Source organism: Streptomyces avidinii, from assembly GCF_014650695.1.
GTDB lineage: Bacteria > Actinomycetota > Actinomycetes > Streptomycetales > Streptomycetaceae > Streptomyces > Streptomyces avidinii.
Genome location: NZ_BMVL01000006.1, coordinates 338,048 through 451,975, shown reverse-complemented (window position 1 = coordinate 451,975; position 113,928 = coordinate 338,048). Strand labels below are relative to the sequence as shown.

Sequence of the window (113,928 nt, the reverse complement as noted above, 5' to 3'; positions counted from 1 at the left end):
GGGCACGGAATGGCCGCGCGTCACGCACGGGTTCACCACAGGAGGGGCATGATTCCGGCCCTGATGCGGGTCGGCGCGGCCGGGTCGGTCGGGTTGCGCCGTCGATCGCGACCACATCCGTGTTCTCGGTCATGGTGTTGCCCCTTCGTCCTCGTGGATTCGTGCGCAAGGCGCGGCGGGGCTTGGAGTTGCGGCGAAGTGTGGGGTGGATCACCCCGGAGGCGTGGGTCGGTCGTCGATGACGCTCAGGTCGATGCGTGCCAGGCGCTCGGGGTCGGTGAGGATGTCCAGCGCGGTGATCCTGCTGTCTCCGAAGGTGAACGCCATCACCGACAGCGCCCGGCCGTCCGCCACCGCGCCCCCCGGGTCCCGTTGACCGGCACCGCGTACGCGGCTTCGGCGAAGCGGGCGAAGGTGACGGCCCGGGAGGCGACGTCGACCGCACCGCGGCGGAGCAGCGAGGGGCGCAGGGTGCCCCCGTCCGAGCGTGCCACCACATCGGGGTCGAGGACGGCGACGAGGGCGTCGAGGTCCCCGCCGCGCGGGGCGGCGAGGAAGGCGTCGACGATCGTGCGCAGGCGGGCCCGGTCGGGGTCCGGAGCGGGTGTCGCGCCCCGAACGCGCCGCCGGGCGCGGCTCGCGAGCTGCCGGGTCGTGGCGGCGGAGCGCCCGAGCACGGGGGCGATCTCGTCGAAGGGCACGGCGAACAGGTCGTGCAGGACGAAGGCCAGGCGCTCGACCCGGACGATATCGACCCGGTCAACGGGCGTCGCGGACATAGGAGTTGAGGAGCCGCAGGGTCCGTTTCGAAGCAGGCTCCCTGAGGCGCCCCCCCGCTCCTAATCCGTGGCCCGAGCCACCTTCTTCAAGTGCCGGTACAGGCTGCTGCGATCGGTGTAGTACGCGCGGCTGCCCGGCGGCACCAGGGTTCCGTTGACCGCCATCGTGGGGGTTCCCTTGACGGGTGACCTGCCCATGGCATCGTCCGCGGCCTCGACGAAGTCCCGGTACTTCGTGTCCAGCACGGCCGCGTCGAACTCCGGGCCGCGCAGACCCTCGATCATGATCGCCAGTCCCAGCAGCCGGTCCCTCGTGAAGCCCCCGGACTTCCGGACCCGGGCCTGGTGGCGGTACAGAAGTTCGTGGTACTCGGCGAACCTGTTCTGATCCACCGCAGCGCGCAGCGCGTTCGCGGCGAACTTCGATCCAGGACCGAGGAAGGACCCCAGTGTGAACTGCAACTGCAGCGCGCCGTTGCGGGCAGCCCGCTTCAGGTACGGGGCGGTGCCCTCCGTCTCGAACTCGGCGCAGGCAGGGCAGCTCAGGTCCTCGTACAACCGGACGGCGAGCGGCGCGGCCGGGTCGCCGAGCACGATCGTGGTGCCGTCGGCGGCCACGGATTCCGGAGCCACGGGCAGATCCGCGCTCGCCGACACATCGAGCGGATCACCGCTCGCGCCCTCCCGGCGACGGCAGGCGCCGAGGGATGCCGAAGCGGTGACGGCGGCGGCCGCGACAAGGAAGCCGCGCCTGGATCCGACCTGCATGAACGTCCTCTCCCCGGGATCAACGGGGCGACATTACGCGGTCCGCGGGCTCGGTGCGCACCGATATGCGCGTGCCCGCCCCTCGCCGGCCCGAGTCACTCGTCAGGCTTCGAGGAACCGGCGCAGGTCGATGACCTCGTAGCCGTCGGCCAGGGCAGCGTCGATGATCAGTGGAAGGGCCTCGGCGTCGAGGACGACTCCGTCCCCGTGGCTCCCGACGTGCATCTGGATGATCGCCCCCGGGGCGAAGGCCTCGACGGCACGCCGGACGGCACGGTCCACGCTCATGCCGCCCTCCGGGCCGAGATAGCCGTTGGTGTCGGCGCTGAACTCGATCGCCGCGTAGCCCAGCGCGTTGACATCGGCGATTGACTCCGGGGTGGTGGAGCTGTACGGGAACCGGAAGAGCGGCAGCGGCTCGGTCCCGGACGCCTTCCGGACGGCCGCATCGGCGGCACGCACCTCGTCGGCCCGCTCCGCCGTGCTCAGGTCGTCGAAGTAAGGGTGGCTGTACGAGTGGTTGCCGAGGCCGTGCCCCGCGTCCGCCACGGCGCGCACCGCCGCCGGTTCGGCTTCGGCGAACTCGCCGGTCGGGAAGAAGGTGGCGGGCAGCTTTCGCCGCCGCAGTTCGGCCAGCACCGTGTCGACCCCGGCATCGTCCCAGGCGGCGTTGAAGGTGAGGGCCAGCGCCTTGCGGGACGTGGGGAGTCGGCGGATCTCATCGCCGAGGAGCGAGGCCGGCGGGTGCGGACCGGCGGTGGCGGCGGCGCGGGCAGCCGCGGCCCCTGGCGTTGCCGATGCCCTTGCCGATGCCTCTGCCGAGGCACCGGCGCCGGGCACGAACCCGGCGGCCCCCGCACACACCAGGGCCGCCAGGGCGGCGCGTCGTCCCACAAGCACCACGGTCACTCCCCACGGTCACGGCCTTCGGCTCGGGCCTGCCACCGACTATGCGATGACACGGTCCGCACCTCCCGCAGCCGTGCCGGGGCACCCGGGTGATCTCCGAGTGGCCCGCCGGGAAAGGGGCGTATCAGGCGGACCGCTTGCGCAGGTGCGTCGTCAGGTGGTGCTGCAGGGGCTGTCCCACCGCGGCCATGTCGTGAACGACCGTCAGCTCGCCGTCCCCCACCGTGTAGTGCCGCCGCGTGCCGGTGACCTCCTTGGCCAGCGGGGTCAGCGCCACGTCCTTGGTCTCGATCTCGATCTCCGTGCCGGACACCCGTCCGACATACGTCTCGACGATGCCGGTGGGATGGGCGAGCACGACCTCCAGGCCGGCATCGGGCGTCACCCGCCACCACCCGGCCTCGCGCCCCGCCGGCCGTACGGGTGCCCCGGAGGCGTCGATCAGCCAGGCGCGGGCCTCGTAGCGGAGGAAGGGACGGCCGTCGTGGCTGAAGCTGACCTCCTGCTCGTAGGCGAAGTCCTTCTCGAGCGTCGGGTACTGGCCCTGCCCCCGGCCGTGCCACCGTCCCAGCAGCGGCAGGACGGGCCGCAGCAGTGGGTGCGGCTCGGGGCCCTCGCCGAGGACGTGGCTGTCAGGGTAGGGATTTTCCTGCACCGACTCGAACATGTTCACCTTGCCTGTCTGCTGGGACCCCCGAAGGACGCAGCCTAATGGCAGGGCGTGGCCCGACCCGCCCCCACGAGTGGGGGCGGGTCGGGCGGCAACCGCGTCGTCACCGAGCCGGCAGGGCTCCCGCCACCGAGGCCGGTACCGGTGCGAGACCGGCCGGCCGGGTGGTGAAGGTGCCCCGGCCCTGCGTCCGGCCGCGCAGCCGGGACGCGTAGCCGAAGAGCTCGGCCAGCGGCACGGCCGCCGTGATCACCGCGGTCCCGGCCTCCGCCGTGGAAGCGGACACCCGGCCGCGGCGGGCCGCGAGATCACCCAGGACGCCGCCCACACCGTCTTCCGGAACCGTCACCGTCACCTCGGCCAGCGGCTCCAGGAGCTCCATCGTGCTCAGACGCAGGGCTTCGCGCAGCCCGAACCGGCCCGCCGCCCGGAACGCCATCTCCGAGGAGTCCTTGGAGTGCGTCGCCCCGTCGGTGAGCGTGACCCGCAGCCCCGTCACCGGGAACCCGCCGAGCGGGCCCTCGGCGAGCGCGTCCCGGCATCCGGCCTCCACTGCGCGCGCGTACTCCTGCGGTACCCGCCCGCCGACGACCGTCGACCGGAACTCGAAGCACGGCTCGTCCAGCGGCTCGACGTCGAGGACGACGTGCGCGAACTGGCCCGCGCCACCGTCCTGTTTGACGTGCCGGTGGATCAGACCGGTCACTCCGCGCACGACGGTCTCCCGGTAGGAGACCTGCGGCCGGCCGACGACGACCTCCACGCCGTGGCCGCTGCGGATCTTCTCCACCGCGACCTCCAGGTGCAGCTCGCCCATCCCCGACAGCACGGTCTGGCCGCTCTCCGCATCGGACCGCACCACCAGCGACGGGTCCTCCTCGGCGAGCCGCGCCAGCGCCGCCGACAGCCGACCCGTGTCCGTGCTGCGACGGGCCTCGACCGCGACCGACACCACCGGCTCGGCCACCGACGGAGGTTCGAGGACCAGCGGTGCGCCCGGCGCGCACAGTGTCGTGCCCGCCCGGGCGGCCTTCAGCCCGACCACCGCGACGATGTCACCGGCCACCGCCTCCTCCCGTTCCTCGTGCCGGTCGGCCTGGACCCGCAGGATCCGGCCGACCCGTTCCGTACGGCCCGTGGCCGCGTCCAGTACCGTCGCGCCCTTGCGCAGGGTGCCCGCGTAGACCCGTAGGTAGGTGAGCCGGCCGGTCGCCGTCGCCGTCACCTTGAAGGCGAGGGCCGCGAACGGCGCGGCCGGGTCGGGCGCGCGCTCCTGCTCCGCACCGTCCGGCGCCTGGCCCCGTACCGGAGGCATGTCGGACGGCGACGGCAGGTACGCGAGGACCGCGTCCAGCAACGGTTCGATGCCGCGGTTGCGGTACGCCGAGCCGCACAGCACCACCACACCGTCCCCGCGCAGCGTCAGCTCCCGCAGGGCGCGCACCAGGGTGCGCTCCGTCAGGGCCGAGGCCGAGCAGAACTCCTCCAGGGCGTCGGCGTGCAGTTCGGCCACCGTCTCCTCCAGCAGCCGGCGCCGCCCGGCGGCCTCCTCGCGCAGCGCCTCGGGCACCGGCCCCTCCTGGTACGTGTCGGAGCCGGCCTGCCAGCTCAGCGCGCGCATTCCCAGCAGGTCGACGACACCGGTAAAGGAGTCCTCCGCTCCGATGGGCAGCTGAACCACCAGGGGTACGACGCCCAGCCGCCCGCGGATCGACGCGACGGCCGTGTCGAGGTCGGCGCCCGCCCGGTCCAGCTTGTTGACGAACGCGATCCGCGGCACACCGTGCCGGTCCGCCTGCCGCCACACCGTCTCGCTCTGCGGCTCGACCCCGGCGACGGCGTCGAAGACCGCGACGGCCCCGTCCAGCACCCGCAGGGAACGCTCGACCTCGTCCGAGAAGTCGACGTGACCCGGGGTGTCGATCAGGTTGACGCGGTGACCGGCCCAGGCGCAGCTCACGGCCGCGGCGAAGATGGTGATGCCGCGATCGCGTTCCTGGGCGTCGTAATCGGTGACGGTCGTGCCGTGATGGACCTCGCCCCGCTTGTGGATGGCACCGGTCGCGAACAGGATCCGTTCGGTGATGGTGGTCTTGCCTGCGTCGACGTGGGCGAGGATGCCCAGGTTGCGGACGGCGGCGGGGGAAGTGGTGTCGTGGGGCTGCCTGTTGGCGCGCATGGCCCGAGGCCTTTCGAGTGTGCTGAGGGAAGGGGACAGCGCGATTTCCCGACCCGGGACGCCGCCGCGGCCGGGCGCAGCCGCCGTCCTCCTGTCCGGACGGGGTCCGGGCAGGAGGACGTACGGGATTGCGGCTCACGGGCCTGCGGAGGGCGAGAAGGGAACGGAACCCGGGAAGGGAACGGAACCCTAGGAACGGGTCACGGGCATACGGTGCCGGCCGCGCAGCGGGCACCGCGCGCTGCGAGACACCGGGATCACGTCGTACCGGGACGGGGGAGCGAAGGCGGCAGTGCGGTACGTGCACATGGCGCGGCTCCCCTTCTCTTCACTCGGCATGGGCGCGGTGCCCTGTCGGCAGCGCGCACGGAGAGTCTAGTGACCCGGGCCTCCCGGGGCACCGGGTTTTCCGCACCCGTCACGGAAGGGGAGTCGATGCCGTGTCGACGGCAACCGGGCGCGGGCCGCCGACCGGGCGACGGCGCGCACCGAGGTCGCCCACGACCCGCGGCGCCGGGTCTCCCCGGCCCGGGAGGGCGAGTGCGCACCGCGGCGGTCCGCCCTGTGCGCACTGGTCCTGCTCGCCGCCGGTACGGAGGTCGCCCCGCGGCGCGTGCTGGGCGCAGACGTCACGTCAGACGCGTGACCGGCAGGCGCAGCACCAGGCGGGCGCCGCCCTCCGGACCGTCCTCGGCCGTCAGGGTGCCCCCGTGGTGGGTGCTCAGGTCGCGGGCGATGGCCAGGCCCAGTCCGGCTCCGCCGTGATCGCGGCTGCGCGAGTCGTCGAGGCGCGTGAACCGTTCGAAGATCCGCTCGCGGTCCGCCGCCGGGATGCCGGGGCCGTCGTCGACGACCTCCACCACGGCCGTGCCCGGCCGTGCCCCCTTCGTGGTGCGCAGCGTGACGTCCACGCGCCCTGCGGCGTAGCGCTGCGCGTTGTCCACGAGGTTGGTGACGATCCGGCCGAGCCACAGCGCGCCCGCCGTGACCTCGACATCGGGCTCCAGCAGCAGCCGTACGGGGACCCGGTCGCCGAGGCGGCCCTCCACCACCTCGCGCACCAGGGCGGTCAGATCCAGCGGAGCGGTGACCACGGGCTGGGCCGCGTCGATGCGCGCGAGCAGCAGCAGGTCGGCAGTGAGGTGCTGGAGCCGTTCGATGTCCTCCAGGGCCCCGCCGATCAGCTCGGGCCACAGCTCCGGGTCCCGGACGGCCAGGGCCACTTCCAGCTGGGTGCGCAGGACGGTGATGGGACTGCGCAGCTCGTGCGAGGCGTCGGCGATGAACTGCCGCTGCCGGATTCCGGAGGCCTCCAGCCGGTCCAGGGTGGCGTTCATCGTCTCGGCCAGCCGGGCGACCTCGTCGTGGGTGGCCGGAACCGGCACCCTGCGGTGCAGGTCCCGGTCGGAGATCCCGGCGACCTCGGCCCGGATCTCCTCCACCGGCCGGAGCGCATGGCCGGTGACCCGCCAGGTCACCAGGGCGACGGTGGCCAGCAGCAGGGGCATGCCGATGACGAGGGCGGCGGTCGTGGTGTCGTCGGCCGCGTCCGCGTCCCGCAGGGAGGCGCCGGCGTAGACGATGGCCACACCGTCCGGGGTCTGCGTGACGACCTGGACGACCCGCTGCCGGTACTCGCCGTCGATCGGGCGGACCCGCCACGTGTGGAACCGGGTCCCCGGGACGCCGGGGGCGGGCGGCGGGAAGGCGGGCACACCGGCCAGGTTCGGGCTGGCGAACAGGATGCGGCCGTCGGCGCCCACCACCTGGACGAAGTCGATGCCGCGGGCCGGCGGACGTACGCGGCCCAGCTTGCCGGTGGCGGCGAGCTGCGCCACGTTCTCGGCCTGCCGGCGGGCGTCGTTCTCGGCGTTGCGCAGCAGGTTCGCCTCCAGCAGCCCGAGGAGGGCGAACGAGGCGACCGCCAGGGCCACGGCCACCACCGCACTGGCGCCCACGGTCGCCCGCGCCCGTACCGTGGTGGGCCACAACCGCCGCAGCCGCCGCAGCGCCGGCCAACGGCGCAGCGCCGGGCGCAGCACTGCGCGCAGGCCGGTGTACAGGGCGGCGCGTACGCGCTCGCGCAGGCGGGGACGCTCAGCCACCGTCGGCCGCCAGTCGGTACCCGGCTCCGCGTACGGTCTCCAGCGCGGCCCGCCCGAACGGCGCGTCGATCTTGCGGCGGACGGCGCTGACGTGGACCTCGACCACATTGGGATCGCCGTCGAAGGCGCTGTCCCACACCTGTTCCAGGATGTCCCGCTTGGGCACCACCTCGCCGGAGCGCCGGGCCAGGCACTCCAGCACCGCGAACTCCCGCGCGGTCAGCCGTATCTGCGTCACGCCCCGGGAACACGAGTGCCGGGCGGGGTCGAGCACCAGGTCGCCGAACCGCATCACCTGGGGACGCCGACGGCCGGTGCGCCGGCCGAGCGCGCGCAGCCGGGCGACCAGCACGAGGTAGGAGAACGGCTTGGACAGGAAGTCGTCGGCGCCGGTGTCCAGGGCCTCGGCCTCGTCGTACTCCCCGTCCTTCGCCGTGAGCATCAGGATCCCCGACTCGTTCCCTGCCGCGCGCAGCTTCGCGCACACCCGGTAGCCGTTCAGGCCGGGCAGCATGATGTCGAGCACGATCAGGTCGTAGTCGTGCTCGGTGGCCATCCACAGCCCCTGGGACCCGTCGTGGGCCACATCGACCGAGAACCCCTCCGACTGCAGCCCACGCTGCAGGGCCACGGCGAGCCGCCGTTCGTCCTCCACCACCAGTACGCGCATGCCGGACAGGATCTCAGTACCGCCGCGCCGCCGGCTGAAGAGGTCTTCAGGTGGCTTCAGCGGGGCTTCAGGTTCCGCTCAGCATGCTCGGGAACGAGCCGTGCACCACGCCCGGTTGTTCTGAGGAGTTCCCGTATGTCTGATTCTGTCCCGCCGTCCGAGCAGGCCGAGACCGCCGCCCATGCCGCCCCTCCGGCCGCGCATCCGGTCGTCCCCGAGACTGCGCCCGAGGCCGGAGCCCGCAAGCCGGCCGCCCTGGGCCGCCTCGTCCCCCGCGGCCGGAGCGCCCGCTGGGTGGCGGCGGGCGCGGCGGCCGTGGTGGTCGTCGGCGTGGTGACGGCGGTGGCCGCGGCCGAGCACCACGACCACCACATGCGCGTCGAGCGAGGCCCGCACTTCGCCTGGGCCGGACCCGGACCCGAGGGCGGCCTCCGGGGCGGCCCGAAGAACGCCGAACCGCGCCACGAACGCGGCCCCGGTGAGCCCGGCCGTCCGGCGGGCCCCGACGCGCCCGGCGGGCCGGGCCGCCACGGGGGCGGCAAGGAAGCCCCGGCGCCCGCCCCCATCCCCTCCCTGGCCATCGGCGAGGCGGCCGAGAAGGCGGCCGCGGCGGTGCCGGGCGGCAAGGTGGCGGGGCTGCGCGCGGTCGCCCAGGACGGCGGCGGCAGCGCCTGGCTGGCCGTGGTCATCGGCTCCGACGGAGTCCGCCACGCGGTCACCGTCTCCGGCACCGACGGCACGATCACCAGCAACACCACGATGGACCGCTGAGCCGAGGGGGCCGCGCGCTACGGGTTCATCGCCCGGCCCCCGATCCCGGGGGACCCGCCGAGCTGCCCCCGCCACCAGGCGGCCATCTCGGCGCCGTTCATGCTCGCCCAGGCCGGGGTCCGCTCGACCTGGGCGCGTCCCAGCCGGCGGGCCAGCGCGACCAGGTCGCGTCCGGCGGCGCCGCGGGTCTCCTGGTACCCGCGCAGCAGCTCCTCGAAGGTTCCGCAGCCGCGCCAGCCGTCGGCGAGGGCGGTCGCGTCCTGGAGGGCCTTCGCGGCGCCGCTCGTGTTGTGGGGGCGTACGACGCTCGCGGCATCCCCCGCGAGCAGCAGCCGGCCGGCAGCGGCGCGCGGGGTCTCCATGTCGTAGATGGGCTGGACGAAGGTGTCCGCCGGGCCGGTGAGGGCGAGCGCCCGACCCCAGTACGGCGGGAACTCGCGATCGACCAGCGCGGCCAGCTGCAGCGCCAGCGCGGGGGTGAGGCCGCCGGGCGGGAAGCTCGTCGGATCGTCGAGGCGCAGGCTGCCGTCCTGCGGCGGAGCGGCATAGAGCACCCAGTTCACCCGCGGGCCGTCGGGCCCGGGAATGCGGTAGATGACGCAGGAACCGCCGGCGAAGCAGACCGTGGTCACCGCCTCCGGGAACGCGTCCGCGACCGGGCCGAGCCCGGTGAGCAGCGCCGCGTCGAAGTTGCCGCGCCAGCACACGTAACCGGCGTACTCCGGCCGGGAGTCCGGGCAGAGCGCCGCGCGCACCACCGAACGGTACCCGTCGGCGCCCACGACCAGGTCGTACCGCTCGACGGAACCACCCGCGAGCCGGACGTCGGCGCCCGAGCCACCCGCCCCCTCGGCGCCCGTCACCGTCTCCCCCTGCCGGTAGACCACCGAATCCGGCACGGACTCGCGCAGCCCGTGCCAGAGCAGGCCCCAGTGGTAGGAGCGGAAGGGAAACGGCTGCTCCCAGACCACCCGGCCGCCCGGCCCGTGGGCATCGTCCCGGACCACCCAGCGGCGCCGCTCCAGCGGGTGCGCCGCGATCCCGGCGGGCAGCGCCCCGCTCGCACCGAGCTCCGCGCCCCGCTCGTTGTGAATGCACAGCCCGACGCCCCGGTCCTGGAGCCGCCCGCGCGTGCGTTCCAGCACCACGACCTCACCGGCGCCCGCCCGTGCCACCGCCGTGGCGATGGCGCACCCGGCGATGCTCCCGCCGACCACCGCAACCCTTCCGCCCCGCATGACCGTCTCCTCGTCGACGCGCATGACGGACGCGACCCTCACCGGGCCGGCCCCTCTACCGATGATGCCGGGACGCCGCCGGCGGCGGCACGGGTCGCGCGGAACCCTGGAGGGCGAGCGCGGTGAGTACCACCAGCGCGTCGGTCCACCCCAAGGGAGCCACGGCGGACGGCAGCCCGGCCCCGTTCACGGTCTCCGGCAGCTCACCCAGCCCGTTCCGCCGGGACAGTACCCAGTCGAGCACCCTGCCCGCCTTCGCCTGCTCACCCGTACCGGCCCAGGCCAGGGCGAAGAAGGAGGTGCTGGCCGTCCACGCGTACGAACCCCAACTGAAGGAGGGGTCGTTGCCGGGCGAGACCCCGCCGTTCGGCAGCAGCAGCGCCCGGTAGGTGGAGTCCAGCGCCTCGCCGAGACCGGCGGGGGCGGAGTTGAACGGGGGCGCCATGAACGCCACCGCGCTGTCCCGGCCGTGCTTGCCGTCGACGGTCCGCTGGTAGCCCAGCGGGGCGAAGGCGGCGGCGATCCCGGCCGACAGCCGCCCGGCCGCGTCCCCCCAGCGCTCCGCGTCCGCGCCCCTGCCCAGCCGGGCGGCCAGGTCGGCCGCCGAATTGAGCCCGGCCAGCAGCGGAGCGGCGGTACCGATGTTGGTGGTCGTCGTGTCCAGCTCCCAGTAGTCCGGGGAGGCCGGAGGCAGCCCGTCCGGCCCCAGCGACCCCGCGGCGTGGTCGGCCGCCCGGCTCACCATCGGATAGAGCTCGCGCAGCCGGTCGTCCCGCCCCTCTGCCGGTGCCGCCCGGTACCACTGCCAAGTGGCCCAGGGAACCCAGCCGTTGGCGTCCAGCTGCCACTTCCGCGCGTCCGGCGGGCCGCTGCCGTCCAGCAGCGTGCGGGCCTCCCAGGTCCCGTCGGCCCGCTGGGTGCGCGCGTCGTAGCTCAGGATCCGGTACGCCTCCTCGTCGTGCCCGGTCGCGGCGAACGCGACCGCGGCGAACGCCCCGTCGCGGGGCCACGAGTACTCCCACGGCGGCGCCCACGCCGCGGCGAACGCCCCGTTCGGTTTCAGCAGCGCCCTCATCGACAGCAGGGCGCGCTGCGAAGCCGTCCGCTGCGCGTCGGTGGCGCCCGGCACCGTGCCCGCCGCCAGCCACGCGCGGCTCTCCTCGATCTGGGCCAGGGCGCCCGGGTCGTCCGCCGCGACCACCGTCGACGCCGAGGCCCCGTCGGGCAGGTACCGCCACCGGCCGGAAGGCAGGCGCAGCACGTTGCTCCCGTCGACGTAGGAGGCGCCCACGGCGAACGAGGGCAGGACGGCCTCGGTGCCGACCCGGTTGGTCAGCAGGCCCGAGGTACGGGCGGCGAGGGCGGAAGCGGGCACGTAGCAGGGCTCGGTCTCCCCGCAACGCTCGCTGCCGGTGGGGTTGACGTGGAAGGCCGGCCGGGAGGTGGCGGCGTGCCAGCCGCCCCAGTACGCCCTGTCGTAGTTCCAGGCGGTCAGCGAGCCGGGCACGGACCGTACGGTGCCGTACCAGGCGATCGGTCCGCTCTCCACGGTGCTCGCCTGGAGGAACAGGTAGTACACGGTGCCCGCGGTGACGGCGGCGTCGAGCGGGAACTCGACCCAGCCGGCTCCGGCGCCGCCGAGCGAGGCGAGGTCCAGGGTCGTCGAGGCGATCGCCGACCCGGCGTCCGTACGGACCCGGCGGACCTGGGCGGTCACGGTGCCCGTCGCCGCCCCGCTGCCCAGCCAGACGCTCACCCGGGACAGCCGGGTGCCGTCCACGGTGAACTCCTGCGCCGCCGCGTTGTTCGTGGCCTTCACGCCGAACAGTGCGGTCTCGTGGCCGACCTGGCCGTCGTAGGGGACGGCGGCCAGGTCGGCCGCCCGGCCGGGGCCGGGGAGCGAGGCGGGGACCCCGGCCAGGGCCAGGGAGAGCACGACGGGCAGCAGGGTCCTCGCGAACGCCATACGGGGCACGCCCTTCCTGGTCGACGGGCGCGCGGGGCGGAGGAGCCGGGGCGCCGGAAGCTGGACCCACCATGCAGGCATCCGGCACCGCGGCGGCGTGAGTCGGGCCGTGTCCCACCGGATGGGGTGGCCGTGGCATCCGTTCGTGTGACGGGAGCGGCTGCGGGCGACGGTTACGGGCGCGCATCGGCGGACGGCGGCGCACGTCGGTGGAGACGGCGCACGGCGGGCACCCCGGGGGCGCGCACGGGGGAACCGGGGCGCACGGAGAGGCGTATGCGCTTCCTGCGGAAGATTTCCGGAGACCGGCTTGCACGATCGGGCTCGTTTTCCGATGGGGTGGTGAATGGGAGCGCACAGAGCTCCGCGGCTGCCGGTCCGGGGGCAGGCAAGCCGGTTGTGCATGATCCATCTGGAAGGTTCCGCGCCGACGTGAATGTTGCCGAAACGGCCGCCCTCGCGCTGTTAGTCACCCCTGCCCGTTGTCTCGTCATCCATGTGTTCAGGGCGCCCGTGCGCCTGCCGGGCGCGGGCGTACGGACGAGAACCGGCGGACCGATCGCCGGTTCTCGGCGTGCCGGTCCCCGCGCCCGCCACCAAGAGGTCCCCGTCGCACCGGTGTGCGACGAAGAACAGCCGTGGGGGAGCGTATGAGCGAAGGCGATTTCGATCCATCGGGGGACCAGGCGGTCTCCAGCGAACTGGCCGGCGTACTGCCGGTGGACTTCACCGCTTTCCACTCCCAGCAGCACCGCGCCTATCTGCGCTACGCCCACCTGCAGCTGGGCAACCCCAAGGACGCCGAGGAAGTCGTCGACGACGTGTTCACCTTCCTGCTGAAGGTGTGGCACCAGGCCCTGAAGGAGGCGAGCCTGCACGGCTTCGCGTGGGCGGTGCTGCGCGAGCACGTGGAGAGGCGGCTGACGGCGCTGGGCCGCCAGGTCGCGATGGTGGAGACGGCGTGGTTCGCCGCGCTGCGCCGCTCGTCCAGAGAGCGGCTGGAACTGCTGGAGTCGAAGCTCGGCCTGTACGCGGCCATCGCGGGGCTGTCCGAGCGGCAGTACGACGTGGTGCTGCTGGGGTTCCTCCTCGGCAACGACTCCGACACCGTCGCCCGGATGATGGGGATCACCCCCGCGACGGTCCGCTCGCACATCCGCGGCGCACGCCGAACCCTGTCCCGCAAGCTCGGGGTGGACTGGATCCCCGGAGAGGAGAAGGACCAGTGAGCGACATGCCCCGCCACCGCGACATGCCGCTGTGCGAACTCGACGCGGCCCTGGAGGACGCGACGGTACTCGCGGAGGAGTACGCCGGATACGACGAGGGAGCGGCCCGTCGCCGGATCGCCCGCCGCATCGTCGCCGACCGTGCCCACTCCACGACCGGCACGAGCGGCACGACCGGTTCGCCCGGGGTCGCCGTCCCGTCGGCACGGAGGCAGGCATCCGCAGCCTGTGCCACCGCCGACGACCTCGTCCTGGACGCCGCCTGCCATGTGCGCGCCGCCCGGGGTCTGGACGACCTCACCTGGTGCCTCGTGGAGAGCCGGGCCTTCGCCGAGCTCGCCCTCGACGCCGAGTCCTGGCCCCACGGCGTGGACTCGGCGCTGCTGTTCGGCTGCCTGCTCCACCTGGCCGACCGGATGGAGGGCGCGCAGTTCTGGTTCCAGTACGCGGCCGGTGCGGGCTCGCGGACCGCAGCCCGTTGCCTCTACCTCCTCCACCTCGCCCGCGCCGAGGTCGCCACCGCCCGCTACTGGATGCGCCAGGCGCGGACCCTGCCCGCGGAGGAGCACCTGCCGCCCCTGCCGCAGTTCCCCGAGAACCTCGAAGAGGCCCTCGGCGCCTCGGTCATCTGGACCTCCCCGCCCATCACCACCCAGGACCTCACCACCCTCACCACCGGTCCGGGGCGGGCCGGCCGATCGCCGTGCCGACTCCCCGTACGGCTGCGCCAGGCCCTCATGGCCCGCTCCAGCAAGGACCACCCCGACCTGGGGGAGGTCTACACCCCCGGCCCGCAGGTGGCGGTCGCCGTCGCGCAGAACGCGCGGCTCAACCCGCTGCACCTGACGTACCAGGCGAACGGATGGGCACTGGAAGCCCTGAAACAGCCGCAGTTGACCCACGCCGCCCGCAAGACCCCCGAAGGACGCCCGGCGCCCGCCCCGCTGGAATCCGTCCATCAGGCGCTGCGGGTCCTGGAGGTCATCAACCGCTACTCGGGCGGGGTGAACCTGACACAGATCGCCCGAGAGGCGGCACTGCCCCAACTGGTCCTCGCCCGCGCTATGGAGCAGCTGATCCGCGCGAACCTGGCCACCCCGATCGCACCGGACGCGTATGTCGCCGGCAACGCCCTCGTGCTGGCGGACTCGCCGACCGGAGAAGGCCGCGGGCACCTGCGCGAGACCCTCGCCTGGGTGCGGGACGCCGTCGGCGCCGCCGTGTACGTCGCCCGCTACACCGACGGCGAGGTCTCCATCACCCAGTACGCCGACGGCCCGGCCGCACCCGTGGTCGAGGAGTGGGTCGACTTCCGCGTCGCCGCCCACGCCTCCGCCGTGGGCAAGGCGCTGCTGACCCAACTCGACTACGACGAACGGAAGGACCATCTGGCGCGCCACCGGTTGACCCGCTTCACCCCGCACACCCTCACCGGCCAGCAGGACCTCTTCCACCAGCTCGACCACCGCCCGCCGAACGCACCGCTCCTCGACCTCCAGGAGTACGCGATCGGCACGGTGTGCGCGGCGGTACCGATCACCGCGGGCCCGAACGCGGAGTGCGTGGCCCTGTCCATCCCCGTTCCCGACCCCGGGCGGCTGAAGCAGGCCGCCCGGATCCTGCAGAGCGAGGCGGCCGCGGTCCTGCTCGCCCTGATCGTCGCCGGCAGCACCCCGTCCACGGCCCGCCGCCCGGAGGGCACCGTCCTGTCGCCCACCGCGTAGACCGGTCACCGCACACGACGGGCCCGCCGCCCCCGGGGTGCGGCGGGCCCGTCGGCCGGGCGTCGTCAGAGCCCGTCGCTCCCGGCGATGAGGCCGGGCAGTTCGCGCATGTCGTGGAAGACGACGGTGCCGGCCCCTCGGAGCCGTTCGGCCGGAGTCAGGCCCCCCGCATAGCCGAAGGCGCGCATGCCGGCGGCGCGGGCGGCCTCCACCCCGGGCCGGCTGTCCTCGACGACCGCGCAGGCCGCCGGGTCGACACCCATCCGCTGCGCGGCGTACAGGAACAAGTCCGGGGCCGGCTTGCCGTGCCGGACCTCGGTGGCGCTGTAGATGCGGCCCGCGAAGTGGTCGTAGAGGCCGGTGCGGCCGAGGGTGTGGCGCATCTTCTCGTGCGAGCCGCTGGAGGCGACGCAGGTCGGCAGGGTGATCGCGCCGAGCGCCTCGGGCAGCCCCTCGACGGCCGACAACCCGGTGTCCACCGCCTCACGGTGGCGTTCCTCGAAGAGCGTGTGCCAGATGTCGGCCACCTCGTCGCCGACCCGTGCCACGATGTCCTCGAGGATGGAGGCGGTGGAGCGCCCGACGAACCGCTCCATGACCTCGCCCTCGGTGAGCGGCCAGCCCAGCTCCGCACCCAGCGCGACCTGGATGGGCACCGCGATGCGTTCGCTGTCGACCAGCACTCCGTCGCAGTCGAATATGACGAGTTCAATCGGCTTGATCATTCCCGCAGCATAGGGGGCCGGTCACAGCCCGTGGGCATGCGGTGGCCGGTGCGTCAGGGGGTGACGATGGCGAAGTCCGGGTCGGGGGAGTCGAGGTACGCGAAGAGTTCGGTGACGGCCCCGGCGTCGCCGTCGACGGCCACGCCCTCGCGCCGCACGAGTTCGTCGGGGGCCACGGCGCCGTGGCAGTGGACGCCGCAGCACGTCGAGGAATGGTCGGCCGATCTGCGGGCCGTGCACGGCTGTGTCAGCTCGACGCTGCGCAACTACCAGGGCTCGGTGTGGCAGTTCTGCGACTTCCTGACCGATCCAGCCTACGGCTGGAGCGACGAGACGGACGGCGGGCCACCGGCGCCGGGCCGCCAGCGGCAGGGTCTGGGCCAGGGTCAGCGTGATGCCCAGCACGCTCGCCGGCCGCTCGGGCAGATCGCCGATCTGCGCGCCGATGTTCGACAGGGTCGGCGCGAAGGCGAGCAGCGCGAGCACCAGGGCCCCAGGACGCCGTCCTCGAAGGAGGCGCCCTCTTCCCTCCACCAGTTGAGCGGCGCCCGGAGCTGTGAGGGGCCCCAAGATGCCTGACGGGACGTCACTTCAGTATCCTCCGGTCGGTCTGTGTCAGTGCCGGACCCGCCGCCGGGGCAGCAGCAGGGTTACCGCGCCGGCGGGCGAGGACGAACATCGGGACGGTGATCAGCACGCCGAGATCAGCAGCAGGGACACGAGGATGAAGCCCAGACCGATCCCACCGCCGAGCAGCGCCTCGCGCAGCGCGCCGGGCCGGGCGATCTCCGGCGTGGCGCGCCCCGCGAGCCGGCGCATCACCACACCCGGGCCATCAGGCGTCGGATGGGGGGCCGCTGCCGCCGGTCGCCGTGTCACCCGGACCGAGGGGCCTGACCGCTTGTGAGCGCTACCTCCGTCCCACCCATCACCGCGTGGGCGAGACCCAGGCCGCTGCTGGCCCTCATGGCCTGACCTCGGGCAGCGGACGCACGCTTGAGAACGAGCCCCGGCAGCCGGACGGTACAGCCCGAGGACAGCCCAGCAGGGCGCCAGTCAGTGGCAGAGCCACGACCACAGGAACCCGCCTACGCGTATCAATGTCAGAGGCTGTCTGTAGCATCCGTGGCCAGGTTGGTGACCCGCCCACCCACAAAGGGGAGGGACGGGGTCGTGAACGGGCTGCGAGGAGCGTGTGGCGATGGCGAACGGCAACAGGGCCGTCGGGCCGACGCCGGATTCCGACGACGAAGCCGCGCTGTTGCGGCCGTTGGAGTTCGCCGAAGGCGCGGGTCTGCCCCTTGCCCTGTGGGTGGTCCTGGCACGTGCCCTGTCGGGTCACCCGTGGACGGCTCAGGACGTGAGCGTGTTCCGGGACCGGGCGGGCGAACTCCTGGTCGAGACACAGACACCGGAGGGTGTGGCCTACCGGTTGCGTGCCCGGGGAGCTCGGCCGGGCGAGCGGCAGACGCAACGGGCGGTCACGAGCGCGTTGCTGGCCGAGGTGCCCCTTGACGGGGACAGCGGGCACCGCGACTGGCCGGCCGCCGCACCGTACATCGTCGACCATCTCGCCGCCCACGCCGCCGCGGCCGGTGCCCTGGACGAGATACTCGAGGACTCCGAGTACATGGTGCACGCGGCCCCGCAGGGGCTGCTCCGCGCGCTCAACATCCCGGGCTCGTCCCAGGGGACGGTGCGGCGGAGTATTTACCGGGCATCCGTCCACGTCCACGCCACCGCGAGCCTGCCCGAAAGGCGGGACATCCTCGCCGTCGACGCCGCGCGCCACGGTGAGACCGGCCTCGCCCGGGAGCTGTCTCGCGGCCGCCCGTGGCGGCCGCGCTGGGCGACCGGCACGATGGTTCATCCAGCGCTGCGCTTCACCAAGACGGGACTGGGCGTGGACGCCGCCGCGTGCACCGTCATCGACGGGCGTCCCCACGCGGTGACCGGCTGCTACGACGCGAACGTCCGCGTGTGGGACATGGTCGACGGAACCGAACGCCTTGTCATCACCGAGGACGACGGGGTCTACGCACTGGACTGCGTCGAGATCGACGGGCGTCCCCATGTCGTCACGGGAACCTGCTCCGGCAGCCTACGGGTGTGGGATCTGGATACCGGGGCCGAGCGGTTCGCCCTCGGAGGTCACAAGGGCTGGATATACGCGGTGGGCTGCACGGTGATCGACGGCCGGCCGCACGCCGTCACTGCCGGAGAGGACTGCCTGGTCCGGCTGTGGGACCTGGTCGACGGGTCGGAACGTGCGCGGATGCCCGGCCACACCGAGGAAGTACGAGCGGTGGCGTTCGCCGAGGTCGCCGGCCGGCCCGTGGCCGTGACCGGGGGCTATGACAACACGGTGAGGCTGTGGGACCTGGAGGACGGCGTCGAGCGGGCCGTGCTCACCGGTCACACGTCGGCCGTCTACTCGGTGGCCTGCACGGTGATCGACGGCATCCCCCACGCCATCACCGGGAGCGGCGGGGAGCACGCGGCACGGGTCTGGTGCCTGACCGACGGCTCGCAGCGCGCGGTGCTGGACGGGCACACCTCGTGGATAGCTGCCGTGAGCTGCTTCGACCTCGGCGGACGCCCCCACGCGTTGACCGCCGGCGGCGACTGCACGGTGCATGTGTGGGATCTGACCGAGAACACGGAGCGCGCCGTCCTGACCGGACACCACGGCTATGTGGACGCGCTGGCCGGCACGGAGATCGACGGGCGCCCGTACGCTGTGAGCGGCGGCCATTCCGCGCCCCCGCGCGTATGGGACCTGGGTGACGCCGCCCTGCCCGCGGGACACAAGGGCCACACCGGGACCGTGCAGGCCGTGGACGCCGTGGAGATCGACGGCCGTCCGCACGTCGTCACCGGAGGCGACACCACAATACGGGTCTGGGACCTGGCCGATGGGACGGAACGAGGCACCCTGCCCCACGGGCACCGTGTGGAGGCGCTGGCGTGCACAACGGTCCACGACAGCCCCTACGCTGCCGTCGGAGGCTGCTGCGGCGTCGCCCGGGTCTGGGACCTCGCCGCAGGGACCGGGCTTCGGGACCTTCCCGGACCCGACCGCCGGTTGGAGACCGTGGCGTGGGCGGATGTCAACGGCCGTCCCTACGTGGTCACCTCCGACCAGGACCGCACCATACGCGTGTGGGATCTGGACGAAGACGTGGAGCATCCGCTCCACAGCGACCGCACCCGCTCGGCGGTGCGGGCCATGGAGCCCGTCACCGTCGACGGCCACCCCCACCTCCTCACGGGCAGCGATGACGCTGCACTGCGGCTGTGGAGGCTCACGGAGAAGGGCCGACGTGTCACCGCCACCGTCCACACGGGGCACCACTGGATACGGGCACTCGCCGGCACCGTCCTGGAGGGCCGTCCCCACGCGCTGACCGTGGGCGGGAACGACACCGCAGTACAAGTGTGGGACCTGACGGACGGCACCCTGCGGTCCACCCTTGCGGGACACCCGTCAGGAGTTCTCGCGGTGGCCTGCACCCCGCGGGACGACCGTACGGACGCCATCACCTTGGACGGCAGCGGTACGGTCCACGTCTGGGATCTCGCGCCGGCCCGGCTCCGGGAGAAGGTCGCGCTGCCGACGCGGGCCCAGTGCATGACCGCCGTCGGCCAAGGCCTCGTCATCGGCATGGGCGACGACGTGGTCGTGCTTGACCGCAATCGCTGAGGCAGGAACGGGGTGGACGGTGACGCATCCCGAGGCGGCGAGGAGCGCGGCAAGGAGCAGGGGAAGGTACCGGCGACGCATGCCGCCACCGTGCCGCACAAGACCCGCAGCGCGCCCCTGACGGCCCCGCTGCACCCCTGAGACAGTAGGCCTTCACCGCATCGGGGGAGATCTGCCGTGTGGTTGGTGATCCGTACCCTGCGTACGTCCATACGGGCGGGGTCGGCGTGTACCTGCCGGTCGGGCTCCGCCCGTCGCCGTAGGTTCCGTAGCGAAATGTGCCCGGGAGCGAGCGGGTGCGGGACGCAGTGTGCGGGAGCGGGTGGCGGAGATGGCCGAGAAGCAGACCGTGACGGTGTTCGGCGCGACCGGGCAGCAGGGCGGGTCGGTCGCACGGGCGCTCCTCGAGGACCCGGACAGCGGCTTCTCGGTGCGCGCGGTCACACGCGATCCGGACTCGGACCGGGCCCGGGAGCTGGAGCGGCTCGGGGCCGAGATGGTCCGGGCCGACATGGACGACGAGGCGAGCCTGGCTCCGGCCTTCGAAGGGGCCTATGCGGCCTACCTGGTGACCAACTTCTGGGAGGACATGGACGCCGCGCACGAGCAGGCCCAGGCGGCGGCACTGGCCCAGGCGGCCGGGCACGCGGGGGTCCAGCACGCCATCTGGTCCACCCTTGAGGACACCCGCGACTGCATCCCGCTCGACGACGACCGGATGCCCACGCTGCAGGGCTCGTACAAGGTCCCGCACTTCGACGGCAAGGCGGAGGCCGACCACTACTTCATGGACGCCGGCGTACCGACCACCTTCCTGCGCACCACCTTCTACTGGGAGAACCTGTTCGGCGTGTTCGCCCCGCAGCGCGCCGAGGACGGCGCGTACGAGCTGATCTTCCCCATGGGCGAGCACCGGCTGTCAGGCATCGGGGTGGAGGACATCGGCAGGACCGCGGCCGCCATCTTCAAGCGCGGCACCGATCTCATCGCAGCGACCGTCAGCATCGCGGGCGAACACCTGCCCGTCGCCGACATGGCCGCCGCGCTCGCCGAGTCGCTCGGCCGGCCCGTGCGCTACCGACCGCTGACCCCGGACGCCTACCGCGACCTCGGATTCCCCGGCGCCGACGAGGTCAGCAACATGTTCCAGTTCTACGCCGACTGCGAGACCCGCTTCACCGGCGCCCGCGACCTGGATGCCGTCCGCGCCCTCAACCCGGCCCTCCAGGATTTCGCGACCTGGCTGGCCGGACACCGGGACAGGTTCGACTGGAGCTGACCCGTGATCAGTCGCCGTGGCCCGGCACGTCGCCCTGGCCGTGGGCGAGGATCGGCAGCAAAGCCTCGGCCGCGTCGCACACGGTGCACGCTGTCGTGCCGGGCCGCGCGAGCGCGTCGAGCGCGGTCGCCCGGCTGCCCCCGGTCCCGCCGGCCACGAGAAGTCGGCCGTCGGCCAGTTGGGCGTGACCGCAGCAGAACAGGTCGGCCGGGGGCTGTCCCGCGGCGACCTCAGGGGAGGGTATGCGCTCGATCGCCCCGGTCGTGCAGTCGTAGACACGGGTGCTGTCGATCTGGGCGAGGTCGGTCCTGCCGAGGAAATGCCGGCCCGGGTCGTGCTCGTCTCCCCTGAAGAACACGATCCGGCCGGGTCGGACGAGTCCGGCGTGAACGGCGAGCTTGGCGGTTTCGGGCGTGGTGGGGTGCCAGCGCAAGAGCGCCTGGTCCAGGGGGAGGCGGCGGCGCGTCTCGATGCTCTCCAGTGTCAGAGCACCGCCGGTCGGGAAGACGAGGATGATGTAGCTGATGTTGGAGAAGTCCTGGCCGCCGGGGCCGGCGAAGTCGTCGAAGCGGAAGTCGATCCGGCCGGCCCGCAGTTGGTGCCTGCTGAGGTCCACCCGTTGGGCGTGATGACGACGGCGTTGAAGTTCACCGCCGCCGTGTCCAGCGTGGAGATCACGGTGGTGAGCCGGTCGGCCCCACCTTCGCGCAGATCGAGGCCGAGGTGGTGGGCGGTGCCGTCGGGACGGATGCCGTAGCAGACCTCCAGGCGTAGGTACTGCTCGGGGCCGAGGCTGAGGGCCAGCCCATCGGGGCCGCGCACGTGCACCTCGGCGACCGTGCCGTGCGGCGACCACGCATTGACCGTCCGTGTTGGCGCGGGCCGCGTCTTCGGCGCGTACGGAGTCTGTGGCCTGCCTCAAGGGCAGGGTTCCGGCAGCACCGGGGTGGGCGCAGTACCGGGTCCTGGTCCTGGGGCCGGGCGAGTCCGGCGGAGTGTCACCGGACGCGGCGTTATCAGCGGAACCGGCAGCACCGCCACGGTGACCTCCGACCTCGGCAACGACAAGGCCACCGGAACCGGCGGAACAGCCGGCCCCGGCAGCGCCCAGATCGACGTCAACGCTCGCAAGCCCGGCATCAATGGCAACCCCGGAGCCGCCCACTGAGCCCGGCCAACGCGGGCAGGGCCCGGCCCGCAGCCGAGTGGCCCCCAAGCACCAGTGGGGACTGGCGGGGACCAGACGGAGCGCCGCTCAACGGTGATCGCTCCAAGGAGTCCGAGACAGGCGACTCGGTTCGCTCTCCGGCCCTCGGCGACCATCCGCTCTGCGAGCGGCCCGGCCCGGCCCCCGACCGGGAAACCGGCCCGCTCGCGTCCCGCGTCAGCCGGTTCGCACCGCCGTGACCGTGAAGCGCTCTACATCGGAGATGTGCCCGCCGGTGGACGCGACGATGGTCAGGACCGGGTCACGGGCGCCGGTGAACGATACGGTCGCATTCCAGGGTTGCGCGCTTCCGCCGGCCGGAATGCAGCAGGAGGTGCCGATCGGGGCCGTGGACGAGGGCTGGCGCACGTCCATGCGGATGCTCTCGTCCACACCGCTGATCCGGCCGCCGGTCCGCACCGGGGAGCGCACGACCGATCCGTAAGCGGGCGTGGTCAGCGAAAACGTCGTGTCGTCGGTGCCCACGACCTCCCACGGGGCGTCCGGGTCGGCGCCGTACCGTACGAGGTGGATGACCGCGACCGTGCTCCTGTAACCCTCGGTGCCCGGGGGCAGGCTCAGGCCCACGCCGATCCGGGCCTCGCGGCCAGTGACGGTGCGCGAGGAGACTCGGCCGACATCCTTGAAGCCGAGGTAGCCCTGGGTGAAGGAGAGAGCGGTCTGCTCCGGGTCGAGATGCCAGGGCTGGTGGCCCCCGGAGCGGAATTCCCTTTGCCATGCCTGGGCTTGGGCGAGCGTGGGGAACGGCCACACGGGCTGCAGGAGCGCCGAGCCGAGGGGCGGCATGCCGCCGTCGGGCCCGAAGGTAGTCGGTGCGGGCGTACCGGGGGTGGTACCGGGCGTGCTGGGTGCGGTCGGAGCCGGGGAGAGCGCCGAGGACGTGCCCGGCACGACGGACGGGGATTCCTGCGGGGGCGATTGCCCGCTGGAGCCACCGCAGGCGGTCAGCGCACCCAACGCGGCTGTCACGAAGAAGTGGGTGAGTCGGGCGAGTGGGAGCCGAATGTTCATGTTGACCCCAGGAAATCGGTACCGAGCGTCGGCACCGTCTGGGCTCATGGTGCCACCGCTGGAGGTTGGCGGCGAGAGGGCCAGGAACCGGAAAAGTTCCGGCGCCGCCGAGGCGTGGGACAGCTCCCATCCACGCGCAGCATCGCGGACATGCGCCTGCTGTTCGGCTGGCTACCGGTCGACGACCGGGCCTGGGAGGTGCAGCCGCCTGGGCGGAGGAGCTGGCCAGCCAGGGCTACCTGGTCGCCGCCCTCGACCACCCGTACGACTCCGCCGTCGTCGTCCTCGCAGACGGCCGCACGATCCGCGCCACGACCGCCTCCAGCGGGGACCGGGACCGGGGACGAGGATCCCCGGCACTGCGGCACGCGTTGAAGAACACCAGCGGATGGTGCGGGCGCAGGCTGCGCAGCTGGATGGCGGCGGCCCGGTCGATCGGGTCGTCGAGCTGGAGGACGTCCTCGTGGAGGCGGCCCCCGGGTGCCCCGCCCGCCGCCACTGCGCCAGCCAGCGCTCGACCGCCTCGGCCAACAGCCGTGCGCTGTGCCGGTGGGAGAGCCGCCAGTCGTAGGTGAAGTACCGGACCCCGTTGCCGAACTGCTTCCCCAGACGCCTGTGGAGCTGGTCGTACGGGCTTGGAAGTAGCCCGAAGGCAGGCCATGGGGCCACCATGAGTCGGCCGGGCCGGATACCGTCCCCGGGCGCGCCGTCACCCAGCCCGGACGGCAGTGCGGGCAGTCCTCGCTTCCGTAAGAATGCCAGGGCCGCCCAGTTCCGTAACCCCCACACCGCCCGCCCCGATGCGTCGACCAGCTCGCTGCCGAATATTCCGGGGACGAACACCACGAGATCGTCCGTCATGGCCCGCACTATTCCACGCTCCTGGCTGCCCGGGGCACGGAACGGCGGCGATGGTCCGGCGGAACCGCAGAAGTCCGGTCCGGTCGCGATCCGGGGCTTTGTAGGACCGCGTTGGGGACGTGCTGACGGTGCTGGTGTGTTGATCACAGAGGAGAAGACGACCGCAGCGCCGCTGCTCCTCGTGGCAGCCCCGGCGGGCAAGGGTCGTCGGATCCGAGGGCCCGGCTGCTGGACGGCGCTCGGTGGGAGGCGGTGCGCGAGGACGTGCTGGCCGGCCTGAGCCTGACCGAGCCCATCGAGCAGCACCTGGACGGCCTGACCTGCGGCCTGGACGCGGCATGGCGCCAGATGGAGGCCCGGCGGGAGGAGGCGGGGTCGGCGGCGAAGGTGGAGATCGTGGTGCCGCCGGGACGGCTCGCCGGACCCCTGCCCGGAATGCACGACCCGAGCGGACCGGGCCGGCTGCGGTTCGCGTTCGTCGCCGCGATGGCAGAGACCGAGCGGGAGAACATCCGCGAGTCCACCCTCGAAGAACTCGACACCGCCGCCCGCAAGGGGCAAGCACGGCGACCGCCCGCCCGTCATCACCGACGACATGCTCCACACTGTGATCCGCCGCCGCACCGCTGGCGAGGTCTCCCCCGGCCGAGGGAGGGCGTCCCGGTCAACTCGATCCTCCATGGCGGATGCGCACCCCAGGCGCGGTGACGTACGCCCGGTGCGTGTAGTGCGGAGCCCTCGGTGAACTCGTCCTCGAGGGCGGGCGGCAGGACCTGGCGATGGCTCGGGCCTGGGGGATCACGTCGGTGAGATGCACCCGGGCGTGAATGTCCCTGAGGTACCGGACACGGTTCCCCGAGGGGCGTGGTCTCTCGGAACCACTCATTTATGAGAAGGACCGAGGTTCTCGGTGTCGGCAATGGTGGCCCATCGGCGTGTGAGACGGCGGCATGCGTGGACGAGTTCGGGTGGGTGGAGGTCGGTGAGTTCGGTGTCGAAGGTGGCGAGGATGCCGGCGATGCCGGCCCAGGACCAGGCGCCGAGAGTGAGCCGACAGTAGTCGGCGTCGAGGTGTTCCACGACGGACCCGCCCGGTGCCCAGCGGGCCACGATGTGAGCGGGCAGGTTGAGCCGGGCGGTGCCGTTGCATTGCCAGACGGCGGGGGTGTCGCCGCGGTCATGGGTGCTCATCACGAAGTGGGCGAGGTCGGGGTGGGGAAGCGCGCGGGCGGCGAAGCACTGCGTGGTGGGGCGGGGGTGCAGTCGATCGACGCGGCGCACTCGCCATTCATTGTCGGTGAGGTCGTAGGCGACCAGATACCACCGGGCGGCCCAGAAGACCAGGTGGTGTGGCTCAATGCGGTGGGCGGGCAGGTAGTCGGGGTCACTGGGTTCGGGGCGTGTGCCGTCGGGACGCAGTGTCTCGGTGACGAGTAGGTGGCGGTGGCGTACCGCGGTTCCGACGGCGGTGAGGGCGGCCGGGTCGATGGGGGGCGCGGGGAACTCCCAATAGTTCTGCAGCCGAGTCAGGCGCAGGGATTCCATGGATGCCCGCAGCGCAGGGGGCATGACCTGGTGCAGAGCCGCCAGTGCCCGCGCCGCGTCGTCCCTCAGGCCGAACATCGTGCTTGGCGCGGTCTGCAGGGCCACCGCGACCGCGAGGGCCTGGTCGTGGTCGAACAGCAACGGCGGCAGGGTTCGCCCGGCTCCGAGCCGGTAGCCGCCGTCGGGGCCGTGGACGGTAGCGATCGGGTAGTCGAGCGCGCGCAAGGTTTCGATGTCGCGGCGGGCAGTGCGTTCGCTGGTCCCGAGCCGGGTGGCGAGCTCGCGCAGCGACCACAGCCGTCCTGATCCGAGCAGAGACAACAGCCGCAACGCCCGGTGTGAGGTGTTCGCCATCGTCCCATCATGACCGGTAGTGGCCACTCGGTGTCCACTACCGGTGTCAGGGTGGGCTCTGTTCAGTGAGCGGCGGCGGAAAGGGCGGTGTCGGGTATGCGGGTAGTCGTGGTGGGTGGCGGGATCGGCGGGCTTGCACTGGGGGCGGGGCTGCGTCGCCGGGGGTTTGAGGTGGCGGTATTCGACCGGGACACCGATGTGGCGGCGACGGGCGGCTACCACATCACCCTGGATGAGCGGGCGCAGTTGGCGTTAAAAGATCTGGTGGAACCGAAGATCATGCAGCGGCTGCTGGCATCGGGTTCGGCGCTGCGACTGCGCGAGCGCGACGCGTTCTGGGATCGCCGCGGCCGGCTGCTGGGCCACGGGCCGGACCTCAGCGACAGTGCAAGTATCGACGTCGACCGGATCACCCTGCGGATGCTGCTGGCCGAAGCCGCCGGAGATGACCTGCACTTGGGATGCAACGTGTCCGGCGTCGGCCACGATGACCACGGCGCGCCCCGAGTGCTGTTCACCGACGGGGCGCCGGTCTCAGCGGATCTGGTGGTGGGCGCGGACGGCACCCACTCGGTAGTCGCCCACCACCTTGCAGGAGGCCCGACCAACAACCCGGCGGGCATCATCGGATTCTCCGGCCGCACCCTCCGGCGAGACCTCGGCCCGGGCGAGCATCAGCGACTTGGACCACGATCGGGGCTGGCGATCGGCCCGCGCGGAGGAGCGCTCTACATCGGCTTCCTTGACCCGGTCGGCAACACCGCGCTCGACGCTCCCGAGTTGCGGATGTCGGTCACCACCGGACCCACCTACATCTGGGGCGCCATGTTCCCCGAATCCACCAGCACCGATTCCCTGCGCGACCTGCATGGCGGCGAACTGAAGGCCGCGCTGCTCGGCCGATTCCTCGAGCGGGGCTGGGCCGAGCACACACTCGAGGTCATCGCCCGAGCCGACCCGCACAGCGTGGCCGGATTCCGCTTCAACGCCGCTTCCACCCGCGCGGAGGATCTCGCGCCGTGGCGTGCGGGTCGTATCACCGCGCTGGGCGACGCTGTCCACGCCACACCGCCCACCGCCGGAATGGGAGCGGGCGCGGCCATCCGCGACGCCGCCAGCCTGCTCACGCACGTCAGCGCCGCCGCCGACGGCACCGCCACCCTCACCGACGCCGTGGACCATTTCGAGGCCGGCATGCGCCGGCGCGGCAGCGAAGTCCTCACCCTGGCCATGAAGACCGTCCGATGGATCCTGGCCACCGACACCACACTCGGCGCCGCAGCCACCGTCGTGAGCACCCCGATTCTGGCCGCAGCCGCCCGGCTACGTCACTGACGAGGGCGCGACGCCCACGCCCTGCAACCGCGACGCCCATGCCCTGCAACAAGGGGTCGCGCACGCGCACGAGCACGGGCCCTTGTACGAGGCGGACGTGGACCTCGCGGGGCCGCTCGCGGAATGGGCCGCGCACCTGTCCAGCGTCCGCGATGCCATCGTGTCGCTGCCTGAACGGCTGGCCGCGTGCGCGCCGCCGGAGTGCTGGAGCGGATCGCCGCCCGGGTGAGCCGGGAGACCGCCGGCGCCATCCCTGACGACGGTATGCCGGCCGAGGCGGTGGCCGCCGCACTCGGGACGATTCGCTCCAAGGCTCTGGTCCTGCTCCTCACCGCGCAGGACGGGTAACGCCACGCACAACAGCGGTCTTGTTGGCTTTTCGGTTTCGGCGGATCGGATCCCGGTCCGCGGGCTGGGCGATACCGTGGTGACACCACGCCAGATGACAGTGCAGGAGTCCCGGATGAGTCAGCAGCCGGCCACCGCGCACGTGCCCGAACGCCTGCCCCTCGACGAGCATGCCGCCGCGTCCGTCCTCGCGTACGCGGCCGAACAGCGGGCGAAGGTCGACGTCCTCGCCTCTGTTCTGGAGGACATCGCCGCCCGCGGCTACCCCGCCCCGGAGACCGGCGTCCTGTGGGAGACCGCCCGCGACGCCCACCTCGCCCGCCTCGTGGACGAGCAGCCCCGTGTCGCCTGAACCCGCCGGACGCCGCTCGCGCGTCGTCTGGTCGAGCCCGCACTCACCCAGCTCACCAAACTGACCGCGAACGAGACACACCGCCTTGACCGCGTGATCGTCGCCATCAGCGTCAACCCCCGACTGGGCACCGAAGTCCCCGGAACCCTGCTGCGCGACTACGCGGACGAGATCGACGAGGTACGCGTCATCTACTACGTGACCGCTCTGCGGACCATCACGATCGTGGCGTACATCGAAGCCTGAACACCGAACAGCAGCGCCCCGGATCCGCTCGGGTCCGGGACGCTGCTGTGTCGGCTGCACGTTGCGGCCGTCGGGTTGCTCTCCGCTCCGAAGCCACTGAACGAGAACAGCCACCTGGGCCGACAAAACCGCAGCTCACCGCGCCTACTCATCACGCGCCATCCGGGCGCTGGAAGGGCCCTCGGGCCTCGGTTGCAGGCAAGGCCGTAACGGCCCGCCCAGCTCTTCAAGGGCTTCATGCATGCCTGATCAGAGGCACTCGTGAACAGCCCTGTCAGAACCGCCTGGCAAGATCACACGTATGACCAGCCACACCGGAACTCCCGTCCCGATCCCAGCCAATCACCGCATCTCCGAGACGTACGCTGACTGGGCACGTACTCAGGGGCCGGGCGTCGCAACCGACGCCCGCGACACGCTGGAACGGGCGGGCAGCAGCCGGCACCGTGCCTGGGAGAAGCCCGGACGGTTCGTGGACGACGCGGAGCGCCTGGCCCGGGGCCTGCCGACCGCCCACCTGCCCTGGTTCTGGGACACCATCGGTCATTGGATGCTGGAGACGCATCGCCGCTCCGCCGCCCGCGCCTACGCGCAGGCGCGCGCGGCCGAGCGCACCCACGCTATGCCGGTCGATCCCGACTGGCGGCGGGCGAATCAGCTGCTGTTCGCCCGGTTCGGCGCCCTGCCCGCCAGTGAACTCAGCGGTGCGGCGACCTGGTTGGCCGGTGTCCTCGACCCGGTCGACGCGCACCACGAGTTCGTCCGCCTGCTGAGCGCCTGGGCGGCGTCACCCGGCGAGCTTCCCGCCGATCTGGCCCGCCGGGTCCGGGACTCGGCCCGTGCGGCCGGGCTCGGCAGCGAGGAGGAGGCACGGGTGCTGGGCGGGGTACTGGCCGCAGCCTGCGGCAAGGCCATACCCGACCGGCTGCTCGACGCGGCAGCCGGCCCGCTCCGCGACCACCCGCCCGCCGACGAGCAGGCCACCGCCCTCCTCGACCTGTTTCCCGAGTCGAAGAACGACGCGGCTGCCTGGCTGCGACTGCTCATCGCGTGCGGTGCCGCCGACGCGGCCGCGGCCGGGCGGATCGCCCCGGAGGGCGGCCTGGGCGACTGGCTGCGCCGGTACGCCGCCGCATACTCGCACCGCACGGTCGGCGGCGGTGGGGTGACCCGCCAGCCCATGCCCGCAGAACTCTTCGACCTGGTGGGCCGGTTCGCTCCGCTGCTGCGCGCGCACGGCACCCCGGTCCGGCTGCACGAGGACCGCTACCGCTGGCCGCATCTGGATGCCGACCTCCTCGACCTCTGCCTCGCCGAGGGCATCCCCGTCCACGACCCCGGTGCTGCGATCAGCCTGGAGTTCTGGGGTGAGCACTCCCAGCGCGACCTCAAGGCACTCGCCACCGACGCGGTGTTCGGCCCCCGGCTGGAAGGCACCGTGCACGCCGGGCTCCGCACCCGTGGCGGCACTGCGATCAGCGGCACTGCCATCAGCCGGCTCCCGCACAATCCGGGCATCACGGCCGAGGTCCACGCCCGCGTCGAGAAGCTGCTCGACGCCCTGCGCGGCGGGGGACTCGCCGCCGCCGACGAGGCCGTCGACGAGCTGCAAGGTCTCCTCGACCGGCCCACCGCCATCGCCCTGGACGGCATCGAGAAGGCCCTCGACGCACTCGACCTCACCGGCCCGCTGGCCCGCGCCCTGCGGGCCGGGCTCCCCGAGGAGCTGGGCTGGCCCGCACTGGACCAGGCCCTCGCCGCGTTCCGGCCCGGCGAAACCGTGCACGTCACCTGCACCTGGCCGGTGCTCACCGTGTACGGCGAGACCCGCGCCCTCGCCGTCGACCACGCCGGGCTGCGCGCAGAGCACACCCTGGAACTGCCCGACGGCGCACTCGGCCACACCGTGCACTGGGTCGGTGGCCAGTTCCTCGTCGCCTGGAACGAGCAGCACCAGGAGAACCCCGGTGCCACCGCCTACTGGTCCGACCACCCCGGCGAGAGGTTCGCACCGGAGCAGACGTACGGGCTGCGCCCCTACGGCGGCAGCATCCAGGGTGGCCTCGGCTACCAGTTCGAAACCCCGGACGGGGGCGGCCGGTTCGACGGCGAGCGCGTCCTGCGAGCCGGCGGACGTGAGGGCATCGGCCACCGCGACTACCAGATGACCGACGGCCACACCTTCTGGACCACCTCGGTGTTCAGCGAGGACCAAGGCGGCTGGGCCCGCATCGACCCGGCCACCGGCGTTCCCACCGCCGACCGCACTCTGCCCGCCTTCCACGACCCCGACCGGTCCCCGCCCGGCACGAAGCCCTTCCCCGACCACCGGATCCTCGCCGCACTGCCTCCCGGCGCCCCGCCCTCCCCGCTCGGCCAGGACGGCGCACTCACCGGCTGCCGGGTCGACTACCACACGCCGTACGCGGGTCCCTCGCCCCGCGAGTTCGTGCTGGAGTCCATCGACGGCCGTACCGCCTCCTACCGCAGCAACACCTGGGGCCGTCGCCCGTGGGGAATCCTTGCCCTGCCGCTCGGCGGTGAGGACGCCGTCCTGACCGGAGGGACCACCGTCCGCTGCCATGCCGCTGGCGACAACTCGTTGCTCTGGCAGGTCCAGGGCTTCCCCGGCAGCCGCCACAGGACCCGGAGCCGGGCCACCTTGGGCGAACTGGCCGGGCCGGTGCCGCCCCCTGCCTTCTGGCACTTCCTCACCCCGCGCGACGAGCCCTCGTCCCGTGTCCTGCGGACGGTCACGGACAGTGCGGTGCGCGAGCTGCTGCACCAGGGCATCGGGCGCGCTCTGCCGGGAGTGACCGACCCGCGGGTGCAGGAGGGCGTCGACCGCGCCGTCCGGCTCGCCGCCGACGTGCTGCGCCGCCGCCAGGAGCTGTCCCACCGGGTCGCCGTCATGCGGGCCGGTCCGGTCGTCGACCTGCCCGACCCGGCGCCGGACAACCGGCTCGTCCCGGCCCTCCACGGCCTGCTGCCCCAGTTCCGCGGCTACGAGGAACGGCAGCCGCAGCCGCAGCCCGCCCTGCTCACCTCGGTCGCCGCTGACGGCCGGTACCTGCGCGGTGAGATCGACGACGAGGTGCGGGTGCTCGCCCTGCCCGCGCCGCCCTCCGAGTGGGCGGTGCTGACCGGCCGGATCGATGCAGTGGCATGGCGGACCGTCGTCGCGGCCACCCCCGACGAGCAGCGACAGGCGCTCGCGGCACTGCTCGGCGTGTGGAGCCGGCAGCCGTTCGCGGAGGCCGACAGCTCCTGGCGGACCGGCCGGGCCCCGGAGCATGGGATCGCCGCACTGCGCGCGGACGGTTTCGCCGTGGCCTCCGGCCCGGACCGCAGCGGCCTCGCCCCCTTCCTCCAGCGATCAGCCGATCCGGTCCCCACCGATGCCGAGGAGTGCGCCACGCACACCATCGCCGCCGACGACGCCGCCCGGCTCCCCCGCCTGCTGGCCCTGCTCGCCGAACGGGGCCCGCTGCCAGTGCCCGAGGAGGCCGTGGACCTGTTCCGCTGGCGCACCGGGGTGCCGCGCCCGATCGCCGCCCTGGTCCTCGACGGATTTGCCGGCAGCGACGACTACGGTGCGCACCGCAAGCTGGTCCGCTCCAAGCCGTACAAGGCCGACCAGAACACCCTCTACGCGTACGACGAGTTCCAGCGGCGGCTCGGTCCGGACGGCCGACGCGCCGCGCTCGCCGCCGCTCTGCCCGGCGACCCGGCGGAGCTCTGGGCCCCCGGCGGGATGACCGCGGCCGCGGAACGCATGGCGGTGGCCTGGGTCCAGCTGCTCGGTGGCGCCCCGTACACCGACGACGGCAGCCATGCCGCTGCCCTCGCCGCGGACCACGGACTCCCGGAGATCTGGGCCACGGCCCTGCTCACCGGCCGCCTCGAGAACCCTCTGGAGGCCGACGGCATACAGGCCGCCGCCACCGCTGTCGCCTGGGCTCTCGCCGAGCGCCCGGTAGAAGACCCTGCGGCGCAGGGTGCCCGCCTCCTGCTCGGCGGGCTCACGCACCTGCCCGCCGATCTGCTCACCGCTCTGCGCAAGCTGGCGGACCGGTCCGCCACCACCCCCGTTCCGCCAGGCCAGTACGAGAGCAACCCGCTGTTCAGCGTCCCGGATCTGGTGGACGAGGTGGCGGCGGCTCTCGGTGTCAGCCGTGACGCGGCCGCCCTCCAGCTCCAGCTGCACGCTTTCGACCGCCCGGCCGACCGCACCGTCCGCCGCTGGAACTCCTGGTCCATTGATCACCACCGCGCCGTCCGCAAGGAGTTGACCGCCGCGAAGGCCCCGCGCCCCAAACCCGCCGCCCCGGCGGAAGCCCCCGCTGCGGTCCCGGCACCCGCGCACGAGCGGTTCACCCGCGCCTGGGAGGACAGGCGATGGTGCAACGCGCGCTGATTCGTCAGGGCCCATCGGAGGGTGGCCGCCAGGACGGGTACGGAACAAGTGGTGCCACGGTCAACTGGCCATGACGAAGATGCCAATGAACAAGGCCATGTAGAGCAGCAGGAGCGCACCGGCTACGGCCGCCACGATGAGGACCGCCTTCATCACTTTTTCTAGGGCCCGATGGTCGCGGGCGGGTCGCACGGGAACCTGGGGCCAACCCTCGTGATCAGTCACGGAACCATCCTGCTGATCTCGGCGGCGGCAGGCTATCCGTAGAAGTACTCACGTGCGACGGTCGTCTCCGACGCTCCGCCTGGCACCTCACGCTGGCGTGGCCGGCCGGCCTGCGCGGCACCGCCGCGTCAGGTGCACGAGGCGGGCTGGTACGCCACGGTGTCGCCCGTGTCGGGGCGGGTGAGGGGTGCGTGTGCAGGCGGCACGACTGCGGCGGGTGGTGCCCGTTCGTGCGCCCAGCACGGCGACGAGGTGGGGCCGGTGTTGGAGTTGCACCCCGGCGGCGGGATCCGTGCACCGACCTGTCGGCCGCAGGGGCGCCCGCGGCCGGGCATACGGCCAGGGCAACGGTCGACTGTCCTCAACGCCATCGTGCTCTGGACCACGCGGTACATCGGCGCCGCGGTCACCCAGCTCCAGGCCGAGGGCCACGAGATCCGCGAACAGCGACAGCACGAGCCGCCCTCATCGGCACCGGCGATCCTGCAGTGACACTCGCCGAGGTACGGAGCCGGGTGGGGACCTTCTTCGCCCGTCATCTGTCGTAACGGGACTACGAGGCGGCGGCCGCCCGTCACATAGCGATCTGCAGGGATGACGCCCTGGGAGAGCATGTGCACGGGGGCTCGCCCTGACCGCACCGCCACGGGGGCCTTGCCCGGTCAGGACGCGGTCCCGAAGCCCTCGGCGCGCAGGTCCTGTTGCGGAGCCGGGTGAAGTCGACGTCGAGTTTCGGGTCGTACGCCTCAGGCTGGACGGACTCCGCTACACCCGCTTCTTCCACCCCGACCCCACGGACGGCGACGACGTATCCGGCTGCAACATGGAGACATCGTGACCGACCACCACCTCACCTGCTCGCCGCCATCGTCGAGCTCGGCGGTGAGCTGGGGCTCCCAGCTACCCGTAACGGGCGCTTCAGGGGCGCGGTCATCCCAGAAGGTTGCGCGGTCAGCGCCGGCCGCCGCCGATGCGGCGGTCGTCGGCCAGTGCGGTCAGCGGGCCGAACTCGCGGGCAAGCTGGTTCCAGGTCAGAACCTCGCCACAGCGGGCCGGGAACTCCTTCGGGTTGAACTCGGGCATGGTCCAGGTGCCGGTGACCCGGTCCCGCAGCCACAGGTCCCCGTCACCGTCGACCACAGTCGGCGGGACCGGTACGGGCTCGGCCTGATCGGTGGGCTCCCAGGTGACCCGGCCCGGGTGGGAAACGCGTCGCAGCTCGGTGGTGGCCAGCCGCGCGGCCAAGTCACGGGTGGACTCTTCGGCGTCCTTGACCGACGCGAGTCGGAATGCGTCGTCAAGTACGGGCAGGGCTGGATTCTTGCTGCGCTTTGAACTCATATGCTGACTACCTCCGGTGGGGGGCGTCACATCCGTTATGGCACCCCGTAGAGGAACACGGTATCCGAGGCGGGAGCTGGGCCGGCTACGACCACTTTCCAGGTGGAGGTGCTGTTCCGGGAAGGCATTGACCTGTGGGTTCTCGGCTCCGACGCCCCCGAGTGCTGGATCGCGGCCATGGTCCCCACGCGTACGCCGCTCGGCCGCCGTCCCGCGCGGGCGTTCCACGAGATTCTCTCTGGTCCCTCCGGACAGGGTGTCCACCCGCTGAGCGAGATCGCCGCCCGCTACAACAGTCCCCCCGGCATGTCATCCTCCCCATTCCCGACGCCTCCACCATCCACTGGGCCCTCACGTGGCGATCCACCGCCGACAGCCCCACCCCTCCCCGCACTGGCCCAGACCGCCGCCGACCACGGCCCCATCTCCACGTGACAGCGAAGACGGGCAGTTGATGGTCGCCGCTGCTGGACGCCAGGCCGGGCCCCGGCGATGGAGTGGCGTCCTCCCCGTCAGCGCCTATCTGACGGTGTTCACCCGAAGCACCCCCGGACCGCGCAACGGGAGCGTCCGGCTGAGGACGAGGCGCTGGCGTGGGCGGCCGCCGGCGTCTGCGTACTCCAGCAGTCCCTGCCTCAGCCGTTCCACGACGTCCTCCTCTACGGCGATACCGACAACCGCCCCGCCCACCGGATCCTCTTCGCCTACGCCTCGCTGCTGAAGCTGAAGGATCCTGGCGCGGCCGGCCCGTGGTTCACCGCGCTGGTCCACCTCAACCCGCCTGACAACGTCGGCGCACGCTTCTTTGCCCCCGAAGGCCCGCAGGTCCTCTCCTTCCAGCGATGAGTTCCAGGTACTGCGCCACGACGTGTGCACCCCTTAAGCCCAGTGGGGGTCGCACCGTTTTCCTGCGCCATTCAACTACCGTTCAGAATTATTTGTGCCGGGCCCGGGGGCCATGCTCCCGAGATGCACAGTAATTGCTGCAGTGAGACTCTGACAGTACGGCGACTCCACGGAATTTCGTTAGGTGTGCGCGGTGCCCGTTGGCGCGCTGCAAGATCGACGAGGTTTTGAGATGAAACTTGGCCACGTTATAGCGGCTGCAGTTCTGATGGCTCCGGTCCCGTTCATTGTGACGGAGCCCGCTGCAGCAGCTAACACTCACACTGTCGGGGTCGAAGGGTCGATATCTGTAACCGATGGCGGCGGTTGGCTCGCGGGCCCACCGTTTGGCAGGCAGGAGACTTTCAGCCAAGAATTCAACCTTACACACGACGACCCGACGGTGTGGCCAGTCGTCGCCGAGCTCTGCGTGCGTGGTCAGACCAATGGAACTCTGTCCGTCCAGCTGCGGCTCAATCGCGATGAAACGGTCTACATATATCCCGCGCTATACCTGAACGAAGAGTCAGAATGCAACAATGATGACCTTGACGCGGCCGACCTTGCCAGGTCCCGAACCATCGCCGCGAACAGGGAGACGACTTGGGTGTTGCGCGCAGAGAACAAGAATCCCTTCTCGCCCGATACTGCCAGTGCGCGTGTGGCTGTGACCCATCGCATCGGAGCTGACGTGGGACGACCGCGTGAGCCTTCGAACGTGGTCGCCTCGGTGGTCCCCAATCGCCTCCTCTGCGCAGCGTTCGAGGTCGAATGCAAGAAGTCCGTGGCCTTGGAGTGGGTTGATAACGCCACCAACGAAACCAGGTATGAAGTCCGCAATGCAAATCTCGAAAAGATCGTGAGCTTGCCGCCGAATACAACCCGTCACGTGTGGTCTGGCCTCGACCGGACGGTCAAGCAGTGCTTCCAAGTTCGGGCGGTTGGCGACCGGGGGCCGTCAGAGTGGACGCCGGTAGGAACCGCAGTGGAATGCGCCTGACGGGTCGCCCCTCCACGTCACCGGAGGCCCGCCCAGCGCTTCTTCGACGACGCCCGGGCGCCGGTCAAGAACTTTGCCTGATCGAGCACTACAGTCACTTGACGGCGTTCCGACGCCCGGAGCGCCGACGATGGTGAGGCCGGCGGGGGCCGGCAATTCCGTCATGCGGTGGATCTCCTTACTGACTTCGGCGTTTCAAGGTGAGGTTGGGGTGTCGAGGGAGAGACCGGTGCCGGTTATGAAGCCGTCGAGGGTGTGGGGCCGGTACTGAAGGCGTTTGAGTCGGTTGCGGACGAGGGTTTCGAGTCGGTCGAGTGCCATGACGGCGAGGTTGGCGAGGCTGCGTTTGACGTGTGTGCCCACACGCCTTCGACATAGCGGCGGATAAGACAGAGGCCCCGAGGAGCTCGCGGGCGTCCTCGAGGTCGCCTTCGCCCTCGCGGCGGACCTCGGCGTGGATCCGGCTGAGCTGGAGAAGATTCGGGCGTGCCGCGTAAATCACATCAAGATGGTCAAATGCCAGATGTTCGGACGAGCCAAGCTTCCCCTGCTCCGCAAACGCGTCCTTCTCACAGCCGCAGCAAACTGGTGACCCAGAGCCAGGACTGTCAGACCACTGCGGCAAGCTCGCCAGCATGAACGAAGACGCCTTCTGGCAGCTCATCGAGGACTGCGGCCCACGACCTGACCCGGACGCCGAAGCCCTTGCAGCCACGCTCACCAAGCGGCTTGCCCAGTCCCCGTTGTCTCTGGTCATCGGCTTTGCCGAACAACTGTCATGGGCGCTCTACCGGCTGGACCGCAAGGAGTACGGACACGACCTGTCCGATGACGCCTTCCTCTACACCCGTGCCGCGGTCGTCGCCGCCGGCCGCACCGAATTCGACAGAGTCCTCCAGGACCCTTCGGCCTTCACTCCTTACGCCATCGACCTCATCTGGGCCGAGCCCCTGCTCTACACCCCGGACCGGGCATACAAACACTGATGAGACCGGGAACCCTCTGCCGTACGCGGGGGTGCCGCCGGTGTTCGAGGACCGGACCCGGGACGCCTGCATCGTGGTGCTGGGCATCATGGGCAGTGTCCTTCAGGACGCTGCGACGGGCCGCCCGCTGTGGGGAACCGACCTGTGGATGCTCACCAACCCCCTGGTCGGAGGAGTTCCTCGGTGCGCTGCACGCCGACGGGCAGGAGCGGGCCGCCGACGCCGGTACCTTCCGGCGATCTCCGCTCACCCGGGTCCGGGCCACCGGGCTGCTGGCGAAGCCGTGGTGGCTGCCGGTGTTCGAGGGGCTCGATCCCTACACCGGCCTGACCGCCACCTTGCGGAAGGTCACCCTCGTACCGGAGGCCGTGTTCCCGTTTCCGTACGAGGGCGCCTGGCCGTCGCTTACAACGGGGCGGTGCTACCTGGACCCCCTTGTTGAGGAGCTGAACCGCTGTGGGAGAGATCGAGGACACCATCGTCCGCGCCGACCAGGAGGCCTTCACCAAAGAGCCGCCCTAGACCCTGCAGGGCCGGATCAACTTCCTGGTGAAGCGGCTCAAGACGACCAAGGCCGTCGCCGCGGAGCTCGGGGTCAGTCAGCGGTCGGTGGAGCGCTATCGCAAGGGCGACCGGAAGACCCCGCCCAGGCCGGTCGCGGACCGCATTGACACAGCCGTACGGGCCCGCTGGCAGCCCGTGGTGCGTGGCCGCCGCCGCAAGGAGGCCGCCACCAGCACCGGCATCACGGTCGAGACACGGGCCCGGTTCGGATACACCGCCCCCGTCGGCACCACCGACGACGGCCGTGTCCGACGCCTCACCGTCCACCTGCCCGCCGCGTACGCGAAGCGCCTGTTCGACGCCCGCGCCCAGGGTGCCGCCGACCGCGAACTGCGCGCGATCGTCGCCGAGGGACTGCAGGAGATCTACTTCAAGGACGGCGGAACAACCCGGGCCGACCAGCTCCGGGTCGAGTTCACCGACATCGACTACTTCGACGTCTCCTTCTGAACCCCGCCGCCGGGCACACCGGCAGCGCCGCACCCGGACGCGAGCACTCTGTCCGGGTGCGACTCACACCCGTATCAGTGCGCCCCGGGCGCGGGGTGAACAGGCCGTCAATGGAACGGCAACCGCCCGATGGGCTGTCCCCCCGGATCGAGGGGAACCACAGGTCGAACCGCGGACTCGAAGGCAGCCGCTTGCCGCCCCAGAAGTCGTCCTCCCTGACGCCGGTGCCCACGACGATGTCCACGCGCCCGGGATCGCCCGGCGTGGGCCAGTGGGCCAGGACAGTCGTGTCCTCCAGGTCCCAGAAGCGGGCCGGCCCGTCGTTCGAGTGATCCACAGGCTCGATTGAGAGCATTCCGTCCGCCAGCAGCCGCACCGGTTCGGCGCTGTCCGCCACAGCCTGGACCAGCAGACTCTCACGCGGGCAGCCGCGCAGCGTCAGGACCTCTCGCGGCAACGGAGGCGCGTCGATGAACAGGCCCTCGACCTCTGCGCACCGCCCCCACAGCACGCCCTTCTCTTCACCACCGATGTCCTCCCGCACCAGGAGATACCGGATCGGGAAGTACCGCTCCCACCCCACAAGTTCCTCAGACCGCACGCTTCTCCCCTGCTACCAAACTGTCTTGCCGCGCCAACCCTGCGGCTCGCTGACGCCGAAGCCTTCCGAATATCGCTTGCTTGGAATGACGCTCCCCGCCAGTCGAGTTGAAGAGCCCGGAAGGTACCCGATGGCGTGCGGCACGGCGTGAGGCGTACGCGAACGACCAGAACAGCCCGGACACGCTGACCGCGGTCTCCGCAGCCTCGAACAGGAGCAAGGCGGACCGGGATCCGGCAGAGCGGCTGCCCCCGGCCGCCGGCTACCACTGCGAGTACGTGGCCAAGTGGGTGGGCACCAAGCTGCGCTGGGACCTGGCCGCCGACGAGACCGAGCGCCAGGCCCTTCTCGGCGTCGCGGAGGACTGCCCGAACACCACCGTCGTCTACGAGCCAGCCCCGTGATGGCCGCTGCGGGCGAACCGGGCCCGCACCTGGCCCCTGCCCCGCTCTCGGCGGTCGGCCGGCCGCTCAGGTTCTGGTGCTGTACTTCGTCGATGTGGGAGTAGTCATGAGCCTTTCAGCAGCCCCCAGGAGTTCCCCTTCACCCTTTCCCACGGGTACACCGACCCGGCCGGTGTCACTCACCGGGAGGGGATGATGCGCTTGGCCAACGCGAACGATGAGCTGGCCCCGCAGGTAGGCCGGGTCACTCAACAACTTGCCCGCATCCCAGCGGAGTATCTCGCCTCCTGCCGCCAGTCAGCTGGCGAGTCACTGGATGGAAATCCTCACTGGGATCCGTCTTCGGCGGACATCCTGGACCTGGACTGGGCGCCGACTATGCTCGAACGGATCTGCGAAGTGGGAGGTCTCGATGACGTCCACCTGAACGCTCTGCGGCAGTCCACCGCGGGCGATACTGCAATCGACCTCGGCTTCCTCAACACGCACCCTCATTCCATCGGTCCCTCCGGATCCGCTCCCACGGCCCTCTCCGCGGCTCAAGTGGCTCGCGTCTCGGAACTGCTCTGGCAGATCGACTTTCCCGCCCTCCTGGCCGCCCTGCCGACCGGCGAAACAGAGGCGGCTTCCTTGATCGGCGATGGGGCGGACAGGATCGTCGGCGGCCTGAGGAAGTACCTGCTCGGACACTTCATGCCCTGCGAGAGTTCTACCGTGACGCCTCCCAACGGCACCTTCTTCTCGTGCTGTGGTGGGACTGACACAGGGCGTCCCCTCCAGTCGGCTCACGTCAGCACCTGGGGAATTGCGGGCTCTGTCGGGGATCTTGTGATGTCGCAGGGCTGAGCTGGGCAGTCTCCGGGTGTGCGGTTCAGGGGTGTTGGGGCGGTTATTGCCGCATCTGTCCGGTGTTGTCGTCGAGTCGATCAAGCGAACGGCCGGGGTCATCGCGCTTCGTGCGGGGTGTCAGACGCTGCCGGTGAGATGCCCGGGATGCGGTATGCCGTCGTGGCGGGTGCACGGCCGGTACGTCCGCCGGCTCGGCGACGCACCCGTGGCCGCGCCAACGCGTACTCCTGGGCCCATGACCCTGCGACAGCGACCTCCCACTGTGAGATCGTCTGAGCCTGCCGTCTATTCTGAACGCGTTCATACGGGCGGATGTGGGGGTGGGATGGGGATGAGCACTTCAGTGAGATGGTGGTCGGCTCTGGTCGCTACGTTGGCGTGGGCCTGCGTTGCTTGCACCGATGCGGGTGGAGACGCGGCTCGCGTTGATCAGTCGGCGCTTGCGGGCGAGTGGAGTAGTCCAGGCGGCGCTCTTCTGCATTTGCGGGCGGACCGCGGTATGACGGGGGAAAGCCTGACCAGTGCAATGTTGGGAGGCACATCGTGCCCGGACGCTGCAACCGGACGCTGGAGCTTCTTCAGCTCGCCGAACGACGCGGGTTTCTCCTTCGCTGACGGTGCGCTCACCAGCGGCGACACCGTCTCCCTGCGCATCGACGATCCGAAGGACTCCTGTCTTTTGTCGGCTCTGGTCCGGCGGGACGAGCGAGGACTCAATCTCTGCCTGGTAGAAGACCCTGATTCCGACTGTTCCGCCGAAGAACTTCTCCGTCTTGAGTAAGCGCCGGCAGAACGGGCTGCGAAGTGACTCGCCGCCCCTGCCCTTGAAGGAGCACCACAAGATATCCCCGACAGAGTCCCGAAGCCCCACATTTTCGGCAGCGAGAAACTCTCAGCCTGCGCCAAGTGCTGGCGGAAGGCCTTGAAACCTGAATGGGACCAGCTGATGTCTGGGTTGGTGAGGTCACCATTCCCAGGTAACAGGAACAATCCCACGCAGCCTCCTCGATCGAGACTTCATGATCGAGCTGGCCGGGCGGGCACGGCAAGTGACTATCTGTCCTCAGCGAGCGGTCCCGGCGACAGGGCTACGATCTGCCGCCGGGCGGAGTCCCAGACCTCCTCGAATTCGTCGGAAGTCAGCTGCTCCGGATGGTGACCTTCCCACTCGGAGACGGGCAGTTCTGCTGTGATGCCGAATCTGTTGTCGTACTCGTCGAGCCGGTTTGTGTCGGAGGCCTGCTGCCATTCGGCGAGGGAGGCGGCTGCGATCGGAGTCAGAGCAGGGCCCTGGAGCTCGATCTGCCGGGTCACCCAGCCGTCGGCGTCGACCTCGAAGTAGAACCAGACGTCTTCCTCGTCCCACCAGCACCGCATCCATGTCGTCACCAGCCCATGATGACGGGTGCAGGAACTCGCGGTTCATGTCCCAGGTCACCACTGTGGTCGCTGTCGTAGGCCACCTTCTCCTTGGCGGCCTGGGTAGGACCCGGCGGGGCGTAGTCGGATGCCGTTCTTGAGGAGCACGAGTCGGACGGTGGCGAAGCTGGTCCTTTCCTGGTCGGCGATGGTTTGCAGGGATGGGTGGTCCTGCTCGTACCAGATGCGCCACTGTGCCAGGCGGGTGGCGGTGTGCTGGGTACGGCGAAATCGAGGCGGGCTCCAGTCGACGGGGTGCTGGGACAGCAGGCAGATCAGCTGTTCGGTGGCGGTGTTCAGAGTCATACTGCTGGTGGGTGATTCGAGAGCGGGGAAGTCCCGATCGGCGTGGGAGGCGATGCGGGCGGGGCGGCGGGCTGCGGCGCGAGGACATCGGGCGACGACTGAACAACGACGGTCATCACCGGGTCGTCCTGGCCACCCTGCGGACGGCTGAGGAAGCCCTGCTGACCGGCGAGGACGACGCGCGCGGCGCCCCGAAACAGGCAGCGGACCTGCTCCACCAAGCTCACCGTATCTACCTTCCCCGGCTGTTCAGCGCCGCCGAGACCGACCGGGCCAGGCTGCGCGTGTGGGACCCGCGAATAGAGAGAGCGCTCACGCTGGGAAGCGAATACGGTCTCCCCGAGTACCTTGCGGCAGGCCCTGAACTGCTCAGGCTCTGGCAGAACGCCTGGAGCCCCAACCCCAGCGCGCACGCTCCCGGACATCCTCGGGCCGCTGCTCTGGTGACGGCCGCTGTGGAGATCAGGCGGGCGGGGCACGCAGCGTCGCTACTCCGCACGCCCGTTGAGGCCGTTCATGAGCACTACTTGGAGAAACACGGTGGCGAGCGTCTGCGGCCCGAATCGCTGGATGAGGCATGGGCGTGGGCGACGAGGCCACGCCGGGCGACCACCGCGCTGCTTCAGCAGGCCGGGGAGCGGGTGCGGGTGTTCGACTATCTGCTGGATGTCACCCAGCGTGGCAGCGGCGGAACGCGCGGCCGGCCGGGCACCGCGTTCTTCACGCCAGCCTCACCCCGCCGCAGCCCGGCCGCCCGGCGCACTCCGCCGTCCGGGCGGAACGGGGACACCGGCGAACCGGCGGCAACCCCTTGACCACGCGGCGCCGCAGGGACTACCTATCGGTAACAAGATGTCGCCCGAGAGGGCCGCCGGAAGGAGCCGGGCGCGTGGCAGACCACGACCTGAGCGGGTTCGAGACGAGCACGTTCACCCATGACGGCGCCACCCGCCGGATCCTGCGCCGGGGCACGGGTCCGGCCGTGATCGTCATGGCCGAGATCCCGGGCATCACCCCCAAGGTCATCGAGTTCGCCGAGCACGTGGCGGCGACCGGCTGCACGGCCGTGCTCCCCGTACTCTTCGGCGAACCCGGCCGCGACGCGAACCCCGGCGCCGTCGGGTGGCCGAGCGCCGGCCGCTACATGGCGGCGTCGATGTGGCAGGTGTGCGTGAGCCGCGAGTTCACGGTGCTGGCCACCGGTCGGAGTTCGCGCGTCGTACGGTGGCTGCGCGCCCTGGCCGCCGCCGAGCACGAGCGCTGCGGCGGCCCCGGGGTCGGCGCCGTCGGCATGTGCCTGACCGGCGGATTCGCGCTGGCCATGGCCACGGACGAGCGCCTCGTCGCGCCGGTGCTGTCCCAACCGTCGCTGCCGCTGCCCTGCACCGCGAGCCGCGCCGGGGCCATCGACATCAGCCCCGAGGACCTCGCGGTCGTCCGGGGCCGCTGCGAGCGCGACGGGCTCCAGGTGCTGGGGCTGCGTTTCCGGGGCGACCGGCTCTCGCCCGGCGACCGCTTCGCGCACCTGCGGCGCGAACTCGGCGATGCCTTCGTCGCCGTGGAACTGGACGCCGGCGCGGCGAACCCGCAGAGTGCCCTCGCGCCGCACTCCGTCCTGACGGAACATCTCATCGACGAACCCGGGCAGCCCACGCGGCAGGCGCTGGACACGGTCCTCGACCTGTTCCGCAACCGGCTGCTGGGTTGCGGCTGACGACAGGTCACACCTCGGGCGCGTTGCGTGGACCAGTGGGGCACACAGTGGCAATCTGGTCGATATCACCACAACTTCCATAGCGCGAACTCTCCGTACGCCGCGTGGCGCCTTCTGCTTCCCTGAACACTCCAGTGGTTTGTATATGTCGGTCACCGACGTATGGTGTGATCTGAAGATCCTTCCCGGCGGCAGTCGCTCCTGCCTGCCGTCGGGACGTCACGTTGCGATCGAGACGGAGTGCTCATGGCCACCAGGAAGAACCTCACCGCGAACCGGGAATCCCTCGTCCACAAGGTCCGCTACGCCGCGAGCCGCCCCCACCGCATCGCCCCGTACCTCAAGCGGGCCGCCCGCGACCGGTGGCTGGCCTTCAAGCACCCCGACCACGTCAGCTACTACCGGGCCGTGATGGCCTCGGACACCCGCCGCAACCCCGAGGCCGCGGTCGGCAGCCAGACCCACGAACGCTGGCTCGCCCTCGGGCAGATGCAGTTCGACTACCTGCTCGGGCACGGCCTGAAGCCCGGGGCGCGCATGCTGGACATCGGATGCGGCAACCTCCGTGCCGGCTGGCGCTTCATCGACTACCTCGACGCCGGCCACTACTACGGCATCGACATCTCGCCCGACATCCTCATCGCGGCCAAGCGGACCCTGACCGAGCGCGGCCTCCAGGCGAAGGTGCCGCACCTGACCATCACCAGGAACCTGACGCTGGACTTCCTCCCGGACGGCTACTTCGACGTCGTCCACGCCCACAGCGTCTTCTCGCACTCGCCGATCGACGTCATCGAGGAGTGCTTCGCCCACGTGGGCCGCGTGCTCGCGCCCGGCGGCCACTTCGACTTCACCTTCGACCGCACCACCGGCACCGAACACCAGGTGCTGCGCGAGGACTTCTACTACCGCACCCAGACCCTCGTCGACCTCGCCGCCGCGCACGGGCTTTCGGCGCGCTTGATGGACGACTGGGAGGAGCTCGGCCACGGCCAGTCCAAGATCCGTATCACCGCTGCCGGGGCCGAGGTCTGACCCCGTCGGCCGACCGCCGACCGCCGACCGCCGACCGCCGACCGCCGACCGCCGACCGCCGACCGACAGCCGACCCGGCCGTCGGCTCAGGCGTGGCCGGCCGTGTTCGAGCGCCTACGACGCCACAGGCGCAGGGCCAGCGCCGTGGCCGCGAGCAGGGCCAGGCACGGCAGCGCCGTGTCCTCGCCCACCACCCCCGCGAAGTGGCCCAGGACCAGGAACGGGGCCGAGGCCAGGGCGAACCGGCCGGTGGTGCGGATGCCGGACAGGGCCGGGCGGCCCGCCAGAGCCAGGGCGGCCAGCACGGTCACGGCGAAGCGCCACAGCACGATCATGCCGAACCCGCCCGCATCGAGCAGGGCGAGGAGCACCACGGACAGCGGGGTCCAGAGCAGCAGCGCCAGCAGCCCCGTGGTGGTCCGGATCCGGCAGGGCGGATGCAGGTCCGGAGGGCAGAGCAGCGGCAGGGCGGCGATCGCGAGTGGTGGCACCAGATGGGCCAGATGCTCCAGCGGCATGTCCAGGGCGCCCGGCAACACCGCGATGACGAGGCAGGTCGCGGTCCCGGCGGCCCCGGCGAAAGTGGTCCGCGCGCCGACGGCGAAACGCCCGCTCAGCGCCACCACCGCACCGATGAGGGTCAGGACGTGGAAGCCGTTGATCGCGTACCCGAGCGGGGTCTCGAAGTCGGGGCGACCGGTGACGTAGGCAAGGTTGAGGGTCGAGGCGAGCAGGAAGGCGGCGTGCGCGCCGGTCGCGGCCAGCGCGAAGGGGGCGGCCGCCGCGAACAGGCGGCCGCCGCGGTGCGCTGACCCGATCCCCAGGCGAAGGCGCAGTGCGTGCGCCACGATGTCCCCGGCCTCCCGCACCCGGGTGACCGGGCCGGCGCCCTCGGTCGCCTCCCGGTAGGCCTCGGCCATCTCGTCGCCGAAGGCGCGGCGGAAACCGGCCGGGTAGAGGCGCAGCAGGCGAGGGTTCACGCCGAGGCCGTCTCGCCGGAGACGCCGAGGCGGCGCGCGGCTTCCCGTGCGGTGGCGGCGATCCGCTGCGCCTCGGCGGCCAGGCTCTGCCGGCCCTCGGCGGTGAGGCTGTAGGTGCGGCGCAGCCGGCTGTCGACGATCTGCTCCTCGTGGACCTCGATCAGCCCCTGGCCCAGCAGCCGCTCCAGGGCCCCGTACAGGGTGCCGGTGCGCATCTTGACGCGTCCGCCCGAGATCAGCTCCACCTCGCGGGCGATCGCGTACCCGTGGCGTGGCTCGTCCGCCAGCGCGGTGAGGAGGAGGAGGGTCGGTTCCTGCATCGCACGATCACTCATGCCTGCATGGTAGGTCACCCACCGGCATATGACGCCGGGCCGAAGGAGCGCGCCCCGGTGCTCCGGGGCCTCCGTGCACCGGGGCGCGGCTCGGGCCGTTCGTCCGTCACGTCCGCCGGTTCCCGCGGTCGGCGGCGTCCGTCGCGGAAGGCAAGGACGGTCAGCCGCGGAAGGCCTCCGGCCGGACCGGAGATGCCTCCGCGAGGGCCTTCGTGACCGCGTCGGCGCCTTCCCGCAGCCCGTAGACGGGGGTGTCGGGCTGCTGGCGCCAGGAATCGTCGAGGCCGCCCGCGTCGACCGAGTCGAAGCCGAGTTCCTCGACGAGGGCGCGGACCGTCTTCTTCGCGGCCGTGTCGTCGCCCGCGACGGGCAGCGCCATCCGGTCGGCTGCTCCCGCGGGGCGGTGCCGGTCGAGGATGTCCTGCGCGTAGGTGCCGTTGAAGGCCTTGATGACGGGGTGACCGAGCTGCCGCTCGGTCCAGCGGCTCTCGGTGAGGCCCTCGTCCTCGACCGCGGCGATCCGCCCGTCGCGCTGGCGCGGGTAGTAGTTGTTGGTGTCGATGACGACGAAGCCCTCGGCGGCCTCGTCGAAGAGGCCCGCGGGCAGGTCCGGCACGCTCTTGAAGGGGATCGTGACCACGACGAGCTCGGCGCGGCGCGCGGCTTCCGCCACCGTGACGGCGGTGGCACCGGTCTCCTCGGCCAGAGCGGTCAGGGTCTCGGGGCCGCGCGAGTTGGCCACGGAGACCGCGTGCCCGAGCGCCGTGAGCCGACGGGTGAGGTTGCCGCCGATGTTGCCCGCGCCGATGATGCCGATCTTCATGAGCTCTCTAGTGCATCGGGGTTCAGTGTCGCTCCGGCACCAACCCCCGCCCGGGCCGAGGCATTCCGCCCCGCAGCGCCCTCCGCCCGGACGGGTGATGCGATCGGGCCGCCGTACGGGGGGCCGAGCGGCGGGCGGCCCCGCCCCTGGCAGGGCCGATACAGCCGGAGGTGTGACTTTTCGGCCATTTCTCGCATTCCCGCGAACCGGCCGGGGCCGGGGCCGCGTCGGTCAAGGCAGCCACTCAGCACGGGGAAAGGTCCAGCCGATGTCCAAGCACTCAGCGAAGCGAACCACCTCCCTCACCCTCACGGCGGCCGCCGTACTCACCCTCACCCTCGCCCTCGTCCCCAGCGCCTCCGCCGACGGATCGACGGGGCAGCAGGCACCGGCCGCCGCCGCCCCGGCTGCCGCACCGGCTCCCTCCGTCTCCGGCAGCCCCGAGGCCGCCTTCACCCGGATCGCCGACTTCTACGGGTCCTACATCGACGCCGTGTACGACGGGGACGGGCCGACCGCGGACCGGCTCCGCGCCTTCTACCTCTCCGAGCCGCTCCGGGCGGAACTGCGCGAGTGGGAGGAGAAGAACCACGCAGACGGCGTGCTCCGCGCACAGAACGTGCCGCTCCGGTGGAAGGTCACCTCCACCGGCAGCGGGACGGGCCGGACCGGCGCCACGGTCACGCTGACGTGGGGCAGCGATACGACGGAGGTCCACGTCCAGGCCGATCCGGCCACCCGAAAGATCGTCTCCATCCGGGACTGACCCCCGGCGGCGGGCTGCGCAGGGGGCCGCATACAGTTCCCGCGTGAGGAGACACGGATGATCCGGCGCAGGGGATCGCGCGGCCCGCAGCCCGCGCCCGTCCGGTGCGGCGACGGCCGTCACGCCATGCGGACCGCGCGGATGGTCCTGTACATCCCACGCGACCGCCTGGACGTGGAGATCGGCGCAGCGGCGGGTGCCGACCCCGACGCGCAGCGCTGGTTCGGGTGGATCGCAGACACGTTCGTCACCCCCGAGACCGCCACCCACCTCCTCGGCATCTACGACCGCAACCGCGCCGAGCGGCTGCGCGCCTTCCCCAGGGCCATGCGCCGGGAGTTGATGCGCCCGGTGGAGCTCCCCGGCCCGACCGAGGAGCAGCGGCTGCTCGCCGTCATCCCGGCCACGGGCCTCGTGGCCGGGATGAGTTCGCTCACCCCGTTCGACGGCGGAGCCATCGGCGTCTGGCTCGCCCCGGCATTCCGCGGCCAGGGTCTGGGCGCCGAACTCGTCGCGGCGACAGCCCGGTTCGGACACGAGCACCTCGGCCTGAAGTCGGTGCGGGCCGGCACCGAGACGGCCAACCGCCGCTGCCGGGGAGCCCTGAGCGCCGCGGGCTTCGTCCCGTACGACGGCCCCGCCCGGCACACGCTGCCCGACGGCAGGGTCGTCGACTCCGCGTGGTACCGCCACGACGCGGCGGATACCGCCCACTGCGCCGCAGTGGTGCAGGGTGCGGTCACCCGGGCGTGAGCGGGGGAACCGCCCCGATCAGGAAATCGCGTACCACTGGCTGGCCCAGCCGGTGTTGATGGTGCTCGTGGACTGCTCGGCGAGGTTCACGGTGGCCGGCAGTGAGGTCTGACCGGTCAGCAGGGTGCTGTACCGAAGATTCGGCGGCGTCAGACCGGCGTTGACCGAGATGCCGGCGCCCGTGGACTTCAGGGTGAGACCGTTGGTGGCCCAAGCCCCGTTGAGCAGCAGCGCGATGAAGTACGTCCCGGGAGCGGCGGTGAACGGCTTCCCGAGGGCGAACGGCTTGGCGATCGCGTCGGTCATCAGCTGCGGCGAGATGTCCGCGGTGGTCGCGACGAGGGCGCCCTTGGCGTCGTACACCCCGAGGTAGCAGTTGGCGAGCTGGGCGTTCGGGTCGATGCCGGCCAGGCCCAGCCAGACGTTCGACCAGGTGATCTGCTCCCGCAGGACGATCCGTACCAGGGTGACCCGGCCGCCGACCCCCGCCGCGGACTGGGCGGTGACGTGCCCCGCGTCATTGGGGTCCCCGGTCCACGCCAGCAGGTTCTGATCCTGAGGCCGGGGTCCTTCGAAGCCGGCCGCGCCGCTGTTCGGTGCGGGCGCGGAAGCGGAAGGCGCGGAACTCACCGCCGCGGGCCGGCCCCCTCCCGGCGTGCTGCAGCCGGCGAGGACGAGCAGTGCCGTGAACGCGGTCACGAGACCGGTCGTGGCGGTGGTGGTGCGGGTGCGCATGGTCCCCCCCATGAGGTGCTGATCTGTCGAGGCACATGATCACACGACCGCCGGTGCGCAACCGGCCGCCCGCCCTGACGGACGTGCGGAAGCGCGTTGGTGCGGTATGGCCCGTATCGTCCCTGCGCCGACCCTGCGGGCTTCCTTAAGGGAACCTGAAGTACCCCTTCGACGGGCTGTTTTTACTGATCATCGCCCTAGGCTCGGTCACACCCCACCCCCCTTCCCTCTGTGAGGTGCTACCAGGCATGAGCAGCCGAACTCCCGGAACGCCGTCCCGCGTCGAGGCGCGGCGGAAGAAGACGGTGCGCACGCGCATCGTGCTGTCCCTCACCGCGGCCGCCGCGGCCGTGGCGGTCGGCGTCGCCGTGGCCGACTCCGACGGTGCCGCCCAGGTGGACCAGCGGGCCGACGGCGCCACCGGGTCGAAGTCCGGGACGCCGGCTCCCGGGGGCACGGCCGGGACGGCCGACCCCACCGCTCCGAGTGCCGAGATCACCGCCGACGCCGCGGCCGCGACGGGCTCCCTGCCGCCCGAGACGCCCGCCGCCGACGCCACGCAGTCCGCCGCTCCCGAGAAGAGCGCGGCAGAGGGGGGCGCCCCGGCCAAGTCGACCCCGGCGAGCAAGCCCCCGCGTACGTCCGGAGGCTCCACCGGCGGCGGTTCGGGCTCGTCCGGCGGGTCCACCGGCGGCTCGTCCGGTGGCTCCGGCAGCTCCTCCGGCGACTCGGAGTCCGCGGTCCTCGCCCTGGTCAACAAGGAGCGGTCCGCGGCCGGCTGCGGCCCCGTGACCATGAACGCCAAGCTGAACGCCGCGGCGCGCGGGTACAGCGACACCATGGCCCGCAGCGGCGTCATGTCCCACACCGGACCCGACGGGTCCACCATGACCACCCGCGTGGAGGCGGCCGGATACGCGTGGTCCCGCCTCGGCGAGAACATAGCCCGCGGGCAGTCGGACGCCGACGCGGTGATGAAGGCGTGGATGAACAGCTCCGGTCACCGCGCCAACATCCTCAACTGCGACTTCCGGGAGATCGGCATAGGCGTCCACAAGGGCGACGGCGGCCCGTGGTGGACGCAGAACTTCGGGGCGCCGAGGTAGGCGGCCTGCCGAACGCCCGGCACCCGGCACCCGGCACCGGCCCCGAACACCGGCGCCTCCCGCCCGGCGCCGACCGCTCGGGTGAGCCCGCGCGGGTGCGCCCGCGCCCTGCCGCGCACGTCCTCCGACCCGTACCCGGGTCAGGAGGACGTCCGTGTTTGTGCCCGTGTGGGTGCCCGTGGCACCCCCGAGGCGCGACCCTGCGGGGGAGGAGGTGACGCCCGGCCCGGCCCGTCGGACACTATGGGGCCGTGCCTCGATTTCCGCGCTACCTGTTCATATGGCTGTCGTGCACGGCCACCAGCGTGACCGCCGTGCTCGCCACGGTCCAGTTCGTGGTCGGCTCCACCAGCCATACGCCCCCGGTGGCCCGGTCCGCCCCCCTGGTCTTCGACTCCCCGCCGGCGTGGCCGGCGGTGCAGGACCCCTCGCCGGGGACGCCGTCCCCGTCCGCCTCCGCGTCCCCGAGCGCCTCGCCGAGCGCGACCGACCGGCCGACCCCCTCGGCTTCCCCCTCCCCGTCCGCGAAGCCCTCGGGAGCCGCCCGGACCACCGCACCCAAACCCGATGTCGACTGCGAGGACGGCGGACCCGGCCTGCACACCGTCCCCTCGCAGGGCGGCAAGGCCACGGTGCGGTACGGCAGCCGCGGCGTGTGCCTGATCTCCGCCGTCCCCAGCCGCGGCTTCAAGGCCACCACGTCACAGACCGACGACGACACCCTGACGGTCACGTTCAGCGGCGCGAACCACCGATCGGTGATCACCGCGACGATCGACCCGGTGGCCAAGGCGAGCGTGCGGGAGTCCTCGTTCTGACAGGCCGGGCGAAGCGGCGTGCCCGCTTCGCCCGGTCCGCACCACTCGGTACCTCCCCGGCCCCTTCAGGGGATTTGCCTCCCTGTATGCGCTCATCGGACGGGTCCCGGCGAAGCGGAAGGTGAGCTCTTCCTTAGGGGAACCTCAAGATCGCGCCGAGCCGGTTCGGACGGCCCGGCACGGTCCTATGCTCACCTCAGCCGAGCGGCCTTCGGCGCCCGGGCAGTGCGCCCCGGCGAACCGCTGGACCGCCGGCTTCACCGAATCGGGGGGCCTGCCGCCCTTCCCGTAGCTCTCACCGTGCCTTGGGGTGCCTTCGCCATGACTTCTCGCATGCTCCGACCCGTCCGTACCGGCCGCCACGCTCAGCCCCGCTCCGCCGCGTTCCTGAAGGCGCGGCTGCCGCTCGTCACCGCGGCCGTGGTCGCGGCGGGTCTGTGCGCCGCCTGCGGGGCGTCGTCCACCCAGACCGTCGGTTCCGCCTCGCCGGCCTCGGCCGGACAGTCCGCGCAGGCCTCCGAGTCGGCCACGCCGTCCACCGCCGCATCCACCGAAGGCTCCCCGAGCGCCCCGGCCTCGCCGTCGGCGTCCGCCAGTACGGCGCCCAGCTCCTCGCCGACCCCCTCCCGGGCCCGCAGCAGTTCGGCCGCTCCCAAGCCCGCCCGTACGTCCGCCGCACCCGCGCCGGCCCGGATCCCCGGCCCCGGCTACGACAGTTCGGCCGACGCGCAGAAGCTGATCGACGCGGCGCTGAGCGCGGCCAAGGCCGACGGCCGGATGGTGCTGCTCGACTTCGGGGCCAACTGGTGCGGCAACTGCAAGGCCGCAGACAAGGTGTTCGCCCAGTCGCAGACGGCAGCGATCCTCGGAGCCTCGTACCACCTCGTCAAGATCGACATCGGCGGCAACAGTTCCGCCAACTCCGCGCTCCTGCGCAAGTACAGCCCCTCGGGCGGCAGCTACAAGATGCCCGTCCTGATCGTCGTCGACTCGTCCGGCAAGGTGCGCACCGACACCCACGCCACCGGCAACCCCGCCCTGACCGCGGAGGGGATCAACGCCTTCCTGCGCAAGTGGGCCTCGTGAGAGTCCGGGGCCCGCGCCGGGTCGGGGTGCGTACGGCGGCCCTGGCCGGAGCCGGCCTCGCCGTGGCGGCGGCCGGCTGCGTCTTCGCCGCCCTGGGCACGGTCGCCGCCGACGGCAGCCGGGCCGAGGCGGCGGCCGGGCCGGTGACCGCGGTCCGGTCCGCGGCCGAGGCCACGGTCATCGACCCCGCCGCCCGGCCGGCCGCGCCCGAACTGTCCGGCGACGACCTGAACGGGAAGCCGCTCGGAACGGCCGGCCTGCGGGGGCATGTCGTCGTCCTCAACATCTGGGGGTCCTGGTGCGCTCCCTGCCGGGCGGAGGCCGACGACCTGGACCGCCTCGACCGGCAGACCCGGGACGCCGGGGTCCGGTTCCTCGGGATCAACACCCGCGACCCGGACCGCGCGGCGGCGCGCGCCTTCGTCCGCGCGCACGGCCTCGGTTTCCCCAGCCTCCACGACCCCACCGGTGCGCTCCTGCTCCGCTTCCCTCCCGCGCTGCTCAACCCGCAGGCCGTCCCCTCGACCCTCGTGATCGACCGACAGGGACGCATCGCCGTCAGCATCGGCGGCGCGGTCACCGAGGACGAACTGGGGCCCCTGCTCACCCACGTGATGGAGGAGGCGCCGTGACGGCGGGCGCGGCGCTCGCCGCCGACACCCCGGCTCTCCTTCACGGGGCCCTGGCCATCGCCGCCCCGGTGGCGTTCCTGGCGGGGCTCGTCTCCTTCCTCTCACCGTGCGTACTGCCCCTCGTTCCGGGCTACCTCAGCTACGTGACCAGCCTGTCGGTCTCCGACCTGGCGGAGGCGAGCGGTGGGCGCCGCAGCCGGATGGCGGCCGGCGCGCTGCTGTTCGTCCTCGGCTTCACGGCGGTCCTCGTCTCCGGCGGGGCCCTGTTCGGCTACTTCGGCCGCACCCTGCTGGCCCACCAGGAGGTGGTCACCCGGGTGCTCGGTGTCTTCACCGTGCTGATGGGGCTGTCCTTCATGGGCTTCCTGCCGGGCTTCACCCAACGGGAGTTCCGCAGCCACCGGCGTCCCGTGCTCGGACTGGCCGGAGCCCCCCTGCTGGGCGCGGTGTTCGCGGTCGGCTGGACCCCGTGCATCGGTCCGACGCTTGCCGCCGTACAGGCCCTGGCCTGGAGCGAGGCCAGCGCGGCCCGTGGAGCCCTGCTGATGGCCGCGTACTGTCTGGGCCTGGGACTGCCCTTCGTCCTGGCCGCACTGGCGTTCCGGCGGGCCCTGGGCGCCTTCGGCCTGGTCAAACGGCACTACGCGTGGGTCCTGCGGATCGGCGGCGGCATGCTCGTGCTCGTCGGCGTTCTGCTGGCCACCGGCGTGTGGAACGACCTGGTGTACCGGCTGCAGTTGTGGAGCGCGGACTTCACCACCGCCGTGTGAACGGGCCGGGCCCCGAAGCCCGGGAAATCGCCTGACCTCCTCTCCCCTCTCCCTTCTCCTCTCCCCTTCTCCCCGACACAAGAGACACAGAGACGCAGATGAACCTCTCCCCGCGTACGAAGCATTCCCGGAAGGCCCGGACGGCGGTCGCCCTCCTCTGCCTGGCCGCGCTCACGGCATGCGGCGAGCAGTCCGCCGAGGGCTCCGCCGCCGCGCCGCCGCCCACGAGCAACTTCAGCGAGAACGGGGTCACCGTCACGCTCTCCGTGACCGACTGGCACGCCCCGAACGGCACCCTGACCGCGGTCTTCACCCCCGAGGAGAAGGGCTTCCACCTCTACAGCACCGAACTGCCCCTCACCGGGATAGAAGGCGTGGGCCGACCGACCGCGGTGGCCGTCACCGGCGCCCTCAAGGCCGACGGGAAGCTGACGGCCGCCGCCGACGTACGCACCATCAGCGTGCCCGGCGTCGACGCCCCGGTCCCCGTCTACCCCGACGGCCCCGTCACCACCACCCTGCCCATCCGCGCCGACGGCAACGGGGACGCGACGGTCCTGCTCGGTTACGCGAGCTGCAGCACGGAGCAGGGCTGCACCATTCCGGTCGCCGACCGCCCCGTACACCTGCGGATCACCGACGACGGCCCGACCTTCGCCGCCCACTAGACCCGTACTTCGCGGGTGACCGTTTCAGGTCTGTGGCCAGCGGGTTTGTGTGATGTCGGTGTCCAGTAGGTCGAGGAGGTGGAGTTGGACGCCGCGGTTGATCTGGACGGTTGGCGGGTCGGTGACGTTGCCGATCCGCAGGGTGAGTTCGCCGAGGTGGTGGAGGATCATCCGGCCGGTGGGGCGGACCCGGCGGTTGTCGGGATAGAGGCCGGCCATGGTCTCGTCGGGGCCCAGAGCGCGTCTGACCTGCCGCTCGATCAGGCAGAAGACCAGCAGGGCCAGGCAGATGACCTGGATCAGCGCGGCGACGCGCCGGTTGTGCTGCACGAAGACCGGTGCGACCGCGAGGGGGCCCTTGAAGTCGTGGTAACGCCGTTCGACCGCACCCTGGCCCTTGTAATGGATCAGCACCTGGGCCGGTCCGGCCTTCTGGGCCGGGACGCTGGTGATGAGCGCGTACCAGCCGTCGGCGGCCGCTTCGGCCTTCAGCACGCCCTGGTCGAAGTGCCAGGCCAGGCCGGGGATGCCGTGCTCGTCCTCGGTGATCTGCCAGCGCAGGCACGAGGCGACGCGGCGTTTGGCCGTGACGACGCCGATCCGGGCGACGATCTTCTCCCGGGTCTTGTAGTGGCGTCCGCCCGCTGCGGCGGTGAGCTTGTCGAGGTCTTCGGCGGCCTTGGCCAGTCGTTTGGCCCGGGCCGCCTGCTGGCCGGCCGCAACGGCGGTGGAGTGGACCAGGATCCGGCGCACGGTCAGCGACGGGTCGCTCCTGCGGCGGCCGGTCAACGTGTGAAGGTCCTCCAGAACCCGGTATGTCTCCCGTTCCGCCTCCGGTTTCCTCTCGTCCCGCTCGGGCACCCAGTCGACGGGCTCGGCCCGCTCAGGGTCCAGGGCCGCGTAGACGTCGTCCTTGATCTGTGCGGCCGGGACGGGCGCGATGAACTCCACCCCGGCCTGAAGGAGGGCGGTGATGTTGGAGTAGGACACCAGCTTGGAGTCGGCGACCATCAAGAACTCGTGGGTGCCGGCCATCGCTTTGAGGTCGTTCATCGCCCCGACGACCTGGCCGACCTCGGCCGCGGCGCCGCTGAAGACCCGGGAGTGCACGGGGATACCGCCGTCGGCGGACACCGCGATCCCGGCCTGGACCTGTTTCAGATCCAGGCGCCGGTCCTTGGGATGCCCGTTGCAGCCGATGAGCGGATACCGCTCGTCCTGGCCCCCGGCGGGGAAGGCGCCGTGGACGGACATGCTGGTCATGTCCCAGTGCAGCCGGGAGACGTCGATCCCGAACTCGGTGATCGCCCGGGCACCGACCGTGCCCGCGATGACCTCCAGCCTCGGGGCGATCGCGTCCAGCGCGCGGGCCAGACGATCGTCGTTGAGCAGGTCCGGCGTGATGCCGAAGACTTCCTCCACCGCCCAGGTGCGGGCCCAGTCCCCGACCCTCACCAGTGGTGCGGGCGAGGTCAGCCGGTTGGCCACCAGCGCCTCGATGACCTGCCCGTGCGTCAGATGCGCGCTCGCGCCGCCCGGACACACCTCATCGACGATCCCGGCCACGTCCAGCCGGCGCAGAAACTCGGCAGCGACAGGCAGAGCGCCCAGACGCTTCTCCACCACGGACGTCACCACGCACTCAAGGCGCTGGCGCTGGGACCGTGGCCGCGGGGACCGGGAAGTCATCGACACACCCGGACCAACGTCACACCACCGGTCCGGGACACTCCCGGACCGGTCACACCATACGAATCAACGACCCGCGAAGTACGGGACTAGAAGGGTGCCGGGACCGAACCCCTAAGGTGTGCCCATGCCCAGCGTCCTCGTCGTGGAAGACGACCCCAGCATCCGCCAGTCACTCATCGAGGTCCTGGCGGAGCACGGGTATGCCGTACGCAGCGTGGGCGACGGCTTCGGCGCCCTGCGCGAGGTCACCCAGACACCCGTCGACGCCGTGGTCCTCGACCTGGGGCTGCCCGATCTGGACGGGGGAGACGCACTGCGCATGATCCGGGGCATATCCTCCGTTCCCGTACTCGTGGCCACCGCCCGCGACGACGAGACCGAAATCATCAAGCTCCTCAACGCGGGCGCCGACGACTACCTGGTCAAACCCTTCTCCGGGGGACAGCTCATCGCACGCCTCTCCGCCGTCCTGCGCCGCACCAGCCATGTGCCGCCCCCCGGCGCCGCCCATGCCGGGCCCGGGGCGCGGCCGGCGCCCACCGCCGAACCGCTGCGCGCCACCACGGTCGGCGAGCTCGCGGTGGACCCCGGCGCGCGCACCGCGTACCTGGCAGGCCGGGAGCTCCACCTCACCCGGCGGGAGTTCGACCTCCTGGCCTTCCTCGCCCACCACACGGGCCAGGTCGTCTCCAAACGCCGCCTGCTGACCGAGGTCTGGCGCGAGCCGTACGTGGACGACCAGACCGTCGACGTGCACCTGTCCTCATTGCGCCGCAAGCTCGGCGAACGCGCGGCCGCCCCGCGCTACCTGCTGACCGTGCGCGGCGTCGGCATCAAGCTGGTGGCCCCCCGGTGAGACGCTCACTGGCCGGAGTGGCGCTCGCCGTGACCTCCATGGTCGCCCTCTCCTTCCTCATACCCCTCGGGGCCCTGGTGATGTCGCTGGTCAAGGAGCAGAGCGTCACCGCGGCCGAACAGCGCGCCGCAGCCCTGGCCCCCGTCCTCACGCTCACCACGGATCCGTCCGCGCTGCGGGAATCCGCCGCCGGCCTGGACGAGTCCGATCACCTGGTCGTCCATCTGCCGGACGCCCAGACCCTCGGCGACACCCAGGCCCCCGCGAAGCTGCTCGAACGGGCCCAGCAGGGACGCGAGTCCATCTCCCAGAAGACCCCCGGCGGATGGATCTGCCTGCAACCCGTGGTGCTCCCCGGCGACCGGGTCGCCGTCATCGAGAACTTCGTCCCCGACGAGGAACTGACCCGCGGGGTTCGCGCCTCCTGGGCTGTCATGCTGCTGCTCGCGGTCGGTCTCGTCGGAGGCTCCGTACTGGTCGCCGACCGGCTCGGCGCGAAGGTCGTCCGGTCCTCCAAGAAGCTCGCCCAGGCCTCGCACACCCTGGGGCAGGGCAATCTGGACACCCGGGTGGAACCCATGGGCCCCAAGGAACTGCGCGACGCCGGCGTCGCCTTCAACGCCATGGCCCACCGGATGACGGAACTCCTCGCCATCGAGCGCGAACTGGTGGCCGACCTGTCCCATCGGCTGCGCACCCCGCTGACCGCCCTGCACCTGGCGTCGGAGCGGATGGCCGGGACACCGGAGTCGGCCAGGGTGGAGGCGGCGGTGCACGCGCTGGAGACGGAACTCCAGGCCATCATCGCGGCGGCCCGGACACCGCTCGCCGTGGGGCCCATGGGCCACGGCCTGCGCAGCGTGGAACCGAGTGCGCCGCAGCAGGCGGCCGGGCCGGAGCCGTCCGACGGCTGCCGCTCCGAGATCGCCGACATCGTCCGGCGCCGGACGGCCTTCTGGGCGGTCCTCGCCGAACAGCAGGACCGGCCCTGCGCCCTGGAGATCACCCAGGAACCCACCGGCGTCGGCCTCAGCGACGACGACATCGCCGCGGTGGTGGACGCGCTGATCGGCAACGTCTTCAGCCACACCCCGCCCGGTACCGCGTTCGGCGTCCGTGTGGTCCGTACCGCGCAGGCCGTGGAGCTGATCGTGGAGGACTCCGGGCCGGGCATTCCGGAACCGGACCGGGCGCTGTCGCGGGGGAGCAGCACCGGTTCCTCGGGGCTGGGCCTCGACATCGCCCGCAGGGCCGCGGCCGTCACCGGCGGCTCGATGCGCATCGGGCACGGACCGCGGGGCGGCGCGCACATCACCGTGGTGTTCGCGCTCGCGCCGTCCCTGCTGCCCGGGCGCGGGCGCGGGCCGCGCGGCTCGCGGCGGCGGACCGGATGGTGGCCGCCGCGTAAGCGCTGACCCCCGCGGGCGCCCGCCGCCCGCTGCTGCGCCCGGGACGCCCGGGTCAGCCCGAGGTCGGCCGCAGCACGAGGGTGAGGAAGCCGAAGCTGTCCCGGTAGGAGTGCAGCCATTCCGTGCGCCGGGCGGTGGCCGTCGCGAGCGCCTCGGCCGCGTCCGGATCGCCGGGCCGGTCGAGCGCCCACGAGGCGAGCGAGCCCCAGCAGGCCCACTCGTAGTCGTCCAGCTCACGGCGGGAGCTGACGTGGCCGTGGACCGGAGTCCAGCCGTCGGCGACGACGCGGTCCACGGTGGTCGCGAGGTCGTCGAGCTCGCCGAAGAGTTCGAACGCCTCCGGGGAGGGCGTGCGGTCCCAGAAGCCGTCACCGATCAGCACGCGGCCGCCGGGAGCCAGGTGCTTGCGGGCCGCCGCAAGGGTCGGCAGCAGACCGCCGAAGGCGTGGGTGGCACCGACGCTGAGCACCAGGTCGAAGGACTGCGCGGGGACGAAGTCGGCGGCCTCCTGCTGGTGCAGGACGAGGCGCGCGCGGACGCCGAGCCGGTCCGCCGACCGGCCGGCCAGCTCCAGGGCCTGCTCGGAGACGTCCACGCCCTCGGCATGCAGGCTCGGGTGCGCGGCCAGGGCGCGCAGCAGCCATTCCGCGCTGCCGCAGCCGAGGTCGAGCACCCGCTCGTCGCCGCGCGGGGCGCCGTGGTCGAGCAGTCGGCGTACCGAGTCGTCGTCGAGCGGGGCCTTGATGGGGTGGCCGGCGTGGGCGATCCCGGAGATCTGTTCGCGGTTCATTCGGGCAGCTTCGCAACCCCGGGGGCCGCGCGCACCTGATTTCCGTCCGGCTACCGAACACGCCGCACCGGCCGGCAATAGGTGGCCCGGCTCCTGCCCGGCCGGTCACGGTCGGTTCATGGGCGTTGCACGGGTGCTGCGTTGCCGCACGTACCGGATGATCATTCGCTCGACGGCTCGAAGAGCGACCGGACGGTTTCGGTAGCCAGGTCGCGCAGGACTCCGCGCCGCGAGGGCCTGCCAGTCCAACGAGCCGCCGGGGCAAGAGGAACGGTCGGTGCGCGGCGCCGGGCGCTGTCCTGCGGGTCGGGATCCGCCTATCCTCACTCGTGATCCGGCACGGTGACACGAAGGGCGGAGATGAGTGCAGAGGGCAGCGGCGGCCGAACGCCGTGGAATGCGTACGGAGATGGGCAGCCGCCCGTCTTTTCGGGGCGGCCCCCGGCCGGTGCGGCTCCGGCTCCGGGGCGACGGTTGACCTTCGGGCGGCTGTTCAATCCGATCGCCGTGGGACGCGCGGTGTTCACGCCGTCCCGGCCGGACCGTGTGCACGACCCGCTGGTGAGGAGGGTCCAGGTCCTGCGCACGGTCATCGGACTGGCCGCCCTCACTTGGATGCTGCTCTCCTACAAGGTGGCGCCGGACGCCGACGCCGTCGTGGACGACCGCTTCGCCCAGATCCGCACCACGCTCATCGTGCTGGCGGTGACTTTCCCGGTCGCCGTCGCCGTGTTCGTCGCGGCGGCCCGCCCGCCGCAGCGGCGCGTGTTCCTGCGGCGGGCGGCCAAGCCCGCCGGGGCGCTGCTCGCGCTGGTCGTCACGCTCGCTGTCCCGCGGCTGGTCACCGGGCTCGGCTACGTGAACGAAGAGACGGACTGGACGTCCTCCGGGGCGCGGGTGGCTCTGCTGTTCGCCCTGGGCGCCTTCCTGTTGTGGCTCGCGCCCTTCGCCCTGTACGGCATCGGTCAGTCACTGGTCCACGTCTTCCGAACGGCCGACCTGCATGAGACGGTCCCGCCCCTGCTCGCGTCGCTCCTCGTATGGGAAGTGGCCCTCTTCGACGTGATCCGGGGTGCCTACGACGGAGTGCCGTTCGCCGTCCGGCTGGCTTTCATCCTCGGTGCACCCCTGTCCGTCACCGCCGTGGCGATGTGGGAGCTGCGGCGGCTGCGCACGCGGCACGGCATCACCCTGCGGGGCGCGCTGCTGCGCTGACCCGTCCCGGCACACACGCCGAACCGGAGGATCGCCACCTCCGGAGACCGGGCCGTCCCACCTTCCACCGGATGGAGCAGTGTGGGCTCCGCCGTGCCTGGGCATCCGCGGGCAGCCGCCCGCGATCCAGGAGGTCCTCGCCATGCCAACCGTGTCCGCCCTCACCTACGTTCACCTTCTGACGGACGACGGCGGCCGCATGCCGCTGCGTGCGCACTTCTTCTACAGCCCCGTGGATCCGTATGCGGTGAGAGCGGAGTTCTTCGACCGGAGGACCGCTGTGGAAGGTTGGCACTTCGACCGCCAGATGATGGCCGACGGCATGCAACGCCGAGTAGGCGAGGGAGACGTCGGCTTCCGTCCGCAGTGGAACGGAACCACCGGCGAGGTGCGCATGGATCTGCGCGACCGAGCGGCAGCCGGTCGCCGGAGCGCGGTGCTCTGCGTGAGTGCCGAGGCCCTTGCCTGCTTTCTGGAACGGACGTACGCGGTCACCCCGGCGGGGGCCGAAGTCGTCGATCTCGACGCGGTCCTGGAGAACCTGCTGGCGCGGTGAACGGCCCGGGCGGCCGCCGATCCGGGCGGCCGGTGACCCGCCCGGACGGCACGAAGCGGCAGATGCCGAGGCGTGCCTCTGGCGGTTGTCCCGGTCGAGGCGGAGGACGGCGACGTGGTCGGTGTGGCGGCCGGCGTTCAGGGTCTGTGTCTCCCTGATGAGGCGATCGGCGAGTGCGAGCAGTGCTTCGATTTCCAGGCGGCCGGCGGTGGTGCCGTTGTGTCCTTCGGTGTGGAGGGTCGGGGCACAGGACGGAGGGAGCGGGAGGGTCGTCGCCTGTCAGTTCTCCAGTCCTGGGGTGATGCCCAGGGCGATGACGTGTGCGGCGCGCAGTTCGTGGGTGCCTTCGTCCGTGTCCGCTGACGTCGCCGATGACGGCGTGCAGCAGACCGTCGTCGCTTTCGACGAGGTCGAGGAAGTCACCGCGGAGGATGGCGCGTTCGGTGCCGGGCGGGGGAAGGGGAGACTAGGGTCAATTGCCGTATCAGTATGATCAACTGCTGTATTGGCTCGGCCTATCAAGGGGGAACTCAATGTCCACACTCAAGCGTTTCATTGGCCTCGGCGGCACTCTCGTCACTGCGCTCACACTTGCTGTCGTACCCACACCGGCCTCCGCCGGCACCGTCTTCGACGACTTCCGCAACGCCAACAGCGGCAAGTGCCTCGAGGTCGCCGATTGGAGCACCGCCAACGGTGCCCCCGTACGCCAGTGGGACTGCTCCGGCGGCAACAACCAGAAGTGGACCTGGAACTCCGAGACCCTCACCATGGTGAACCGTCACAGCGGCAAGTGCCTGGAGATCGCCGACTGGAGCATGGCTGACGGTGCGCCCGCTCGGCAGTGGGACTGCTCCGGCGGCAACAACCAGAAGTGGAACTGGATGCTGCAGCCGGGCGGCTACGTTCAAATGGTCGTCTCGCACAGTGGCAAGTCCCTCGAAGTCATCGACTGGAGCACCGCGAATGGTGCTGCCGTACGCCAGTGGAGCGGCACCTCCGGCGCAAACCAGCGGTGGTACTGACCTGTTACGCGACCCCGGCATGAGATGGCGGCGTTCGGCTCGTTGACACAGCGGCGCCACGCCCTCAGGGCACCACAGCCGCCGGGGGCCATCCCCGGGCTCGGCAACACCCCGGGGAACGCTCGACATTTCCGTGCAGCGGCGCCCGCCGAGCGAGCCTCCCGCGTGGCATCCCGGCCGCTCCCCGGCGCGCGAACTGCGCCACACACCCTGCGTTCGGCGTAAGCGCGGCGCGTTCGGACGGAATCCGTGCAGCCAGCCTGCCAGCCCAACTCGGCTCACCCCAGTGCGGACCAGTGCGGACCAGTGCGGACCGGTCCTGACGGCTCGGTCCGCACTGGGGTTCGCTCACCGTCTACCACCCCACGCCCGGGTCGGACGCTGTGCCCGGACGTGCAAAGGGAAAGGGCCCCGCCTCCGTTCGGTGAGGCTGCTTCGTGTGGAGCTGGCTCAGTCTCTACGCCTCTGTGCGCACGGACGTATTCAACGTCGACACCCTCCAGGGCGGGGCACTCCCCGCGCCTCACTGGCATAAGTGGCCCCGGAGTTCGGCCCCGCTCCGCCGGCCGATCCACTTCAGCGACACCCTGGACGTCGCCGACGCCGCCCCCTTCGCCGGCGTCTGCGAGCTCGTTCCGAAGACTGGCCACGTAGGGCACGAGGTCCATGTCCCCAGGATGACGAACACACGGCGCCACCGGCCGTCAATCCGGCGCCACGGTTGCCAAGGATCTCAAAGTCTCAGTTCAGGGCGTGTGTCACGGTTGCGTCATCCTGCGTTGACCGGCGCGCCACGCTCCTGTCCGCCATCGCCCCCGAGACGCGGTCCCCGTGCGCGGCTACCTCGCCCGGCGACCGCCTGCAGCCCGTTCGTCTCGTCGGCGACCGCTTCCCCGCCCACCGGGAACCGGACCGCAGGCCCGTCCGGCGCGTGACCGACGGCGGGGCAGCGGCCCAGGAATAAGGGCGGGGTAGGGGTATCTGCCCCCTAGGGCGGCCCTCTTAGCCTGCGGAAAGCCCTCGGCCGCCCCGCACTTGGAGGCAACCGACGCCAAGGACCCACCTGGAGCAGCACACGCCGCGAAAGAACACGCTCCCCACCCGCAACGTACCGTCCGGCGCCCCGGACGACCGCACTCCGACGCGCGCCACCGCCACGTCCGGCCGCGCCCGTTCTCCCGGAAGGACCGCCCATGACTCCGACCGCACCGCACGCTGCCCGCATGCCCTTGTCGGCAGCCCAACACGAGGTGTGGTTGGCCCAACAGGTGGACCCGGAGAGCCGCCGCTACCGGATCGCCGAGTACCTCGAGATCAGCGGTGACATCGACCCCGCCCTGTTCGAGACGGCCCTGCGCCGCGCCGTCGGCGAGGCCGAGGCCCTGCACGCACGGTTCTACGAGGACGCGGGGGTGCCGTGGCAGGTCACCAGCCCACGGACCGACTGGGACTTCCCGGTCCTCGACCTCAGCCGGGAAACGGACCCGCGGGCCGCTGCCGAGGCGTGGATGCGGACCGAGACGGACCGCCCGATGGATCCGGCGTCCGACCCCCTGTTCTCCTTCGCCCTCCTGCAACTGGGACCGCAGCGGTTCCTCTGGTACCAGGGCTACCACCACATCGTGGTCGACGCCTTCACCTGGGCCCTCTTCGCGCGCAGAGTGGCCGCCCTGTACACCTCCCTCGCCGACGCGGAACCCGCCGCCGAGAGCCCCTTCGGGGCGCTGAGCCTGATTCTGGACCGGGACGCCGCCTACCGGTCCTCCCCGCAGTACGCGCAGGACCGGACCTACTGGACGGACCGGCTGGCGGACCTGCCCGAACCGGTGCGCCTCGCCGACCGACCGAGCCTGCCCCCGACGGCACGGCTGGTCCATTCCGCCGTCCTGCCCGCCGACACGGAGGTCCGGCTGCGGGACGCGGCCCGCGAAAGCGGCGTACGCATGTCCGCCGTCCTGATCGCCGCCACCGCCGCCTACCTGCACCGCATGACCGGGGCCCACGAGGTCGTGCTGGGCCTGCCGCTGTCCACCCGTACCGATGCCGCCCTGCGCTCGGTCCCCGGAATGGCGGTCAACTCGCTGCCGCTGCGCTTGGGGGTACATCCGCGGACGACCGTCCTCGAACTGGCGCGGCAGGCGGCCGAAGAGGTCGGCCACGTGCTGCGACACCAGCGCTACCGGGTCGAGGACCTGGTCCGCGACCTCGGTCTGTCCGGCGGCGTCAACGACCTGATGGGCCCGCAGGTCAACATCATGTCCTTCGACTACGACCTGCGCTTCGCCGGCCGGCCCGCCGCCGCCCGGACCCTGTCGTCCGGCCCCGTCGAAGACCTCTCCGTCATGGTGTACGACCGCTCCGACGGCGCCGGCATCCGCATCGAGCTCGAGGCCAACGCGGACCTGTACGGGGCGGACGAGCTGAGTGCCCACCACGCGCGGCTGCTGCGCGTGGTCGAGGCCTTCGTCACCGATGCCGACCGGTCCATCGGCACCATCGCCCTGCTGACGGACGAGGACCTGCAGGACGTCCTGACCTCCTCGCGCGGAACGGCGCTCGACGTCCCCGAGGCGACGCTGCCCGAGCTGTTCGAGGCCCAGGTCGCCCAGGACCCGCAGGCCCTCGCGGTGATGTACGAGGACGAGTCCCTGACCTACGGCGAGCTGGACGCCGAGGCGAACCGCCTCGCCCGGCTGCTGGTGGCCGACGGGGTGGGACCCGAGCGGGTGGTGGCGCTGGCGCTGCCGCGCTCACCGCGACTGGTCGTCGCCATGCTCGCCGTACTGAAGGCCGGTGCGGCCTATTTGCCACTGGACCCGGACTACCCCGCCGACCGGCTCGCGTTCATGGTCGGCGACGCCGCCCCCACCGTGCTGCTCACCGCACATGGGCTGGAGAGCGCCGTCCCGGACGTGACCGTGCCGCGGATCGTCCTGGACGACCCGCTCACCCGCAAGTCCCTCATCGACCTCTCCGATCTGCCCCTCACGGACGCGGAGCGCTCCGCTCCGCTGTTGCCGTCCCACCCCGCCTACGTCATCTACACGTCGGGGTCGACCGGCCGGCCCAAGGGCGTCGTCGCCACCCACCGCGGCCTGCCCAACCTGGCGGTGGCGCAGATCGAGCGCTTCGCGGTGGAGGCGGGCAGCCGGGTGCTGCAGTTCGCCTCCACCAGCTTCGACGCCACCGTGTCCGAGGTGTGCACTACGCTGCTCGCCGGCGCGACCCTGGTCCTGGCCCACAGCGACCGGCTGCTGCCGGGCGAGCCGCTGACCGCCACCTGCGCCGAGTACGGCATCACCCACCTCACGCTGCCGCCGACCGCCCTGACCGTGATGCCCCGGGACGGTCTGCCGACTGGCATCACCCTGGTCGTCGCCGGCGAGGCGTGCCCGGCCGCCGTGGTCGAGACCTGGGCACCGGGCCGCAGGATGATCAACGCCTACGGGCCCACCGAGGTCAGCGTCTGCGCGACCATGTCCGACCCGCTCGCCGCAGACGCCGGCGCGCCTCCGATCGGCCGCCCGATCGCCCACACGGACACCCTCGTCCTGGACTCCAGTCTGCAACCGGTCGCCGACGGCGTGGCGGGCGAGCTGTACGTGGCCGGCCCCGGCCTGGCGCGCGGCTACCTCGGCCGCCCCGGACTCACTGCGCAGCGGTTCGTCGCCAACCCCTTCGGCCTGCCCGGCGAACGCATGTACCGCACCGGCGACGTGGTACGCCGCCGGGCGGACGGCCGGCTGGACTTCCTCGGCCGGGCCGACGACCAGGTCAAGATCCGCGGCTTCCGCATCGAACCCGGCGAGGTCGAGGCGACCCTGCTCGCCCACCCCGACGTGGCACAGGCCGTCGTGGTCGTCCGCGAGGACCAGCCCGGCAACAAACGCCTCATCGGCTACATCGTGCCCCGACCGGCGGCGGGCGACGGCTCCGACGCCGTCGCCTCCGCCGCCCTGGCCCGCGCGGTGCGTGAGTTCAACGCCGAGCGGATGCCGCGGCACGCGGTCGTGGACTCCGTCGTGGTGCTCGCGGCGCTGCCGGTGACCGCCAACGGCAAGCTCGACCACCGCGCCCTGCCCCTCCCGCACACCGCCACCCGCACCTCGCGGGCACCGCGCACCCCGGTCGAGCAGGTGCTGTGCGACCTGTACGCGCAGGTCCTGGGCGTCGAGGAGGTCGGAGCGGAAGACGACTTCTTCGAGCTGGGCGGCCACTCCCTGCTCGCCACCGGGCTGATCTCCCGGATCCGCACGACCCTGGGATACGAACTCCAGATGCGCACCCTCTTCAGGACGCGCACCCCCGCCCTGCTCGCCCGGGCCCTGGACCACGCCGAAGCGGTCCGTCCGCCGCTGCTCCCGCAGGCGCGGCCGGAGCGACTGCCGCTGTCGTTCGCGCAGCAGCGCCTGTGGTTCCTGAACCGCCTCCAGGGGCCCTCCGCGACGTACAACATCCCGCTGGCCGTACGCCTGACCGGTGACCTGGACGCCGACGCCCTCCGCGCGGCGCTGAGCGACGTGGTCACCCGCCACGAAGCGCTGCGCACCGTCTTCACCGAGCTGGACGGCGTACCCTGCCAGCGCGTCCTGGACGGTGCGGACGCCGTCCCCGAGCTCATCGTGGCGGAGCCCGCGGCCGAGGAACTGGACGCCGCCGTGACCGCGGCTGCCGGCCACGTCTTCGACCTCACCCGGGAAGTGCCGGTGCGCGCCTGGCTGTTCACGGCGGGACCGGCACAGCACGTCCTGGTCCTCGTGGTCCACCACATCGCCGCGGACGGCTGGTCGATGCGGCCGCTGTGGCGCGACCTTTCCACCGCCTACACGGCCCGCCGTGCCGACCGGGCACCGCGGTGGGAACCGCTGCCGGTGCAGTACGCCGACTACACCCTGTGGCAGCGTGAGGTCCTGGGTGACGCCCGGGACCCCGAGAGCCTCTGGTCCCGGCAGGTGACCCACTGGAAGCAGGCCCTGGCCGAGCTGCCCGAGCGCATAGAACTGCCCGCCGACCGCCCGCACCCCGAGCAGAGCTCCCACCGAGGCCGTGCCCTGCCGTTCCGCTGGGACGCCGCACTGCACGCGGCCGTGGTGGAACTGGCTCGCACCTGCCGGGCCAGCCCGTTCATGGTCGTCCACGCGGCACTGACCGCCCTGCTGTCCCGGCTGGGCGCGGGCGCCGACGTTCCCGTCGGCATCGGCATCGCGGGACGTACGGACCAGACCACCGAGGACCTCGTCGGGTTCTTCGTCAACACCCTGGTGCTGCGCGTCGACACCTCCGGACGGCCCACCTTCCGGGAACTGGTCGGCCGCGTACGGGACGAGAGCCTGCAGGCCTACGCGCACCAGGACCTCCCGTTCGAGAGCCTGGTCGACATCCTCAACCCCACCCGGACCCTCTCGCACCAGCCCCTGTTCCAGGTCGCCCTCGCCTGGCAGAACACGCCACAGGGACACCTGACCATCCCCGGCCTGCTGGCCGCGGTGGAGACCGTGGACACCGGCACCTCGAAGGTCGACCTGTCCTTCCACCTGACCGAGCGGCACGCGGGCGACCACACCCCGGCGGGCATCGAAGGCCTTCTGGAGTACAGCACCGACATCTTCGACCACGCCACCGCCGAGGCGCTCGCGCTGCGGCTGCGGCTCCTGCTCGAAGCGGCCGTCTCCGATGCCGACCGGACCACGGACGGAATCGAGCTGCTGACCGCCGAGGAGCACCGGGCGGTGCTGTCTGCCGGCACCGGAGCCGTCCGGGACGTGCCGCAGGCCGTATTCCCCCGGATGTTCGAGGACCGGGTCGCGAGCGACCCCGGGGCCGTGGCGCTGATGTACGCGGACGAGTCCATGACGTACGGCGAGCTGGACGCCGAGGCGAACCGTCTCGCCCGGCTGCTGGTGGCCGACGGGGTGGGACCGGAGCACCTGGTGGCGCTGGCCTTCCCCCGGTCACCGCGGCTTGTCATCGCCATCCTCGCCGTCCTGAAGGCCGGTGCGGCCTACCTGCCGCTCGACCCGGACTACCCCGCCGACCGGCTCGCTTTCATGCTCACGGACGCCGCCCCCACGCTGCTGCTCAGCGTCAGCGGGACCGCGGACGTTCTGCCGGACACCGGAGTCCGGCGGATCCTGCTGGACGACGCCCTCACCGTCGAAGCCGTCGCCGGTTCGTCCGACGCCGCCGTCACGGACGCGGAGCGCTCCGCGCCCCTGCTGCCGCGGCATCCCGCGTACGTCATCTACACCTCGGGGTCGACCGGCACGCCGAAGGGCGTCGTCGCCACCCACTTCGGGCTGCCCCACGTGACCGCGCTGCAGGTCGAGAGGTTCGGAGCACGCCCGGGGAGCCGGGTGCTGCAGTTCGCCTCCACCAGCTTCGACTCCGCCGTGTGGGAGCTGTGCTTCGCCCTGCTGTCGGGCGCGACGCTGGTCATGGCGCCCAGCGAACGGCTGCTGCCCGGCGAACCGCTGGCCGCCACGTGCGCCGCCTACGGAGTCACCCACCTCACCCTGCCGCCGACCTCGCTGGCGGCGATGCCCGCCGACGGCCTGCCGCTCGACGTCACCCTCATCGTGGCCGGCGAGGCGAGCACGGCCGGCCTCGTCGAGGCATGGGCGCCCGGCCGCAAGATGATCAACGGCTACGGGCCCACCGAAGCCACGGTGAGCGCCACCATGACCGACCCGCTCACCCCCGACGGGCAGAACCCGCCGATCGGGTACCCGATCGCCAACGCCCGCGTGTACGTGCTCGACGAGGGCCTGCAGCCGGTTCCGCAGGGCGTGCGGGGCGAGCTGTACGTCACCGGCCCCGGCCTGGCGCGCGGCTACCTCGGCCGCCCCGGACTGACCGCGCAGCGGTTCGTCGCCAACCCCTTCGGCCTGCCCGGCGAACGCATGTACCGCACCGGCGACGTGGTCCGCTGGCGCGCCGACGGACAGCTGGACTTCCTCGGCCGGGCCGACGACCAGATCAAGATCCGCGGCTACCGCGTCGAACTCGGCGAGGTGGAGTCGGCGCTGCTCGCCCACCCCGGCGTGTCGCAGGCCGCGGTGGTCGTCCGCGAGGACCAGCCCGGCAACAAGCGCCTCATCGGCTACGTCGTGCCCGCCGCACCGACGGACGACACCGAAGGACGGGAGAGCGGCGAGCACGTCGAGGAGTGGCGCGACATCTACGACGCGATCTACGAGCAGGACCCCGAGGTCGCGACCATCGGGGAGGACTTCGCCGGCTGGAACAGCAGCTATGACGGCGAGCCCATCGCGCTGGAGGAGATGCGCGAGTGGCGGCGGGTCACCGTCGAGCGCATCCACGAGCTCGGGGCGCGCCGGGCCCTGGAGATCGGCGTGGGCAGCGGACTGCTGCTCGCGCACGCCGCACCCCGGTGCGAGGCCTACTGGGGCACCGACATCTCCGCGCCGGTGATCGACCGCCTCGGCCGCCAGATCGGTGGCCACCCCGACCTGGCCGACCGGGTACGACTGAGCTGCCGGGCCGCTGACGACCTGTCCGGCCTGCCCTCCGGATACTTCGACACGATCGTCCTGAACTCGGTGATCCAGTACTTCCCGCACGCCGACTACCTGACCGGTGTGCTCCGCTCGGCGATGGAACTCCTCGCCCCCGGCGGCAGGATCCTCATCGGCGACGTGCGCAACCTGCGCCTGATCCGCACCCTGCGCACCGCAGTCCAGCTCCACCGCGCGTCCGCGACCGCCCAGCCGGCGGACGTGCGCCGGGCGGTCGAGCACGACCTGCTGCTGGAGAAGGAGCTGCTGGTCGCGCCCGAGTTCTTCGACTCCCTGGCCGACCGGCTGCCCGGCCTCGCCAGGGTGGACGTACGGCTCAAGCAGGGGCGCCACCACAACGAGCTGACCCGCCACCGCTACGACGCCGTGCTCCACAAGCACCCCCTCGAAGCCGGCGCACCGGTCGGGGGAGGAGCGTCCGTCCCCGCCCCCGCGCCCGAACCGCGCCTGTCCTGGGGCGAGGACGACGGCGGGCCGGGCACACTGGCAGGCCTGGAGGCCCTGCTGCGCGCCTCGTACCCGGACGGCGTGCGCGTGGGCGGCATCCCCAACCTGCGGCTCGCCGGTGAGGTGGCGGCGCTCCAGCTGATCGGCAACGGCGGCTCCGTGGCCGACGCCCGCCGGGCCCTCGACGAACCCGGTACGTCCGCGATCGACCCGGAGGCGGTGCGCCGGCTCGGCGAGGAGCTCGGTTACCGCACCGTCGTCACCTGGTCGCCGGCCGGCGACGGCAGCTTCGACGCGCGGTTCCACGCTCCCGGCCTGCCGGCGGACGGGGTCCCGGCGGACGGGGTCCCGGACCGTGCCGCGCGGCCCGCCCCGTTCGACGCGGCCCCGCTCGGGCCCCTCACCAACCACCCCGCGGCCTCTCAGCAGATCACCGCCCTGGGCGGGGCGGCGCGCGAGTTCGCCGGCGAGCGGCTGCCGCAGCACATGGTCCCCTCCGCCGTCGTGGTCCTTCCCGAACTGCCCGTCACGGCCAACGGGAAGCTCGACCGGCGCGCCCTGCCGGCGCCCGAGCCCGCCGCCGGTACTTCGCGGCCGCCGGTGACCCCGGTCGAGCAGGTGCTGTGCGACCTGTACGCGCAGGTACTGGGCGTACAGCTGGTCGGCGCCGAGGACGACTTCTTCGACCTCGGCGGGCACTCCCTGCTGGCGACCCGGCTGATCTCCCGGATCCGCGCCACGCTGGGCGCCGAACTCCAGATCCGCACCCTCTTCAAGGCCCCCACCCCGGCCGAACTCGCCCGGGCGCTCAACCAGTCCGACGCCGCGCGTCCCGCGCTCGACCTCGTGCTGCCCCTGCGGTCCCGGGGAGAGCGCCCGCCGCTGTTCTGCGCGCATCCCGCCGGCGGAATCGGCTGGCCCTACGCCGGGCTGCTGGGGCACCTCGGCCTGGACCGTCCCCTGTACGCCGTACAGGCGCGCAGGCTGACCGACCCGGAAGCGGTGCCGGGGTCGATGGAGGAGATGGCCGCCGACTACGTGCGGGAGATCCGCGCGATCCAGCCGTCCGGCCCCTACCACCTGCTCGGCTGGTCCTTCGGCGGCATGGTGGCCCACGCGATGGCCACCCGGCTGCGGGAGGAGGGCGAGGAGGTCGGCCTGCTGGTGCTGCTGGACACCTATGTCCGGGCCGAGGGAGTTCCCGCGGAAGAGCCCCAGGGAGGCGAACAGCAGATCTTCGGACTCCTGCTGGACGCCGCCGGCTACCGCCCCGAGGACGTGGAGGGCCAGGAGCTGACCCGCGACCTGGTGGTGGACCTGCTGCGCCGCAGTGACCTGCTGCCGCCGGAAATCCTCCGGGACGACGCCCTCAGCGCGATGGTGGAGACGTACACCCACAACATCGGCCTCCAGGCGAAGTTCACCCCGGGACGCTTCGACGGCGACCTCCTGCTGTTCACGGCCTCCCCCTCCGACACGGGGATGGACGTCACCCCGGAGCTCTGGCGCCCCTACGTCAGCGGCTCGATCTCCACCCACCCGATCATCGGCGAACACCACCACCTGATGCGGCCTCAGGCCCTGTCCCAACTCGGCCCGATCCTGCGCGACGCGCTCGACCAGACCTCCAGGAGCTGAACCAGTGAACAACCCCTTCGAAGACGACGACGCGACCTTCCACGTACTGGTCAACGACGAGGGCCAGCACTCGCTGTGGCCCGCCTTCGCCGACGTCCCGTCGGGCTGGACCGTTGCCCACCGAGCGGCCCCCCGCCCCGTCTGCCTCGCCTATGTCGAAACCCACTGGACCGACCTGCGCCCCACCTCGCTCACCGCAGCCTGACCGGAACGGCAGCGAAGCCGCCCGCCATCGGAACCCCCGCATGGCAGGCGGCTTCGCCGCAGGTGCGGCGGGGACCCCGGGCCGCCAGGAGACGGTGCCGCGCCCCCTCCGGCCGAGCGGGACCGAGGTGTGGCCGTCTCGCGGGGCCCGGGGTCGCACGTTCGGGTGAACCCGGGCGGACTGGCCGAAACTGGCATGGAGGAGATAGGTGCCTTAGGCATGTAATGGAGTCCGGCGTGAACGGAACCATCACTTGCGAGGTGTTGCTTTCCATGACCGAAGCCATGTCCCCGGCCCTGCCGGATGCCGTCGCCTTCCCCCAGGACCGCACCTGCCCCTACCACCCGCCGGCCGGGTACGAGCCGCTGCGGGAGAACCGGCCCCTCTCGCGGGTCACCCTCTTCGACGGCCGCTCCGTATGGGTGGTCACCGGCCACGCCGAGGCGCGCGCCCTGCTCTCCGACGCGCGGTTGTCCAGCGACCGCACCAGGGAGGCCTTCCCCGCCGCCACCCGTCGCTTCAAGGGCATCCAGGGCCGGGGCGCCGCGCTGGTCGGGGTGGACGACCCCGAGCACAACAGGCAGCGCCGGATGCTGATCCCGAGCTTCTCGGTCAAGCGGATGGCGGCCATGCGACCGCAGATCCAGGAGACCGTGGACCGGCTGATCGACGCGATGGTGGCGCTCGGCACGCGGGCCGAACTCGTCAGCTCCTTCGCCCTGCCGGTCCCGTCCATGGTGATCTGCTCCCTGCTGGGGGTCCCGTACGCGGACCACGAGTTCTTCGAGGGGCAGTCGCGGCGGCTGCTGCGCGGCCCCGAGCCCGCCGACGTCGAGGACGCCCGCCGCCGGCTGGACACGTACCTGGAGGCCCTGATCCGGCAGAAGCGCACCGATCCGGGCGACGGGCTGCTGGACGAGCTGATCGCCACCCGGCTGGAGACCGGCGAGACCACCGTGGAGGAACTGGTCGCCCTGGCCGTGATCCTGCTGATCGCGGGCCACGAGACCACGGCGAACATGATCTCCCTCGGCACCTTCACGCTGCTGCAGCACCCCGAGCAGCTCTCCGAGCTGCGCGACGACCCCTCGCTGATGTCGGAGGCGGTGGAGGAACTGATGCGGTTCCTCTCGATCGCCGACGGCATGCTGCGCGTGGCCACGCAGGAGATCGAGGTCGCCGGCGTGACGATCCGCCCGGACGAGGGGGTGGTCTTCTCGACCTCCGTCATCAACCGCGACGAGGCGGTCTTCGAGGAGCCGGACTCGCTCGCCTGGAACCGGCCCACCCGCCACCACCTGGCCTTCGGGTTCGGCATCCACCAGTGCCTGGGCCAGAACCTGGCCCGCGCCGAGATGGAGATCGCCCTCGGCACTCTCTTCCGGCGGCTGCCCGGCCTGCGCCTGGCGGCCGACCCGGACGAGATCCCCTTCAAGCCGGGGGACACCATCCAGGGCATGTTCGAACTCCCCGTGGCCTGGTGAGCGGCATGCGGATCTCGGTCGACCAGGGCGCCTGCATCGGCGCCGGCCAGTGTGCGCTGACGGCGCCCCAGGTGTTCACCCAGGACGACGACGGGCTCGGCGAGGTGCTCCCGGGCCGCGAGGACGGCCACGGCAGCCCACTCGTACGGGAGGCCGCCCGGGCCTGCCCGGTCTCGGCGATCACCGTCGCGGAGGGCTGAAGGTCCCTCCGTGCCGCCGGGCCCCTCGTCCGCCTCGCCCGCCTCCCGTCAGTAGGTGGGGCAGATGTTGGCTTGGACGGTGGCCAGGATGAGCGCGCTCTTGGTCGGGCCGAAGCCGTTGGGGTGACCGGGGCCGGTGAAGCGCTGCTCGACCTGGGCGACGCGCTTGGTGGGGTCCTTCTCGTCCTTCATGGCGGTGCACTGGTCCCGTCCGCGGCTGATGGCCTCGTCGTCCTTGCCGTTCACGATCTCGGGGTCGATGCCGTTGAGGGTGGCGAGGTAGATGACGCGCTTGTCGCCCGTGGGGCCGGGCGGGGCGCCGGCGGTGTCCGCGGCGCCGGGACCGGCGGGCGACGTGGGCGCGGTGGCGGATGCGGTGGGCTTCGCGTCGGTCTTCGGGCTGCTGCTGCAGCCGGCGACGGCGAGGACCGCGAGGGCGGCCAGCAGCGTTGCGGTGTGATGTGTGCGCATCAGGACATGGTGGGCCGTGCCCCGCGCGCACGTGTGGTCCGTGACGCAGCTGTGACGAGGATGGTTCGGACGGCCCCTCCCGTCATGGGTGCCTGGGGCCCACAGCAGCGAGATGTATCCGCCCGCTGCCACCGGGATTCTCGGCAGCCGCAGCCGCAGCCGCAGCCGCAGCCGCAGCCGCAGCCGCAGCCGCAGCCGCAGCCGCAGCCGCAGCCGCAGCCGCAGCCGCAGCCGCTGCCGGCAGCGCCGGCTCGTTGGGTACGCCCTTGCGCCGGCCGCGCGAGCCGAAGGGCCCCACGTTCCCACCCCCACCGTTGTCCACCCGGTTGATGGTGATTGTGCCGCCCCGGTCACGACCGCATGAGGAACCGGCCGCACCCCGTGCCTCGCCCGCCTGACCGACGTCGAAGCCCGGGCCCCGTGCGCCGCCCATCTCCCGGCCCCGTCGGTCCCGTTGTCACAGGCGGCGGCTACGTTGCCGGTCAGCACACAGCCAAGGCAGGACGCACGAGCAGGGAGCGGTCATGGTCGTCGAGGTGGAGTACGCGCGGGCGTGGGACCTGGAGGCCCGTGCGCCCTGGCGGCCGATGTCCGTCGGGGAGGCTCGTGAGCGGGACGCCGCCGGGCTTCCGTACGTCGTCGTGTACCGGGAGCCGGGCCGGGAGGTTCCGCTGGAGGTCCGGCTCGTCTCCTGGCGGGACCACTACGTCGGGCTGTGGGTCTACGACGCCCAGGGCCGCCGCACCTACGACCTGGACATGCGGCCGGCTTCCGGCGGCGAACTCATGGCCTTCGCCACGACCGGCGACGGTACCTACCCCGTGTGGGTCGGGCGTTCCGGCACCGGGGAGGTGGTCGCCGTCGTGGTGCTGGTGGAGGGGGATGCCCGAACTGCTTCCGGAGCGGGACGGAGCCACCGTCGATGCCTGAGACGACGTACGTGACCTACGAGGAGTCCTGGAACGCGGCGTCCCGCACCGGTGGTCGCGAGCTCTCCGCCGAGGAGGCGCGCGCCCGGGACGCCTCCGGCCTTCCGTACGCGGTCATCCACCGCGCCCCGGGGCCGCGAAGTACCGCTCGGGGCGCGGATGGTGGCGTGGCAGGCCGGGGTCCTCGACACCTGGGCGTACGACGAACACGGCCGCCGGACCGCCGAGGCCGAGCTGCGGCTGCGCACCGACGAGCGTCGGCTCCTGATCCGGCGCCTGCTCGTGCGGCGGTACCCGGACGGGCGGACGGCGGAGTTCGACATGCACTGCCCCCGAACGGCAGTGGACCTCTCCTGCGACGGCACCGCGCGCATCTCGCACCAGCCCGAGGGCATGCGGGGCGCCTCACTGGAGGCCGAGGTGGCGGTGGCCGAGGAGGACCTCTGGACGGCCCGCCCGTCCTTCGACGACCGGCCGGCGCTCGCGGTCGTGGACGCGCTCCCGGACTGGGTCGCCGAAAGGCTGCTCCCCGGGGCGTCCGGCTGGCGCCGGGAGCCCTCGCGGCTGCTCGGGTCCATCGACTTCGACCGGTTCTTCCGGCCCGGTACCCGCGTTCCGGGGCTGACGGTCCTCGATCCGGTGGGGTGCGGCAGCGTGCGCGTGCCGAGCGGGGTGCTGGCGGTGGCCTGCCCGCAGAGCTGGGACGAGGAGCCGACGATCACGGTGGCCGTGCCCCCGGGCACGTACGCGGTGAAGGCGGCCATGGTCGAGGTCGAGAACGGGGAGTACGGGACCTACGACGAGGTCGCAGTCGTCCGGTTGGAGATCCGCGACGCTCCCGTGGCCGCCTGGGAGATGGCGCTCGGGCCGGGGCACGACACGCTCCGGCTCCGCGCCGGGGAGGCCTTCGGCTTCGGCACGGACGGGGCGACGGGCGCCTTCGGCGACGCCGGGGTCTGGCAGGACCTGCGGGACCTGCTGGAGCGGGCGAATTGGCAGGGTTCCCCGGAGGCCGGAAGGCTCGCCGGTTCCGCGGCCGGTATGCACCTCGACGGCGGCGACCTGGGCGCGGACCTGGCGGTCTTCTGCACGAGCGGCGACGGCGTCTACCCCGTGTGGGTGGGCCGGTCCGCCGCCGGAGAGGTCGTCTGCGTCGATGTCCAGACGGCTTTCGAGCTGAACCTCGACGCCTGAGGCCGTCCCTCGGGTCCCGCTGGGTGGTCACGCCGACGGGACCGGCCCGCGGCGGGTCACTGCTGTCGAAGCGTGGCCCGCCGAGCACCGGCCCCGGGGGCGTGCGCCCCGGGAGCCGTCCGGCACGCCGGGCGGGGGAGCAGGCGCCGGCACCGGCACCCGGACGGGCCGCTCATGCCCTCGCCGGTGGCCGGAGCCGGTGCCGCAGTGGCGGGCTCAGCTCTGCACGGTCCGAGGTACCCCGGTCCAGGCCTCGGCGAGCAGCGACACCCGCCGGTGCAGGGCCCGCCGCCGCTCCTCCACCCGGGCGGTGCGCCCGGCCACGGCCACGACCGCCTCGACCAGCACCGCGTCGGTGACCTCGGGCAACTCCCGGGCCACGGCGGCGCGCAGTGCCTCCTCGCCGGTGAGGGCGGCCGCCAGCAGCGCCTGCGCCGTCTGCGGTGCCACCGTCCGCAGTGCCCGCGACCCTGCCGCGTCCCGCGTGCGCAGCAGGTACCAGAAGGCGGGCGGCAGGGCCACGCCGCCCGACGCGGTGACCTGTCGCGACGGCCGCACCCGTGGGTGCCGCGGCGAGTGGTGCCCGTCCTGCTCCCACAACAGGACACCGTCGGCGGTGTACGCGCGCACGCCCGTACGGGTCTGCGCCTCGGCGAGTACGACGTCCTCCACCGCGCCCTCCGGCGCGGCCCACAGCCCCCACGGTTCCTGGCCCGCGCGGTCGATGTCGAACCGGGCCGTTCGCCCGTCCACGCTCTCCACCAGGTAGTGGTCGGGTGCATGGTCGCGGCCGGCCTCGGACCGTCTCCTATGCTCTGGCCGTGGACGGATACCGGGCGCTGACGGCATGGATCGAATCGGCCTGGAAGGAGCTCAAGGAGCTGAAGGACCTGGACGGCTCCGATGCGGGCCGCCGGGACTTCTGCCTCGATGCAGTGAGCGACATCCTGGAGACCGGCCGCCTCACGCAGGACGACGCCGAGCGGGCCGTCGAGCGCCTGGTGACCGTCGCGCTCTCCGATGAGGGCCACCAGGTACGGGAGTCCGCACTGCACGCGGTCTGCACGGCCTCCGCGCGCTACTTGCTCCCGTACCGGGTGGTGGAGCCGCTCGCCGCCGGCGCGGACGGCTTCGAACCGTTGCTTCTGGAGTACGTCCTGGGTGTCCTGGGCGCGACGCACGACCAAGCGGCGCTCCCGGTCGTCGAGCGGTTCCTCCAGCACCCCCGGCCCGATGTGCGCAAGGAGGCGGCGGACGCGGTGCGCGAGCTGGACGGGTGCCGGGAGCGCTCCCGCCTCCGGGCCGCCGCCGCGACCGGGGGCCGGGCCGGGGTCTCTCCGGTTTCCCTTAGAGTGCTTCCGTCCCGTACACGTGACTGTGACCCCGGCCGGGCGGCGCGTGCCGACCCGCGCACGGGCCCGAGCGAGGAGCAATCGTGACCGACCTGGCGTCCATATCCCTGCAGCAGGAGATCGCCCGGGATCTCCAGGTGAGCGCGTCCTTCGACGCACGGCAGGAGATCGAGCGCCGCGTGGCCTTCCTCGCCGACCGGCTGACCTCCCCGGGCCTGCACGCCCTGGTCCTCGGCATCAGTGGCGGTGTGGACTCCACCACTGCGGGCCGCCTGTGCCAGCTCGCCGTCGAGCGGGTCCGGGCCGCCGGGCACGACGCGACCTTCTTCGCGATGCGGCTGCCGTACGGGACCCAGGCCGACGAGAAGGACGCGCAGCTGGCGCTCGAGTTCATCCGGGCCGACCGCGTCCTGACCGTGGACGTGAAGGCCGCGAGCGACGCCGCCCTGGAGGCCGGGCTGGCCGGCGGCACCCTCTTCCGCGACGCCCACCACCAGGACTTCGTGCACGGCAACATCAAGGCCCGGCAGCGCATGATCGCCCAGTACGCGGTGGCGGGCGCGCACGCGGGTCTGGTCGTCGGCACCGACCACGCCGCCGAGGCGGTCTCCGGCTTCTTCACCAAGTTCGGCGACGGCGCGGCCGACGTCGTACCGCTCACCGGTCTGACCAAGCGGCGGGTGCGCGCCATCGCGGACGAGCTGGGCGCTCCGGCGCAGCTGGTGCACAAGACCCCCACCGCGGACCTGGAGACCCTGGACCCGGGCAAGCCCGACGAGGACGCGCTCGGCGTCACGTACGACGACATCGACGACTTCCTGGAGGGCAAGCCCGTCGGCGGGGGGGCCTTCCAGGCCATCGTCCGCCGCTACCGGCTCACCGAGCACAAGCGGCAGCTGCCGATCGCCCCCTGAGCGCCTCCGCGCTGCCGTCCCGTCGCGTGCCGTGCCACTCCGGGATTGAGCCGAACGGCTCAATCCCGGGGCCTGTGGCGGGCCCGCCCCGCGCCGTCGCCCCTATCGTGGGAATGACCCCATGACAGGGGCGGTGGCGCGCGAACAGGTGGATGTGGACGGAACCGGGATCGACTATCAGGCGGTGTTCCAGGCCCTGCCGGGCGCGGTCGCGCTGCTCACCCCCGATCTGGTGTACCTGGACGCCAACGAGTCCTTCCTGTCGGCGTCCGGCCGTACCCGGGAGCAGCTCGTCGGCCGCTACCTCTTCGACGTCTTCCCCGACAACCCCACCGATCCGGCAGCGAACGGCATGCGCAACCTGCGTGCCTCCCTGGAACGGGTCAAGGCCACCCGGGAGCGCGACAGCATGGCCGTGCAGCGCTACGACGTGGAGGAGCCCGACGGGTCCGGGGTGTGGCACGAGCGCTACTGGAGCCCCGTCAACGTCCCGGTCCTCGCCCCCGACGGCAGCCTGGTGCTGCTGCTGCACCGGGTGGAAGAGGTCACCGAGATCATCCGGGCCCGAGGCGGTAGCAGCGACCGGGACCAGGCCCAGGTGCTGGAGGCCGAGATCTACACCCGCGGCCGGGAGCTCCAGGAGGTCAACGAACGCCTGCGCCGGTCCCACGCCTACGAGCGCGACGTCGCCCTCCACCTCCAGGAGGCGCTGCTGCCGGCGCCGGTTCCGCTCGGCCACCACCAGGCCGCCGTGCGCTACCGGCCCGCCACCGAGTCCCTGAACGTGTGCGGCGACTGGTACGACCTCGTCGACCGGCCCGGCCGCACCGCCGTCGCCGTCGGCGACGTCGTCGGCCACGGGCTGAGGGCGGCCGGCGTCATGGGCCAGTTGCGCAGCGCCCTGTCGGCCGCTTCCCATGTCGCCGAGGGACCGGCCCAGGCCCTGGAGGTCCTCGGCCTCTACGCCCGCTCCGTCGAGGGAGCCGAGTCCACCACCGCCGTCTCCGTCTTCATCGACTGGAAGAGCCGTACCCTCACCTACAGCAGTGCAGGCCACCCCCCGCCCGTCCTCTGCCACCCCGACGGCACGGTCACCTTCCTCGACGAGGCCACCGACCCCCCGCTCGGCGCCCGGCCCGAGCACGCCCCGCGCCCCGAGGCCCAGGTCGCCTTCACCGTGGGCTCCGTCCTCGTCCTCTACACGGACGGGCTCATCGAACGCCGCCGCGAGGACATCGACGTCGGACTGGGCCGGCTCGCCGACTCCCTCGTGCGCCACCGCACCGCCACCGCCGACGCCATCGCGGACGCGCTGCTGGCCGAGCTCATCCCGGCGGGCGGCGTCACCGACGACACCGCGCTGGTCGTCCTGCGCATGTGAGGCCCCCGGACCACCCTGCGGGGCATCCCCGGCCACTGCCGGGCCACCCACGTCGGGAAACCCGAAGGCGTGCCCGGGCCGCGGCTGCGTAGGCTCGGCCCATGCAGAGCCCAGAACTCCAGCGCGTCCATTCCTTCCTGTCGGACTTCGCCCGCCGCCAGGCCGCGCGCACCGCGCCCCTGCCCGGAGGGTTCGCCGTATACGACGACGCGTACGGCGAGTCCCGGGCGAACAACCAGGTCGTCATCGACGCGGACGTGGACCCCGATGCGCTGCCGGCCCTGGCGGACGAGGCCCTCGGACATCTGCCGCACCGGCTGGTCTCCGTACTCGACGACGAAACCGGCAGGGCGTGCGCGGAACCGCTGCTCCGGGCCGGCTACACCCACTCCACGTATCTGGTCATGCTGCACACCGGTCCGGTGCCGGAGGTCGGACCCGCGCAGGAGGTCGACCTCGACGCACTGCGCGTTCCGCTGACGAGGCGCTGGCGGGGCTTCCTCCCTGACGTCGACGACGAGGTGCTGCGCCAGCTCGTCGAGCGGCGCGAGGCCCGCCGGCGCGGGGCGGACGTCGTGCAGTTCATCGGCGCCCGCACCGAGGCGGGCGAGGTCGCCTCGTGGGCCGACCTCTACGTGGACCGGACGACCGGCACGGCCCAGATCGAGGACCTGATCACCGCGGAGGAGCACCTCGGCCGCGGCTACGCGGACGCCGTCCTGGCCGGCACCCTGCACCGGGCCGCCGCCCACGACTGCGATCTCCGCTTCCTGACCGCGGACGCGATGGACTGGCCGCGCCACTGGTACGAGCGCCGTGGCTTCGCCGTCGTCGGCCACACGCACGCCTTCGAACGCGGCTGACGCCGACGCCGCCGGACCGTGCCCGCGGTGGGCTGTTCCGGTGGTCCGCGCGCGGGATCGCGGCCGGTGTGCGAGGGGTGCGGCGGCCCGGCCGGGTGCGGGGACCATCCTGGGGGTGCCGTGCGGCCCGGCCGCTCCCACCGTCCTTCCGTCCTTCGATCCCGGCCCGCCGCCGGGAAGCTACGGAGACCGATGTCCCCGACCGACGCCCCCGAAGCCACCGCCGCGGCCCTGGTGCGCCGCCCCCAGCTGTGGTTGGTCCCCACGATCCTCACGGGGCTGCTCGCCCTGCTGCTGTCGCTGCTCTATATGGGCGGCATCGTCAATCCCAACGCGGAACTGCGCCACCTGCCCATCGCCCTGGTCAACGAGGACACGGGAAAGCCACCGCCGGGGCAGCAGCAGAACCTGGGCACGCAGATCACGGCCGCCATCTCCGCCGACCCCGCCGGAGGCAAGGCGGACTGGCGCGAACTGACCCTCGCCCAGGCCCGGGACCAGCTCGACTCCGGAAAGGTCTACGGCGCGCTGGTCGTCCCGGCCGGCTTCACCGAGTCCGTCGCGGTGCTCCCCACGTCCGGGGCGACGAAGCTGCCGACCATCACCGTGCTCACCAACCCCGGCAAGGGGAGCCTCGGATCCTCGCTGGCCGGCCAGATCACGACACAGGCCGCCCACCGCGCGTCCCGGAGCATCGGCGAACAGCTCACCGCGGCCGCCGGCGCGCAGGCGAGCCCCACGGCGAAGCTGCTGCTCGCCGACCCGGTCGACGTCGTCACTCAGGTCGGCCACCCGATCGGCGCGCACAGCGGCCTCGGCCTGACGGCCTTCTACTACACCCTGCTGCTGGTGCTGGCCGGATTCATGGGCGGCAACGTCATCAGCAACGGCGTCGACACCGCCCTCGGCTACGCCGACAACGAGATCGGCCCCTGGCACACCCGTCGCCCGACGGTGCCGATCAACCGTACGCAGACGCTGCTCCTGAAGATGGTGATGACCGCGGGCATCACGCTCGCCAGCGTTTCCCTGGTGATGCTGGCCTGCGTCGCCATCCTGGGGATGGACGCGTCCCACCTGCCGCTCCTGTGGGTCTACTCCTACTGCGCGGCCCTCGCCGTCGGCCTGGGCGTGCAGGCCATCAACGCCGCGTTCGGCGGAATCGGCCAGCTCGTGTCGATGTTCGTGTTCATCGTGCTGGGTCTGCCGTCGTCCGGTGCGACCGTCCCCCTGGAGGCGGTTCCCGGCTTCTACCGCTTCCTCTCCCACTTCGAACCGATGCGTCAGCTCAGCGACGGCGTGCGCGCGATCCTCTACTTCGACGCCCGCGGGGACGCAGGGCTCACCCGCTCCTGGATCATGATCGCGGTCGGCACCGTACTGGCCCTCGTCTTCGGCTTCGCCATGACCCTCTACTACGACCGCAAGGGCCACAAGCGACTGACGCCCCAACCCGCCTGACGGGTGCGGCGCCGTGTGGTGCGGGGCGGCGCGGTGCGGTGCGGTCCGGTGCGGCGGGCAGAGCGGTCGGCCGCGTGCACATAACTGCTGCGCCTCGGGGTACACGAGCCGACGAGGACCCCAAGGAGGCGACATGTCAGCGTTGTTGACCCGCATCAAGCAGTTCGCCCGCAGCCCGCAGGGGCAGCGGGCCGTCGCATCGGTTCGGCGCGCCGCCGCCGACCCGCGCAAGCGCACCCAGGCCGGCCGGCTGCTGAACCGCCTGCGCGGTCGGCGCTGACCGCGCGGCGGTAGTGGCCGCGCAGGCCCGCGGCGGGGAGGGCGTGTGCCCCTGCCCCGCCGTGGCCCGGTCGGGGGCTCAGCCCACGCGTTCGACGCGTGCGCGTCGGATGAGGTTCTTGCCGGGTTCTCGTACCTTGTCGAAGGCTGCGTTGTTGAGCAGGACGCAGCTGCCTGACGGTCCGTTGACGGTGACGGTGGTGGCTTGGCCGTTGTCGAGGTTGGTCACCTTCAGCTTGGTCCCCACGGGGAAGGTCCCACTACTGGCCGCCGGTGCACCCGCCTCCCCGGACAGGGTCACCGTCGACCCCGGACACACCACTTCCCCGGTGGCCGGCGGCACCTGCACACCTGCGGCCTGACTCGGGGCGCCCGCGCCGCCGGCACCTCCACCGCCCCCGGCGCTGCCGCCGCCCCCGGCCACGCGTTCGATGCGTGCGCGTCGGATGAGGTTCTTGCCGGGTTCTCGTACCTTGTCGAAGGCTGCGTTGTTGAGCAGGACGCAGCTGCCTGACGGTCCGTTGACGGTGACGGTGGTGGCTTGGCCGTTGTCGAGGTTGGTCACCTTCAGCTTGGTCCCCACGGGGAAGGTCCCACTACTGGCCGCCGGCGGACCCGCCTCCCCGGACAGGGTCACCGTCGACCCCTTGCACACCACATCAGGGGCTGCCGCATTGCCGGTCGCCACCGTGGCGACGACCCCACCGACCACAAGGCTTCCCGTGACGGCAGAGAGCACGAGCTTCTTCTTGAGACCCATGGTCCGTTTTCTGGACACTTGACACTCCTCGATCCGATGGACGCTGTCTCCCCCTGAGTCCTGCATACGGCCGAGGCCATATGCGCAAGCAGTCCTGTTGCCTTTTTACGAATCAGGCTGCGAAAAGGTTTGAGGCGCTGCGCGAAGGCGCAGTGCGGGGCTCCTGACAGCCGGCCGAGGCCCGACACCGCAGGTCAACAGCCCTCGCACCCACGGACGGACGCACGTGCGCGCCACGCCCCGACACTCCCGCCCGACGCCGGACCGAGCAGCCCCAAGGCAGCCTTAAGGTTCGTTTGATCTCCCCTTAACCACCCCAGGTCGAAGGCGCGGCGTGCTCTGCGGGTGCATGACGGCCGGGGGCGCGAGGCCGGTCAGTAGGCTCCGCTTCATGACCAGTGATCCCGGATTCACCTGCTCGTGCTGCGGCGCACGGCACCCTGAACTCCCGATGAACTACGCGGCCGAGGCCCCGGCCGTGTGGGATCCGGCCTTCGCCGACGCCGACGACTGCCTGCTCTCGTCGGACCAGTGCGTGATCCGTGCCCGGTACTACTTCGTCAAGGGCCTGGTCGAGATACCGGTCATAGGCAGCGACGAGATGTTCTCCTGGGCCGTGTGGGTCTCACTCAGCCGCGAGAACTTCTCCCGGGCGGTGGACCTGTGGGACACGCCGGGGCGGGAGTTCGAGGAACCGTACTTCGGCCGGCTCACCACCGATCTCCTCGCCTACACGCCCACCACCCTCAACCTGAAGACGAACCTCCACACCCGGCCGCTCGGCGAGCGCCCCTTCGTCGAGCTCGAACCCACCGACCATCCCCTCGCCGTGGAGCAGCGCACGGGGATCACGCGTGACCGCGTACGCGAGATCGCCGCCGCCGTGCTCCATCCCGCCGGTGACGGGCGGCGGTGACGGGCGGCGGTGACGGAAGACCCCGCCGGGCCCGGTGCTGCGGGTCAGTCCCGGTCCGAGCGGGACAGTGCCTCGGTGACCATGCGGGTGGCGAAGTCGCGGTCGCCGGTGAGTCGGTTGATGTGTTCCGCGAGCAGCAGGGCCGTGGCTTCCAGGGAGTTCATCTCGTCCCCGGTCCAGTCCCCGTACTGCTTGCGCCACAGGTTGGGACTCAGGCCGGTGGCAGCCGCGACGACCATGCCGACCATGGTGGGGATGACCTCGGGGCGGATGCTCTTGGGCATCATGCGCATCGAGGCCACGAAGCTCGGCACCACGTACTCGATGACGTCCGTGTTCTGGTCCTCGTGAGCCATCCGCAGCCACTGCATGAACATGTAGATGAGCGTGCACGCGCCGTCCACCAGGTCATTGGCCTCCTCGGGGCCCAGTGACGCGGTGAACTGGTCGATCAACTCCTGCTGTTCGGGGTCGGTCGCGCTCCTGCCCGAGTAGACGGCTTTGAGCCGGGAGTCGATCATCATGAGCGCTGCACCCACATCGCCGGCGGGAGCGTACTTGGCGTCGCAGGGCGATGGCACAGGATTCCTCCTCGGGTGACCGTGGGCAACGGGTCGTCTCCGTACAGTAGCCACCGGCCGGCCGGGCAGTCAGCCGAATCCTGAGGGGGGCTTGGAAAGGCCCTTGCCCGGTGGGCCGTTCAGAGCCCCCCGGGGGGTGGTGCAGCGCGTCCTGGTACCGGTCGCGGACCCCCGGGCCCGGACCGGGCATCCGGCTGGATCCGAGAGAGGGGCCGGCCTAGGGGAGCGCGCTGCTCACGCCGTCGGCGATCATCATCCACATGGGCTGGGCGCCCGTGCCGAAAGCCGCGGCCAGCGCGTAGCCGATCGCGGCGTCCGCCGGGCGGAGTTCGCGGTCCTCCCGCCATTCGGCGATGACCGTCTCGTCGCCGTCGGACGAGAAATCGCCCAGGTGCGTGCCGTCGCGGGTCAGCCGGCTGCTCGGGACGGAGTCCGGGACCAGGCGGTAGGACGCCCCGTCGTACTCCACGTCCACCCGGTACGACTTCCTGGTGAGTCGGCCCTTCGCCGGCAGCAGCCCGGCCTGCGCGCCGTCGACCCGCAGCGTGAGGTGTGCCGGGTCGCGGGTGCCGATGGCGATCTGCGGGTCCGCCTCCGCCGCAGGGTCGCGCTCCAGGGTCACGCGGGGGATCGACTCTCCGTCGACCTCGAGGCGGTCCTGGCCGCTCAGGCGGACGGTGATCGCACCGAAGTGCGTGTCCTCGATGGGGGCTCGGTCTATCTGGTTCACAGGTGAGAGTCGCTTCGGTGTGTGGAGTAAGTGGAGTGCGTGGCGTTCGTGGAGTGGGGGACGGGGGCGGTGGGTCCGTGCTGTGCCGAATGCGCAACAGCCCGTCCGCACCACCCTACCGGCGATGATCACGGCTCCCGGTCGTGCTGCCGCGGCCGCCACTCGTGGGTCACTCGCGCTTCCACACCTTGGCGACGGCCTCCAGGTAGTCGTCCTGGCCGTCCTCGATGTTGGTGATCTCCAGTACGAGCAGCAGATCGGAGGAGACGCGGACGCAGATCATGTCGTCGATGCCCCACTCGGCGTCCTCGACCAGCGTTCCGTAGCCGGAGGACCATGCGTCGGCGAGGCAGTCGCTGTTCACGTCGGAATCCCCGGACGTCAGCAGCAGGATGTCGTCCCCGCCGAGGTCCCAATTCGTGTGCAGGTCGACGTCGAAACCGTCCCCCGCCTTCGGGTCCGTGAAGTCGGCGGCGTCGATGCCGAACCCGGTGGGCAGTTGGATGTCCGCCTCGTCCGACAAGGACCACCCCTCGAACGGGTCGGTGCTCTCGGGCGTCGCGTCCGACGGGGTGCCGCCGCTGTCGTCCCGGGAGACGTACTGCTGGTCCTTGTCCTTCCCGTTCTGCGCGGCCGTGTAGGCGAAGGCCCCGATCGCCGCGGCCACCACCACAGCCGCGGCCGCGATGAAGGGTGCTGTACGGATCCGGGCGCGGGCCCCTCCCGGGCGCGTTCCGTGGCCGGGCAGGGCGGCGAGCGGCACGGCCGCCGCGGCGGGATCCACCCGGGTGGGCGCGTACCGCGGAAGTGCGGCGGCCGTCAGCGAGGGGTCGGAGTCGGCCTCCAGAGCCGAGGAGGCACGCGCGAGGAGGCTGTGCGCGACGGGGGCCGGGAGCCAAGCGGAACCGTCCGGGCGGGAGTCGTCCGCCTCGGCCGCGAGTTCGGTGAACAAGGTGTCCAGGGAAGGCCGCGCGGCCGGGTCCTTGGCCAGGCAGCGGCGCACGAGGTTCAGCGCGGTCCCCGAGAGGGCGTCCAGCCGGGGCTCGCAGTGCACGACCCGGTAGAGCAGCGCCGGAGTGGCGCCGGTGCCGAAGGGGCTCTCGCCGCTGAGGGTGAAGGCCAGCACCGCCCCGAAGGAGAACACGTCGGAGGCGGGGCCGACCACGCCCCCGGAGGCCTGCTCCGGGGACATGAAGCCGGGGGAGCCGACGGTCATACCGGTGCGGGTCAGGGCGCTCGCCTCGGTGGCCCGTGAGATGCCGAAGTCGATCACCCGGGGCCCGTCGGGGCCCAGCAGGACGTTGGACGGTTTCAGGTCACGGTGTACCAGTCCCGCCGCGCGCACGGCGGCGAGGGCCGCCGCCAGCCCGCGGGCCAGGGCGAGCGCCGAGGCCTCGGGGAACGGGCCGTGCTCGGCCACCGCCTCGGCGAGCGACATCCCGGGTACGAACACCGTGCTCAACCACGGTGTCGGGTCGTCCACTCCGGCGGCGAGGACCTGCGCGGTGAACCGTCCGTCCACCGCCCGCGCGGCGGCGACCTCGCGGGCGAACCGGCGCCTGAACTCCGGGTCCCGGGCCAGTTCCGGATGCACCACCTTGACGGCGACGCTCCGTCCGCCGGGCGTGCGGGCCAGGTAGACGCGGCCCATGCCTCCGCTGCCGAGCCGTGCGACGACGTGGTAGGGCCCGACCCGCACGGGGTCACCCGGTATCAATGCGTCCACTTGACCCCCCGCATCGCGCCAGTCCGGCCGGATTCTAGTGGCGCGAACCATGGTCATGCAGGCGTTCGCAGGTCGCCGCCAGGGCGCCGGATCCTCTTCCGGCGCCCGGGTCGACGCCGTGACCGAGCGGCGCCGCGGCTCAGCAGTGCCGCGGCTCGGCGGGTTCAGCGGCACTGCGGCTCACCGGATCACCGGATCACCGGCTCGGCGGCCGACTGGTCAGGTACCCGCCCATGGTGGTGAAGTAGTCCGTCGCGGGCATCTCCTCGCCGTCCTCGGTGCGCACCCGGGTGATGGCCAGGCCGTGGTTGCGCCCCGTGCGCGCATCGGCTCCGGCCACGATCACGACGCCTTCGCCCTCGCGGTAGAACACCCGGCCGGGCGTGCCGCCGTAGCGGCCCTCGGAGACGACGGCGGCCAGTACCTCCAGTCGCTTGCCGCGGTGGAAGGTGAAGGCGGCCGGGTACGGGGCGGACTGGGCGCGGACCAGCCTCTGGAGGTCCTCGGCCGGCCAGTTCCAGTCGATGCGGATGTCCTCCGCCGACCGCTTGTGGAAGAAGCTGGCCTGCGAGCGGTCCTGGCGGGTGAAGTCGGTCTCGCCGGCCGCGATCCGGCCCAGCGCGCCGACGGTGACCGGTGCGATCAGGTCGACCGTCTTGTGGAACAGATCGGTGGCGGTGTCGGTCGGCCCGACGGGTACGGCGCGCTGGACGACGATGTCGCCCGCGTCGAGCTCGTCGTTCATCAGGTGGGCGGTGACGCCCACTTCGGGCTCGCCGTTGATCAGTGCCCAGATCAGCGGTGAGAAGCCGGCGTACTTGGGCAGCAGGGAGTCGTGCACGTTGAGGGTGCCGTGGCGGGGGAGGTTGAAGATGCGCGGGGGGATCCAGGTGCGCCAGTTGTTCGCCACGATGATGTCCGGTTCCGCCTCCTTGAGGCGCGTGAACAGCTCCTCGTCGTCAGGGCGGTTGCGGATGAGCACCGGGACGCCGTGGTCGTCCGCGAGGTCGGCGACCGAGTCGCTCCAGATCTTCTCGTAAGCGTGCTCGCTCCTGGGGTGCGTGACGACCAGAACGACATCGTGTTCGGAATCCAGTAGGGCCTGCAGGGTGCGGTGCCCCCACGTCTGGTAGCCGAACATGACGACCCGCATGGGGTTCCTCCTTGGAGCGGCGACAGATTTCAGAATGAGTAAAGCAAGCCTTACCTAACTCCGCAACGCCTCTGATTTTGCAGTGAGTTCCGCCGGAAATCGATGGTGATTCGATCTGATTTGCCCATCGACAGCTCCATTGCCTCAGGTTAGCCTTCCCTAAGTTCCTCTCGGGCTCGGCTCCTTCGGCGTGCCCTGCCCTGCCCCCGGTTCCCCCCATGCATGGCAATCGGCTGCCTGCCCCCCCGCACGACTGGGAGTGACATGTCACAGGATCTTCCCGATGATGCGCCGTTGATCCACGACCTCATCGGCATCGGCTTCGGCCCCTCGAACGTGGCCATGGCCATCGCACTCAGCGAGCACAACGCCGGTGTCGGACCTCAGGAGGCGGTCACCGCCCACTTCTTCGAGCAGCAGCCGCGCTTCGGCTGGCACCGCGGCATGCTCATCGACGACGCCACGATGCAGGTGTCCTTCCTCAAGGACCTGGTGACACTGCGCAACCCGACGAGCGAATACAGCTTCCTCTGCTACCTCCAGAGCCGCGGCCGTCTGATCGACTTCGTCAACCACAAGAACCTCTTCCCGTTGCGCGTGGAGTTCCACGACTACTTCGAGTGGGCCGCCGCCAAGGTCGACGACATGGTCTCCTACGGCTGCGAGGTCGTCGCCGTACGCCCCGTCGTGCGCGACGGAGTGATCGAGTACCTGGACGTCACCGCCCGCTCCGGCACCGAGCTGGTGGTCCACCGGGCGCGCAACCTGGTCATCGGCACCGGCCTGCGCCCGCAGATGCCGGAGGGCGTGGACCGCACCGACAAGGTCTGGCACACCTCGGAACTCCTCACGCGCGTGGCGGCCCTGGACGGCGCGGACCCCTCCCGCTTCGTCGTCGTCGGAGCCGGCCAGAGCGCCGCCGAGAACGTGGCCTTCCTCCACCGCACCTTCCCCCGGGCCGAGGTGTGCGCCGTCTTCTCCCGCTACGGCTACAGCCCCGCCGACGACAGCGGCTTCGCCAACCGGATCTTCGACCCCGCCGCCGTGGACGACTACTTCACCGCGCCCGAGGAGATCAAGCGCAAACTGATCGACTACCACGCCAACACCAACTACTCCGTGGTGGACATCGACCTGATCGACGACCTCTACCGGCAGGAGTACCAGGAGAAGGTCCTCGGCACCGAACGGCTGCGCTTCCTGAGGGTGTCGCGGCTCGCGGACGTCACCGAGACCACCGACAAGGTGCTCGTGACGGTCGAGTCGCTGGTCACGGGGGAGAAGGAGGCCCTGGCGGCCGACGCGCTGGTCTACGCGACCGGATACCGCTCGGCAGACGGCCTCGGACTGCTCGGAGACGTCGAGAAGTACTGCCGGCGCGACGACCTCGGCCGCGTCGGCGTCGCCCGCGACTACCGTGTGCAGAGCGAACCCGAACTGCGCTGCGGCATCTACCTCCAGGGAGGAACGGAGCACACGCACGGCATCACGTCCTCCCTGCTGTCGAACACCGCCATCAGGGTCGGGGAGATCCTCCGGTCCATCGTCACCCACGGCCGGGTACCGGTACCGGCCTCGCACACGGCGCCCACGCCCACGCCCTGAGGACCTGCCCCCATGCTCTGCACCAGGCTGACGAACGCCACCTTCCTCACCATGGACCCCGACCGTCCCGTCGCCCATGACCTGGGCATCTGGCGCGGCCGGATCGTCGGCCTGGACGAGGCCGTCACCGCACTGCCGGCCCGTGAGGTGGTCGACCTCCGGGGCGCCACCGTCCTGCCCGGGTTCATCGACTCCCACGTGCACCTGGCCTGGGCCGGACTCAAGGCGGTCACCCCCAGCGTCGCGCCCTGCGAGCGCGTCGAGGACGTCCTCTCCGTCGTCGCGGAGGCGGTCGCCCGCAAGCCGCGCGGGGCGTGGGTGGACATCGCGGGCTACGACCAACGGGCCCTGGGCCGACACCTCACCGCCGTCGAACTGGACAAGGTCAGCGACGGCCGCAAGGTATTCATGCTGCACGACTCGGGACACGGCTGCGTGGTCAACGGCGCGGTCCTCGACCTGCTCCCCGGCGAACTGGCCCACGGCGAGGGCTTCCTCGCGGAGAGCGCCATGACCACCGCCCGCCGACTGCGCCTGCCGTACGCGCAGGAGGAGATCGCCGACGCCATCGAGCACGCCGGCCGCGCCTGCCTCGCCGAGGGCATCACCGCCTGCGCCGAGGCGGGCATCGGCGGCGGCCTGCTCGGCCACAGCCCGGTGGAGCTCGGCGCGTACCAACTCCTGCGCGACCAGGGACGTCTGCCGCTGCGGGTCCAGCTCATGGCCGCCGCCGACACCCTGCGACCCGTTGCCGCGCACGCCTCCGACGGGATCCCCAGGGCCCTCGACCTCGGCCTGCGCACCGGCTTCGGCGACGACTGGCTCTCCCTCGGCGCGCTCAAGGTCTACACCGACGGCGGGATGATGGCCCGTACCGCGGCACTCACCCGGCCCTACGAAGGGACCGACCGGGCGGGCGAGTTCCAGGACACCCCCGAGCGGATCACCGACACCATCGTCGACGGACACCTCGCCGGCTGGCAGCTCGCCGTGCACGCCATCGGCGACCGCGCGGCCGACCTGGCCCTGGACGCCCTGGAACGGGCCCAGCGGCTGAGGCCGCGGCCGACCGCCCGGCACCGTATCGAACACGCCGGCCTGATCCGGCCCGACCAGCTGGCGCGCTTCGCCCGCCTCGGCGTGAGCGCGGTGATCCAGCCGAACTTCCTGCGATCCTTCGGCGACGACTACGCGGCCGTGATGGGCGCGGACCGGGCCCCCTGGCTGTACCGGGGCCGGGGATTCCTCGACCACGGAGTCACCCTGGTGGGCAGCTCCGACCGACCCGTCACCGACGGATCGCCGCTGCGGGCGATCCAGTTCATGGTGGAACGAGCCTCCGCGTCCGGTGCCCTCATCGGCCCCGACGAGGGCCTCACCGTGGAGGAGGCCCTACGCGCCTACACCGTCGCGGGCGCCTTCGCCTGCCACTGGGACGCCGACGCGGGCACCCTGGCTCCCGGCCGGCGCGCGGACCTGACGGTGCTGGGCGACGACCCGCGCCGGGTCGACACCTCGCGGATCGGAGCGATCGAGGTCGTCGGCACGTACGTCGACGGCAAGCCGGCCTACTAGGCCGACTCCTTCGGATCTCGTCGCCCGGCTTCCGGAAGAGCCGGCACAGGGGCACGACTCCTCGTTCTCGACCGTGCCGAAGTCGGTCTCCGTACGTGGTGCCGGCGGGCAGTCCGTCCCGGCGGCCTGCGGGTCGCACCCGTGAGGGCGAGGACCCAGGCGACGGCGACTTCGGCCGCTTCCTGCGTCAGCTTCTCGTCACAAGGGCCAAGAGCCGTCATCTCATCCATGATCATGACCCCCTGCCGAGACCGGGTTGAGGCGGCGCGGGCGCTGGGCCAGAGCCGCGAAGCCCTGCTGCGGGTGACGATCGGCCTGTGCGGGGTGTGGGTGTATCGGCCGTGTCCTGCGGCGTTGCTGCGTCGGCCTCGACACGGTTGGTGGTCGTGGTGCGGCGACGGCGATCAGGAAGCGATGTCGGCGAGGATCGCACGACGGGCGTCGATCGCGGCGGCGAGCAGGCGCTCGTCCAGCATCGTCTCGCCGTCCCGTGTGGAGTCGTTGACCGGTAGACGGGTACGCCGGTCGATCGGTGCCGTCAGCGACGGCAGCGCGGGCAACGCGTGCCGACCCATTCGTGCCAGGCCTTCCGAGTACTACTCGCCGATCGCGTAGTCGCCGAGGTGCGGTGTCATGAGGGCGAGAATGCGGGGCAGAGCCGTGGGGCCGGCGTGCCGCAGCCACAGTGGAGCGCACATCGCCTGCATGCGTCCAGGCCGTTTGAAGGTGAGGTTGTACAGCTGGGCAGCCTGCCGGAAAGTCAGCGGACCCGCGTCCAGCACCGCCCCGAAGATCTCAGAGGCACGGAGAAGTCGCCCGGTGTCCACGGGCTCGGCTCGAAGGACCGCGGCGGCGGTGGCGCTGTCGTACGAGGACGGCGGACTTCCGGAGGGCCGACTGGCTCGGGGATACGGAGTGAAGGGGACCTCGGCGACCAGCGCGCCATGTGCGTGCATCGCAGCCTCCGAGATGGACGCGGTGGTGAGAGCCTTGGCCATCGCCGGGCTGATGACGCGTCCGCAGTGACGGACGAGCAGGGGCAGGAGTCCGACCGGGGCCGCCCGCCAGTCATGACAAGCCTCCCGGGCCAAGCCGGCGCCGATGTCCCGGGTTGCGGGATCGGCAAGGAGCCGCGCCACCAGAGCGTAGACGTGCCGCTCGCGCCCAGTCCGTACAGGACCCGACCCCAGCGCCACCCGGCGCCGTCCAGGTGGCGCGAGGCCTCCCGGGCATCGGCGAGCAGCGCCCTGTCGAGCGGCAGCCACCGCTGCGGAGGGGCGACGCTCAGGGTCTCCAGCCGGGCAAGGAACCGGACGGAGGCCAAGGAGTCGTCTTGCAGGTGAGCGACGGAGCCCCCGAGCCACTCGGCGAGGGCAGTGCGCACCACGGGCTCGGTGAGTGCACCGAGAGCCCTGAGCGCAGCATCGTTGCTTCCGGCGTGCACGCCGAGATACGCGGCCCGGCGCCGCACCTCTTCATCGGGGTCGGTGAGCCGGGCGAGGGCGGCCTCGGCGGCATCAGGCCAAGGACGCCCGGCCCCGGCGGATGACAAGAGGTGCATGACCTCACGACGTACGAACGCGTCGTCGGCCCGGGAGAGCTGAAGCAGCCGGACGGGCACGGGGCCGGTGCGGTCGGCGTGTATCGCGTCGAGGACTGCGATGCGGGCAGGGTGGGCGGCAGTCGTGGCGTGTCCCGCGGACACGGCCTCGTCCAGCCACTTCATCGGACGGGGCGGTGGGCGCCCTTCGCGGCAGAGAATGCGGTCATGCGGCTGATCATGTCACGCGCAGAAACCGCTGGGCCACGACATTTGTCCTCTGACGCAGTCCCCCGGCCGCTGCCGCCGGGGCTTCTGTCGCCGGCTGTGGACTGCACGCTGTTCCGCGAGGCCACCGAAGCAGGGCTCACACTGACGACACCACGACTCCGAACTCAGTCGACAGTTCGCTCCGCGCCGTAATAGCCCCAACTCAACCGGCGTCGCATGGCGTCGGTGCCGACTGCCTGGATATGTCCGATCAGCATCGACCTCTGCGGTTCGGGCAGATGTCGGCCGTGTGCCGTGGTCCATTCGGGAGTGCAGAACAGTTCGGACGCCCCGTCGAGTTGGGCCGGGCTCGGGGGGTGCGCAGCCAGCGCGGCGAGGACGAGGTCAGCAGATTCATCGTGGAGTTGGCGCCCCGAGCCGCTGCACCGGCATTTGTCACCGGTCCCACCGTCCACGATGGCCAAGTGGCGTGCCAGGTCGGCGATCTCGTCACCCGTCACCACGAGCCGCGACAGGTCGATGGAGTCAACCTCGCCGGGCGCTCCCTCGACGATCACCACGCGTGTGGCCCGGTTCAGTACGTCCTGCACTCGGGCAGTTGTCGGAACGTCCTCGGTCATCCTCACCGTCTCTCTGTTGATCACCTGCCCCGGAGGATATCGGCGGCACTCGGCCGGCGAACGGCCAATTCTCGACCGCAAGGCGACTGCCGCAGGTCAGATTTCCAGTTCGACACCGAACCCGCCGGGCGGCGGGGTCTGAACCCGGTCCGGGTTTTCCTTGTCCAGAACATCCGGGCGGGGTATCGGAGCGGGCTTCGGACCGTCGGGCTTGTGCTCGCAGTACACCTTGCCCCGGTAGAACTTGCAGCCCGGCATGTTCTCCACGTCTCGGGGCTTGTTCTTCTTGCCCTTGGACCTGTCCTTGCCGCCCCGCTCGTGCTTGTCGCCCTTGCTCTCGTGACCACTCTTCGTGTGGTCGACGTGACCGGCTGCGAACGCGGTGGCTGCGGCGGCGTGCGGCGCGGTCTGGGCGGCGAACGCGCTGGTGGGCACGAGCAGCGCGCCACCCGTGATGAGGGCGGCCGAAGCGGTGAACATCGCGAAACGCTGCTTGCGGGAAGTGCGGGCCATGAGAAATTCTCCAGTGGGAGGCGGAGTGGGGAGAGAACCCAGAAAATGGGGGCGATATGTCTCTTTTGTTCTCTTATGAAGAGACTGGCTGCCTGACTTCATGAGCCTGTCCGTCGACTGTCACGAGCGTGTGACAGGGCAGGGAACCGTCCGGGTGCGTCAGCGACGCCCCGCAGACCCGGAGCGCGCTGTGGCGCGCGGAACCGGCCGTGGGGGCCGTGTCCGGCCCGCCCGTACGAGTGCTGCACAGTGCCGGTCGCCCGCGCTCACCGGATCCTCTGTTCCGCGTGCCGGTTCTTGTCGTGGACCACGGCTGACCGTCGTGCCGGGCCGCGGACGCTTCCAGGTGCGAAGGAGGCGGTTCTAGACGGCTTGGCTGCCGGCGGCTTCCGCCTGCTCGAACGTCTTCTCGCAGGCAGGAGTGCTGTTCGCGGCCACGAGCGAGAGATGCTCACGCGTGCCGGGCCTCTTCGCATGCACAACCAGGAGATGCCATGTGCCTTTGGTCAGCGAAGATGCGACGGTGTGGGTCCTCTTGAGGCGCTGAGTGGGCCGCCATTGCCGGCCGGTGAGGTTGTCCAGGAGCGCGGCCCACCGCGCGTCGCTCACGTGTTCGTAGGATTCCCAGGGTGCCAGGCATCCAGGCACCATGAACGATCGGGGAGCGGCCGCCGGTCCCAGCCCAGCAGTGGCGGTCGCGGCCTCGAAGTCCGCCATGACCTGCTCAATCGTCGGCCCCGGACCGGAGTACAGGGGATCCGACGAGGCCGGCTCCGCCACCCACCCGGAAGGCTCCGGATCCGGAGCCAGCAGTGAACCGCCGACGATGAATCCCAGTCCGGCGAGCACGAAGGCGGCTGCTTTGAGTCTCTTCCTGTTCCTGGTACGGCTCTCGGCACCGCTCAAAGCCCCGGTCTCGGCACGGCCGCCGTCATCGTCCCCGGTCTCGGTCTCGGTCTCGATGGCGTTCTCGGTCCCGCTCATGTACGTCCCCCCGTGACGGTGCTGTCCAGCCGTCGGGTCAGGACAGCTGTGGCAGGAGTTTCACACGCCCTGCCGCACGCTACGCAGGCGGGGCCCGGAAGGAGTGGTGGACCGCCGCCGCGGTGCGCGGCGCGTGTGGCTTTGTCCTGCGAGAACCGGCAGCCCCACCAGTCGGCCGCCCATAGTGGTGACGGCCCGGTCCGCCGGCGCACTCGCCCTGCCCGTCGGCGCCCCGGTCACCGCGCCGAGCAGCGCCGCCGAGCAGCCACCGCACACCCGGCTCCGCCAACCGCCCGGCCGCACCACGGAGTCGGCGCGGGTGGCCGCCGCCAAGCCGAGGCACGACGTCGACGGCGACGGGCGGCCCGACGTGCTCGCCCGGGACACCTCCGGCCGGCTGTTCCTCTACAGGGGCACCGGGACGTCCACCGCGTCGTTCGCAGCCCGGGAGCAGGCCGCCAGCGGCTGGAACGTGTACGACATGCTGGTCGTGCCGGATACATCGACGGCGACAGCAAGGGCGATGTGCTCGGCCGCCTCCCCAACGGCGACATGTACCTGTACGCCTCGACCGGCAACGCCGGCACCGCGACCTTCACCGCCCGGGTGAAGTCCGGCACCGGCTGGAACATGTACAAGAACATGATCTGATTCCCGCGGCCGCCCGGCGGACGGGCCCGCGTCCGTCGCGTTGCCGTGTCCCGCGAGGGCCGGCCGTCGGTGTGTCGCCTGCCCACAGGTGGCGGCCGATGGCCATGCGTCGTCTCCGGCACGGCAGGTGCATTGATGCCGGGACCGGACGTGCGGGGTATGCCCAGAAGGAGGACTGGCTTCCTCTACCGAGTTCCGTCGCGAATACGCGGAAGGCGTCGATTTGCCTTTCGGGATCAGTTTTCGTCATCGGTCGGCTGGCAAAGCGGTACGTGCAGCTCCTTCGACCACGTCTCGGTCCTGTGATCGTAGGCCTGTATGTACCCGTTGTTGGCGCTGTTCCGTGCACAGGGCCAGCTGAAATAGGTCCTTACGAAGATCGTTCCGCCGGGGTGCGATGGATGCAACTTCGCTGTCTTCGTCGCATTGACCACCACTTCGCCGCTATAGCGTTTGATGAGAATCGTGGCCGGGTACCCGGCGCTGAGATTGAGGGCGGCAACATTCAAGTCCCCATCGAACGCGTAGGTGTAGAGGTAGAGTTGCCTCTTTATCTTGTCTGTTTTCTTTCCGGGGGGAAATATCTTCCTGAGGAGACCGGTGTTGGGGCTGGGTTCAGGGTCGGGTGTAATGAGGGCGGGTGCGGCGGCCGGAGCGGCGTCCGCCGAGGCCCCGGAGAGGGAGATGCCTCCGGTGGCCAGAGTTGTGGCCATGACGAGAGGGATGAAGTGCCGGCGGATGGTGAGCACAGTAGGTTCCCTTCCCGGCTTGTGAGCGTTGGTTTTGCGTGGGCCGAGCAGGCGATGAGATGTCCACGCGCTGTTGTCCGTGGCTCGTTGCGTGCAGGAAGGCTGGTGTCGGATTCAAAAATTGCCTGATCAATGATTCCGTCGCGGAGATGTCAGGCTCGAATGAGCTCGGCGATTCTCATTTTAGGTGTTTCCGGCTGCCGCGCACTTGCTGGCAATGGTTCTCGGCGAAAGTGCAGGTCGTCATCGACGCCGACACCCGGCGACGGGGCTGCTCGTCCCGCACCGCAAAGTGCCGGATGCCCCCTCCTGCGAGGTCAGGAGGAGGAGGACTGCGCCGAACGCCGAAGGGTCCGCGCCCCTCTGCAACAACCTTCAGGCCTGCGGCTGCAGGGCTCGCGGGTCCGCCGGGCGGGGTACGAAGACCGGGGAGTCCGACTGGTAGAAGAGGTCGATGTCGGCCTCCTCGCCGCCGACGATCAGGGTGTCCCAGGCGCCGCTCTCCCGCAGGGTGCGGAGGGTGGTGGGGGCGATCGGGGCGAGGTGGGCGCGGAGTTCCGCGTCCGAGGGCAGGCCCGGCAGCCGGGACCCCAGCCGGTCGCGGATCTCGGCCATCCGCTCCAGCAGCACGTCCAGGTCGCTCCCGTCCGCGACGCCGGCGCCCGCTTCCGCGCTGCGCGCGATGATGTCCTTGATGGCGCGGGTGACGCCCTGGTCGTCGGTGGTCACCATGGCGTTCCAGGCCCGGCTCTTGTGCCGGTACTGGAGCATGGACATGGCCGCCTCGTGCCGAATGAAGTCGGCGTCCCGCAGCGGCTTGCCCTGCCAGGCGCGGCTGAGCGAACGGGCCAGTGAAGTGGCCGAGGCGAGGCCGCTGTTGAGACCGCGGCCCGGCCAGAAGTGGATGGCGTTGGCCGCGTCGCCCAGCAGGAAGCCGTACGTGCCGGGGGTGGTTGCGGTCGGCCGGTGCAACTGGGCGGTGAACCGCGGGCGCTGGACCATGTCGAGGCGGAACGAGGTGATCGCCGACAGATCGTCCTCCGCCACGCCGAAGAGGCTGAGGCCCTGCCGGATCTCCTTCCACAGCGGCGAACTGCGCAGCAGGGCGGGCAGGAAGAGGGTGCCGTGGGTGGGGCAGCGGAACTCGTTGTCCTCCTCCTGCCGGCTCATCAGGCAGGGGCGGGTGGCGATGCACTCCTCGAAGACGTGCCTGACCGGGTCGATGCCGATGACGTTCTTGGCCTCCTCCCGGGTGAGCCGCATGTTCAGGAAACCCTCGCCGCGCAGCGAGTTGAGGAGGAAGCGGTTCTGCGACACCGTGAGCAGCACGCTCATCGAATCCGGCAGCTTCGACTTGACCCGCAACCCCAGCACGATGTCCTGAAGGTGCTCGCCGTCGAGGGAGTAGATCGAGGCGTCGGCCGCGCCGAAGCGGTCGGCATAGTGCTCGCGGGTACGGGAGCGGCCGCCCTCGCAGACCACCAGCACGTGCTCCTGGGTGAGCCGGTTCTGCTGCTCCGTCACGTCGAACCGCTTGGGGACGAGCCGGATCGCCGGCCTCCGGTTCGCCAAGTCCAGCAGGCGGTCCTCGATGTGGGCGATCCGGATGTTGCGGGGCGGGCGGCCGTCGACCGAGTCCGGGCCGACGGGCCACATCTCGGAATAGGCGCCGCCGTCGTCGAACAGCGCGGCGAGGACCTCTTCGGACAGGGCGAGGTACTGCCGGCTCTGGACGGTCACCACCTGCTGGCGGCGGAAGTTGCCCTGGGTCTCGTCCTTCCAGACGACCGCGGAGCCCTTCCTGGTCCAGCGCCCGTCGTAGAGGGTGATGGCGGTCCGGCCGGGCAGCATCTCGTCGAGCGCCAGGGCGAAGGCAAGGCCCACCGGGCCGCCGCCGGTGATGGTGACCCGCAGCATGCCGGGGTCCGTGGTGCTCGCCCGGGGGATGGCCATGAGGGAGAGGTCCATGACCGTCTCCATGGAGTCCTGCGCCTCATAGAGGAACGTTTCGTCACCGATCCGGATGCAGTCGTTCGGGCGCAGCACATGCCGGGTGACGCGCTGGTCGTTGACGAACGTGCCGTTCCGGCTGTCCCGGTCGTAGAGGACGAACCCGGGGTCCTCCGTGAGGATCTCGGCGTGCAGCCGCGAAGCGCTGGGGCTTACGATCACGACGCTGTTGTCGCTCTTGCGCCCGAAGCTGAGGGGCTCGCTGCCCAGAACCACGCTCTGTCCGGTGAACGGACCCGTGCGCCCGACGATGACCGATGGCACTCCACACCCCTTGAAAACGACGCCGCTGATACCGCGTACGACTTCCTCGTACGACTGCAACACGTCATCGAGAACGTGTTCGGTTCAACCATTTCTGAGAATCTTTTGCGCCCCGCTGAACCCGGGGCCCGGTCCGTACGTGATGTTCGCGTCGGCCGGCGATGAGAGGGAGACCGCCCCCATGTACAACGAGGAAACCGAGACCGTGACGGAGACCGCACTTGCGGCCACCACTGCGGCCACTACCGTGGCGACCAGCGCGGATGCCACCGCCACCGCCGGTACGGCCGGGGAAACGGACACGGTCACCACCGTCGCCGCGCCGGGAGCGGAGGGCGGGGAACGGCTCGTCGCGGGCCGCTACCGGCTGCTGTCCAGGCTCGGCGAAGGCGGGATGGGCACGGTGTGGCGGGCCCGGGACGAGACCCTGCACCGGGAGGTCGCCGTCAAGGAGGTGCGGGCCCCGGCCGGACTGCGGGCCGGTGACATTGCGCGGATGTACAGCCGACTGGAGCGGGAGGCGTGGGCGGCAGCCCGAATACCCGACCGCAATGTGGTCACGGTCCATGACGTGGTCATGGAGGACGACCGGCCCTGGATCGTGATGGAACTGATCCGCGGGCAGTCGCTGGCCGACCTGCTGCGGGCGCAGGGGCCGCTCACCCCGCGGTACGCCGCGCACATCGGCGCGGAAGTGCTGAGCGCACTGCGCGCCGCGCACGCCGTCGGTGTGGAGCACCGGGACGTGAAGCCGGCGAACGTGCTGCTCGCGGAGGACGGACGGGTGGTGCTCAGCGACTTCGGGATCGCGATGGTCGAGGGCAGCACCGCCCTGACGATGACCGGCGAAGTGGTCGGTTCCCCCGAGTACCTGCCGCCGGAGCGGGCGCTGGGCCGCCCCTCGGGCCCCGAGTCCGACCTGTGGTCCCTCGGCGTGCTGCTGTACGCGGCCGTGGAGGGGGTCTCCCCGTTCCGGCAGGACACCGCGCTGAGCACCCTGCGGGCCGTCGTGGACGAGGAACCGCCGGCGCTGACCCGTGCCGGCCCACTCGCGCCGGTCATCGCCGGGCTGCTCCGCAAGGAGCCCGCGGAGCGGACCGCCGCCACCGAAGTCGCCGCAGCCCTGCGGGACATCGCGCACGAACCGGATGCCACGACGGCAGCCTCCCGAATCCTCCCGACCCCCGCGCAGCCCGCCGCAGCCGCGGTCTCCTTGCCCGCCCCCGCCCCCGCCCCCGCCCCCGCCCCCGAGGTGGCAGTCACCTCGGCATCGGCATCTACGGCACCCGCGGCGGCAGCGGCGCCTGCGGCAGCGGCGCCCGCCGTGCCTTCGGTCATCGAGCCCGCGCCGGGCCCTCCGGCGGATGCAGCCCCGCGCCGCACGCGTCGTACGGCGGTCTTCGTCGCCGCCGGCGCGGCCGCCTGCGTACTGATCGCCGGTGGGATCGCCTACGCGTTCACCGGCAACGACGCGGACAGCGCTCCCGGTTCGGGCGTACGGGTGTCGGTGGCTGGCGCCAACACGACCTACACCGGCAGCTGCCCGACCCCCGAGGGCCGGGCCCCGGCATTCACCGCGACCTTCACCGCGTCCGAGCCGACGCTGGTCTCCTACCGCTGGGTGTCGGGCGACGGCTCCGTGGTGGATCCCCACTGGCGCACCATGTCGATCGGGGACAAGGCCAACCCCACGGGACACGACACCGTGCGCCTGACGACGTACACGAAGGCAGGCACCCTGACCACCGGGATGGCCGTGGAACTCCAGAGCCCCACCCGCACCCTTTCCAACCCGGTCCCCTTCTCGATCACCTGCACCGGCTGACCTGATCGGCTACCTCGCGTGTGCGCCGCCTTCGTGGTGCTGGCCCGCCCGCTGGCGGCCCGTGGCCACCGGGGCTGGGCCGTCGCCTCCCGGTGCGTGCCCGTCGGCGTCCTGGCCGGATTCGCGGGCTCCGCCGCATCGGTCCTGGCCTTCACCGCCGGGGCGGGCCTCGGCCTGTGCTGGCTGGCCGCGGTGACGGCCCGACTGGCCGCGGATCCGGCGATGCCGCCGACCCGCAGGGCCCGCGCCTCGTAGCCGGACCCCTCCGCGGGGGCGGCCCGTCAGGTACGGCTCGGCGCCGGCTCCGGCTCGGAGGGTCGTGCCGGGGTGCGGTGGGGGAGCAGCAGCGGGGTCGCCAGGAGCAGGGCGCCGAGCAGGCCGATGGCCGTACGGGGCCCGAGCAGGCCGCCCAGCACGCCCCAAACGGCCGTGAGCAGTGCGGTCGACGCCTTGGTCGTCACGGCCCAGGCGGACAGCGTGCGGGTGACCCGGTCGTTCGCGGTGCGTTCGAGGCGGTACGTGGCATGGACGGGGTTGAAGACCCCGCAGCAGAGGATCAGCCCGAACTCGACGCCGATCACCAGCAGCAGCCCGCCGGTGCCCGGTCCCACGAAGGCCAGGCCGATCGGCCAGATCGCGCGCAGCGTCCCCGCGGCGACCAGGATCTCGCGCTGCCCGAACCGGGCGGCGAGCGGCCGGGCCAGCCGCGCTCCGAGCAGCCCGCCGATCGACGGCGCGGCGAAGGCGAGGCCGTACTGCCACGGCGCGAACCCGAGTCGGCCGAGCATCAGGACGGCCAGCAGTGGCTGGGAGGCCATCAACAGGCCGTTGAACAAAACGGTGTTGAAGAACAGCGGACGCAGTGACGCGTCGGCCAGGAGGTACCGCCAGCCGTCGAGCAGATCCCCGGCCCGCAGGCCCCGGGCCCTCCGGTGCTCGGGCTGCGGCTCGGGTCCGCCCGTCGCGCGGATGCCCAGGGCCGAGAGCAGATGACTCACCGCGTCCGCCGCCACGGTCGCCACCGGGCCGAGGAGCCCGACCGCCGCGCCGCCCAGCGGCGGCCCGATGATCGTGGTCGTCCACGCCGTGGCCTCGAACCGGGCGTTGGCGACGAGCAGATCCTCGCCCGGCACCAGCGCTTTCAGGTAGGCGCCGGAGGCGGCACGGAAGGTGATGTCGCCCGCCGCGACGACGACCGACACCAGCAGGAGCTGGACGTAGGTGAGCGCACCGAGCACGAACGCGACGGGGATCGTCAGCAGCGCCGCGCACCGCGCCAGGTCCATCGCGATCAGCACCGGCCGTTTCCGGCGGAACTCCACCCACGGACCGAGCGGTACCGCCACGGCCGCGCCCACGGCGGCCCCCGCGGCGGAGAGCGCGGCGACCTCCGCCGGTCCGGCGTGCAGCACCTGGACGGCGATCAGCGGGAACGCGCCGAAGGCGAGCCACGTCCCGAGCGCGCTGGTCCCGTACGCTGCCCAGAGCCACCCGAAGCGGTGCCCCAGACGGCGCCCCGGGCGGTGTCCCCACCGGCGTCCCGGCCCGTGTCCCGGCCTGTGTCCCGGCCTGTGTCCCGGTCCCTGTCCGCTCCCCATACCTGCTCGACGCCCCTGCCCGCTCACGCTCCTGCACAACCGATCCGCGATCGGAATCATCAAAGCGAGCGGCGCACCCAGCGATCAAACAACCGCAGCACCATCAGCCACAACCAATGGTTGTGGCCATAGGGTGGAGGCATGGACCTCGACACCGTCCGGACCTTCGTCGTCGCCGCCGACGCGGGGCAGTTCCAGGAGGCAGCCACCGAGCTGGCGGTCACCCAGCAGGCCGTCTCCAAGCGCATCGCCACGCTGGAGCGCAACCTCGGCGTGCGCCTGTTCACCCGTACGCCGCGCGGCGCCGAGCTCACCATCGACGGGCAGGCCTTCCTGCCCCACGCACGCGAACTGCTGCGCGTCGCCGAGCGGGCGGTCACGTCCGTGCGCGCCGGCCGCCGCCCGCTGCGCGTCGACGTGATCGCCTCGCGCGTCGCGCCTTCGGGCCTCATGCGCGGCTTCCACCGCGCCCACCCCGAGATCGACCTCGACGTGGTCATGCTGCTCGACATCGAGACGGCCGTCGCCGCGATCCGGTCAGGAGAGATCGACGCGTCCTTCCGCGCCGTCGCCGCGCCCGGCCGGCCCCTCCCGGACGACATCCGGTCCGTCCGCGTCCTCGACGAGTCGCTCCAGCTCCTCACCGGGCCCGCTCACGCACTTGCCGGCGCCCGGTCGGTGACCGTCGCCCGGCTCGCCGGGCACCGGATCTGGATGCCCGGGATCGTCCCCGGTACCGAGTGGGGCGCCTACTACGACGAGCTCGTCGCCGAGTTCGGCCTCACCATCGAGGCGACCGGCCCCAACTTCGGGTCCGACGCACTCCTCGACACCATCGCCGACACCCCGGCCCTGGCCACCTTCATGGGCGAACACACCCGCCTCGTCTGGCCCGCCGGCCACGGTCTGCGCCGCATCCCGGTGACCGACCCGACGCCGGTGTACCCGCACTCGCTCCTGTGGCACCGCGACAACGCGCACCCGGCGCTGGCCGCTCTGCGCGCCCACCTCGCCGCCGCAGGGGACGACCGCGATGCCGCCGGGACATGGGCGCCGAGCTGGGCGGTTCCGCCGGATGGCGCCCCGGGGCACCTTCCGGCACGGTGACCGGCTGACAGGCCGGCACGCCCACACGCTGCCGTCACGTCACCGCCGTCCGCCGAACTCCCAGTCGTGGACCTCGACATCGGCACAGGCGTCCACGGTCAGGACCGCGCGTGCCGTCGCGGCGTCCGGAGCCCGGACCAGCGCGGCCGTACCCAGCCATGCGCTGCCGTCGTCCGACAACAGCGGGCCGTACGCGATCAGCTCGTCCTCGCCGGGCGGCAGGGCGAGGGCGGCGGTGGCGGCGGTGGCCGGTCCCGCGCCGAGGCCGAGTACGAGGTAGCGATTGCCCCCGGTCCGGCCACCGGGAAAGTCCCACATGGTGCGCCCGAGCATGTTGCGCCAGCGGAGCAGGAGCACATCCCGGTACACGCCGGCCTGGTAGCCGGGCTCGTCGAAGGCGAAGGCACGCGCGGCAGCGGGATCCGGGACATCGACGATGTGCACGCTGCCGCTGGGGGCGTCACCGCCGGGGACGAAGGTCGGGCCCCGGGCGATCAGTTCCTTCTCGTACTGGTCCATGTAGGACCAGTGCCGTTCCAGCAGTTCCCTGCGCAGCGGCAGGGAGCCGGTGCGATCGCGGTGGTAGCAGAAGAATTCCATGATGAGGGACTCTTCCCGAGAGCCGGCGGCGGATCAACGGGTTCCGTTGCGCGGGGTTCGGATGCGGCCCCGGGAGTCGACCGGTAGCGCACGGTGCTCCTGGTGAATGCCCCTCGGATGTGTGGGTAGCCGGATACACACCAGCCCGACCGAGGAGGTCGACGTGAGTATCGAGAACCCGTCCGGCAAGCGGGCCCAGGAGATGCGGGACAAGGCCCAGGAGCTGGAACAGGCCGCCCAGCACGCCACCGATCCAGCGGAGCAGCAGCGGCTCACGAGGAAGGCGCTGCACATCCGTGAGAAGAGCGAGCAGATGAACGGCCCCGGCGCCGGAACCATGGACCCCATGTAGGCGCCGCCCCGCCGCCCCGCCGCCGAAGAGCTGAACCTTCGAGTCGCCGAACCACGGCCACCCCGTGAGATCCCCGCGGGTAACCCTTGCGTAGGGTTGCTACTGGGAACTCTTTCGTTGGTGTTTGTAAGGGGGACACGGGGTGGGTTCGTTCGACGAGGAATGGGCGCGTCACAGGGGCGCCGCTGTGGGTGAACCGGGTATGCGGCTGGCGAGCGCCGCGAGCGCCCAGGACGGCGGCGGTGGCGGCGGTGACGACGGGGACGTGAAGACCAGCAGAGCTGCGTGGACGGCGGCCGGCGTTGCGGTCGGGGGCCTGGGCGGTGATCTGAAGAAGGCCCTGACGGGCCTCGAAACCGGACAGGCGGGCCTCGCCACCGGTGGTGGGGTGGAGACCGCGGGGGCGCAGTCCGAGGTCTACCAGACCTGGAAGACGTACCTGGAGTCGCTGTCCGGCCGGTGCACCGGCCTGCAGGGCAAGCTGGAGCGGGTGGGGATCGATCTGTTCCTCACCGACGAGAACATCAAGGGCCTCTTCACGGAGTTGGGGAAGCAGTACCAGGACACCCCTGCCACCGGCGGGCAGGGGAGGTGACCTGAGCCGTGGACATCGAGGCACTCAAGACGCTCAAGCTGCACGAGTTCGAGGAAGCGGCGACCGGATACCGCTCCACCAGCGACATGGCGAGCCAGGCCAAGGACGCGCTGGAGCAGCGGATCACGGCCCAGATGCAGAAGGCGCTGAAGGGCGTGGCGGTCGACGCCGCCGTCCTTCAGCTGCGCGAGGTGGCGAAGGACTTCCACTACGTCCAGGTCGAGTGCGGCCTGATGGGCACGGCCCTGAAGGCCTTCGTGGCGGACGTGCGCCCGGCGCAGAAGAAGCTGGAACAGGCGCTGTCGGAGGCGGCCGAGCACAAGTTCACGGTGGGCGCCGACGGCTCGGTTGCCTATCCGGCGGCCGGGGAGAACCCGGGCGGTTCGCCGCCGCAGCCCGGCGCGGCGAAGGGGACCCTGTCCGAGCCGGCCCGCGGGATCCTGCGGCAGGCGGGCAATATCGACCCGAACCCGAACTGCAAGATCGCCCAGGACATCGCCAACCGCATCACGGAAGCCGTGAACGAGGCCACCGAGGCGGACCAGAAGTGGGCGCCGCAGGTGCGCAAGCTCAAGGCGGACGACGACCTGGTCGTGTCCGAGGGGGACTGGGCGGACGCCGGGAAGGACATGGAGGGCGTGCGCGGGGCGGGCCAGCACTACCTGGACTCGCTGCCCCAGCCTCCGAAGGACGGTTCGCCGCAGGCCAACGCGGACTGGTGGAAGGGGCTCGACGCCGACCAGCAGGCAGCGTGGATCTCGCTGCGGCCGGACGCCGTCGGCGCGATCGACGGGCTGCCCGCCACGGTCCGGGACGAGGCCAACCGCGCCGTCTTCGACGAGAAGCGCGGCACCTACCAGATGACGCTGAACGGCATCCCCAAGCCGCCCGCCAACGAGTGGACGTGGATCACCGCCGGGATGTACCCCTCCAAGGTGCACACCGACGAATGGATGGCGTGGGACAAGAAGTACGGCGACCAGTACCGGCACCTCACGAACTCCCTCAAGGGCATGGAGAGCATCCAGAAGCGCTTCGACGCGACGGGACAGAACAACCTCCCCGAGGCGTACCTGCTCGGCTTCAGCCCGGAGGGCAACGGCCGCGCGATCGTTGCCAACGGGAACCCCGACACGGCCGCGCACCAGGCCGTCTACGTGCCGGGCACGACGTCCAACCTGGGGAGCATCGGCGGCGACATCGGGCGCATGGAGAACGTGTGGCGTACGGCCACCGACGCGGCCGACGGCAAGCCCGTCTCCACGATCACCTGGCTCGGCTACGACGCCCCGCAGGACATCGTCAAGGACTCGCCGTTCAGCCACTACGCCAATGACGGTGCCCCGGCCTTCAACCGGTTCATGGACGGCCTCGACGCGTCGCACACCGGCGAATCGGATCCGCACCGCACCGCGATCGGTCACTCGTACGGCACGACCCTCATCGGGTCGGCGGCCCGCCAGGGCGACCTGAACGCGGACGACATCATCACCGCGGGCAGCCCGGGCGTCCAGGTCCCCAAGGCGGAGCAACTGGACGTGCCCAAGGGGCACGTCTGGAACCAGGAGGCCGACGGCGACCCGGTACCGGACATCGGCCGCTTCGGACACGGCGGCACCGACTGGGACGGTCCGTGGCGGATCCCGAGCGACGAGGTGTTCGGGGCCAACCAGATGACCACCGGCAGCAATGTCTCCGGCCACAGCGAGTACTGGAAGGAGGGGTCCGAGAGCCTGCGGAACCAGGGTCTGGTCGTGGCGGGGCACAGTCAGGACGTGACCCTGAAGCCGCCGCCCAACCGCTGGGAGCACATGAGGTAGCCGTGACGGCACCGCAGGCCGTCCTCTCCCTGGTCCTGACCGGTCCGACTGGTCCGAACGACGATTGAGACCCCGTTTTGAAGATCAAACCGGGCGCCACGGCGCTCCTGCTCCTTCCGTCCCTCGTCCTCACCACCCTGACTGGATGCAGCATGAACGACTCCGCAGACCCGGACGCGATCCCCGTCGTGGGCACCAGCACCTCGCGTGATGCCGCCGACGCGGTGGAGAAGGTGTCGAGCGAGCTCTACGACCTGCTCGGGGTCAAGGGGAAGGCCTCCGAGAGCCGTTCCGGCGTCACGGAGTGCGAGGGCAAGGACCCGGCCACGTACTTCCAGGTCTTCCACCCGTGGAGCTTCTACCCCGCCTCGGCCGACCAGCTCGACGAGGCGATGGAGAGGCTCAGGACCGAACTGCCCAAGCACGGCTGGAAGGTCGTCCGGTACGAGCCCGACACGAGCCAGGCCAAGAACCTCAACCTGACCGCCGACAACAGCGAGAAGAAGTACAGCGTCAGCATCGTCCAGATGAAGAAGAACGACCCGCCGAAGCTGAGCCTGACCGTGGTCTCCGGCTGCTATCGGGTCCCGGACGGCAAGGAGGTCGAGAGGTTCTGACCCCGGCAGGCAGTGGAGGCTGAACCACAAGGCTGTTGTAGGGCGGTGACAGATCGGTCGGGCAGGGTGGCTGACGGTGCGACCCTCCCGTCGCTCCACCCGATCGTCCCGTGCGCCGCCTTGCCAGGAGCCGCCATCGTGAAAGCTGACTCCGTGCTGCCCCGCGGGCCCGTGCCGGGCCCCGAGGCGCCTGGCGCCGACGTACCGTTCCCGGCGCGGCGCGGGCGCCTGTGCTCCGCCCGGCACGCCGTGGCCGCGGCCCTCCCCGGCGTCAGCGCGGTCACCACCGGCCTGCTGGTGCTAGCAGCCATCGGGGTGATGATCGGCGAACCTGTCCTCATACCCTCGCTCGCCGCAAGCGCCGGAGTCCTCCACAGCACGCCCACGCTGCCCGTGGCCCAGCCCCGGAGCGTCGTCGTCGCGCACCTCCTGGGGGCCGGAGCCGGGTACGTGGTCCTCGCGCTGTTGCCCACCAGTCCCTGGAGCGCGGCGCTGGCCGGAGGGCTGACCTTCGCCGCCACCACGCTCGCCCGGACCCCGCACTCACCCGCCTGCGCCACCGCGGTCGTGGTCGTGCTGCAGACCCCGCCGGCGGTGAGGTTCACCGCGCTGCTGCTCTGCGCCACCGTGGTCCTCGTCCTCGCCGGCCACGCCGCGTCCCGCGTGCGCCGGGGGACAGCCCGGTACCCCGTCCGCTGGTGGTAGCGGCGGCGGCCCGACACGGCCCGACACGGCCCGACACGACACGGCGCGGAGCGGGGAGGGGAGGCCCTCGCGGCCCGATGGCTCGTGCGAATGGGCCGCGCCCGGCTCCTGGCCCGAGCAGGGTGCCGCTCAGCGCTTGCCGTGCTTGCCGTGCTTTCCGTCTTCGCCCCGGCGGTCGGCCGAGCGGCGCTCGGCCTCGGTACGGGAACGGCGCGCAGGGCCGTTCGCGCTGTCGCCCGTGCCGGGGACCAGCGCGTCCTCGGCCTCCTTCCGGGCCGCGCGGTCGCCGCTCTCGCCCGGTGCCTCGGAGGGCGGGGTCGGCTTGCGGGGTTCCGGCTCGTTCATGACTGCTTCCTTTCGTCCGGCGTCCTCGCCGTTCCTTCGTTGCGGGACGCGTCTGATGCGAAGGTCGTGCGTGCGTGGTCCTGTCGTCCGTCCCTGGCTGCGTGGCTCCGTGGCTACGCGGCGGGGAAGCGGTCCCACACGCGGTGTTCGGCGAGCAGCGCCGCCAGCGACTTCGTGGCGGAGGCCGGGTTCGCCGCGTCGACGATGCCGGCGGCGTCGGTCGGGACGCCCGCCTCGTCGAGCAGGGCTGCCGCTCCGTCCCAGCCGCCGATGGCCTTGGCGTGCCGGAACGTCTCCGACACCAGCAGGAGCAGCCGCGGGTCCGCGGCCGGGCGTCGAGCGACCTTGCTCCGACCGCCCTTGCCCCGGCCCGACTTGGCGTCTCGGGCCCCGTCGGCATCGGCCGCGGGTCCGGGCGCGCCGGCGAGGAGCAGGGCGTCGAACTCCGTGGACCGCGCTGTCGCGAAGGTCCGCTGTACGGCGACGGACGCCTTGCCCGTGCCGAGGGCGCCGCCGGTCGGGGCGATCACCAGCGGCGTCATACCGGCCGCGAGTACCGCCTTCCGCGCGGCGGCGACACCCTTCACATCGCTGTCCGGCCCCGCGACGATGCCGACGACCCGACCGTCCAGCGGCCAGGTCCCCCCGATCTGCGACAGGGCAGGACTGGGCTCGACGCGCGCGAGGGGTTCCGTAGCGGCGGGGGCAGGCAGGCCCAGGCCGGCGGCCACCTGCGCGCAGAGTTCGGAGTCGACGTTGGCGAGAACGGCGAGCACGCGTTCCCTGATGGTCTGCTCGGAGCACTTGGACAACTCGAAGGTGTAGGCCGCGACGATGTGTTCGCGTTCCACAGGGGTCATGCTGAGCCAGAACTGGCGGGGCTGGCCGAAGTGGTCGTCGAAGGACTCCGGAGCGGCCCGTTCCTTCTGAGCGGCGGGGAGTTCGACCGGTACCTCGACGAACGCGGCCGTATCCGCGCCCGCCAGGAACGGGCAGCCGCCGTCGAGGCTGTTGGGGCGGTAGGGGGCGACACCCGTGTGCACGGCGGTCTGGTGCATGCCGTCACGGAGCATGTCGTTGACGGGGGCGTGGGGTCGGTTCACCGGAATCTGCCCGAAGTTGGGGCCGCCGAGCCGGCTGATCTGGGTGTCGAGGTAGGAGAAGAGCCGTCCGGCCAGCAGCGGGTCGTCGGTGACGTCGATGCCGGGAACCAGATGACCGGGGTGGAAGGCCACCTGCTCGGTCTCGGCGAAGTAGTTCTGCGGGTTGGCGTTCAACGTCATCAGACCGATCGGCTGCACGGCGGCCAGCTCCTCGGGGACGATCTTGGTCGGGTCGAGCAGGTCGATGCCCTCGAACGTCTGGTCGGGGGTGTCGGGGAACGTCTGGATGCCCAGTTCCCACTGGGGGAAGGCGCCGGCCTCGATCGCGTCGGCGAGGTCGCGCCGGTGGAAGTCCGGGTCCATGCCGGCGGTGATCTGGGCTTCCTCCCACACCAGGGAGTGCACGCCGAGCCGGGGCTTCCAGTGGAACTTCACGAGCGTCGAGGCGCCCTTGCCGTTGACCAGGCGGAAGGTGTGGACCCCGAATCCCTCCATCATCCGGTAGGAGCGGGGGATGCCGCGGTCCGACATGTTCCAGAGGGTGTGGTGGGTTGCTTCCGTATGCAGGGACACGAAGTCCCAGAACGTGTCGTGCGCGCTCTGGGCCTGCGGGATCTCGCGGTCCGGATGCGGCTTCCCCGCGTGGATGATGTCGGGGAACTTGACCGCGTCCTGGATGAAGAAGACCGGGATGTTGTTGCCGACCAGATCGAAGGTGCCCTCGGAGGTGTAGAACTTCGTCGCGAACCCGCGTGTGTCCCGCACGCTGTCGGCCGACCCGCGGGATCCGAGAACGGTCGAGAAGCGTACAAAGACCGGAGTCTCGACGCCTTTCGCGAGGAAGGCCGCCCTGGTGACCTTCGCTGCCGTTCCGTACCCGGTGAAGACACCGTGAGCGGCCGCGCCCCGGGCGTGGACCACTCGCTCGGGGATCCGCTCGTGATCGAAGTGGGTGATCTTCTCCCGCAGGTGGTGGTCCTGGATGAGGACGGGGCCGCGAGCTCCGGCCTTGAGGGAGTGGTCGCTGTCGTAGAGCCTGGCGCCCTGCGCGGTCGTCAGGTACGGGCCCGTCTGGGCGACGGAGGCGGCGGACGCCCCGGCGGCCCGGCCGGTGGGGCTCAGCGGGTCCGGCCCGCGCTGGTCGGCCTTGGGCGGCAGCGGCTCCCGCGGGTCCACGGGCTCGGAGGGTGCGGGCGGCTGCGAAGAGGGCGTCCCCGGGGGCACGTCCTGATCCCGGGCCGCCCGGCGGTTTGCCGCAGAAGCGGTGGTGGCGGCCCTGCCGGACGTCGCCTTCTTCGGCTTTGCCGCCTTCGCCGTCGTTGCCTTCTTCGGAGCCATGATGCTCCCTCCATTGGTCGGGGTCGGGTCGGGGCTGCCGTCGGCCCGGCGGTATCGGGGGCTGGAGCCGCACACCGCGGGCCTCGATCACCGGCTACCCGATATGTCCCGATCAACCCGCAGCGTCGCGAGCTTCCTGTCATGGCCGAGTCCTACGGCGCCGGGCACTGCGCGAAAAACACGGGCCCCCGCGCATCCCGTGCGCCACTGGGGGCACGCGCGAGACAAGGCCCGTCAGCGGGGCGCAGACCCTCCTCCGCGCCCGCGCCCGAACACATCCGAAAGGTTGGAGCCGGCATACGGGCATGAGTGCCGCCGAGACGGAAAGCCGCAGGATATGAAACGCATCCCGATGCCGACGGCTGAAGGCGAGCGCCCGGACACCGGTGTGAACGCCGATGCCGGTCCCGACGCCCAGGTGCGCGAACACGCCCCCGACCGACCCTTCGACCTGCCGAAACGGTCGTGGCGAGCCGTGCTGCGCGGCACGGTGGCGGAGTTCAGGGACGACGAGTTGGCCGACCGCGCAGCGGCACTGACCTACTACGGGGTGTTGGCACTCTTCCCCGCCCTCCTGGTCCTCGTGTCCCTGCTGGGCATCGCGGGCGAGTCGACGACGCGGCGAGTGCTCGACAATGTGCAGAGGCTGGCGCCCGCCTCGGTCCGGGATGTCATCAGCGACGCAGTCGTACAACTGCAGGGTCGCAGCGGCATCGGGTCGCTGGTCGCGGTCGTCGGCCTGGTCGTCGCCCTGTGGTCCGCGTCCGGTTACGTCGCGGCGTTCATCCGCGCCTCGAACGCCGTCTACGACGTCCCCGAAGGCCGGTCGGTGTGGCGGGTCCTTCCGCTCCGCCTTGCACTGACCGTCGCGCTCATGCTCCTCGCCTGCGCGAGCGCACTGATCGTGGTCTTCACCGGCGGGCTGGCCCGGCGGGCGGGCGAGGCACTCGGCATGGGTGACGGCGCGCTCACCGCGTGGTCGATCGCGAAATGGCCCGTCCTGGTGCTGCTCGTCACGACCATGATCGCGCTGCTGTACCGGGCCGCGCCGAACGCCAAGGGCCGGGGCTTCAGGTGGGTCACTCCCGGCAGTTTCCTGGCCCTGCTGATCTGGATGATCGCCTCGGCCGGCTTCGCCGTCTACGTCGCGAACTTCGCCTCCTACAACAAGACGTACGGCACGGTCGCGGGCGTGATCGTCTTCCTGGTGTGGCTGTGGATCACCAACCTCGCCATCCTCCTCGGGCTGGAGTTCGACGCGGAGATGACCCGCCAACGGGCGATCGCGGGAGGCCTGCCCGAGCACGAGGAGCCGTACGTGCAGCCCCGCGACACCAGGGCATGGAGCGACGAGGACCGTCGCCGTATGGAGGGATCCCCGGTCCGGCCCGGCGGCCGGGAGCGGGGCACATCCGACCGACGTGAGGACGAGGTGGAACAACGTGGGCACGATCGTGGAAACGAGTGAACGGACGTACCGCCCCACCGACGATTCGGTGGGCGTGCTGGTATCGCGGGCGTCCCAGCAGATCTCGGAGCTGGTGCGCCAGGAGATGCAGCTCGCGCGGGTGGAGATGACGCAGAAGGGGAAGCGGTTCGGGACGGGCGGCGGCCTGTTCGGCGGAGCCGGTCTCCTCGGCGTCCTGGCGGCCCAGGCCCTGGTGGTGGCGGGCATCGCCGCGCTGGCCCTGGTGCTTCCGGTCTGGGCCTCGGCCCTGATCGTCACCGCTGTGCTCGCCGTGGCCGCCGCCGTGGTGGCGATGGCCGGCAGGAAACAGATCGCGAAGGCCGGTACGCCGGCGCCGGAGCAGGCGATGGACAGCCTCAGGGCCGATGTGGCCGCAATCAGGGAGAAGGCGCACCGATGAGCAGCGATGAACCCACTCCGGAGACACTGCGGGAACACATCGAGCACACCCGCGACGAACTCGGCCGGACCGTCGAGGCCCTGGCCGCCAAGGCCGACGTCAAGGCGCAGGCCCGGGAGAAGACGGCGGCGGTCAAGGCCCAGGCGGCGGAGAAGGCCGCCCTGGTCACCGGACAGATCCGCGACCGGGTCGAACACGCGGCGCACCTGGCGTCCGACAGGACCCCTGCGGCCGCGGCCGCGGCCCGGGACAACCGGACCGCCGCACTGGTCGCCGTCGGCGCGGCCGCCGTCATCGCGTTCCTGCTGGTACGGCAGGTACGGCACGCCAGGGGGCACAAGTGAAGGCGTCGGCGATCGCATACAAGCCGGTCGGGCTGGCCCTGGGCGCCGTCGGCGGCGCACTGGCGGCCCTGGTGTTCAAGCAGGTCTGGAGACTGGTCGAAGGGGCGGACGACGCTCCTGACGCAACCGACGAGGACCGCTCCTGGCGCGAGATCCTGATGGCCGCGGCCCTCCAGGGAGCGATCTTCGCGGTCGTCAAGGCCGCCGTCGACCGCTCCGGAGCGGTCGCCACGCGGCGCGTCACGGGCACCTGGCCCGGCTGACCGGTGACCGGTCGTCCGGGGGACGGTGCAGGTCAGGTGAGGGCCTGGACGGCGTAGAGGGCGCCGATGGCGGTGGCGAGGCTGCCGAGGAGGAGTCGCAGAAAGGTCTCGGGGAGGCGGGGCTGGAGATGCGCTCCGAGGTAGCCGCCGACCAGTCCGCCGAGTCCGCAGGCGATCCCGAGCGGCCAGTCGGGCGCGACCGATCCCTGCGCGGTCAGCGACAGGAGGGCGTACGTGATCGCGCCGACGACCGAGGTGACGAAGGTGGAGGCGAGCGCGGCCGGGGCGACCTCGGCGACGGGCGTACCGCGCCCGGCGAGGATCGGGCCGAGGAGGGAACCGCCGCCGATGCCGTAGATCCCGCCGACGGTCCCGACCACCAGGGCCAGACCGCCGGTCGACCGCGCGGACAGGTGCCGTACCGGCCGCTCCGCGCGGGGCGGCCGCAGGGTGCGCCAGGACAGCCACAGGCCCAGCGGCAGCAGGAACACGGCGATCAGGAGACGGAAGACGGCCGGTCCGGGGACGGCGAATACGCGGATGAGGGCGCCCAGGACGACTCCGGGGACGGTTCCGGCCAGCAGCAGGCGGGTCAGCGGCCCACCGAGCCGGCCGGCGCGGGCGTGGCGCAGGAGCGCGCCGGGTCCGGCGACGACGTTGTAGAGCAGGTTCGTCGGCGTGACCGCGGGGGAGGGCACGCCCAGGACGCTCACCTGTACGGGCAGCAGGAACACCGCTCCGGATACCCCGGCGGGGGCGGTCACCACGGAGATGACCAGCCCGGCGGCGAAGCCCATGAGGCCGGAAGCCCAGTTCACTGTATGACCGCTGCGTAGATCATCGGATCAGTATCGGTGACCGGCGCACCGACCCGTTTCGCTTCGGTGGCCCTTGCGGGTGGTCAGTGCGCGGCGGACTCGGACCTCACCGATGGCGGGTCGGGGATCAGGCGGGGCACGGTGCGGACGTAGACGACCATGCCGATGACCTCGACGAGGGTCTGGGTGACCACGACCACGGCGGCGATGGCGTAGGGGGCGGGCAGCGCCAGCGCGAGCGGCAGGACGACGAGGGAGTTGCGGGTGGCGCCGGTGAAGACGACCGCTCGGCTGCCGGGGACGTCGAGTCGGAACAGCCGGGCGACGGCCTTCCCGGCGAAGGCCATCACCATCAGGAATACGGCATAGCAGGGGATGACCGCGGCGACGACGCTGAGGCTGCCGTCCAGCTCGGGAATCTGCGAGGCGACGACGGTCAGCAAGGTCGCGGCCATCAGCGGGA

The 113,928-nt window shown here is 71.7% G+C and carries 109 protein-coding genes and 6 pseudogenes (1 of these 115 running past the window's edge); 67 read left to right on the top strand and 48 right to left on the bottom strand.

Annotated features, from left to right (window positions below; translation table 11 throughout):
• Positions 1-210 precede the first annotated feature (210 nt).
• The 7 genes and pseudogenes from IE257_RS18545 to IE257_RS18515 form a co-directional block, all read right to left on the bottom strand.
• Positions 211-737: pseudogene (locus IE257_RS18545) on the bottom strand (sigma factor-like helix-turn-helix DNA-binding protein); the annotation flags it as partial.
• A 102-nt stretch (positions 738-839) separates the two neighbouring features.
• Entirely contained in the window at positions 840-1,547 is a 708-nt protein-coding gene (locus IE257_RS18540; RefSeq protein ID WP_189969940.1) for a DsbA family protein, read from the bottom strand.
• A gap of 102 nt (positions 1,548-1,649) precedes the next feature.
• Positions 1,650-2,441, bottom strand: a complete 792-nt coding sequence (locus tag IE257_RS18535; RefSeq protein WP_229920483.1) for a polysaccharide deacetylase family protein — start codon at positions 2,439-2,441, stop codon at positions 1,650-1,652.
• Positions 2,442-2,580: 139 nt separating this feature from the next.
• A complete protein-coding gene (locus IE257_RS18530; RefSeq protein WP_189969936.1) occupies positions 2,581-3,123 on the bottom strand; it encodes a heme-binding beta-barrel domain-containing protein in 543 nt (180 codons plus the stop codon).
• Between the two features lie 106 nt (positions 3,124-3,229).
• Positions 3,230-5,305: an elongation factor G gene (gene fusA / locus IE257_RS18525; protein ID WP_189969934.1), complete on the bottom strand. Its 2,076-nt coding sequence runs from the start codon at positions 5,303-5,305 to the stop codon at positions 3,230-3,232.
• A gap of 629 nt (positions 5,306-5,934) precedes the next feature.
• Positions 5,935-7,305 (bottom strand): sensor histidine kinase, encoded by a 1,371-nt coding sequence (locus IE257_RS18520; protein ID WP_189970204.1) that lies wholly within the window; start codon positions 7,303-7,305, stop codon positions 5,935-5,937.
• A gap of 97 nt (positions 7,306-7,402) precedes the next feature.
• Positions 7,403-8,080, bottom strand: a complete 678-nt coding sequence (locus tag IE257_RS18515; RefSeq protein WP_189969932.1) for a response regulator transcription factor — start codon at positions 8,078-8,080, stop codon at positions 7,403-7,405.
• 135 nt (positions 8,081-8,215) lie between these two features.
• Here IE257_RS18515 and IE257_RS18510 point away from each other — a divergent pair, with 135 nt between their 5' ends.
• Positions 8,216-8,851: a hypothetical protein gene (locus IE257_RS18510; RefSeq protein WP_189969930.1), complete on the top strand. Its 636-nt coding sequence runs from the start codon at positions 8,216-8,218 to the stop codon at positions 8,849-8,851.
• A gap of 17 nt (positions 8,852-8,868) precedes the next feature.
• Here IE257_RS18510 and IE257_RS18505 read toward each other — a convergent pair whose 3' ends face one another.
• Positions 8,869-10,131 (bottom strand): FAD-dependent monooxygenase, encoded by a 1,263-nt coding sequence (locus IE257_RS18505; protein ID WP_229920482.1) that lies wholly within the window; start codon positions 10,129-10,131, stop codon positions 8,869-8,871.
• 13 nt (positions 10,132-10,144) lie between these two features.
• Complete coding sequence (locus IE257_RS18500) at positions 10,145-12,055, bottom strand: glycoside hydrolase family 15 protein (protein WP_189969928.1); 1,911 nt, start codon at positions 12,053-12,055, stop codon at positions 10,145-10,147.
• A 650-nt stretch (positions 12,056-12,705) separates the two neighbouring features.
• On the opposite strand from IE257_RS18500, the gene IE257_RS18495 reads away from it, so the two are divergent.
• Together IE257_RS18495 and IE257_RS18490 are read left to right on the top strand one after the other, a co-directional pair.
• Positions 12,706-13,284 carry an RNA polymerase sigma factor gene (locus IE257_RS18495; protein WP_229920481.1) on the top strand — a complete coding sequence of 193 codons (579 nt, stop codon included), beginning with the start codon at positions 12,706-12,708 and terminating at the stop codon, positions 13,282-13,284.
• Between the two features lie 893 nt (positions 13,285-14,177).
• On the top strand, positions 14,178-15,008 hold the full coding sequence (locus IE257_RS18490) for an IclR family transcriptional regulator domain-containing protein (RefSeq protein ID WP_229920506.1): 831 nt from the start codon (positions 14,178-14,180) through the stop codon (positions 15,006-15,008).
• Positions 15,009-15,073: 65 nt separating this feature from the next.
• On the opposite strand, the gene IE257_RS18485 is transcribed toward IE257_RS18490, so the two are convergent.
• The 3 genes from IE257_RS18485 to IE257_RS38965 all read right to left on the bottom strand — a co-directional run bounded on the left by IE257_RS18485 (position 15,074) and on the right by IE257_RS38965 (position 16,552).
• Complete coding sequence (locus IE257_RS18485; protein WP_189969925.1) at positions 15,074-15,733, bottom strand: HAD family hydrolase; 660 nt, start codon at positions 15,731-15,733, stop codon at positions 15,074-15,076.
• Positions 15,734-15,786: 53 nt separating this feature from the next.
• Positions 15,787-15,909: an alkyl sulfatase C-terminal domain-containing protein gene (locus IE257_RS38450; RefSeq protein ID WP_229920480.1), complete on the bottom strand. Its 123-nt coding sequence runs from the start codon at positions 15,907-15,909 to the stop codon at positions 15,787-15,789.
• 514 nt (positions 15,910-16,423) lie between these two features.
• Positions 16,424-16,552 carry a hypothetical protein gene (locus IE257_RS38965; protein ID WP_268251415.1) on the bottom strand — a complete coding sequence of 43 codons (129 nt, stop codon included), beginning with the start codon at positions 16,550-16,552 and terminating at the stop codon, positions 16,424-16,426.
• 382 nt (positions 16,553-16,934) lie between these two features.
• Between IE257_RS38965 and IE257_RS18465 the strand changes: the two genes are divergently transcribed.
• From IE257_RS18465 to IE257_RS18460, 3 genes are all read left to right on the top strand, one after another.
• A complete protein-coding gene (locus tag IE257_RS18465; protein WP_189969921.1) occupies positions 16,935-19,436 on the top strand; it encodes a WD40 repeat domain-containing protein in 2,502 nt (833 codons plus the stop codon).
• A gap of 12 nt (positions 19,437-19,448) precedes the next feature.
• On the top strand, positions 19,449-19,577 hold the full coding sequence (locus IE257_RS38960; protein WP_268251414.1) for a hypothetical protein: 129 nt from the start codon (positions 19,449-19,451) through the stop codon (positions 19,575-19,577).
• A 190-nt stretch (positions 19,578-19,767) separates the two neighbouring features.
• On the top strand, positions 19,768-20,715 hold the full coding sequence (locus tag IE257_RS18460) for an NmrA/HSCARG family protein (protein WP_189969920.1): 948 nt from the start codon (positions 19,768-19,770) through the stop codon (positions 20,713-20,715).
• A gap of 7 nt (positions 20,716-20,722) precedes the next feature.
• Here IE257_RS18460 and IE257_RS18455 read toward each other — a convergent pair whose 3' ends face one another.
• Entirely contained in the window at positions 20,723-21,331 is a 609-nt protein-coding gene (locus tag IE257_RS18455) for a hypothetical protein (RefSeq protein WP_189969918.1), read from the bottom strand.
• A gap of 426 nt (positions 21,332-21,757) precedes the next feature.
• On the opposite strand from IE257_RS18455, the gene IE257_RS38955 reads away from it, so the two are divergent.
• Positions 21,758-21,883, top strand: a complete 126-nt coding sequence (locus IE257_RS38955; protein WP_268251413.1) for a hypothetical protein — start codon at positions 21,758-21,760, stop codon at positions 21,881-21,883.
• Positions 21,884-22,099: 216 nt separating this feature from the next.
• Here IE257_RS38955 and IE257_RS18450 read toward each other — a convergent pair whose 3' ends face one another.
• The gene (locus IE257_RS18450; protein WP_189969916.1) at positions 22,100-22,954 is read right to left on the bottom strand and encodes a hypothetical protein; all 855 of its coding nucleotides are present in this window, start codon (positions 22,952-22,954) and stop codon (positions 22,100-22,102) included.
• Between the two features lie 388 nt (positions 22,955-23,342).
• On the opposite strand from IE257_RS18450, the gene IE257_RS18445 reads away from it, so the two are divergent.
• Together IE257_RS18445 and IE257_RS39470 are read left to right on the top strand one after the other, a co-directional pair.
• A complete protein-coding gene (locus tag IE257_RS18445) occupies positions 23,343-23,525 on the top strand; it encodes a hypothetical protein (RefSeq protein ID WP_189969914.1) in 183 nt (60 codons plus the stop codon).
• A gap of 497 nt (positions 23,526-24,022) precedes the next feature.
• Positions 24,023-24,217: pseudogene (locus IE257_RS39470) on the top strand (hypothetical protein); the annotation flags it as partial.
• A gap of 480 nt (positions 24,218-24,697) precedes the next feature.
• Here the strand turns inward: IE257_RS39470 and IE257_RS18435 are convergent.
• Complete coding sequence (locus IE257_RS18435; protein WP_189969912.1) at positions 24,698-25,714, bottom strand: helix-turn-helix transcriptional regulator; 1,017 nt, start codon at positions 25,712-25,714, stop codon at positions 24,698-24,700.
• Positions 25,715-25,810: 96 nt separating this feature from the next.
• Between IE257_RS18435 and IE257_RS18430 the strand changes: the two genes are divergently transcribed.
• From IE257_RS18430 to IE257_RS18410, 5 genes are all read left to right on the top strand, one after another.
• Positions 25,811-27,049 carry an FAD-dependent oxidoreductase gene (locus tag IE257_RS18430; RefSeq protein ID WP_189969910.1) on the top strand — a complete coding sequence of 413 codons (1,239 nt, stop codon included), beginning with the start codon at positions 25,811-25,813 and terminating at the stop codon, positions 27,047-27,049.
• 186 nt (positions 27,050-27,235) lie between these two features.
• On the top strand, positions 27,236-27,397 hold the full coding sequence (locus tag IE257_RS18425; protein ID WP_189969908.1) for a hypothetical protein: 162 nt from the start codon (positions 27,236-27,238) through the stop codon (positions 27,395-27,397).
• A 115-nt stretch (positions 27,398-27,512) separates the two neighbouring features.
• Positions 27,513-27,749 carry a hypothetical protein gene (locus IE257_RS18420; protein ID WP_189969907.1) on the top strand — a complete coding sequence of 79 codons (237 nt, stop codon included), beginning with the start codon at positions 27,513-27,515 and terminating at the stop codon, positions 27,747-27,749.
• Positions 27,750-27,842: 93 nt separating this feature from the next.
• Positions 27,843-27,995, top strand: a complete 153-nt coding sequence (locus IE257_RS38440; protein ID WP_229920478.1) for a hypothetical protein — start codon at positions 27,843-27,845, stop codon at positions 27,993-27,995.
• 301 nt (positions 27,996-28,296) lie between these two features.
• Positions 28,297-32,412 (top strand): hypothetical protein, encoded by a 4,116-nt coding sequence (locus IE257_RS18410; RefSeq protein ID WP_189969905.1) that lies wholly within the window; start codon positions 28,297-28,299, stop codon positions 32,410-32,412.
• A 60-nt stretch (positions 32,413-32,472) separates the two neighbouring features.
• On the opposite strand, the gene IE257_RS18405 is transcribed toward IE257_RS18410, so the two are convergent.
• Together IE257_RS18405 and IE257_RS18400 are read right to left on the bottom strand one after the other, a co-directional pair.
• Positions 32,473-32,637 carry a hypothetical protein gene (locus IE257_RS18405; RefSeq protein ID WP_189969903.1) on the bottom strand — a complete coding sequence of 55 codons (165 nt, stop codon included), beginning with the start codon at positions 32,635-32,637 and terminating at the stop codon, positions 32,473-32,475.
• 951 nt (positions 32,638-33,588) lie between these two features.
• Complete coding sequence (locus IE257_RS18400) at positions 33,589-33,978, bottom strand: hypothetical protein (protein ID WP_189969901.1); 390 nt, start codon at positions 33,976-33,978, stop codon at positions 33,589-33,591.
• Positions 33,979-34,470: 492 nt separating this feature from the next.
• Between IE257_RS18400 and IE257_RS18395 the strand changes: the two genes are divergently transcribed.
• Positions 34,471-34,824, top strand: a complete 354-nt coding sequence (locus IE257_RS18395; protein WP_189969898.1) for a hypothetical protein — start codon at positions 34,471-34,473, stop codon at positions 34,822-34,824.
• 232 nt (positions 34,825-35,056) lie between these two features.
• Positions 35,057-35,863: a hypothetical protein gene (locus tag IE257_RS18390; protein WP_189969896.1), complete on the top strand. Its 807-nt coding sequence runs from the start codon at positions 35,057-35,059 to the stop codon at positions 35,861-35,863.
• 195 nt (positions 35,864-36,058) lie between these two features.
• On the opposite strand, the pseudogene IE257_RS38430 reads toward IE257_RS18390, so the two are convergent.
• Positions 36,059-36,237, bottom strand: a pseudogene (locus tag IE257_RS38430) (IS630 family transposase); the annotation flags it as partial.
• A gap of 261 nt (positions 36,238-36,498) precedes the next feature.
• Here IE257_RS38430 and IE257_RS18385 point away from each other — a divergent pair.
• Together IE257_RS18385 and tpg are read left to right on the top strand one after the other, a co-directional pair.
• Positions 36,499-36,849, top strand: coding sequence for a DUF4240 domain-containing protein (locus IE257_RS18385; RefSeq protein ID WP_189969894.1), 351 nt, complete (start codon positions 36,499-36,501; stop codon positions 36,847-36,849).
• Positions 36,850-37,305: 456 nt separating this feature from the next.
• Positions 37,306-37,863 (top strand): annotated as a pseudogene (tpg, locus tag IE257_RS18380) (telomere-protecting terminal protein Tpg).
• Here the strand turns inward: tpg and IE257_RS18375 are convergent.
• Entirely contained in the window at positions 37,829-38,464 is a 636-nt protein-coding gene (locus tag IE257_RS18375; protein ID WP_189969892.1) for a hypothetical protein, read from the bottom strand. The pseudogene tpg and the gene IE257_RS18375 sit on opposite strands and share 35 nt — an antisense overlap.
• Before the next feature lie 107 nt (positions 38,465-38,571).
• Here IE257_RS18375 and IE257_RS18370 point away from each other — a divergent pair, with 107 nt between their 5' ends.
• From IE257_RS18370 to IE257_RS18360, 3 genes are all read left to right on the top strand, one after another.
• Positions 38,572-38,868, top strand: a complete 297-nt coding sequence (locus IE257_RS18370) for a hypothetical protein (RefSeq protein ID WP_372453074.1) — start codon at positions 38,572-38,574, stop codon at positions 38,866-38,868.
• Positions 38,869-39,069: 201 nt separating this feature from the next.
• Positions 39,070-39,714 carry a DUF1877 domain-containing protein gene (locus IE257_RS18365; protein ID WP_229920476.1) on the top strand — a complete coding sequence of 215 codons (645 nt, stop codon included), beginning with the start codon at positions 39,070-39,072 and terminating at the stop codon, positions 39,712-39,714.
• Between the two features lie 502 nt (positions 39,715-40,216).
• Complete coding sequence (locus IE257_RS18360) at positions 40,217-40,498, top strand: hypothetical protein (RefSeq protein WP_189969889.1); 282 nt, start codon at positions 40,217-40,219, stop codon at positions 40,496-40,498.
• Between the two features lie 272 nt (positions 40,499-40,770).
• Here the strand turns inward: IE257_RS18360 and IE257_RS18355 are convergent, their stop codons facing one another.
• Positions 40,771-41,094 carry a hypothetical protein gene (locus tag IE257_RS18355; protein WP_209468397.1) on the bottom strand — a complete coding sequence of 108 codons (324 nt, stop codon included), beginning with the start codon at positions 41,092-41,094 and terminating at the stop codon, positions 40,771-40,773.
• A gap of 57 nt (positions 41,095-41,151) precedes the next feature.
• Entirely contained in the window at positions 41,152-41,442 is a 291-nt protein-coding gene (locus IE257_RS18350) for a hypothetical protein (protein WP_189969885.1), read from the bottom strand.
• 11 nt (positions 41,443-41,453) lie between these two features.
• On the opposite strand from IE257_RS18350, the gene IE257_RS18345 reads away from it, so the two are divergent.
• The 3 genes from IE257_RS18345 (at position 41,454) to IE257_RS18335 (ending at position 44,191) form a co-directional block, all read left to right on the top strand.
• Positions 41,454-42,257: a hypothetical protein gene (locus tag IE257_RS18345; protein WP_189969883.1), complete on the top strand. Its 804-nt coding sequence runs from the start codon at positions 41,454-41,456 to the stop codon at positions 42,255-42,257.
• Between the two features lie 74 nt (positions 42,258-42,331).
• Positions 42,332-43,156, top strand: coding sequence for a dienelactone hydrolase family protein (locus IE257_RS18340; RefSeq protein ID WP_189969881.1), 825 nt, complete (start codon positions 42,332-42,334; stop codon positions 43,154-43,156).
• A gap of 246 nt (positions 43,157-43,402) precedes the next feature.
• Positions 43,403-44,191, top strand: a complete 789-nt coding sequence (locus IE257_RS18335; protein ID WP_189969879.1) for a class I SAM-dependent methyltransferase — start codon at positions 43,403-43,405, stop codon at positions 44,189-44,191.
• 86 nt (positions 44,192-44,277) lie between these two features.
• Here IE257_RS18335 and IE257_RS18330 read toward each other — a convergent pair whose 3' ends face one another.
• The 3 genes from IE257_RS18330 to IE257_RS18320 all read right to left on the bottom strand — a co-directional run bounded on the left by IE257_RS18330 (position 44,278) and on the right by IE257_RS18320 (position 46,428).
• Positions 44,278-45,171, bottom strand: a complete 894-nt coding sequence (locus IE257_RS18330; RefSeq protein ID WP_189969877.1) for a hypothetical protein — start codon at positions 45,169-45,171, stop codon at positions 44,278-44,280.
• A complete protein-coding gene (locus IE257_RS18325; protein WP_189969875.1) occupies positions 45,168-45,506 on the bottom strand; it encodes a PadR family transcriptional regulator in 339 nt (112 codons plus the stop codon). Before IE257_RS18325 ends, IE257_RS18330 begins: the two co-directional genes overlap by 4 nt.
• Positions 45,507-45,666: 160 nt before the next feature.
• On the bottom strand, positions 45,667-46,428 hold the full coding sequence (locus tag IE257_RS18320) for an NADPH-dependent F420 reductase (RefSeq protein ID WP_373301839.1): 762 nt from the start codon (positions 46,426-46,428) through the stop codon (positions 45,667-45,669).
• Positions 46,429-46,597: 169 nt separating this feature from the next.
• Between IE257_RS18320 and IE257_RS18315 the strand changes: the two genes are divergently transcribed.
• A complete protein-coding gene (locus tag IE257_RS18315; RefSeq protein ID WP_189969871.1) occupies positions 46,598-47,095 on the top strand; it encodes a hypothetical protein in 498 nt (165 codons plus the stop codon).
• 57 nt (positions 47,096-47,152) lie between these two features.
• Positions 47,153-47,848, top strand: a complete 696-nt coding sequence (locus IE257_RS18310; RefSeq protein ID WP_189969869.1) for a GNAT family N-acetyltransferase — start codon at positions 47,153-47,155, stop codon at positions 47,846-47,848.
• An 18-nt stretch (positions 47,849-47,866) separates the two neighbouring features.
• Here the strand turns inward: IE257_RS18310 and IE257_RS18305 are convergent, their stop codons facing one another.
• The gene (locus IE257_RS18305; RefSeq protein ID WP_189969867.1) at positions 47,867-48,583 is read right to left on the bottom strand and encodes a hypothetical protein; all 717 of its coding nucleotides are present in this window, start codon (positions 48,581-48,583) and stop codon (positions 47,867-47,869) included.
• Positions 48,584-48,831: 248 nt separating this feature from the next.
• Here IE257_RS18305 and IE257_RS18300 point away from each other — a divergent pair, with 248 nt between their 5' ends.
• The 6 genes from IE257_RS18300 (at position 48,832) to IE257_RS18275 (ending at position 53,663) form a co-directional block, all read left to right on the top strand.
• Complete coding sequence (locus IE257_RS18300) at positions 48,832-49,689, top strand: CAP domain-containing protein (RefSeq protein ID WP_189969865.1); 858 nt, start codon at positions 48,832-48,834, stop codon at positions 49,687-49,689.
• A gap of 251 nt (positions 49,690-49,940) precedes the next feature.
• A complete protein-coding gene (locus IE257_RS38425; protein WP_229920475.1) occupies positions 49,941-50,507 on the top strand; it encodes a hypothetical protein in 567 nt (188 codons plus the stop codon).
• A 321-nt stretch (positions 50,508-50,828) separates the two neighbouring features.
• The gene (locus tag IE257_RS18290; protein ID WP_189969863.1) at positions 50,829-51,593 is read left to right on the top strand and encodes a thioredoxin family protein; all 765 of its coding nucleotides are present in this window, start codon (positions 50,829-50,831) and stop codon (positions 51,591-51,593) included.
• The gene (locus tag IE257_RS18285) at positions 51,581-52,225 is read left to right on the top strand and encodes a TlpA family protein disulfide reductase (RefSeq protein ID WP_229920474.1); all 645 of its coding nucleotides are present in this window, start codon (positions 51,581-51,583) and stop codon (positions 52,223-52,225) included. Before IE257_RS18290 ends, IE257_RS18285 begins: the two co-directional genes overlap by 13 nt.
• A complete protein-coding gene (locus IE257_RS18280) occupies positions 52,222-52,995 on the top strand; it encodes a cytochrome c biogenesis CcdA family protein (RefSeq protein WP_189969861.1) in 774 nt (257 codons plus the stop codon). Before IE257_RS18285 ends, IE257_RS18280 begins: the two co-directional genes overlap by 4 nt.
• 98 nt (positions 52,996-53,093) lie before the next feature.
• Positions 53,094-53,663 (top strand): hypothetical protein, encoded by a 570-nt coding sequence (locus tag IE257_RS18275; RefSeq protein ID WP_189969859.1) that lies wholly within the window; start codon positions 53,094-53,096, stop codon positions 53,661-53,663.
• Positions 53,664-53,687: 24 nt separating this feature from the next.
• Here IE257_RS18275 and IE257_RS18270 read toward each other — a convergent pair whose 3' ends face one another.
• Positions 53,688-55,289, bottom strand: coding sequence for an IS1634 family transposase (locus tag IE257_RS18270; protein WP_189969857.1), 1,602 nt, complete (start codon positions 55,287-55,289; stop codon positions 53,688-53,690).
• 190 nt (positions 55,290-55,479) lie between these two features.
• Between IE257_RS18270 and IE257_RS18265 the strand changes: the two genes are divergently transcribed.
• Complete coding sequence (locus tag IE257_RS18265; RefSeq protein ID WP_189969855.1) at positions 55,480-56,211, top strand: response regulator transcription factor; 732 nt, start codon at positions 55,480-55,482, stop codon at positions 56,209-56,211.
• A complete protein-coding gene (locus IE257_RS18260) occupies positions 56,208-57,626 on the top strand; it encodes a sensor histidine kinase (protein WP_189969853.1) in 1,419 nt (472 codons plus the stop codon). The genes IE257_RS18265 and IE257_RS18260 overlap by 4 nt, the downstream gene beginning before the upstream one ends.
• Positions 57,627-57,672: 46 nt before the next feature.
• Here IE257_RS18260 and IE257_RS18255 read toward each other — a convergent pair whose 3' ends face one another.
• A complete protein-coding gene (locus IE257_RS18255; RefSeq protein WP_189969851.1) occupies positions 57,673-58,410 on the bottom strand; it encodes an SAM-dependent methyltransferase in 738 nt (245 codons plus the stop codon).
• A 507-nt stretch (positions 58,411-58,917) separates the two neighbouring features.
• On the opposite strand from IE257_RS18255, the gene IE257_RS18250 reads away from it, so the two are divergent.
• On the top strand, positions 58,918-59,625 hold the full coding sequence (locus IE257_RS18250) for a hypothetical protein (protein ID WP_229920473.1): 708 nt from the start codon (positions 58,918-58,920) through the stop codon (positions 59,623-59,625).
• 142 nt (positions 59,626-59,767) lie between these two features.
• On the top strand, positions 59,768-60,181 hold the full coding sequence (locus tag IE257_RS18245; protein WP_189969849.1) for an SsgA family sporulation/cell division regulator: 414 nt from the start codon (positions 59,768-59,770) through the stop codon (positions 60,179-60,181).
• Between the two features lie 93 nt (positions 60,182-60,274).
• On the opposite strand, the pseudogene IE257_RS39615 reads toward IE257_RS18245, so the two are convergent.
• Positions 60,275-60,632 (bottom strand): annotated as a pseudogene (locus IE257_RS39615) (hypothetical protein); the annotation flags it as partial.
• A gap of 82 nt (positions 60,633-60,714) precedes the next feature.
• Between IE257_RS39615 and IE257_RS18240 the strand changes: the two are divergent.
• The 5 genes from IE257_RS18240 to IE257_RS18220 all read left to right on the top strand — a co-directional run bounded on the left by IE257_RS18240 (position 60,715) and on the right by IE257_RS18220 (position 72,715).
• Entirely contained in the window at positions 60,715-61,206 is a 492-nt protein-coding gene (locus IE257_RS18240) for an RICIN domain-containing protein (protein ID WP_189969847.1), read from the top strand.
• A 1,223-nt stretch (positions 61,207-62,429) separates the two neighbouring features.
• Positions 62,430-70,826, top strand: coding sequence for a non-ribosomal peptide synthetase (locus IE257_RS18235; RefSeq protein ID WP_189969845.1), 8,397 nt, complete (start codon positions 62,430-62,432; stop codon positions 70,824-70,826).
• Between the two features lie 4 nt (positions 70,827-70,830).
• Complete coding sequence (locus IE257_RS18230; RefSeq protein WP_189969843.1) at positions 70,831-71,031, top strand: MbtH family protein; 201 nt, start codon at positions 70,831-70,833, stop codon at positions 71,029-71,031.
• A 272-nt stretch (positions 71,032-71,303) separates the two neighbouring features.
• Complete coding sequence (locus tag IE257_RS18225) at positions 71,304-72,515, top strand: cytochrome P450 (protein ID WP_189969841.1); 1,212 nt, start codon at positions 71,304-71,306, stop codon at positions 72,513-72,515.
• A 5-nt stretch (positions 72,516-72,520) separates the two neighbouring features.
• Positions 72,521-72,715: a ferredoxin gene (locus tag IE257_RS18220; protein WP_189969839.1), complete on the top strand. Its 195-nt coding sequence runs from the start codon at positions 72,521-72,523 to the stop codon at positions 72,713-72,715.
• Between the two features lie 48 nt (positions 72,716-72,763).
• Here IE257_RS18220 and IE257_RS18215 read toward each other — a convergent pair whose 3' ends face one another.
• Positions 72,764-73,186 (bottom strand): DUF732 domain-containing protein, encoded by a 423-nt coding sequence (locus tag IE257_RS18215; protein ID WP_189969837.1) that lies wholly within the window; start codon positions 73,184-73,186, stop codon positions 72,764-72,766.
• Positions 73,187-73,710: 524 nt separating this feature from the next.
• Between IE257_RS18215 and IE257_RS38415 the strand changes: the two genes are divergently transcribed.
• A complete protein-coding gene (locus tag IE257_RS38415) occupies positions 73,711-74,130 on the top strand; it encodes a DUF4241 domain-containing protein (protein WP_229920472.1) in 420 nt (139 codons plus the stop codon).
• Positions 74,131-74,274: 144 nt separating this feature from the next.
• Positions 74,275-75,309: a DUF4241 domain-containing protein gene (locus tag IE257_RS18205; RefSeq protein ID WP_189969835.1), complete on the top strand. Its 1,035-nt coding sequence runs from the start codon at positions 74,275-74,277 to the stop codon at positions 75,307-75,309.
• 216 nt (positions 75,310-75,525) lie between these two features.
• Here the strand turns inward: IE257_RS18205 and IE257_RS18200 are convergent, their stop codons facing one another.
• Positions 75,526-76,062, bottom strand: a complete 537-nt coding sequence (locus IE257_RS18200) for a hypothetical protein (protein WP_229920471.1) — start codon at positions 76,060-76,062, stop codon at positions 75,526-75,528.
• Positions 76,063-76,130: 68 nt separating this feature from the next.
• On the opposite strand from IE257_RS18200, the gene IE257_RS18195 reads away from it, so the two are divergent.
• The 6 genes from IE257_RS18195 (at position 76,131) to IE257_RS18170 (ending at position 81,560) form a co-directional block, all read left to right on the top strand.
• Entirely contained in the window at positions 76,131-76,748 is a 618-nt protein-coding gene (locus IE257_RS18195; RefSeq protein WP_189969833.1) for a HEAT repeat domain-containing protein, read from the top strand.
• Positions 76,745-77,575, top strand: coding sequence for an NAD(+) synthase (gene nadE / locus IE257_RS18190; protein ID WP_308278599.1), 831 nt, complete (start codon positions 76,745-76,747; stop codon positions 77,573-77,575). The genes IE257_RS18195 and nadE overlap by 4 nt, the downstream gene beginning before the upstream one ends.
• Positions 77,576-77,696: 121 nt before the next feature.
• Positions 77,697-78,956, top strand: coding sequence for a PP2C family protein-serine/threonine phosphatase (locus tag IE257_RS18185; RefSeq protein ID WP_189969831.1), 1,260 nt, complete (start codon positions 77,697-77,699; stop codon positions 78,954-78,956).
• Positions 78,957-79,057: 101 nt separating this feature from the next.
• Positions 79,058-79,819, top strand: a complete 762-nt coding sequence (locus IE257_RS18180) for a GNAT family N-acetyltransferase (protein ID WP_189969829.1) — start codon at positions 79,058-79,060, stop codon at positions 79,817-79,819.
• 192 nt (positions 79,820-80,011) lie between these two features.
• Positions 80,012-81,280, top strand: coding sequence for a YhgE/Pip domain-containing protein (locus IE257_RS18175; RefSeq protein ID WP_189969827.1), 1,269 nt, complete (start codon positions 80,012-80,014; stop codon positions 81,278-81,280).
• A 133-nt stretch (positions 81,281-81,413) separates the two neighbouring features.
• On the top strand, positions 81,414-81,560 hold the full coding sequence (locus tag IE257_RS18170; RefSeq protein ID WP_189969826.1) for a hypothetical protein: 147 nt from the start codon (positions 81,414-81,416) through the stop codon (positions 81,558-81,560).
• Between the two features lie 78 nt (positions 81,561-81,638).
• Here the strand turns inward: IE257_RS18170 and IE257_RS18165 are convergent, their stop codons facing one another.
• Positions 81,639-82,337 carry an RlpA-like double-psi beta-barrel domain-containing protein gene (locus IE257_RS18165; protein WP_229920470.1) on the bottom strand — a complete coding sequence of 233 codons (699 nt, stop codon included), beginning with the start codon at positions 82,335-82,337 and terminating at the stop codon, positions 81,639-81,641.
• Between the two features lie 433 nt (positions 82,338-82,770).
• Here IE257_RS18165 and IE257_RS18160 point away from each other — a divergent pair, with 433 nt between their 5' ends.
• A complete protein-coding gene (locus IE257_RS18160; RefSeq protein WP_229920505.1) occupies positions 82,771-83,235 on the top strand; it encodes a DUF2199 domain-containing protein in 465 nt (154 codons plus the stop codon).
• Between the two features lie 44 nt (positions 83,236-83,279).
• On the opposite strand, the gene IE257_RS18155 is transcribed toward IE257_RS18160, so the two are convergent.
• From IE257_RS18155 to IE257_RS18140, 4 genes are all read right to left on the bottom strand, one after another.
• A complete protein-coding gene (locus IE257_RS18155; protein ID WP_189969822.1) occupies positions 83,280-83,816 on the bottom strand; it encodes a hypothetical protein in 537 nt (178 codons plus the stop codon).
• Positions 83,817-84,033: 217 nt separating this feature from the next.
• Positions 84,034-84,546, bottom strand: coding sequence for a hypothetical protein (locus IE257_RS18150; protein ID WP_189969820.1), 513 nt, complete (start codon positions 84,544-84,546; stop codon positions 84,034-84,036).
• Between the two features lie 169 nt (positions 84,547-84,715).
• Positions 84,716-86,272: a serine/threonine protein kinase gene (locus IE257_RS38410; RefSeq protein ID WP_209468390.1), complete on the bottom strand. Its 1,557-nt coding sequence runs from the start codon at positions 86,270-86,272 to the stop codon at positions 84,716-84,718.
• 196 nt (positions 86,273-86,468) lie between these two features.
• Complete coding sequence (locus tag IE257_RS18140; RefSeq protein WP_189969818.1) at positions 86,469-87,425, bottom strand: methionyl-tRNA formyltransferase; 957 nt, start codon at positions 87,423-87,425, stop codon at positions 86,469-86,471.
• A gap of 264 nt (positions 87,426-87,689) precedes the next feature.
• Here IE257_RS18140 and IE257_RS18135 point away from each other — a divergent pair, with 264 nt between their 5' ends.
• Positions 87,690-89,030: a lysine N(6)-hydroxylase/L-ornithine N(5)-oxygenase family protein gene (locus IE257_RS18135; protein ID WP_189969816.1), complete on the top strand. Its 1,341-nt coding sequence runs from the start codon at positions 87,690-87,692 to the stop codon at positions 89,028-89,030.
• Between the two features lie 12 nt (positions 89,031-89,042).
• The gene (locus IE257_RS18130; RefSeq protein ID WP_189969814.1) at positions 89,043-90,605 is read left to right on the top strand and encodes an amidohydrolase; all 1,563 of its coding nucleotides are present in this window, start codon (positions 89,043-89,045) and stop codon (positions 90,603-90,605) included.
• 404 nt (positions 90,606-91,009) lie between these two features.
• On the opposite strand, the gene IE257_RS18125 is transcribed toward IE257_RS18130, so the two are convergent.
• Together IE257_RS18125 and IE257_RS18120 are read right to left on the bottom strand one after the other, a co-directional pair.
• Complete coding sequence (locus IE257_RS18125; RefSeq protein ID WP_189969812.1) at positions 91,010-91,180, bottom strand: hypothetical protein; 171 nt, start codon at positions 91,178-91,180, stop codon at positions 91,010-91,012.
• Between the two features lie 21 nt (positions 91,181-91,201).
• Complete coding sequence (locus IE257_RS18120) at positions 91,202-91,603, bottom strand: hypothetical protein (RefSeq protein WP_189969810.1); 402 nt, start codon at positions 91,601-91,603, stop codon at positions 91,202-91,204.
• A 341-nt stretch (positions 91,604-91,944) separates the two neighbouring features.
• Here IE257_RS18120 and IE257_RS18115 point away from each other — a divergent pair, with 341 nt between their 5' ends.
• Entirely contained in the window at positions 91,945-92,154 is a 210-nt protein-coding gene (locus IE257_RS18115) for a hypothetical protein (RefSeq protein ID WP_189969808.1), read from the top strand.
• A 386-nt stretch (positions 92,155-92,540) separates the two neighbouring features.
• Here the strand turns inward: IE257_RS18115 and IE257_RS18110 are convergent, their stop codons facing one another.
• The 3 genes from IE257_RS18110 to IE257_RS18100 all read right to left on the bottom strand — a co-directional run bounded on the left by IE257_RS18110 (position 92,541) and on the right by IE257_RS18100 (position 94,493).
• Positions 92,541-93,020 carry a hypothetical protein gene (locus tag IE257_RS18110; protein ID WP_189969806.1) on the bottom strand — a complete coding sequence of 160 codons (480 nt, stop codon included), beginning with the start codon at positions 93,018-93,020 and terminating at the stop codon, positions 92,541-92,543.
• Between the two features lie 72 nt (positions 93,021-93,092).
• Entirely contained in the window at positions 93,093-93,509 is a 417-nt protein-coding gene (locus IE257_RS18105) for a hypothetical protein (RefSeq protein ID WP_189969804.1), read from the bottom strand.
• 363 nt (positions 93,510-93,872) lie between these two features.
• Positions 93,873-94,493: a hypothetical protein gene (locus tag IE257_RS18100; RefSeq protein ID WP_189969802.1), complete on the bottom strand. Its 621-nt coding sequence runs from the start codon at positions 94,491-94,493 to the stop codon at positions 93,873-93,875.
• 103 nt (positions 94,494-94,596) lie between these two features.
• Between IE257_RS18100 and IE257_RS39465 the strand changes: the two are divergent.
• Positions 94,597-94,962, top strand: a pseudogene (locus tag IE257_RS39465) (FG-GAP repeat domain-containing protein); the annotation flags it as partial.
• Positions 94,963-95,018: 56 nt separating this feature from the next.
• Positions 95,019-95,144: a hypothetical protein gene (locus IE257_RS38950; protein ID WP_268251412.1), complete on the top strand. Its 126-nt coding sequence runs from the start codon at positions 95,019-95,021 to the stop codon at positions 95,142-95,144.
• Positions 95,145-95,380: 236 nt separating this feature from the next.
• On the opposite strand, the gene IE257_RS18095 is transcribed toward IE257_RS38950, so the two are convergent.
• Together IE257_RS18095 and IE257_RS18090 are read right to left on the bottom strand one after the other, a co-directional pair.
• The gene (locus tag IE257_RS18095) at positions 95,381-95,893 is read right to left on the bottom strand and encodes a hypothetical protein (RefSeq protein WP_189969801.1); all 513 of its coding nucleotides are present in this window, start codon (positions 95,891-95,893) and stop codon (positions 95,381-95,383) included.
• 375 nt (positions 95,894-96,268) lie between these two features.
• Positions 96,269-98,167, bottom strand: coding sequence for an FHA domain-containing protein (locus IE257_RS18090; protein WP_189969800.1), 1,899 nt, complete (start codon positions 98,165-98,167; stop codon positions 96,269-96,271).
• A gap of 181 nt (positions 98,168-98,348) precedes the next feature.
• On the opposite strand from IE257_RS18090, the gene IE257_RS18085 reads away from it, so the two are divergent.
• Both IE257_RS18085 and IE257_RS18080 read left to right on the top strand, forming a co-directional pair.
• Complete coding sequence (locus IE257_RS18085) at positions 98,349-99,992, top strand: serine/threonine-protein kinase (protein WP_268251411.1); 1,644 nt, start codon at positions 98,349-98,351, stop codon at positions 99,990-99,992.
• 18 nt (positions 99,993-100,010) lie between these two features.
• Positions 100,011-100,247 (top strand): hypothetical protein, encoded by a 237-nt coding sequence (locus tag IE257_RS18080; protein ID WP_229920469.1) that lies wholly within the window; start codon positions 100,011-100,013, stop codon positions 100,245-100,247.
• 26 nt (positions 100,248-100,273) lie between these two features.
• On the opposite strand, the gene IE257_RS18075 is transcribed toward IE257_RS18080, so the two are convergent.
• A complete protein-coding gene (locus IE257_RS18075; RefSeq protein ID WP_189969798.1) occupies positions 100,274-101,590 on the bottom strand; it encodes an MFS transporter in 1,317 nt (438 codons plus the stop codon).
• 141 nt (positions 101,591-101,731) lie between these two features.
• On the opposite strand from IE257_RS18075, the gene IE257_RS18070 reads away from it, so the two are divergent.
• On the top strand, positions 101,732-102,697 hold the full coding sequence (locus IE257_RS18070) for a LysR family transcriptional regulator (RefSeq protein ID WP_189969796.1): 966 nt from the start codon (positions 101,732-101,734) through the stop codon (positions 102,695-102,697).
• A 39-nt stretch (positions 102,698-102,736) separates the two neighbouring features.
• Here IE257_RS18070 and IE257_RS18065 read toward each other — a convergent pair whose 3' ends face one another.
• Entirely contained in the window at positions 102,737-103,297 is a 561-nt protein-coding gene (locus IE257_RS18065) for a YciI family protein (RefSeq protein ID WP_189969795.1), read from the bottom strand.
• Between the two features lie 163 nt (positions 103,298-103,460).
• On the opposite strand from IE257_RS18065, the gene IE257_RS18060 reads away from it, so the two are divergent.
• From IE257_RS18060 to IE257_RS18040, 5 genes are all read left to right on the top strand, one after another.
• On the top strand, positions 103,461-103,649 hold the full coding sequence (locus IE257_RS18060; RefSeq protein WP_189969793.1) for a DUF6381 family protein: 189 nt from the start codon (positions 103,461-103,463) through the stop codon (positions 103,647-103,649).
• A gap of 187 nt (positions 103,650-103,836) precedes the next feature.
• Positions 103,837-104,244 (top strand): hypothetical protein, encoded by a 408-nt coding sequence (locus IE257_RS18055; protein WP_189969791.1) that lies wholly within the window; start codon positions 103,837-103,839, stop codon positions 104,242-104,244.
• An 8-nt stretch (positions 104,245-104,252) separates the two neighbouring features.
• Entirely contained in the window at positions 104,253-106,064 is a 1,812-nt protein-coding gene (locus tag IE257_RS18050; RefSeq protein ID WP_189969789.1) for an alpha/beta hydrolase, read from the top strand.
• A 152-nt stretch (positions 106,065-106,216) separates the two neighbouring features.
• The gene (locus IE257_RS18045) at positions 106,217-106,681 is read left to right on the top strand and encodes a hypothetical protein (protein WP_308278610.1); all 465 of its coding nucleotides are present in this window, start codon (positions 106,217-106,219) and stop codon (positions 106,679-106,681) included.
• A gap of 138 nt (positions 106,682-106,819) precedes the next feature.
• Entirely contained in the window at positions 106,820-107,386 is a 567-nt protein-coding gene (locus IE257_RS18040; RefSeq protein ID WP_229920468.1) for an HPP family protein, read from the top strand.
• Positions 107,387-107,515: 129 nt separating this feature from the next.
• On the opposite strand, the gene IE257_RS18035 is transcribed toward IE257_RS18040, so the two are convergent.
• Positions 107,516-107,731, bottom strand: a complete 216-nt coding sequence (locus tag IE257_RS18035) for a hypothetical protein (protein ID WP_189969785.1) — start codon at positions 107,729-107,731, stop codon at positions 107,516-107,518.
• 113 nt (positions 107,732-107,844) lie between these two features.
• Positions 107,845-110,172 (bottom strand): catalase, encoded by a 2,328-nt coding sequence (locus IE257_RS18030; RefSeq protein ID WP_189969783.1) that lies wholly within the window; start codon positions 110,170-110,172, stop codon positions 107,845-107,847.
• A gap of 337 nt (positions 110,173-110,509) precedes the next feature.
• On the opposite strand from IE257_RS18030, the gene IE257_RS18025 reads away from it, so the two are divergent.
• Genes IE257_RS18025 through IE257_RS18010 form a run of 4 tightly spaced genes read left to right on the top strand, consistent with a single transcriptional unit; the run spans position 110,510 to position 112,647 of the window.
• On the top strand, positions 110,510-111,640 hold the full coding sequence (locus IE257_RS18025) for a YihY/virulence factor BrkB family protein (RefSeq protein ID WP_189969781.1): 1,131 nt from the start codon (positions 110,510-110,512) through the stop codon (positions 111,638-111,640).
• Positions 111,624-112,040, top strand: a complete 417-nt coding sequence (locus IE257_RS18020) for a phage holin family protein (RefSeq protein WP_372453079.1) — start codon at positions 111,624-111,626, stop codon at positions 112,038-112,040. Before IE257_RS18025 ends, IE257_RS18020 begins: the two co-directional genes overlap by 17 nt.
• Positions 112,037-112,384 (top strand): DUF3618 domain-containing protein, encoded by a 348-nt coding sequence (locus tag IE257_RS18015; protein ID WP_189969779.1) that lies wholly within the window; start codon positions 112,037-112,039, stop codon positions 112,382-112,384. Before IE257_RS18020 ends, IE257_RS18015 begins: the two co-directional genes overlap by 4 nt.
• On the top strand, positions 112,381-112,647 hold the full coding sequence (locus IE257_RS18010; protein ID WP_189969777.1) for a DUF4235 domain-containing protein: 267 nt from the start codon (positions 112,381-112,383) through the stop codon (positions 112,645-112,647). The genes IE257_RS18015 and IE257_RS18010 overlap by 4 nt, the downstream gene beginning before the upstream one ends.
• Positions 112,648-112,679: 32 nt before the next feature.
• On the opposite strand, the gene IE257_RS18005 is transcribed toward IE257_RS18010, so the two are convergent.
• Together IE257_RS18005 and IE257_RS18000 are read right to left on the bottom strand one after the other, a co-directional pair.
• A complete protein-coding gene (locus IE257_RS18005; RefSeq protein ID WP_189969774.1) occupies positions 112,680-113,465 on the bottom strand; it encodes a sulfite exporter TauE/SafE family protein in 786 nt (261 codons plus the stop codon).
• 83 nt (positions 113,466-113,548) lie between these two features.
• Positions 113,549-113,928: the end of a bile acid:sodium symporter gene (locus IE257_RS18000; protein ID WP_189970182.1), read on the bottom strand. It continues 592 nt past the right edge of the window; the window shows 380 of its 972 coding nt (coding positions 593-972); its start codon lies beyond the right edge, outside the window; its stop codon occupies positions 113,549-113,551.

Excerpts from the sequence above, each read along its gene's own strand:
- IE257_RS18540 (WP_189969940.1), bottom strand. The coding sequence starts at position 1,547 with ATGCAGGTCGGATCCAGGCGCGGCTTCCTTGTCGCGGCCGCCGCCGTC.
- IE257_RS18530 (WP_189969936.1), bottom strand. The coding sequence starts at position 3,123 with ATGTTCGAGTCGGTGCAGGAAAATCCCTACCCTGACAGCCACGTCCTC.
- fusA (WP_189969934.1), bottom strand. The coding sequence starts at position 5,305 with ATGCGCGCCAACAGGCAGCCCCACGACACCACTTCCCCCGCCGCCGTC.
- IE257_RS18515 (WP_189969932.1), bottom strand. The coding sequence starts at position 8,080 with ATGCGCGTACTGGTGGTGGAGGACGAACGGCGGCTCGCCGTGGCCCTG.
- IE257_RS18510 (WP_189969930.1), top strand. The coding sequence starts at position 8,216 with ATGTCTGATTCTGTCCCGCCGTCCGAGCAGGCCGAGACCGCCGCCCAT.
- IE257_RS18500 (WP_189969928.1), bottom strand. The coding sequence starts at position 12,055 with ATGGCGTTCGCGAGGACCCTGCTGCCCGTCGTGCTCTCCCTGGCCCTG.
- IE257_RS18495 (WP_229920481.1), top strand. The coding sequence starts at position 12,706 with ATGAGCGAAGGCGATTTCGATCCATCGGGGGACCAGGCGGTCTCCAGC.
- IE257_RS18485 (WP_189969925.1), bottom strand. The coding sequence starts at position 15,733 with ATGATCAAGCCGATTGAACTCGTCATATTCGACTGCGACGGAGTGCTG.
- IE257_RS38965 (WP_268251415.1), bottom strand. The coding sequence starts at position 16,552 with ATGCGCCGGCTCGCGGGGCGCGCCACGCCGGAGATCGCCCGGCCCGGC.
- IE257_RS18465 (WP_189969921.1), top strand. The coding sequence starts at position 16,935 with ATGGCGAACGGCAACAGGGCCGTCGGGCCGACGCCGGATTCCGACGAC.
- IE257_RS18460 (WP_189969920.1), top strand. The coding sequence starts at position 19,768 with ATGGCCGAGAAGCAGACCGTGACGGTGTTCGGCGCGACCGGGCAGCAG.
- IE257_RS18450 (WP_189969916.1), bottom strand. The coding sequence starts at position 22,954 with ATGAACATTCGGCTCCCACTCGCCCGACTCACCCACTTCTTCGTGACA.
- IE257_RS18445 (WP_189969914.1), top strand. The coding sequence starts at position 23,343 with ATGGTGCGGGCGCAGGCTGCGCAGCTGGATGGCGGCGGCCCGGTCGAT.
- IE257_RS18435 (WP_189969912.1), bottom strand. The coding sequence starts at position 25,714 with ATGGCGAACACCTCACACCGGGCGTTGCGGCTGTTGTCTCTGCTCGGA.
- IE257_RS18430 (WP_189969910.1), top strand. The coding sequence starts at position 25,811 with ATGCGGGTAGTCGTGGTGGGTGGCGGGATCGGCGGGCTTGCACTGGGG.
- IE257_RS18420 (WP_189969907.1), top strand. The coding sequence starts at position 27,513 with ATGAGTCAGCAGCCGGCCACCGCGCACGTGCCCGAACGCCTGCCCCTC.
- IE257_RS18410 (WP_189969905.1), top strand. The coding sequence starts at position 28,297 with ATGACCAGCCACACCGGAACTCCCGTCCCGATCCCAGCCAATCACCGC.
- IE257_RS18400 (WP_189969901.1), bottom strand. The coding sequence starts at position 33,978 with ATGAGTTCAAAGCGCAGCAAGAATCCAGCCCTGCCCGTACTTGACGAC.
- IE257_RS18395 (WP_189969898.1), top strand. The coding sequence starts at position 34,471 with ATGGAGTGGCGTCCTCCCCGTCAGCGCCTATCTGACGGTGTTCACCCG.
- IE257_RS18390 (WP_189969896.1), top strand. The coding sequence starts at position 35,057 with ATGAAACTTGGCCACGTTATAGCGGCTGCAGTTCTGATGGCTCCGGTC.
- IE257_RS18385 (WP_189969894.1), top strand. The coding sequence starts at position 36,499 with ATGAACGAAGACGCCTTCTGGCAGCTCATCGAGGACTGCGGCCCACGA.
- IE257_RS18360 (WP_189969889.1), top strand. The coding sequence starts at position 40,217 with ATGACGGGGGAAAGCCTGACCAGTGCAATGTTGGGAGGCACATCGTGC.
- IE257_RS18355 (WP_209468397.1), bottom strand. The coding sequence starts at position 41,094 with ATGCGGTGCTGGTGGGACGAGGAAGACGTCTGGTTCTACTTCGAGGTC.
- IE257_RS18350 (WP_189969885.1), bottom strand. The coding sequence starts at position 41,442 with ATGACTCTGAACACCGCCACCGAACAGCTGATCTGCCTGCTGTCCCAG.
- IE257_RS18335 (WP_189969879.1), top strand. The coding sequence starts at position 43,403 with ATGGCCACCAGGAAGAACCTCACCGCGAACCGGGAATCCCTCGTCCAC.
- IE257_RS18325 (WP_189969875.1), bottom strand. The coding sequence starts at position 45,506 with ATGAGTGATCGTGCGATGCAGGAACCGACCCTCCTCCTCCTCACCGCG.
- IE257_RS18315 (WP_189969871.1), top strand. The coding sequence starts at position 46,598 with ATGTCCAAGCACTCAGCGAAGCGAACCACCTCCCTCACCCTCACGGCG.
- IE257_RS18310 (WP_189969869.1), top strand. The coding sequence starts at position 47,153 with ATGATCCGGCGCAGGGGATCGCGCGGCCCGCAGCCCGCGCCCGTCCGG.
- IE257_RS18305 (WP_189969867.1), bottom strand. The coding sequence starts at position 48,583 with ATGCGCACCCGCACCACCACCGCCACGACCGGTCTCGTGACCGCGTTC.
- IE257_RS18300 (WP_189969865.1), top strand. The coding sequence starts at position 48,832 with ATGAGCAGCCGAACTCCCGGAACGCCGTCCCGCGTCGAGGCGCGGCGG.
- IE257_RS18290 (WP_189969863.1), top strand. The coding sequence starts at position 50,829 with ATGACTTCTCGCATGCTCCGACCCGTCCGTACCGGCCGCCACGCTCAG.
- IE257_RS18275 (WP_189969859.1), top strand. The coding sequence starts at position 53,094 with ATGAACCTCTCCCCGCGTACGAAGCATTCCCGGAAGGCCCGGACGGCG.
- IE257_RS18265 (WP_189969855.1), top strand. The coding sequence starts at position 55,480 with ATGCCCAGCGTCCTCGTCGTGGAAGACGACCCCAGCATCCGCCAGTCA.
- IE257_RS18255 (WP_189969851.1), bottom strand. The coding sequence starts at position 58,410 with ATGAACCGCGAACAGATCTCCGGGATCGCCCACGCCGGCCACCCCATC.
- IE257_RS18245 (WP_189969849.1), top strand. The coding sequence starts at position 59,768 with ATGCCAACCGTGTCCGCCCTCACCTACGTTCACCTTCTGACGGACGAC.
- IE257_RS18240 (WP_189969847.1), top strand. The coding sequence starts at position 60,715 with ATGTCCACACTCAAGCGTTTCATTGGCCTCGGCGGCACTCTCGTCACT.
- IE257_RS18235 (WP_189969845.1), top strand. The coding sequence starts at position 62,430 with ATGCCCTTGTCGGCAGCCCAACACGAGGTGTGGTTGGCCCAACAGGTG.
- IE257_RS18225 (WP_189969841.1), top strand. The coding sequence starts at position 71,304 with ATGACCGAAGCCATGTCCCCGGCCCTGCCGGATGCCGTCGCCTTCCCC.
- IE257_RS18220 (WP_189969839.1), top strand. The coding sequence starts at position 72,521 with ATGCGGATCTCGGTCGACCAGGGCGCCTGCATCGGCGCCGGCCAGTGT.
- IE257_RS18215 (WP_189969837.1), bottom strand. The coding sequence starts at position 73,186 with ATGCGCACACATCACACCGCAACGCTGCTGGCCGCCCTCGCGGTCCTC.
- IE257_RS38415 (WP_229920472.1), top strand. The coding sequence starts at position 73,711 with ATGGTCGTCGAGGTGGAGTACGCGCGGGCGTGGGACCTGGAGGCCCGT.
- IE257_RS18205 (WP_189969835.1), top strand. The coding sequence starts at position 74,275 with ATGGTGGCGTGGCAGGCCGGGGTCCTCGACACCTGGGCGTACGACGAA.
- IE257_RS18185 (WP_189969831.1), top strand. The coding sequence starts at position 77,697 with ATGACAGGGGCGGTGGCGCGCGAACAGGTGGATGTGGACGGAACCGGG.
- IE257_RS18180 (WP_189969829.1), top strand. The coding sequence starts at position 79,058 with ATGCAGAGCCCAGAACTCCAGCGCGTCCATTCCTTCCTGTCGGACTTC.
- IE257_RS18175 (WP_189969827.1), top strand. The coding sequence starts at position 80,012 with ATGTCCCCGACCGACGCCCCCGAAGCCACCGCCGCGGCCCTGGTGCGC.
- IE257_RS18170 (WP_189969826.1), top strand. The coding sequence starts at position 81,414 with ATGTCAGCGTTGTTGACCCGCATCAAGCAGTTCGCCCGCAGCCCGCAG.
- IE257_RS18160 (WP_229920505.1), top strand. The coding sequence starts at position 82,771 with ATGAACTACGCGGCCGAGGCCCCGGCCGTGTGGGATCCGGCCTTCGCC.
- IE257_RS18140 (WP_189969818.1), bottom strand. The coding sequence starts at position 87,425 with ATGCGGGTCGTCATGTTCGGCTACCAGACGTGGGGGCACCGCACCCTG.
- IE257_RS18135 (WP_189969816.1), top strand. The coding sequence starts at position 87,690 with ATGTCACAGGATCTTCCCGATGATGCGCCGTTGATCCACGACCTCATC.
- IE257_RS18130 (WP_189969814.1), top strand. The coding sequence starts at position 89,043 with ATGCTCTGCACCAGGCTGACGAACGCCACCTTCCTCACCATGGACCCC.
- IE257_RS18125 (WP_189969812.1), bottom strand. The coding sequence starts at position 91,180 with ATGGGTCGGCACGCGTTGCCCGCGCTGCCGTCGCTGACGGCACCGATC.
- IE257_RS18120 (WP_189969810.1), bottom strand. The coding sequence starts at position 91,603 with ATGGCCAAGGCTCTCACCACCGCGTCCATCTCGGAGGCTGCGATGCAC.
- IE257_RS18105 (WP_189969804.1), bottom strand. The coding sequence starts at position 93,509 with ATGGCCCGCACTTCCCGCAAGCAGCGTTTCGCGATGTTCACCGCTTCG.
- IE257_RS18100 (WP_189969802.1), bottom strand. The coding sequence starts at position 94,493 with ATGAGCGGGACCGAGAACGCCATCGAGACCGAGACCGAGACCGGGGAC.
- IE257_RS18085 (WP_268251411.1), top strand. The coding sequence starts at position 98,349 with ATGTACAACGAGGAAACCGAGACCGTGACGGAGACCGCACTTGCGGCC.
- IE257_RS18075 (WP_189969798.1), bottom strand. The coding sequence starts at position 101,590 with ATGGGGAGCGGACAGGGACCGGGACACAGGCCGGGACACAGGCCGGGA.
- IE257_RS18070 (WP_189969796.1), top strand. The coding sequence starts at position 101,732 with ATGGACCTCGACACCGTCCGGACCTTCGTCGTCGCCGCCGACGCGGGG.
- IE257_RS18065 (WP_189969795.1), bottom strand. The coding sequence starts at position 103,297 with ATGGAATTCTTCTGCTACCACCGCGATCGCACCGGCTCCCTGCCGCTG.
- IE257_RS18045 (WP_308278610.1), top strand. The coding sequence starts at position 106,217 with ATGAACGACTCCGCAGACCCGGACGCGATCCCCGTCGTGGGCACCAGC.
- IE257_RS18035 (WP_189969785.1), bottom strand. The coding sequence starts at position 107,731 with ATGAACGAGCCGGAACCCCGCAAGCCGACCCCGCCCTCCGAGGCACCG.
- IE257_RS18030 (WP_189969783.1), bottom strand. The coding sequence starts at position 110,172 with ATGGCTCCGAAGAAGGCAACGACGGCGAAGGCGGCAAAGCCGAAGAAG.
- IE257_RS18025 (WP_189969781.1), top strand. The coding sequence starts at position 110,510 with ATGAAACGCATCCCGATGCCGACGGCTGAAGGCGAGCGCCCGGACACC.
- IE257_RS18015 (WP_189969779.1), top strand. The coding sequence starts at position 112,037 with ATGAGCAGCGATGAACCCACTCCGGAGACACTGCGGGAACACATCGAG.